This is a genomic window from Peribacillus sp. AS_2 (assembly GCF_026891895.1).
Classification (GTDB): domain Bacteria; phylum Bacillota; class Bacilli; order Bacillales; family DSM-1321; genus Peribacillus; species Peribacillus frigoritolerans.
In genome coordinates this window covers 1-115,343 of record NZ_JAPTGA010000002.1, presented here as the reverse complement: position 1 = coordinate 115,343, position 115,343 = coordinate 1, and the positions used below count along the sequence as shown (strand labels likewise).

The 115,343-nt window shown below is 38.8% G+C and carries 97 protein-coding genes and 10 pseudogenes (1 of these 107 running past the window's edge); 76 read left to right on the top strand and 31 right to left on the bottom strand.

Features of this window, described 5'->3' with window-relative positions; all coding sequences use genetic code 11:
• From OTG27_RS03360 to OTG27_RS03325, 8 genes and pseudogenes are all read left to right on the top strand, one after another.
• Positions 1 to 657 carry the 3' portion of a fumarylacetoacetate hydrolase family protein gene (locus OTG27_RS03360; protein ID WP_095395220.1) on the top strand. It extends 123 nt beyond the left edge of the window, so the window shows 657 of its 780 coding nt (coding positions 124-780); the start codon falls outside the window, past its left edge; it ends in the stop codon at positions 655 to 657.
• A 10-nt stretch (positions 658 to 667) separates the two neighbouring features.
• Positions 668 to 1,267: pseudogene (locus OTG27_RS03355) on the top strand (IclR family transcriptional regulator); the annotation flags it as partial.
• Between the two features lie 482 nt (positions 1,268 to 1,749).
• On the top strand, positions 1,750 to 3,441 hold the full coding sequence (locus OTG27_RS03350) for an L-lactate permease (RefSeq protein ID WP_268936209.1): 1,692 nt from the start codon (positions 1,750 to 1,752) through the stop codon (positions 3,439 to 3,441).
• A 249-nt stretch (positions 3,442 to 3,690) separates the two neighbouring features.
• Positions 3,691 to 4,698 (top strand): annotated as a pseudogene (locus OTG27_RS03345) (MFS transporter); the annotation flags it as partial.
• Positions 4,699 to 4,748: 50 nt separating this feature from the next.
• On the top strand, positions 4,749 to 4,895 hold the full coding sequence (locus tag OTG27_RS03340; protein ID WP_268936207.1) for a hypothetical protein: 147 nt from the start codon (positions 4,749 to 4,751) through the stop codon (positions 4,893 to 4,895).
• 579 nt (positions 4,896 to 5,474) lie between these two features.
• Positions 5,475 to 5,714: a hypothetical protein gene (locus OTG27_RS03335; RefSeq protein WP_268936206.1), complete on the top strand. Its 240-nt coding sequence runs from the start codon at positions 5,475 to 5,477 to the stop codon at positions 5,712 to 5,714.
• A gap of 104 nt (positions 5,715 to 5,818) precedes the next feature.
• On the top strand, positions 5,819 to 8,059 hold the full coding sequence (locus OTG27_RS03330) for a transglycosylase domain-containing protein (RefSeq protein ID WP_268936205.1): 2,241 nt from the start codon (positions 5,819 to 5,821) through the stop codon (positions 8,057 to 8,059).
• A gap of 479 nt (positions 8,060 to 8,538) precedes the next feature.
• Positions 8,539 to 8,679, top strand: a pseudogene (locus OTG27_RS03325) (DUF8096 family protein).
• A 202-nt stretch (positions 8,680 to 8,881) separates the two neighbouring features.
• Here the strand turns inward: OTG27_RS03325 and OTG27_RS03320 are convergent.
• Both OTG27_RS03320 and OTG27_RS03315 read right to left on the bottom strand, forming a co-directional pair.
• Entirely contained in the window at positions 8,882 to 9,181 is a 300-nt protein-coding gene (locus OTG27_RS03320; protein WP_063575942.1) for a spore coat protein, read from the bottom strand.
• Complete coding sequence (locus OTG27_RS03315) at positions 9,181 to 9,384, bottom strand: hypothetical protein (protein ID WP_095396642.1); 204 nt, start codon at positions 9,382 to 9,384, stop codon at positions 9,181 to 9,183. The genes OTG27_RS03320 and OTG27_RS03315 overlap by 1 nt, the downstream gene beginning before the upstream one ends.
• Positions 9,385 to 9,572: 188 nt before the next feature.
• Between OTG27_RS03315 and OTG27_RS03310 the strand changes: the two genes are divergently transcribed.
• Genes OTG27_RS03310 through OTG27_RS03300 form a run of 3 tightly spaced genes read left to right on the top strand, consistent with a single transcriptional unit; the run spans position 9,573 to position 11,315 of the window.
• A complete protein-coding gene (locus tag OTG27_RS03310; protein WP_063575944.1) occupies positions 9,573 to 9,788 on the top strand; it encodes a hypothetical protein in 216 nt (71 codons plus the stop codon).
• A 12-nt stretch (positions 9,789 to 9,800) separates the two neighbouring features.
• On the top strand, positions 9,801 to 10,163 hold the full coding sequence (locus OTG27_RS03305) for a spore coat protein (RefSeq protein ID WP_048682441.1): 363 nt from the start codon (positions 9,801 to 9,803) through the stop codon (positions 10,161 to 10,163).
• Positions 10,164 to 10,178: 15 nt separating this feature from the next.
• Positions 10,179 to 11,315 carry a zinc-dependent alcohol dehydrogenase gene (locus tag OTG27_RS03300; RefSeq protein ID WP_061463530.1) on the top strand — a complete coding sequence of 379 codons (1,137 nt, stop codon included), beginning with the start codon at positions 10,179 to 10,181 and terminating at the stop codon, positions 11,313 to 11,315.
• Positions 11,316 to 11,624: 309 nt separating this feature from the next.
• Here OTG27_RS03300 and OTG27_RS03295 read toward each other — a convergent pair whose 3' ends face one another.
• Both OTG27_RS03295 and OTG27_RS03290 read right to left on the bottom strand, forming a co-directional pair.
• Positions 11,625 to 11,843, bottom strand: a complete 219-nt coding sequence (locus tag OTG27_RS03295) for a hypothetical protein (RefSeq protein ID WP_268936204.1) — start codon at positions 11,841 to 11,843, stop codon at positions 11,625 to 11,627.
• 3 nt (positions 11,844 to 11,846) lie between these two features.
• A complete protein-coding gene (locus OTG27_RS03290; RefSeq protein WP_268936203.1) occupies positions 11,847 to 12,512 on the bottom strand; it encodes a GntR family transcriptional regulator in 666 nt (221 codons plus the stop codon).
• 588 nt (positions 12,513 to 13,100) lie between these two features.
• Here OTG27_RS03290 and OTG27_RS03285 point away from each other — a divergent pair.
• The 11 genes and pseudogenes from OTG27_RS03285 to OTG27_RS03240 all read left to right on the top strand — a co-directional run.
• Entirely contained in the window at positions 13,101 to 14,543 is a 1,443-nt protein-coding gene (locus tag OTG27_RS03285; protein ID WP_268936202.1) for an aldehyde dehydrogenase family protein, read from the top strand.
• 18 nt (positions 14,544 to 14,561) lie between these two features.
• Complete coding sequence (locus tag OTG27_RS03280) at positions 14,562 to 15,767, top strand: hydroxyacid-oxoacid transhydrogenase (protein WP_268936201.1); 1,206 nt, start codon at positions 14,562 to 14,564, stop codon at positions 15,765 to 15,767.
• Positions 15,768 to 15,884: 117 nt separating this feature from the next.
• A complete protein-coding gene (locus OTG27_RS03275) occupies positions 15,885 to 17,126 on the top strand; it encodes an iron-containing alcohol dehydrogenase (protein WP_268936200.1) in 1,242 nt (413 codons plus the stop codon).
• A 126-nt stretch (positions 17,127 to 17,252) separates the two neighbouring features.
• Entirely contained in the window at positions 17,253 to 18,548 is a 1,296-nt protein-coding gene (locus tag OTG27_RS03270; protein ID WP_268936199.1) for an MFS transporter, read from the top strand.
• 60 nt (positions 18,549 to 18,608) lie between these two features.
• The gene (locus tag OTG27_RS03265) at positions 18,609 to 20,072 is read left to right on the top strand and encodes an NAD-dependent succinate-semialdehyde dehydrogenase (protein ID WP_268936198.1); all 1,464 of its coding nucleotides are present in this window, start codon (positions 18,609 to 18,611) and stop codon (positions 20,070 to 20,072) included.
• A gap of 596 nt (positions 20,073 to 20,668) precedes the next feature.
• Positions 20,669 to 22,216 carry a spore germination protein gene (locus OTG27_RS03260; protein WP_268936197.1) on the top strand — a complete coding sequence of 516 codons (1,548 nt, stop codon included), beginning with the start codon at positions 20,669 to 20,671 and terminating at the stop codon, positions 22,214 to 22,216.
• Positions 22,213 to 23,307 (top strand): GerAB/ArcD/ProY family transporter, encoded by a 1,095-nt coding sequence (locus OTG27_RS03255; protein WP_268936196.1) that lies wholly within the window; start codon positions 22,213 to 22,215, stop codon positions 23,305 to 23,307. The genes OTG27_RS03260 and OTG27_RS03255 overlap by 4 nt, the downstream gene beginning before the upstream one ends.
• On the top strand, positions 23,304 to 24,530 hold the full coding sequence (locus OTG27_RS03250) for a Ger(x)C family spore germination protein (RefSeq protein WP_268936195.1): 1,227 nt from the start codon (positions 23,304 to 23,306) through the stop codon (positions 24,528 to 24,530). The genes OTG27_RS03255 and OTG27_RS03250 overlap by 4 nt, the downstream gene beginning before the upstream one ends.
• A 718-nt stretch (positions 24,531 to 25,248) precedes the next feature.
• Positions 25,249 to 26,346 carry an L-dopachrome tautomerase-related protein gene (locus tag OTG27_RS03245; protein ID WP_268936194.1) on the top strand — a complete coding sequence of 366 codons (1,098 nt, stop codon included), beginning with the start codon at positions 25,249 to 25,251 and terminating at the stop codon, positions 26,344 to 26,346.
• A gap of 216 nt (positions 26,347 to 26,562) precedes the next feature.
• Positions 26,563 to 26,667, top strand: coding sequence for a VOC family protein (locus OTG27_RS26625; protein WP_374941235.1), 105 nt, complete (start codon positions 26,563 to 26,565; stop codon positions 26,665 to 26,667).
• Positions 26,627 to 26,841, top strand: a pseudogene (locus tag OTG27_RS03240) (flotillin family protein); the annotation flags it as partial. The gene OTG27_RS26625 and the pseudogene OTG27_RS03240, both read left to right, overlap by 41 nt.
• Before the next feature lie 417 nt (positions 26,842 to 27,258).
• Here the strand turns inward: OTG27_RS03240 and OTG27_RS26450 are convergent.
• Complete coding sequence (locus OTG27_RS26450; protein WP_307729998.1) at positions 27,259 to 28,647, bottom strand: M28 family peptidase; 1,389 nt, start codon at positions 28,645 to 28,647, stop codon at positions 27,259 to 27,261.
• Between the two features lie 249 nt (positions 28,648 to 28,896).
• Here OTG27_RS26450 and OTG27_RS26445 point away from each other — a divergent pair.
• Positions 28,897 to 29,166 (top strand): annotated as a pseudogene (locus OTG27_RS26445) (flotillin family protein); the annotation flags it as partial.
• Between the two features lie 506 nt (positions 29,167 to 29,672).
• Here OTG27_RS26445 and OTG27_RS03220 read toward each other — a convergent pair.
• Positions 29,673 to 31,097, bottom strand: a complete 1,425-nt coding sequence (locus tag OTG27_RS03220) for a YfcC family protein (RefSeq protein WP_307729997.1) — start codon at positions 31,095 to 31,097, stop codon at positions 29,673 to 29,675.
• Between the two features lie 350 nt (positions 31,098 to 31,447).
• Between OTG27_RS03220 and OTG27_RS03215 the strand changes: the two genes are divergently transcribed.
• Complete coding sequence (locus OTG27_RS03215) at positions 31,448 to 32,602, top strand: M20 metallopeptidase family protein (RefSeq protein WP_268936193.1); 1,155 nt, start codon at positions 31,448 to 31,450, stop codon at positions 32,600 to 32,602.
• 148 nt (positions 32,603 to 32,750) lie between these two features.
• Here the strand turns inward: OTG27_RS03215 and OTG27_RS03210 are convergent, their stop codons facing one another.
• Positions 32,751 to 33,614 (bottom strand): LysR family transcriptional regulator, encoded by an 864-nt coding sequence (locus OTG27_RS03210; RefSeq protein WP_268936192.1) that lies wholly within the window; start codon positions 33,612 to 33,614, stop codon positions 32,751 to 32,753.
• Positions 33,615 to 34,328: 714 nt separating this feature from the next.
• Between OTG27_RS03210 and OTG27_RS03205 the strand changes: the two genes are divergently transcribed.
• From OTG27_RS03205 to OTG27_RS03180, 6 genes are all read left to right on the top strand, one after another.
• On the top strand, positions 34,329 to 35,384 hold the full coding sequence (locus OTG27_RS03205; RefSeq protein WP_268936191.1) for an ornithine cyclodeaminase family protein: 1,056 nt from the start codon (positions 34,329 to 34,331) through the stop codon (positions 35,382 to 35,384).
• Between the two features lie 21 nt (positions 35,385 to 35,405).
• Positions 35,406 to 36,530, top strand: coding sequence for an aminotransferase (locus OTG27_RS03200; RefSeq protein WP_268936190.1), 1,125 nt, complete (start codon positions 35,406 to 35,408; stop codon positions 36,528 to 36,530).
• A 362-nt stretch (positions 36,531 to 36,892) separates the two neighbouring features.
• Entirely contained in the window at positions 36,893 to 37,348 is a 456-nt protein-coding gene (locus OTG27_RS03195; protein WP_268936189.1) for a MarR family winged helix-turn-helix transcriptional regulator, read from the top strand.
• A gap of 749 nt (positions 37,349 to 38,097) precedes the next feature.
• Entirely contained in the window at positions 38,098 to 38,280 is a 183-nt protein-coding gene (locus OTG27_RS03190) for a YolD-like family protein (RefSeq protein ID WP_034307388.1), read from the top strand.
• Positions 38,281 to 38,931: 651 nt separating this feature from the next.
• Positions 38,932 to 39,561: an NAD(P)H-binding protein gene (locus OTG27_RS03185; RefSeq protein ID WP_057277389.1), complete on the top strand. Its 630-nt coding sequence runs from the start codon at positions 38,932 to 38,934 to the stop codon at positions 39,559 to 39,561.
• Between the two features lie 47 nt (positions 39,562 to 39,608).
• Positions 39,609 to 41,225: an FMN-binding glutamate synthase family protein gene (locus OTG27_RS03180; RefSeq protein WP_252266819.1), complete on the top strand. Its 1,617-nt coding sequence runs from the start codon at positions 39,609 to 39,611 to the stop codon at positions 41,223 to 41,225.
• Between the two features lie 1,028 nt (positions 41,226 to 42,253).
• Here the strand turns inward: OTG27_RS03180 and OTG27_RS03175 are convergent.
• Both OTG27_RS03175 and OTG27_RS03170 read right to left on the bottom strand, forming a co-directional pair.
• Positions 42,254 to 42,892 carry an HD domain-containing protein gene (locus OTG27_RS03175; protein ID WP_106028169.1) on the bottom strand — a complete coding sequence of 213 codons (639 nt, stop codon included), beginning with the start codon at positions 42,890 to 42,892 and terminating at the stop codon, positions 42,254 to 42,256.
• Between the two features lie 104 nt (positions 42,893 to 42,996).
• Positions 42,997 to 43,914 carry a LysR family transcriptional regulator gene (locus OTG27_RS03170; protein WP_268936425.1) on the bottom strand — a complete coding sequence of 306 codons (918 nt, stop codon included), beginning with the start codon at positions 43,912 to 43,914 and terminating at the stop codon, positions 42,997 to 42,999.
• A 441-nt stretch (positions 43,915 to 44,355) separates the two neighbouring features.
• Between OTG27_RS03170 and OTG27_RS03165 the strand changes: the two genes are divergently transcribed.
• Positions 44,356 to 44,967: an FMN-binding negative transcriptional regulator gene (locus tag OTG27_RS03165; RefSeq protein WP_268936188.1), complete on the top strand. Its 612-nt coding sequence runs from the start codon at positions 44,356 to 44,358 to the stop codon at positions 44,965 to 44,967.
• 171 nt (positions 44,968 to 45,138) lie between these two features.
• Here the strand turns inward: OTG27_RS03165 and pdxR are convergent, their stop codons facing one another.
• The gene (pdxR, locus tag OTG27_RS03160; protein WP_268936187.1) at positions 45,139 to 46,524 is read right to left on the bottom strand and encodes a MocR-like pyridoxine biosynthesis transcription factor PdxR; all 1,386 of its coding nucleotides are present in this window, start codon (positions 46,522 to 46,524) and stop codon (positions 45,139 to 45,141) included.
• 90 nt (positions 46,525 to 46,614) lie between these two features.
• On the opposite strand from pdxR, the gene OTG27_RS03155 reads away from it, so the two are divergent.
• Together OTG27_RS03155 and OTG27_RS03150 are read left to right on the top strand one after the other, a co-directional pair.
• Positions 46,615 to 47,274 (top strand): FMN-binding negative transcriptional regulator, encoded by a 660-nt coding sequence (locus tag OTG27_RS03155; RefSeq protein WP_268936186.1) that lies wholly within the window; start codon positions 46,615 to 46,617, stop codon positions 47,272 to 47,274.
• A 248-nt stretch (positions 47,275 to 47,522) separates the two neighbouring features.
• Positions 47,523 to 48,161, top strand: coding sequence for a LysE family translocator (locus tag OTG27_RS03150; RefSeq protein WP_268936185.1), 639 nt, complete (start codon positions 47,523 to 47,525; stop codon positions 48,159 to 48,161).
• 546 nt (positions 48,162 to 48,707) lie between these two features.
• Here OTG27_RS03150 and OTG27_RS03145 read toward each other — a convergent pair.
• Positions 48,708 to 49,253, bottom strand: a complete 546-nt coding sequence (locus OTG27_RS03145; RefSeq protein WP_268936184.1) for a cysteine hydrolase family protein — start codon at positions 49,251 to 49,253, stop codon at positions 48,708 to 48,710.
• Between the two features lie 120 nt (positions 49,254 to 49,373).
• Here OTG27_RS03145 and OTG27_RS03140 point away from each other — a divergent pair, with 120 nt between their 5' ends.
• Both OTG27_RS03140 and OTG27_RS26815 read left to right on the top strand, forming a co-directional pair.
• Positions 49,374 to 49,817 (top strand): Lrp/AsnC family transcriptional regulator, encoded by a 444-nt coding sequence (locus OTG27_RS03140; RefSeq protein ID WP_268936183.1) that lies wholly within the window; start codon positions 49,374 to 49,376, stop codon positions 49,815 to 49,817.
• Positions 49,818 to 50,617: 800 nt separating this feature from the next.
• Positions 50,618 to 50,820 (top strand): annotated as a pseudogene (locus OTG27_RS26815) (IS110 family RNA-guided transposase); the annotation flags it as partial.
• Between the two features lie 20 nt (positions 50,821 to 50,840).
• Here OTG27_RS26815 and OTG27_RS03130 read toward each other — a convergent pair.
• A complete protein-coding gene (locus OTG27_RS03130) occupies positions 50,841 to 51,932 on the bottom strand; it encodes a GntR family transcriptional regulator (RefSeq protein ID WP_268936182.1) in 1,092 nt (363 codons plus the stop codon).
• 338 nt (positions 51,933 to 52,270) lie between these two features.
• Here OTG27_RS03130 and OTG27_RS03125 point away from each other — a divergent pair, with 338 nt between their 5' ends.
• From OTG27_RS03125 to OTG27_RS26620, 7 genes and pseudogenes are all read left to right on the top strand, one after another.
• A complete protein-coding gene (locus OTG27_RS03125) occupies positions 52,271 to 53,881 on the top strand; it encodes a xylulokinase (RefSeq protein ID WP_268936181.1) in 1,611 nt (536 codons plus the stop codon).
• Between the two features lie 22 nt (positions 53,882 to 53,903).
• Positions 53,904 to 54,599, top strand: coding sequence for an L-ribulose-5-phosphate 4-epimerase (locus OTG27_RS03120; RefSeq protein ID WP_095678918.1), 696 nt, complete (start codon positions 53,904 to 53,906; stop codon positions 54,597 to 54,599).
• Positions 54,600 to 54,650: 51 nt separating this feature from the next.
• Positions 54,651 to 56,075: an L-arabinose isomerase gene (gene araA / locus OTG27_RS03115; RefSeq protein ID WP_268936180.1), complete on the top strand. Its 1,425-nt coding sequence runs from the start codon at positions 54,651 to 54,653 to the stop codon at positions 56,073 to 56,075.
• A gap of 305 nt (positions 56,076 to 56,380) precedes the next feature.
• The gene (locus tag OTG27_RS03110; RefSeq protein WP_268936179.1) at positions 56,381 to 57,775 is read left to right on the top strand and encodes a sugar porter family MFS transporter; all 1,395 of its coding nucleotides are present in this window, start codon (positions 56,381 to 56,383) and stop codon (positions 57,773 to 57,775) included.
• Positions 57,776 to 58,030: 255 nt separating this feature from the next.
• Positions 58,031 to 59,086: an aldose epimerase family protein gene (locus tag OTG27_RS03105; RefSeq protein WP_268936178.1), complete on the top strand. Its 1,056-nt coding sequence runs from the start codon at positions 58,031 to 58,033 to the stop codon at positions 59,084 to 59,086.
• 816 nt (positions 59,087 to 59,902) lie between these two features.
• Positions 59,903 to 60,586, top strand: a complete 684-nt coding sequence (locus tag OTG27_RS03095) for a C40 family peptidase (RefSeq protein WP_268565811.1) — start codon at positions 59,903 to 59,905, stop codon at positions 60,584 to 60,586.
• A 210-nt stretch (positions 60,587 to 60,796) separates the two neighbouring features.
• A pseudogene (locus OTG27_RS26620) lies at positions 60,797 to 60,865 on the top strand (hypothetical protein); the annotation flags it as partial.
• A gap of 699 nt (positions 60,866 to 61,564) precedes the next feature.
• Here OTG27_RS26620 and OTG27_RS03085 read toward each other — a convergent pair.
• The 5 genes from OTG27_RS03085 to OTG27_RS03065 all read right to left on the bottom strand — a co-directional run bounded on the left by OTG27_RS03085 (position 61,565) and on the right by OTG27_RS03065 (position 66,207).
• Positions 61,565 to 63,397 carry an amidohydrolase gene (locus OTG27_RS03085; protein WP_268936177.1) on the bottom strand — a complete coding sequence of 611 codons (1,833 nt, stop codon included), beginning with the start codon at positions 63,395 to 63,397 and terminating at the stop codon, positions 61,565 to 61,567.
• A gap of 13 nt (positions 63,398 to 63,410) precedes the next feature.
• Positions 63,411 to 64,004, bottom strand: a complete 594-nt coding sequence (locus tag OTG27_RS03080; protein WP_268936176.1) for an antibiotic biosynthesis monooxygenase — start codon at positions 64,002 to 64,004, stop codon at positions 63,411 to 63,413.
• On the bottom strand, positions 64,001 to 64,645 hold the full coding sequence (locus OTG27_RS03075) for a hydrolase (protein WP_268936175.1): 645 nt from the start codon (positions 64,643 to 64,645) through the stop codon (positions 64,001 to 64,003). Before OTG27_RS03075 ends, OTG27_RS03080 begins: the two co-directional genes overlap by 4 nt.
• Positions 64,646 to 64,832: 187 nt before the next feature.
• Positions 64,833 to 65,477 (bottom strand): isochorismate family cysteine hydrolase YcaC, encoded by a 645-nt coding sequence (ycaC, locus tag OTG27_RS03070; RefSeq protein ID WP_268936174.1) that lies wholly within the window; start codon positions 65,475 to 65,477, stop codon positions 64,833 to 64,835.
• 160 nt (positions 65,478 to 65,637) lie between these two features.
• Entirely contained in the window at positions 65,638 to 66,207 is a 570-nt protein-coding gene (locus OTG27_RS03065; RefSeq protein WP_098936810.1) for an NADPH-dependent FMN reductase, read from the bottom strand.
• 268 nt (positions 66,208 to 66,475) lie between these two features.
• Here OTG27_RS03065 and OTG27_RS03060 point away from each other — a divergent pair.
• From OTG27_RS03060 to OTG27_RS03010, 11 genes and pseudogenes are all read left to right on the top strand, one after another.
• Positions 66,476 to 67,195, top strand: a pseudogene (locus OTG27_RS03060) (low temperature requirement protein A).
• Between the two features lie 304 nt (positions 67,196 to 67,499).
• A complete protein-coding gene (locus OTG27_RS03055; protein WP_098864715.1) occupies positions 67,500 to 68,441 on the top strand; it encodes a ring-cleaving dioxygenase in 942 nt (313 codons plus the stop codon).
• 95 nt (positions 68,442 to 68,536) lie between these two features.
• Positions 68,537 to 69,493, top strand: coding sequence for a ring-cleaving dioxygenase (locus tag OTG27_RS03050; RefSeq protein WP_268936173.1), 957 nt, complete (start codon positions 68,537 to 68,539; stop codon positions 69,491 to 69,493).
• Complete coding sequence (locus tag OTG27_RS03045; protein WP_268936172.1) at positions 69,490 to 70,095, top strand: alpha/beta hydrolase; 606 nt, start codon at positions 69,490 to 69,492, stop codon at positions 70,093 to 70,095. The genes OTG27_RS03050 and OTG27_RS03045 overlap by 4 nt, the downstream gene beginning before the upstream one ends.
• 389 nt (positions 70,096 to 70,484) lie before the next feature.
• Positions 70,485 to 71,321, top strand: coding sequence for an alpha/beta fold hydrolase (locus OTG27_RS03040; RefSeq protein ID WP_268936171.1), 837 nt, complete (start codon positions 70,485 to 70,487; stop codon positions 71,319 to 71,321).
• A 1,028-nt stretch (positions 71,322 to 72,349) separates the two neighbouring features.
• Positions 72,350 to 72,888, top strand: a pseudogene (locus OTG27_RS03035) (FecCD family ABC transporter permease); the annotation flags it as partial.
• A 265-nt stretch (positions 72,889 to 73,153) separates the two neighbouring features.
• Entirely contained in the window at positions 73,154 to 74,983 is a 1,830-nt protein-coding gene (locus tag OTG27_RS03030; protein ID WP_268936170.1) for a cache domain-containing sensor histidine kinase, read from the top strand.
• Positions 74,961 to 76,127, top strand: a complete 1,167-nt coding sequence (locus OTG27_RS03025) for a response regulator transcription factor (RefSeq protein WP_268565817.1) — start codon at positions 74,961 to 74,963, stop codon at positions 76,125 to 76,127. The genes OTG27_RS03030 and OTG27_RS03025 overlap by 23 nt, the downstream gene beginning before the upstream one ends.
• Entirely contained in the window at positions 76,127 to 77,401 is a 1,275-nt protein-coding gene (locus OTG27_RS03020; protein ID WP_268936169.1) for an ABC transporter substrate-binding protein, read from the top strand. Before OTG27_RS03025 ends, OTG27_RS03020 begins: the two co-directional genes overlap by 1 nt.
• A gap of 142 nt (positions 77,402 to 77,543) precedes the next feature.
• Positions 77,544 to 79,007 (top strand): glycoside hydrolase family 68 protein, encoded by a 1,464-nt coding sequence (locus tag OTG27_RS03015; protein ID WP_268936168.1) that lies wholly within the window; start codon positions 77,544 to 77,546, stop codon positions 79,005 to 79,007.
• A 106-nt stretch (positions 79,008 to 79,113) separates the two neighbouring features.
• The gene (locus tag OTG27_RS03010) at positions 79,114 to 80,652 is read left to right on the top strand and encodes a glycoside hydrolase family 32 protein (RefSeq protein ID WP_268936424.1); all 1,539 of its coding nucleotides are present in this window, start codon (positions 79,114 to 79,116) and stop codon (positions 80,650 to 80,652) included.
• A gap of 1,089 nt (positions 80,653 to 81,741) precedes the next feature.
• Here the strand turns inward: OTG27_RS03010 and OTG27_RS03005 are convergent.
• Together OTG27_RS03005 and OTG27_RS03000 are read right to left on the bottom strand one after the other, a co-directional pair.
• Complete coding sequence (locus tag OTG27_RS03005; protein ID WP_034307327.1) at positions 81,742 to 82,014, bottom strand: hypothetical protein; 273 nt, start codon at positions 82,012 to 82,014, stop codon at positions 81,742 to 81,744.
• 198 nt (positions 82,015 to 82,212) lie between these two features.
• Positions 82,213 to 83,832: an ABC-F family ATP-binding cassette domain-containing protein gene (locus OTG27_RS03000; protein ID WP_034307325.1), complete on the bottom strand. Its 1,620-nt coding sequence runs from the start codon at positions 83,830 to 83,832 to the stop codon at positions 82,213 to 82,215.
• A gap of 344 nt (positions 83,833 to 84,176) precedes the next feature.
• Between OTG27_RS03000 and OTG27_RS02995 the strand changes: the two genes are divergently transcribed.
• A complete protein-coding gene (locus OTG27_RS02995) occupies positions 84,177 to 84,578 on the top strand; it encodes an RDD family protein (protein WP_268936167.1) in 402 nt (133 codons plus the stop codon).
• 214 nt (positions 84,579 to 84,792) lie between these two features.
• Here the strand turns inward: OTG27_RS02995 and OTG27_RS02990 are convergent.
• Both OTG27_RS02990 and OTG27_RS02985 read right to left on the bottom strand, forming a co-directional pair.
• Positions 84,793 to 84,975: pseudogene (locus OTG27_RS02990) on the bottom strand (IS5/IS1182 family transposase); the annotation flags it as partial.
• Positions 84,976 to 85,718: 743 nt separating this feature from the next.
• Positions 85,719 to 85,958, bottom strand: a complete 240-nt coding sequence (locus tag OTG27_RS02985; protein WP_057277417.1) for a hypothetical protein — start codon at positions 85,956 to 85,958, stop codon at positions 85,719 to 85,721.
• 348 nt (positions 85,959 to 86,306) lie between these two features.
• On the opposite strand from OTG27_RS02985, the gene OTG27_RS02980 reads away from it, so the two are divergent.
• Complete coding sequence (locus OTG27_RS02980; protein WP_374941234.1) at positions 86,307 to 88,565, top strand: HelD family protein; 2,259 nt, start codon at positions 86,307 to 86,309, stop codon at positions 88,563 to 88,565.
• A gap of 40 nt (positions 88,566 to 88,605) precedes the next feature.
• Here the strand turns inward: OTG27_RS02980 and OTG27_RS02975 are convergent, their stop codons facing one another.
• A complete protein-coding gene (locus OTG27_RS02975) occupies positions 88,606 to 89,127 on the bottom strand; it encodes a GNAT family N-acetyltransferase (protein WP_063576011.1) in 522 nt (173 codons plus the stop codon).
• A 140-nt stretch (positions 89,128 to 89,267) separates the two neighbouring features.
• Between OTG27_RS02975 and OTG27_RS02970 the strand changes: the two genes are divergently transcribed.
• Together OTG27_RS02970 and OTG27_RS02965 are read left to right on the top strand one after the other, a co-directional pair.
• On the top strand, positions 89,268 to 89,459 hold the full coding sequence (locus tag OTG27_RS02970) for a hypothetical protein (RefSeq protein WP_034307314.1): 192 nt from the start codon (positions 89,268 to 89,270) through the stop codon (positions 89,457 to 89,459).
• 78 nt (positions 89,460 to 89,537) lie between these two features.
• Positions 89,538 to 89,951: a hypothetical protein gene (locus OTG27_RS02965; RefSeq protein ID WP_052137265.1), complete on the top strand. Its 414-nt coding sequence runs from the start codon at positions 89,538 to 89,540 to the stop codon at positions 89,949 to 89,951.
• A 93-nt stretch (positions 89,952 to 90,044) separates the two neighbouring features.
• Here the strand turns inward: OTG27_RS02965 and OTG27_RS02960 are convergent, their stop codons facing one another.
• Positions 90,045 to 91,235 (bottom strand): alanyl-tRNA editing protein, encoded by a 1,191-nt coding sequence (locus tag OTG27_RS02960; RefSeq protein ID WP_268936165.1) that lies wholly within the window; start codon positions 91,233 to 91,235, stop codon positions 90,045 to 90,047.
• Positions 91,236 to 91,431: 196 nt separating this feature from the next.
• On the opposite strand from OTG27_RS02960, the gene OTG27_RS02955 reads away from it, so the two are divergent.
• From OTG27_RS02955 to OTG27_RS02935, 5 genes are all read left to right on the top strand, one after another.
• The gene (locus tag OTG27_RS02955) at positions 91,432 to 91,686 is read left to right on the top strand and encodes a hypothetical protein (protein WP_268936440.1); all 255 of its coding nucleotides are present in this window, start codon (positions 91,432 to 91,434) and stop codon (positions 91,684 to 91,686) included.
• A complete protein-coding gene (locus OTG27_RS02950) occupies positions 91,683 to 91,757 on the top strand; it encodes a histidine kinase dimerization/phospho-acceptor domain-containing protein (RefSeq protein WP_268936423.1) in 75 nt (24 codons plus the stop codon). The genes OTG27_RS02955 and OTG27_RS02950 overlap by 4 nt, the downstream gene beginning before the upstream one ends.
• 29 nt (positions 91,758 to 91,786) lie before the next feature.
• Positions 91,787 to 92,017 (top strand): response regulator, encoded by a 231-nt coding sequence (locus OTG27_RS02945; protein WP_268936164.1) that lies wholly within the window; start codon positions 91,787 to 91,789, stop codon positions 92,015 to 92,017.
• Positions 92,007 to 92,144, top strand: coding sequence for a hypothetical protein (locus OTG27_RS02940; RefSeq protein ID WP_268936163.1), 138 nt, complete (start codon positions 92,007 to 92,009; stop codon positions 92,142 to 92,144). Before OTG27_RS02945 ends, OTG27_RS02940 begins: the two co-directional genes overlap by 11 nt.
• A 121-nt stretch (positions 92,145 to 92,265) precedes the next feature.
• Complete coding sequence (locus tag OTG27_RS02935) at positions 92,266 to 93,138, top strand: CvfB family protein (protein ID WP_048683447.1); 873 nt, start codon at positions 92,266 to 92,268, stop codon at positions 93,136 to 93,138.
• 45 nt (positions 93,139 to 93,183) lie between these two features.
• On the opposite strand, the gene cotJC is transcribed toward OTG27_RS02935, so the two are convergent.
• The 3 genes from cotJC to OTG27_RS02920 are packed head-to-tail and all read right to left on the bottom strand — an operon-like array spanning position 93,184 to position 94,267.
• Positions 93,184 to 93,753, bottom strand: coding sequence for a spore coat protein CotJC (gene cotJC / locus OTG27_RS02930; RefSeq protein ID WP_063576015.1), 570 nt, complete (start codon positions 93,751 to 93,753; stop codon positions 93,184 to 93,186).
• A gap of 13 nt (positions 93,754 to 93,766) precedes the next feature.
• Entirely contained in the window at positions 93,767 to 94,033 is a 267-nt protein-coding gene (locus OTG27_RS02925; protein ID WP_034307303.1) for a spore coat protein CotJB, read from the bottom strand.
• The gene (locus OTG27_RS02920; protein WP_048679115.1) at positions 94,034 to 94,267 is read right to left on the bottom strand and encodes a spore coat associated protein CotJA; all 234 of its coding nucleotides are present in this window, start codon (positions 94,265 to 94,267) and stop codon (positions 94,034 to 94,036) included. It abuts the gene before it with no gap.
• A gap of 257 nt (positions 94,268 to 94,524) precedes the next feature.
• Here OTG27_RS02920 and OTG27_RS02915 point away from each other — a divergent pair, with 257 nt between their 5' ends.
• The 4 genes from OTG27_RS02915 (at position 94,525) to OTG27_RS02900 (ending at position 99,001) form a co-directional block, all read left to right on the top strand.
• Positions 94,525 to 95,340, top strand: coding sequence for a LysM peptidoglycan-binding domain-containing protein (locus OTG27_RS02915; RefSeq protein ID WP_268936162.1), 816 nt, complete (start codon positions 94,525 to 94,527; stop codon positions 95,338 to 95,340).
• 155 nt (positions 95,341 to 95,495) lie between these two features.
• Positions 95,496 to 97,622, top strand: a complete 2,127-nt coding sequence (recQ, locus tag OTG27_RS02910) for a DNA helicase RecQ (RefSeq protein ID WP_063577715.1) — start codon at positions 95,496 to 95,498, stop codon at positions 97,620 to 97,622.
• A gap of 124 nt (positions 97,623 to 97,746) precedes the next feature.
• Entirely contained in the window at positions 97,747 to 97,953 is a 207-nt protein-coding gene (locus OTG27_RS02905; RefSeq protein ID WP_034307297.1) for a cold-inducible protein YdjO-related protein, read from the top strand.
• 853 nt (positions 97,954 to 98,806) lie between these two features.
• Positions 98,807 to 99,001: a cold-shock protein gene (locus OTG27_RS02900; RefSeq protein ID WP_034307294.1), complete on the top strand. Its 195-nt coding sequence runs from the start codon at positions 98,807 to 98,809 to the stop codon at positions 98,999 to 99,001.
• Positions 99,002 to 99,084: 83 nt separating this feature from the next.
• On the opposite strand, the gene OTG27_RS02895 is transcribed toward OTG27_RS02900, so the two are convergent.
• On the bottom strand, positions 99,085 to 99,999 hold the full coding sequence (locus OTG27_RS02895) for a YitT family protein (RefSeq protein ID WP_268936161.1): 915 nt from the start codon (positions 99,997 to 99,999) through the stop codon (positions 99,085 to 99,087).
• A gap of 373 nt (positions 100,000 to 100,372) precedes the next feature.
• On the opposite strand from OTG27_RS02895, the gene OTG27_RS02890 reads away from it, so the two are divergent.
• From OTG27_RS02890 to OTG27_RS02860, 7 genes are all read left to right on the top strand, one after another.
• Positions 100,373 to 102,505 (top strand): PAS domain S-box protein, encoded by a 2,133-nt coding sequence (locus OTG27_RS02890; protein ID WP_268936160.1) that lies wholly within the window; start codon positions 100,373 to 100,375, stop codon positions 102,503 to 102,505.
• Positions 102,506 to 102,565: 60 nt separating this feature from the next.
• Complete coding sequence (locus tag OTG27_RS02885) at positions 102,566 to 103,762, top strand: MFS transporter (protein WP_268936159.1); 1,197 nt, start codon at positions 102,566 to 102,568, stop codon at positions 103,760 to 103,762.
• Positions 103,763 to 104,242: 480 nt separating this feature from the next.
• Positions 104,243 to 105,037 (top strand): SGNH/GDSL hydrolase family protein, encoded by a 795-nt coding sequence (locus tag OTG27_RS02880; RefSeq protein ID WP_268936158.1) that lies wholly within the window; start codon positions 104,243 to 104,245, stop codon positions 105,035 to 105,037.
• Entirely contained in the window at positions 105,034 to 105,945 is a 912-nt protein-coding gene (locus tag OTG27_RS02875; RefSeq protein ID WP_268936157.1) for an ABC transporter ATP-binding protein, read from the top strand. Before OTG27_RS02880 ends, OTG27_RS02875 begins: the two co-directional genes overlap by 4 nt.
• Positions 105,938 to 106,918, top strand: a complete 981-nt coding sequence (locus OTG27_RS02870; protein WP_268936156.1) for an ABC transporter permease — start codon at positions 105,938 to 105,940, stop codon at positions 106,916 to 106,918. Before OTG27_RS02875 ends, OTG27_RS02870 begins: the two co-directional genes overlap by 8 nt.
• Before the next feature lie 753 nt (positions 106,919 to 107,671).
• Positions 107,672 to 108,508 carry an MBL fold metallo-hydrolase gene (locus OTG27_RS02865; protein WP_268936155.1) on the top strand — a complete coding sequence of 279 codons (837 nt, stop codon included), beginning with the start codon at positions 107,672 to 107,674 and terminating at the stop codon, positions 108,506 to 108,508.
• Positions 108,509 to 108,588: 80 nt separating this feature from the next.
• Positions 108,589 to 109,020: a CBS domain-containing protein gene (locus tag OTG27_RS02860; RefSeq protein WP_096339657.1), complete on the top strand. Its 432-nt coding sequence runs from the start codon at positions 108,589 to 108,591 to the stop codon at positions 109,018 to 109,020.
• A 42-nt stretch (positions 109,021 to 109,062) separates the two neighbouring features.
• On the opposite strand, the gene OTG27_RS02855 is transcribed toward OTG27_RS02860, so the two are convergent.
• Both OTG27_RS02855 and OTG27_RS02850 read right to left on the bottom strand, forming a co-directional pair.
• Positions 109,063 to 111,036 carry a S9 family peptidase gene (locus tag OTG27_RS02855; protein ID WP_268936154.1) on the bottom strand — a complete coding sequence of 658 codons (1,974 nt, stop codon included), beginning with the start codon at positions 111,034 to 111,036 and terminating at the stop codon, positions 109,063 to 109,065.
• Between the two features lie 168 nt (positions 111,037 to 111,204).
• Positions 111,205 to 111,525 (bottom strand): YckD family protein, encoded by a 321-nt coding sequence (locus OTG27_RS02850; protein ID WP_268936153.1) that lies wholly within the window; start codon positions 111,523 to 111,525, stop codon positions 111,205 to 111,207.
• Between the two features lie 262 nt (positions 111,526 to 111,787).
• On the opposite strand from OTG27_RS02850, the gene OTG27_RS02845 reads away from it, so the two are divergent.
• Positions 111,788 to 111,934 (top strand): lmo0937 family membrane protein, encoded by a 147-nt coding sequence (locus OTG27_RS02845; RefSeq protein WP_106027466.1) that lies wholly within the window; start codon positions 111,788 to 111,790, stop codon positions 111,932 to 111,934.
• A gap of 301 nt (positions 111,935 to 112,235) precedes the next feature.
• Here the strand turns inward: OTG27_RS02845 and OTG27_RS02840 are convergent, their stop codons facing one another.
• Both OTG27_RS02840 and catR read right to left on the bottom strand, forming a co-directional pair.
• Positions 112,236 to 113,153, bottom strand: a complete 918-nt coding sequence (locus OTG27_RS02840; protein WP_057277911.1) for an NAD(P)/FAD-dependent oxidoreductase — start codon at positions 113,151 to 113,153, stop codon at positions 112,236 to 112,238.
• 139 nt (positions 113,154 to 113,292) lie between these two features.
• On the bottom strand, positions 113,293 to 113,616 hold the full coding sequence (gene catR, locus OTG27_RS02835) for a catDE operon transcriptional regulator CatR (RefSeq protein WP_057277432.1): 324 nt from the start codon (positions 113,614 to 113,616) through the stop codon (positions 113,293 to 113,295).
• A 263-nt stretch (positions 113,617 to 113,879) separates the two neighbouring features.
• Here catR and OTG27_RS02830 point away from each other — a divergent pair, with 263 nt between their 5' ends.
• Both OTG27_RS02830 and OTG27_RS02825 read left to right on the top strand, forming a co-directional pair.
• Complete coding sequence (locus tag OTG27_RS02830) at positions 113,880 to 114,959, top strand: nitric oxide synthase oxygenase (protein WP_098185279.1); 1,080 nt, start codon at positions 113,880 to 113,882, stop codon at positions 114,957 to 114,959.
• A 62-nt stretch (positions 114,960 to 115,021) separates the two neighbouring features.
• The gene (locus OTG27_RS02825; RefSeq protein WP_057277433.1) at positions 115,022 to 115,294 is read left to right on the top strand and encodes a hypothetical protein; all 273 of its coding nucleotides are present in this window, start codon (positions 115,022 to 115,024) and stop codon (positions 115,292 to 115,294) included.
• Positions 115,295 to 115,343: the final 49 nt, after the last annotated feature.

The following is a 115,343-nucleotide window of genomic DNA, read 5'->3' as shown; positions in this document are numbered from 1 at the left end:
CAGGGTGAAGTTAAGTCTATTGCACCCCTAGAACCAAATCAAATCATTGGAATCGGTGCAAACTTCGTTTCAAATGTGGAGGATCTTCCGGAACAGCTCCCGGAAATTCCAGTATTCTTCTTTAAGCCAACTTCATCAGTGATTGGACCTGAAGATGAAATTATCATTCCAGAGGGTATCAAGGAAGTAAAGTTTGAATCCGAATTAGCGATTGTCATTGGGAAAGAGGCAAAAAATGTGCCTGAATCCGACGTACTGGATTATGTTTTTGGATACACAGTTGGAAATGACGTAACAGCACCCCAGTTTTTCCACCAGGATGGCCACTGGACAATTGGTAAATCATTTGACACGTTCACTCCATTAGGTCCTGTTATTGAAACCGTACTTGATCCTTTTAATGTAAAGGTCAAAGCAAAACTGAACGATGTTGAAAAACAAAACAGTGCAACTGAACTGATGATTATTCCAATTCGCAGAATGGTTTCCTATCTGACAAAAGTTATGACACTTAAACCGGGAGATGTAATTTTAACAGGTAGTCCTGTTGGAGCAGAGTTGGTCGGCGCAGGCGACGTTATAGAATGTGAAATAAAGGAAATTGGAAATCTTCGAAATACATTTGTTACGGCTAAAGAAGGTGCAAGAGCGTATTAGGTACGGTTAAAAATTTTTAGAGGTTAGTTCCAAATTGCTGGAATCAATTGATTTGAGATCGGAAGCAAGGCAATACTTGCAAGAACTGGAGAATACCACAAATAAGGTTATCCATCTAGTTGTTTATGACCAAGGTGAAGTGGTGTATATTGAAAAGTTAGAAGGAAACGAAACTCTGCGAATGCACGCTAAAGTTGGAAAACGAGAACCCATGCTTTGTACTTCAGTCGGCAAAGCAATTCTTGCTTATTTGCCATCTAATGTCGTGCTTAACATTCTTGAGCAAAAGGGAATGCCAATGTATACTGACAAAACGATTACGAATAAAGATGATTTCCTTCAAGAACTCATTCAGGTTAGAATTAAAGGCTATGCATTGGATCTAGAAGAAAATGAATACGGAATTACTTGTATTGCCGTTCCTATTTTTGTTCATTCGGGGAAAGTCATTGCTGCTGTCATCATATCTGGTCCAACAAGGCTTGATTTTAAAGTGGAATTACTTTCCAATATATTTTTAGAATTTTTTTTAAAGAAAATTTGCCCGATATATCTTTTTTTCAAAATAATCGGGCAAATTTTGAAATTGGTTTTAAAATTTTACCAATAATTTGTATAATTAAAATAGGATTAGTGTTTGTTATATAACAACTACTTATATAGTTACTAAACAATAGTGTTTTTTCGCAAACTTACAGAAACATTGTTTCTTAATACGAAACAGAAAGGGGGAATTGTCTTATAGAGTGTTATCATGCCGATAGAAAGTGTTAAGGGAAATATTGAAGACAGCAGATTTGCTAGCGTTTTTCTTTTTGTATATCTCACCTTAGTCGCAATAAACCTTTAGTAACTAAAGGTTTAAAGTACTTTATAGTCCCTTTACCGGACAAGCACTATTATGATTTTATCATTACGCAACCAAGATAAAATCACATACATCCGGACTTTACAACACGAAAAAATTGAATATTTTCAGTGGATTCAAATTTTTTTCACTTTCTTGTAAATTAGAGCAGAAGAAATGGTAGCATATTTTAATAAAAATATGTAAGCGATTACTTTTAGGGACTATAAATTGGAGGGTACAATATGACATATACACAAAACTTTACAGTGGTAGGAGATAGCCTCGCTTTATCCGCTATCGTTGCAGTAATTCCAATACTTTATTTCTTCTGGGCATTGGCAGTGAAGAGAATGAAAGGGTATCTGGCGGGGCTCACGACGCTATTAATTGCTTTGATGTTGGCGGTTATTGCATTTGGAATGCCAACACAAATGGCGATTATGTCTGCTACACACGGGGCAGTATACGGGGTTTTGCCTATTGGTTGGATCATTATCAGTTCAGTTTTCCTTTATAAATTAACCGTAAAAACAGGACAATTTGATATTATTCGTAATTCAGTTGTTTCACTTACGGAAGACCGTCGTCTTCAGGCACTATTGGTAGCGTTCTCATTTGGGGCATTTCTTGAAGGAGCCGCTGGTTTCGGTGCGCCTGTTGCCATTTCTGCTGCACTTCTTGTTGGTCTTGGATTCAATCCTTTATATGCAGCTGGCTTGTGTTTAATTGCCAATACAGCACCGGTTGCATTTGGTGCAATAGGAGCACCAATTATTGCGCTTGAGGGACCTACCGGAATTTCTGCGATGGAGATTTCAAAAATGGTTGGTCGCCAATTACCGTTTTTATCTGTAGTCATACCATTTTATTTAATCGTGATTATGGCAGGCTTTAAAAAAGCCTTCGAAGTCATGCCTGCAATTTTAGTAACTGGTATTACTTTTGCTGTAACACAATTCTTAAGCTCTAACTTCCTTGGACCAGAACTTCCGGATATTTTATCGGCTCTTGTTTCATTACTTGCTTTAGCAGTTTTCCTTAAATTTTGGAAACCGAAAACCATCTTCCGTTTTTCAGTCGAACAAGAAATGGCTGCAACACTTGCTGTAAATGAACCTACCGGCCACAAGCTAACTTATACCGGCGGACAAATTTTTAAAGCGTGGTCACCATTCCTGGTTTTAACGGGAGTAATCTCCCTTTGGGGAATTCCAACCATAAAGCAGGCACTAACAGGACACTATGAAGGAACAAATGTTGTTCTATCAATGATTAATTCTATAGGGCATGCATTTTCGTTTATACCTAACGTTCCATTATTAAATAATAAGATTATAAACGCTGCGGGAGAAGCGATACCTGCCTTTTACAAGCTGGAATTGCTAGGTGCTGCTGGTACAGCGGTTCTGATTGCAGCAATCATTACGAAATATATTGTAAAAATTTCTTGGAAGGGTTGGATAGTTACATTCGGTGAAACACTAAACGAACTTAAATTTCCCATTATCACAATCGCTTCTGTTGTAGGATACGCTTATGTAACAAACTCTTCAGGAATGAGCACATCTATGGGGATGGTATTGGCGAAAACAGGATTTTTATTCCCTTTCTTCTCTCCTATACTAGGCTGGCTAGGAGTGTTCATTACTGGTTCTGATACTTCAGCCAACTTACTATTCGGTAACATGCAAAAAGTTACAGCTACTTCAATAGGCATGGATCCGGTGCTCGCAGTGGCAGCGAACTCTTCAGGCGGAGTTACCGGAAAGATGATTTCGCCTCAATCAATTGCAGTAGCTTGCGCCGCAGTAGGCCTAGCAGGGAAAGAATCTGATTTGTTTCGATTCACTATAAAGCATAGTATTATACTGGTGATTATTGTTGGAATCATGACATATTTGCAGAATGGGGTGTTATCCTGGATGATTCCTTAAGTAAGATTGCAAAGCAAATATCTTTATTTAGAGTCAATATGAGATCAATATGAGTTGATAAAAATAAGAAAAACACCATTTAAAAGTCGCAAGTTTGTCAAACGACTTTTAAATGGTTTTTTTCATTGGAAAAGAAAGATAGCTACGCATGAAGTTGATGGCGCACTTATAGAATTAAATCCAAGAAGGATATAAAGTCCCACCTCTTGTTGAACACCATATGATTAATAAAATGCAGTCGGACTTGTCTATATGTTCGCTCCAGCACTTGGTCCGACAGTGGCAGGTGTAATCATCCAATATTTATCATGGCATTATATCTTCTGGTTGTCACTGCCGTTTTTGATTATCGGGTTGTTGGTAGGTCTGAAGTATGTGGAAAATGTCACCGAAGTTACAAAGATCCGTATCGATCCTCGGTCCGTCATACTTTCAACGCTTGGATTAGGAGGAATCGTTTTTGGTTTCAGTCATGCAGGTGAAGGCTCTGTAGGCTGGACAAGTCTAGTTGTGAAGACATCAATTATCTTTGGGTTAGTTGCTATCGTACTATTCATACTGCGTCAGAATTTAATGAAACAACCACGTGTCTTTATGTATCCAATTTACACTGTTGGGGTCATTTTGGTTGTAATGTGCATGATGATATTTATGTCTACCATGATTATTCTGCCAATGTATTTGCAAAATCAAAATGGTTTGGGACTTTCTACATTGGTAGCTGGGCTCATGTTGTTGCCGGGTAGTGCGTTGAACGGAATCCTATCGCCGCGCATGGGAAGCTGGTATGACAAATATGGTCCGAAGTGGCTTGTGATTCCAGGAATCGTTATCATGGCGGTCATGTTATGGCTTTTCTCCAGCATATCCACCGCTTCTACATTAACTCTTATCGTAGTTTTGCATATCGGGCTCATGATTGGCTCCGCCATGGTGCTTATGCCAGCTCAAACCAATGGCTTAAACCAATTGCCGTCTGAGTTATATCCGCACGGTACGGCTGTTATGAGCACTGTCCAGCAGGTGGCGGGTGCAATTGGTACGGCAGTCTCAATTAGTATTCTTACGAGCGGCAGTGAACATTACTTGCAGGGCTCCGCTGCGCCTACTCAACCGACCGATTTGGCAAAAGCGATGACGTTCGGGTCACATAACGTGTTCATGTTCACGATGATTATAGCATTGGTTGGGTTGGTCGCAGCGTTCTTCATACGCCGTGCAAGAGTAAATCAAGTAGAGAAACCTTCAACGAATTGATGTTTAGATGGGATGGAAGTATATGAAAAAAGGAGGGTGCAAGTACAAAAATGAGTGATGATAAACAGCAAATCCTAGCCGTTTATGAACGGATTAATGATGCAATGGTTAATAAAGATACTGAAACTTTAAATACCATCTTTGAAGACAATCATAAATCGTTTCCGTATAGAATATTTTGGAACATCCATCCCTGAAAAGCTTCAAGGATGGATTCATATAAACACCATGATCCTTAGGTGTTTCTTGGATAATTCTTGTTATGGTCGATAGATAGGTAAGTTATCCGGGTTAATACGTAAAACAAACATAATATATAGAAAAAGAGAATGTGCTTATAAACGGGAACAAAATCCAGCTGTCATAATTGGTGTCTTATTTATTGAATATAGTGCAGATTTGGTCTTTATATAGAGGGGGGAATCGAGGATTATATATTTTTGCCCCCTTAATACTAAGGTTCCTTTCGAATTAATATAAATGGTCTGTGTAATGGACTGAAAAGAATGAAATTTTCTATAGACGCTTTGATCCTTTTAGGCGGTATCTATGGTATTCATGAAATATTTATAGTTGGTACACAAATGTATTTTTCAAAAATAGTAGGAATGCCATCCATCATTTTATCAACAGGGGGATTTGTTTCATGTTTAAGACAAAGCTGATCGATAATAGCATTCTTTTCAGGATAATTTTAAGACTATTCGCTTCAAATAAGTAGACGTGTTTCCCTACTTAAGACAAATCACAAGTTGTTCTCGAAAGGGGGATTTAATTTGAAGAAATTTATTGTTTGTTATACCTTGGATAATGATATTAAACGAGAAAAAATAATAAAAGGGCCAGATGTAAAGAAGGAAGACGTTCTTAAAGATGTATTAGATAAGATAGTACGAAGTAATTACTTTATTGCGAAAACCGACCAAGGAGAGTATAGGATAAATTCTTCCTTAATTCGTTATATACAGGTTTTGCATGAAATGCATTGTTTTAAATACCATACTGATCATCAATGACTAGTGAGTAAATAAAAGGTTCTCTTCAACTTTGTTGAGTAACTTGAATATGGGAGAGAAGAGTAATGTCAGAAACGTATCGTTCTCGTCAGGAACGAAAACAAGTGGAAAAAACAAAACAAGATCAAAAAAAAGGTAAAAACTACCCTAAAAGAAGGTCTTTCTTGAAAAAAGTTTTACTTTGGTGTTTTCTGTTAGGAGTTATTTCAATTGGAATAGGGGCAGTTACGGTTGCAGCAATGATTAAGGATGCACCTAAAATAGATTCTTCAAAACTAGTCGATCCGCTTTCTACCAAATTATACGATAAAAACGGGAATTTCCTTTACGAATATGGTAAAGAAAAGCGGACAAAAATTGAGTATTCTCAAGTTCCAAAAATGTTGGAACATGCTTTCCTTGCCACGGAGGATGTACATTTTTATGAACACAATGGCATTGATATAAAAGGAACTGCGAGAGCAATCTCCAAGAACCTAATAGGGGATTTCGGATCTCAAGGCGGAAGTACGATTACACAGCAGGTCATTAAAAACTCCTTTTTGTCACCTCAGAAAACAATAAAGCGGAAGGTACAGGAATGGAGCTTGGCCTATCAGCTTGAGCAAAAGTATTCTAAACATCAAATCTTAATGATGTATTTAAATAAGATCTACCTTGGAGACGGGGCATATGGTGTAGCAGCAGCCGCCAAAAATTACTACGGAATCGATGCCGATGATCTAAATAAATTGACGCTTCCGGAGGCCGCTATGTTAGCGGGGCTTCCACAGAGTCCAAGTTATTACGATCCCACTGAACCGGAACATGTGAAAGCTGCAACAAATCGTCGTAATAATGTTTTAAAAGCTATGTATAAACAAGGGTATATTACGAACAAGCAATTGGAGGATGCAAAGAAGGTTCCAGTTACATCAGGACTTGTTCCAAAAAAGAAACAACAAGGAATGCCGTACGAGGCGTTTTTGGACGCTGTTGTAAAAGAAGTTGAAAAAAAGCAGAAAAATGTTGATATCAGTTCGGATGGATTATCTATTTATACGACGCTAGATCCAAAAGCTCAGACCTTAGCGGATAAAATAATGAACACCGATACGATTATTTCTTATCCAAATGACAATTTTCAAGGAGCCTTCGTATTTTTAGATACAAAAACAGGAGAAGTTCGAGCTATTGGAAGCGGTCGAAACCAATATAAAGCTTCCTTCCGAGGCAACAACTTTGCGGTTGATATTAAACGACAACCAGGATCCACTTTCAAGCCAGTCTTTGATTATGGTCCTGCTATTGAAAATTCAAAATGGTCTACAGCACACCAAATTAATGATCATGAGATAACCTACTCAAACGGTCAATCTATTTCTAACTGGGATCATCAATATCACGGAATGTTGTCTATTAGAACAGCACTTCAATGGTCATACAATATTCCGGCACTCCTTACCCTTCAAGAAGTAGGAATGGATAAGGCACAAAACTTTGCAGAAAATCTGGGTATTACTTTTAATAATAATAAGGTGTACGAATCATATGCGATTGGAAGTAATACGGTTAATCCATTAGAGTTGGCAGGGGCATATAGTGCTTTTGGAAATAACGGTGAATACAATACACCACATTTTGTTCGTAAAGTTGTCTATCCTGATGGCAGAGTTGTTAATTTTACTCCAAAACCAAAACGTGTTATGCATGATTACACAGCTTATTTGGTGACGGATATGTTACGGACAGTCGTAAAATCTGGTACAGGAAAAACTGCAAATGTTCTTGGACAAGATGTGGCTGGAAAAACTGGCACAACCAATTTTGACAGTAAAACCAGAGCACAATATGGATATCCAACCGGTTCGGTAAATGATAGTTGGTTCGCTGGTTATACACCACAATACACTATGGCGGTTTGGACTGGATATACTAAAAATGGTCCAGGTAATTATATGGATGGAAATACAACTAAAATCTCGCACCAAATGTTTAAGGTCATGCTGGAAGCGTTTGGAACAGACCAAAGCAGATTCCAGCAGCCTAGTGATGTATACCAGGTGAATAATGAACTGTTCATTAAAGGTGCAAATCCTGAAGAAAGTCCACCAGTTACAAAAAATAATAAAGAAAAACCATTTGAAATTGGTGGAAATAAAGAGGATAAAAAACATAAACAAGAGGAAGAGAAGCATAAACAACAAGAGGAAAAGAAACACAAACAAAAGGAAGAGAAGCATAAACAACAAGAGGAAAAGAAACACGAACAAAAGGAAGAGAAGCATAAACAACAAGAGGAAAAGAAACACGAACAAAAGGAAGAGAAGCATAAACAACAAGAGGAAAAGAAACACGAACAATAAAGATTTTTAGGATGGGATTGCATTGGTCCCATCCTTTTTTTGATTCACAAAAGAAATGTGAAGGTTTCTACTTAAACGATAGGGTGCTTTACTTCAACAAGGGAGGTTGCTGAGGCAGCCTTTTTCTTATGGAACTAGAGAGGTAGTTTAGTTGAAAAAGCTTAGTTTGAACACACAGTGAAGGCTGGGAGGAATTGTCAAATAAGCAAATTCAAAATATAGATTGGTAAACGATTGCAAGGCTCAAGGTTATCTATTTATTACTGCATCGGTATATTGATAACTGGATTGTGAAAAGATGAAATTGGTTTGCTTCTAGGGATGAAGAAAATAACTGAATAAAGCCAGCTGGCATAATAGAGTTTAAAGATTAAGTGCAAGGTGAAGTTTAGAAATTATACAAAGGCAGGCTTGCTCCGCATTCCTGTCTTATATAATCAAATAAAATAGTGAAGGTGATTTTACTTTGTCTGTAGAAAATCCAGAAGGTAATTATTTATGACCACGAAGATTATCCTGACGTTAGTGGTCGCTGTGACAATTGCGGTAAAACTTAGTTTGAAAGTTCGGTTAAATATATTCGTAAATGCAGAGAGTGTGGTATGAAGAAATCGATTTAACCCTAGTATGAAAGAAGTAAAATTCGTTAAAACAACAGCATCTAAGATTGAATCCTACATTACCATTATTAACTTGGCTAACCACTTCCTATGATATACCCCTAAAAAAAGCAATGTATCTCAAAGTTGAGAAATTCATTGCTTTTTTCCATTCGCCCGAACCCCTGTGTGATCTGTCTGTTCTCACATCCATGAGTAGACTTTATTGTTGAGGAAGGTTTAGGGCTGTATTTGCTGTATTTATATCAACTTGTAATTGTTCACTTAAATCATGTGGATGATAGTAACCTTTTGAAATCATATAGTTACTTATCTCTCCATGTCTTTCTACAGCGACACGAAGCTGTTCTCTTAGGGCTGCTTTCAATTCAGGTGTTTTTGTTTCTGTAATGGCAAAAGCAAGATTTCTAATTCCAGATTTTGCGGATATTAAGAAGTCCGTTGCAATCACCTGATCAGTCATGCCGCCCATACCCGCCATATTTTGCAAAAAATTTGTCATTACTGTTCCCCCCGATTCGTTAGAATTTCCTGCAGTGTTTGAATATCTTGTGTCCCAGTGCTCATGTCTTTTAATAGTATATTTTGTAGTTCTGTATCCTGCACTAAACTGCTCATTGTAGAGGACTTTGTTAGACAAAGACTCTTGAAAGTTAAAATTTCGTGCGCCTCTAGAGTTTCATGCAGTCCTAAATTTTTCGTCAAGATTTTTTCCCTCCATTTCTTTGAGAATTCACTTACATATCTTTCGTAATACAAAAGTTTTTATTCATCATCATTTGCAAAGGTAACGTGTATTTTGGGAAGTAAACTACCTATCGGGCAATAATCCGTATAACAAACAGATGAACCGGGAAAGGTATTTTTGTTATATAGATTAGGGAGGTGAACGTATGGAAAATGAAAGCTTGGCATTTCATGAAACCATGGAAACGCATGAAATTTTGAATCTTAAAACAATAGGGTTAATGAGATCAAAATTAATGCAAGGCATTTGCTTTGACAATGACTTAAAAGCATTAATGGAAAAAGACGTACAACAATCTATAGCTGCTATAAACGAGCTAAAGGGTTTTTATACAGGAGCCCGAACAAACTATGAAAAATGAGGTGAAATTTAAATGGAGATGGATTTTTTAGATCCTCAAGGCGCTGAACATATGCCGGAAATGGCTGATTCCTCTTTCGCGCTAGATTTTTTACTCTCTATCAAAAGTGGGATTCATACTTATGGTATTGCATTATCTGAAACAGCGAATCCCGCATTGAGAAAAGCATTGTACCAGCAAATGGAGCAATCCATTGACTTACATGGTGAGTTATCCGATTTAATGATCAGGAAGGGCTGGCTTTATCCGAACGATGTAGGTAAACAGGTGGAATTAGATTTGAAATCAGCCGATATGGCGGTTAGTATCGCTGGAATGAATCTTTTCCCGAATGATACTGACAGACTCGGCATGTTCGCAACGCCGAATAAATAAAGGAGGAAAAGCATTATGAAGGCCGTAACTTACCAGGGCAATAAAAATGTACAGGTTAAAGAAGTTAAAGACCCTAACATCAAAAATTCGGATGATATTATTGTAAAGGTCACCAGTTCAGCAATTTGCGGCTCCGATTTGCACTTGATTCATCAATTAATTCCCAATATGCCTACAGATTATGTCATTGGTCATGAGCCGATGGGGGTTGTTGAGGAAGTTGGACCAGGGGTAACTAAGGTAAAGAAGGGAGACCGGGTCATTATCCCCTTTAATGTTAGCTGCGGGAGCTGCTGGTATTGCGACCACGACCTTACAAGTCAGTGTGATAATTCAAATCCTCATGGGGAAATGGGTGGTTTTTTTGGATACTCTGAAACAACTGGTGGGTATGCGGGAGGGCAAGCTGAATATATGCGTGTTCCTTATGGAAACTTCACCCCTTTCAAAATCCCGGAAGACTGCGAGGTAGAAGATGAAAAATTGGTGTTGCTCGCTGATGCAGCATCCACAGCATTCTGGAGTGTAGATCACGCAGGTGTCAAATCTGGCGATACGGTTATCGTTTTAGGCTGTGGTCCTGTAGGTCTGCTTACTCAAAAATTCGCTTGGTTTAAAGGGGCGAAAAGAGTGATTGCTGTCGACCATCTCGATTATCGTTTAGAGCATGCAAAAAGGACGAATAAAGTCGAAACCGTAAATTTTGCACAATATGAAAACACTGGCGAATACCTTAAAGAAATCACTAAAGGTGGTGCAGATATCGTTATTGACTGTTCCGGGATGAGTGGCAAAATGACTCCGATGGAATATCTTGCATCGGGTCTTAAATTACATGGGGGAGCCATGGGAGGGATTGTAATTGCGTCCCAAGCCGTTCGTAAGGCGGGAACCATACAAATAACAGGCGTTTATGGCGGCCGTTATAATGGATTCCCTCTAGGAGATATTTTCCAAAGAAACGTGGATATAAAAACCGGACAGGCTCCTGTTATTCCTTATATGCCCTACCTTTATAAACTAATATCAGAAGGAAAAGTAGATCCTGGCGATGTAGTAACCCATGTACTTCCAATTGACCAAGCAAAGCATGGGTATGAAGTATTTGATACAAGGACAGATGGATGTATTAAAGTGGTCCTTAAGCCATAAAGATGGTTGTTTTTATTTGGAAAAATAGATTTTATAACTATGGATATGGACTATGAGTAAGAAGGGAAGATATCAAACCCTTTTTTAACTTTTGGGAGTAATTTTTTACTTCTGGATGAAATACAAATACGCATAGAAGAAGATTTAAGAAAAGTGAACACCCCTGTCTTGGGAGCTACATTTACCTTATTCAAATTAACCAGAAAAGACGATTTGCCCACGGTAAGGGAAAATCGTTTTTTTTTTGGTGCTCTATGCTATCTTTTTTTGAAGGAGGTTTTTTCATTAAGGAAAACCCACGACCATTAGTTATAGGGTTTTTGTTAGTTTTTCTTTTGCCTTTGGTTTCATCCCTTTGATTAACTTGTTTTCTTCTTGGTGCATAAATCTTTCACATGTTTTTCTGTCACTTTCTTTAAGCATTTGAGATGGTAATGTCTGTTTAAATCCACTTGCATTTTGCGGAAATTTGATCAAAGCAATTACGATGACTGATATCCGAAGAAGATTATCCTCAATAGCTTCCAAGTATTATCTTTTTGTCCTCTCCAATAAACGATCTATGGAATCCTGTATGTGGCTGGAGATCGCAATCTCGGCTCTGTATACATCCCTTGTCCGGATGGCCTCAATGATTTCCATATGTTCCGATGGTGCGTCTTTTTGGTCGATCTCACCTTTGACGTGATAAAACCGGCCTATATGAAGATGACAGTGCATGCCTTTATATGCTTCAAATAAAAACGGGTTTCCTCCAGCGTTCATGATGGCATGATGAAATTGTTGATCTAAATGAGTAAAATCTAGTATTTTTTTGTTGGAAGCACCTGTGTTTGTGGAAAACATATCATCTGTAAGCGCGGCCATTTCTTCCGTCACGCTTACATTATTTAAGCGGATAATATTCCGGACCGCATGCGTCTCCAGTAATATCCGGGCCTCCAACATTTTCGCCATATTTTCAGTATCTAATATGTCACTGACCCGATACCCCTTATTTGGTTCTAAGATGACTAAGTTCTCAGAGTTTAGACGAGATAATGCTTCTCTGAGAGGTATGGCGCTAATGTTGATTTCCCGGGTTAAATGACTGATATTGATTTTTTGTCCCGGCGATAAATCCCATTCAAAAATCTTTTCTTTTAATAAATTGTAGACATATTCCGTTGTCTCTCCGCGTTCTTTTTCCTTTATCATTGAAATGCCCCTAACTTAAAAAAATTTCTATGAGAACGAGTGTTATTTCAAATAGATGTAACAACTTAAATTATTACTGATGTAGCTTTCTTCTTGTTGCCTCTATCAATAAGATAAGGCGAAACCATATTGATATCAAGAATAGAGAGTTTATAAGGGGACCTATAGTTTGCTGGATAGCTACAAAAAATATCCTCATTACTGATAATTATATATTATATTCATAAGTTTTGTAAAAAATTATATATAATATCATCCAAATTAATATGAGTTATTTAATCTGTCGATAGTATTTAAAGAAATAAAGCCTTTGTTTATAAGGAATTATTCAATAAAACAGAATCTTTTTAATTTTAAATATTTACAAAATCATATATTATGTGATATATTTTCGGAAATGATTACATACTATTTTTGAGCAGGATTCTATAAACAACAATTAAAGAGTATGGATGGGCAGGCAAAATCTTAAGTTCAAAATGGAAGCGCTTTATGCTTGCCGTATTCTTGATTGAAATTTATTGAATTAGCAGAAATAACTGTGAAGTGAAAAAATGTGATCGTTATTTTTCAAAGGAGGAATCTTCAATGAGCACATCGCTTAGTAGAAAAAATGCATTTTATGGCCATTTCATAAATGGGCAATGGATATCCGATCAACATACAATCGCTGTTATGAACAAATATAACAAAGAAGAAATTGCCCGGATTGGCAGGGCGTCCCGCGAAATTGTTTCTGAAGCGGTGACCAATGCCTTGGAGACCTTTAATACGAGAAAGCTAGATTCCGATCAACGCTACGAGATTTTAATGCGTGCAGCGGATATCGCGAAAGAAAGAAAAGAAGAGCTGGCGATGATTCTGGTTCAGGAAGTCGGTAAAGTATTGAAGGATGCCAGAGGGGAAATCGATAGAGGAATTCAAACGATGATTGCATCAGCGGAAGAAGCAAAGCGGATTGCCGGTACAGGCGTTCCTTTGGGGCAGTCTGGAAACGACAATAAGATGGCTTTCACCATCCGGGTTCCTGTTGGAGTTATTGGTGCGATCACCCCGTTTAACTTCCCGTTCAATCTTACCATCCACAAGGTGGCTCCTGCGTTGGCAGCGGGAAATACAATCGTGTTGAAGCCGGCTGAAATGACGCCGCTCATTGCATGTAAGATAGCAGAAATCTTTTCCGAAGCTGGATTGCCCGCAGGTTTTCTGAATGTGGTCAACGGGTTTGGGCAGGAAACAGGTCAATATCTTTTGGAGGATGAACGAATTGCGATGTTCACTTTTACAGGGAGTCCCGGCGTAGGACGGCACATTAAGAGCAGTACGGGGATTCGTAAGGTTACTTTGGAATTAGGGAATAACTCCCCAAATATCATTCACAAGGATGTCCCTGATTTAGACAGAGCAGTTGAGCTCTGTGTCACGCGGGGGTATGTGAATGCAGGGCAAGCCTGCATCTCTGTGCAGCGCATCTACGTTCATAGAGATATCTGCGATGTGTTTGTGGAGAAGGCAGTCATGGTGGCACAGGGCTTGAAGGTCGGAAATCCTGCAGATTCTTCCACGGACATTGGTCCCATGATTTCCGAGAAGGAAGCAAGGCGTGCGGAAGAATGGATTCAGGAGGCTGAGCGTCTAGGTGCCAAAGTGCTATATGGAGGGAAAAGGAGGGATTCGATTCTAGAACCTACTATATTAATAGATGTGAAACCGGAAATGAAGGTAGTCTGCCAGGAAGTGTTCGCGCCGGTGATCAGCATCATTCCTTTCGATAGCATCGAGGAGGCTTTCCATCAGGCCAATGATACGAAGTTCGGCTTACAAGTTGGTTTATTTACATCCGATATCACTTTAGCCATGCGGGCAACACAGGAACTTCATTTTGGCGGTGTGATCATCAATGATGTTTCTACATACCGTGCCGACATCATGCCGTATGGCGGCGTGAAGGACAGCGGAATTGGCAAAGAAGGACCGCATTATGCCATGCAAGAGATGACAGACGAAAAGCTTGTCGTCATCAATCTATAGACTTTGGAGGTAAGGGATATGAGAAATACATGGGATTTTTACTCTACCGAAAGAATCGTATTTGGAAACGGGGCGATCGGGCAATTGGATTCAATCCTGCAAAGGTTAAAGGCGAAAAACATCTTGCTCGTTACTGACCCAGGGATCAAAAATGTAGGAATCGCAGACAGAATTTCATCGTTGTTGGAACATGCAAATTACGAAACAGTTATCTATGACCAGGTCGTACCGGAGCCTCCGGTAAATTCGGCGATAGACTGTTATGAGTTTGCTAAATCTCAAATGGATATTGATGCAGTAATTGGCCTTGGCGGAGGAAGCAGCATTGATATGGCGAAGATTGTTGCTTTGTTGGTCGCCCATGGCGGACATCCCTTGGACTATTACGGCGGAGAAAACCAGGTTCCTGGACCAATCGCCCCTCTTGTAGCGATTCCGACGACGGCTGGAACCGGTTCAGAAGTGACATCAGTGGCGGTATTGACCGATGTGGAAAATAACCTGAAAGTTGGTATCTCGGATAACTACTTAAGGCCAACCGTTGCTCTACTTGATCCAGAATTAACGTTAGGGCTTCCCGCTTATGTAACAGCTTGTTCCGGAATTGATGCTTTGTCACATGCGATAGAGGCATACACAGCCAAACCTTCTGCATATATCCAGGCAGAAGGAAACATTTTATTCCAAGGTTCAATCCCCATAAGCGATGCACTCGCCTACAGAGCTATTGAATTGATTGCAAAAAACCTGCCGATTGCGGTGCAGCAAGGGAGCAATCTCGAGGCACGTTCCAATATGCTAATGGGCAGCCTGCTTGCTGGAATGTCCTTTTCAAATGCAGGTACAGCAGCAGCCCATGCATTGGCTTACCCAATTGGAGGGCTTGTGAAGTCGCCGCATGGAGAGGTGACCGGGCTCTTGCTTCCATATGTCATGGAATATAATGCAGCTGTAGAAACAGAAAAAATGGTGAGGATTTCCCAGGCATTCAATGTTAACTCAGATGGCCTCTCCGATAAGGAAGCCGCTTTGGCTGCTTCAAAAGCAGTGGTTACCCTGCTTGGGGAAATTGGACTGCCTACAAAGCTGACGGAGATTGGGATCAAAGAAGAGGATATTCCCGAAATTGCTGAGAAGACCCTCCAAATCGATCGCCTGATTCGGAATAACCCAAGAATGCCTACCCAGCACAGTTTAGAAGAATTACTTAGAAAAGCTTTATAGATTGCTTGTAAAGGAATGGTGTCCCTGGAAGGGTAAGCATCATAACCATTCATGATGGATCTGCAGACCGGGGCGGAAAGGTTTTCACCATCTAATAGAATATAAATGGAGAGGAAGATGAAAATGTCTCTTATGCCTTTTACATATAGTATGCCGACACGGGTGGAGTGCGGTAACGGAATATCTGGAAAAACAGGAGAGCTAATTAAGGATTTAGGTGTATCGAGTGTGCTGATTGTAACAGATAAAGGGGTTAGAGGAGCCGGTCTCTTACAAGGCATTGAACAATCCCTTGCTTCTGCAAACCTTTTTTTTGAGATTTACGATGAGGTAGAGCCTAATCCATCAGCTCAAACAATCCAACAGGGGACAGTTTATCTTAAGCAACAAAAGATGGAGGCGGTTCTGGCTGTAGGTGGAGGAAGCAGCATTGACACAGCCAAGGGCATTGCGGCAATGGCTACTAACCCCGGCCATATCCTGGATTATGAAGGAGTTGGAAAGATTTCCAATCCCCCGCTCCCGATCATAGCAATCCCGACTACGGCTGGAACTGGCAGTGAAGCTACTAATTCGACAGTGGTAACGAATAAGGAAACTTCTTTTAAATTAGGTGTACTTAGTTCACTTCTGTTTCCAAAGCTAGCTATATTGGACCCGGCCCTTACAATGAATTTGCCTCAAGAGATTACTGCAGCTACTGGTATGGATGCTCTGACTCATGCAATTGAATCTTACACCTCCAAATCTGCCAACCCTGTCAGCAAGGCTTTCGCGATGCAGGCCATTAAGATGATCGGTGAAAATTTAACACGATCTTACTTTGTGGGAACGGACATGGAAAGCAGGGAAAACATGCTTGTAGCCTCCCTGTTAGCTGGTGCAGCCTTTTCACAATCCCGCCTGGGTAATGTACACGCCATTTCCCATACATTTGGAGGAGTCTTTAATATCCCGCATGGCATCGCAAATGCAGCACTATTGCCATTCGTCATGAGATTCAACCTGCCGGCATGCGAGGATCAGTATAGAGAAATTGCAATAGCTTTAGGAAGGGATGTAAGCGGTTTATCCAATGCGCAAGCAGCCGAGAAGGCAATCGAAACCATCATCGAAATGAATCGGAGCATGAATATTCCTCTTAACATTAAAGAGCTTGGAGTTTCATTGGACGTTTTGCCGAAATTAGTGGAAGATTCCATGCGAAGCGGTAATGTGGTCGTTAATCCAAGGCTGACGAAGGCATCGGATATCGAACTGATTATAGAGAAGGCTTATGAGGGGGACTTTGAAGGTTTTAATTATGGTAATCGAAATACAAGCAGTGCCAAAAGTTCAGAAACGGCCGTGAATGTATAAAACCTTTGAAAATCACCTGAAATTTTAGGGGATATGAATCAGTTTCCCCTTCCCGATTTTTATCGGACATATGGATTTCCCGCAGCATTTTTTCTACCTGAATATAATTATCTAATGAGGTGACGTATGAAAAAGACCAATGGAAGATGGCTTGTAGTGGTACTCCTTTTCGTCGCAACAACAATCAATTATATGGATAGGGCAATTCTTGGTATTGCAGGACCCTCGATGATGAAGGATCTTTCGCTTTCGGCAGTAGAATTCGGGATATTGGGGTCAGCGTTCTTTTGGTCGTATGCCCTAATGCAGATCCCGGTCGGGGTAATCGTTGATAAATTGGGGGCACGCTTAACGTATTCGATTGCCATCGTTTGGTGGTCGCTCTGTACGGTGTTTACTGGAATGGGGCGTTCGCTTGGCGGACTGATCGGTATCCGCGTTTTAATGGGAATCGGAGAGGCTCCGGCGTTTCCAACCAATACGCGCGTTATTTCAGACTGGCTGCCGTCACACGAACGGGGCATTGCAAACGGGATATTTAATTCTGGTACAGCTATCGGGATTGGCATAACAACACCCATTTTAGCTTGGATCATCCAGACTTGGGGATGGCAAGCATCCTTTGTGGTAATTGGATCCATCGGTTTTGTATGGCTGGCATTCTGGTTATTCTTTTTCAAAAACCATCCAGAGCAAAGTAAGATTGCAAACGAGGCCGAAGTAGCCTATATAAAAGAGGAGCAAACTCAAACCGAAAAAGCGAAGACACTAAACTTCTCACCATTTAAATTCTTTAAATTCAGAAGTGTTTACCCTATGTTATACGGCTTGTTCGCCCATAACTATCTTACGTATTTAATGATGACTTGGCTTCCCACTTATCTTGTAGTCGAAAGGGAAATGACTCTTTTAAAAGCCGGTTTTTTTACGATGCTACCTTGGATCATGTCCTTTCTGGGAAATATTTTAGGAGGGGTGTTGTCGGATTTCTTAATTAAAAGAGGCTGGAATTCCATCAAAGCAAGAAAAACTGTTTTAGCCATCGGCATGCTTTTTCCATTAGCCATAATACCGACTATCTATACAGACAGCGCCATAATGGCACTTACGTATATCTCAATAGCAATCGGCGGTGAAGGATTGGCTGCGGGTATTCTCTGGGCCACTGTTTCTGATGTTGCTCCAAAGGGTGCGGAAGGAAAGCTTGCAGGCCTGCAAAACTTCGTGGGGAACCTCGCTGGCTGGATTGCCCCAGTAGCAACAGGGATCTTAATAGCGAAGTTCAATAATTTCAATATAGCCCTGATCATACCTGTAGTCATTTGCCTAATTGCTGCTGTGGGGTATGCATTCGTTCTTAAAAATGAAAGGATTTCAATTAACACGGACATTGACGGGGGAACTAAAGTTTCAGGACTCTAATCTTTTTGTGTATTTAATGAAGGGCTTTGCAAATCCAACGAAAAAAGGAGACATATATTTATGCTGAAAACTAGTGGATTGGTCAATTTAACTGAACTGAAAATGTATGTAAACGGTGAATGGACTGAAGCACATAACGGAGAAACTTTACCAGTAACAAATCCTTCAACAGGGAAAGTTGTGGCAAGAATTCCAAATGGAGGACGCCAAGAAACGAATGCGGCAATAACAGCTGCTGAGGAAGCGTTTAAAACCTGGTCAAAACTGACAGCACAGGAACGCAGTAAATATCTAAAGAAATTGCATGACCTTATGCATGAATATAAAGATGAATTAGCAGAAATCATGAGTATGGAAATGGGCAAGCCCTTTACGGAAGCCCGGGGTGAAGTGGATTTTGCTGCAAGCTACCTGGAATGGTTTGCTGAAGAGGGCCGCCGGATTTATGGGGAAACGATCCCTGCTTCTGCCGTAAATAAAAGGCTATCGGTGATTCGCCAGCCGATTGGAGTGGTTGCTTCCATTACCCCTTGGAACTTCCCGTTGGCCATGATGACGCGGAAAGTGGGGCCTGCCATGGCTGCTGGATGTACAGTCATTGTCAAACCTGCAAAACAATCTCCTATTAGTGCATTAGCGTTTGGTAAATTGGTAGAAATGGCGGGAGTGCCTGCCGGAGTGGTCAGTATCGTGACAGGGAGTGCCGGACCTATCTCGGATGAAATTTTTGGAAACCCGGTAGTAAGGAAAATATCTTTTACCGGATCTACTGAAGTAGGAAAATTGCTGGTTACCAAGTCAGCCCCGCAGCTCAAGAGACTTTCCCTTGAGCTTGGAGGACACGCTCCCTTCATCGTTTTTGAAGATGCTGATTTGGAAGCCGCAGCAGCTGGTGCCGTTGCAAGCAAATTCAGGAACACCGGACAAACGTGCGTATGCGCCAATCGAATTTACGTCCACCGTTCTGTCATCGATGAATTCTCTTTACTTTTTGTTGAAAAAGTAAAAGCTCTAAAAGTCGGAAATAGCATCGATCCAACCGTTGAAGTCGGGCCCCTTGTCAGCAGTGATGGCCTGGAAAAGGTAGAGGAACATGTACAAGATGCCTTGGAAAAAGGTGCCAGACTTCTTTGTGGCGGACAAAGAGGTGAAGGGGAATTGGCTGATGGATTATTCTATGAACCGACCGTACTGGGTGGTGTGAACAAGGATATGCTCATCACATACCAGGAAACATTTGGACCGGTCGCACCAATCATCCCGTTTGATACAGAAGAAGAGGTGATCGAACTTGCCAACAATACAGAGTACGGGCTGGCCGCTTATTTTTACACACAGAATATAAGCAGGGGAGTCAGGGTATCCGAAGCTCTGGAGTTTGGCATCATCGGCTACAACGACGCAATTCCCACCGTTGCACAAGCCCCATTTGGCGGCATGAAAGAAAGCGGCATGGGGAGGGAAGGTGGCCATCAAGGCCTAGAAGAATATTTAGAAGAAAAATATATATCGATGGGTTTTTAAAATAGGGCAAGAAAAGGCTTAAGGTGAAGTAGAATCCTTAAGCCTTTCCTTATTTTCCTCATAAAAAGACTTAATTCAACACACGCTCCCCATTGATTAACAAACCTTAAGTTACAGAGCCTAAGGCCAGGTTGCTTTAAATCCTAAGACAAATATAAAATATCCTGAATTTTTGAATTGGTAACATGCAAATTCGCTTAATTGTGACAAAGGAAGGTGCAAAGATGAATGTTTCAGATATAGAATTGACAAGATTACCGAAGAGTTTATAGATAAAGGTAATGTTAGAAAAGACTTTGTGAAAATAATTGAAACAGAACCGGAACTTGATTCGAATGTATTAACGTAGAAAGAGGATTTTACTATGATGCAGAAGAAGAGAAAATATTAGACCTATATGGAAGCCATCATCCCTAACTTGATAAGCCTTTCCTGTTTGCTATAATTACCCTGTTCGTAAAAGTAAACAAAAAATAGATGGGTAAAAATCAAGTAAAAATTTAAAACACTGAATTACAAAAGAAACATCTAATTATTTAAGAATTAACTAATAGTCTTTTGCCCCATACTAAGTAAAAAGCAGGCAGAGGTGTGTGATGATTAACTTTCATTCAAAAAAAAAGAAATCTAAAATAGAAGAAAACACAGAAAAAGAAAATGTGATTTTTTCGTGTAATTTACAGGAAAACAGCACCTATCTGAAAAACATTTTTTCTTATCCCGATAACTCCGACCTTGGAGTGCGTCCTATATATGTGCCTTCACAAAATAAAGATGCCCACTTTTTTTTTATGAGGGGGATGGTGGATGCCACCCTCATTGACCACGCCATTTCTTCTTTGCAAGAAAAGGAAATACAAATAGAAGTGGGCGAAGATTTAACCGAGGTGATAAGCAAATCGATTCTTACAGGAAATCAAGTCTCCACCCTTATAGAAAGGAAAGAAGCCGTCTCCGCTTTATTGGACGGACAAACCATTATCCTGATGGAAGGGTCATCACGCGTTCTATCGCTTCAAACAGCCAAATATGACAGTCGAAGCGTGGATAAGCCGCAATCGGAAAACGTGATTAAAGGGTCAAATGAGGCGTTTGTGGAGTCAGGAACCGTCAACGTCTCCCTCATTAGAAAAAGGCTCCGTGACGAATCCTTAGTGACGGAAACGCTTTATATCGGAAATGGCAAGAAGACGAAAATCAGCCTGATGTATTTGAAAAATGTGATGGATTTTGATTTATTGAATCAAATCAAAGAACGCGTATCACGGATTGACGTGGACTATATCGAGGATGTATCGGTACTGGAGCAACACCTGGAAGAAAGGGCGTACTCCCTTGTTCCGACCATTCTCTATACGGAACGACCTGACAGGGCAACGTCCTTCATACGGGAGGGGAATGCAATCATCCTCATGGAGAATTCACCCGCCGCGATTGTGGCGCCCGCTACTTTTTGGTCATTTTTTCACACGTCGGAAGATTATTACCTGAGATGGGCCTATGGAAACTTCATACGTTTGATTCGATTGTTTTCGGTCTTCATCGCCCTTTTCACACCCAGTTTGTACGTGGCGATCGTGAATTTCCACAGTGCCATGATTCCAACCGACCTTCTTCTTGCCATTGCCGCAACAAGGGAAACCGTCCCGTTTCCTGTCATTTTTGAAATCATCATGATGGAATCGGCTTTTGAAATCTTACGGGAAGCGGGAATCAGGATTCCGACACCGATGGGTTCGACGATTGGAATCGTAGGGGCACTCATTTTAGGTCAGGCAGCCGTCGATGCCAATATCATCTCCCCGATTTTGGTCATCGTGGTTTCGATAACGGGTCTTGCCTCCTTTGCCATACCGAATGTATCGTTTAGCTTTGCGGTTCGGATTATGCGTTTCGCTTTTCTTATACTTGCCTCCTTTATGGGACTTTTCGGTGTCATGATGGGGACCATCATGTGTGTGGCCTATCTATCCACCCTCACTTCTTTTGGTGTGCCGTACCTCGCACCCACCATTCCTTTTTTACCCTCGTCTAAAGATACGATAGGAAGAAAGGTTTCCTGGAAGGAACGAATCAAGCCGATGTATCTGCATCCGAAGAAAGCGAAAGAAAATTCAAAAACGAAAGGAAAGAGAGGGCTATGAACCAGAAGAAATCGTATAAACTCGGAAAAAGAGAAATCATCTCGTTGCTTTTGCCCGTCATCGGAATCAAGTTTGCAGATATGACGCCCACTTTGCTGTTCGACGAAACGGAAACGGCCAGTTGGATGGCGATACTCGTTTCCGCTCTTTGTTTTCTTCTTTCCTTTCTTGTTTTTTTAAGCGTGATGAAGAAATACCCTCATAAGGGATTAATCGACGTGTTTCACTTGATTTTCGGAAAACCCTTAGGTTTCCTAGTGGGATTGATTTTCTTTCTTCTTTTCCTAATCGGAACTGCCGTCGATACCCGAAGCTATGTGAATATCATTTCCACTCTTTATTTTCCTAAAACACCCCTTTTTGTTATTTATTTCCTTCTCTTTATTGTGTGTGTTTTTCTCGCAAAAAGAGGACTGGAAGGAATCACGCGAACCAGTTTCATTTTTCTTTTTTCGATTAAAGGAGGGTTATTGCTTCTCATTATCCTGCTTTGGGATCGGCTTGAATTTTCGTATCTTTTTCCGATTTTCGGACGAACATGGGAAAATATTTTTATTACAGGGTTCAAGTTTATGCCGCTTTTCGTGGAAATCATGGCACTTGCCGTCTTCATGACTTTTTTTAGAGATTTTTCCACCTATAAAAAATCGAGCCTCATCAGTTTTGCTATCGTTTGTTTCGAACTGGTCACATTTTTCTTGTTTTATATCATGCTGTACGACGTGCCGCTGGTGACGGAAATCACCTATCTGTTTCATGAAACGACCCGAAATGTTTCGGCAGGACGCTTTTTAGCGAACCCTGAAACCATCTTTTTACCGATTTGGCTTCTTTCGACCTTTATCCGTTTTTCTTTTTATCTGTATATCACCACCGCCCTCTTTTCCTATTTGTTTCAAATCAAAAAAATCGAGCCCCTTTTAATTCCCTTTGCCGCGCTTCTCATCTGTCTAGGCATGCTGCCAGAAAATCCCGTAGAATCGGAATACATCATAAGGGAAAACGTGATTTTCCGTTTCGGTTCCTTCTATTTCTTTTTCTTGCCCTTCATTATGTGGATCTTTGCGAAAAGAAAGGAGGGGAAAACATGAAAAAGTGGATACTAGTCTTGCCGCTTCTTTTTTTAACAGGGTGCTGGGATAAAATAGAGTTGGAAGAGCAGGCGTTTGTTGTGGTAGTGGGTTTGGACAAAGGGAAAAATGGGACGCTCGATGTAACCTATCAAATTGCCAATCCACAAGTCGGTTCAACGGACCGTTCTAAAGCGGAGAAAGAAAAAGCATCGGAAATCGTGACGCTCTCTGCCCCGAACCTTGCGGTCGCCACGCAACTCGCTAATGTAAGCATAACAAGGAACGTATCCCTCTCGCATGTGAAAGCGTTAATCGTCGGAGAGGAACTCGCGAAAGATAACATGTTTCTGCATATATCGGAAACCATCACAAAAGAAAGGGGACTGAGGGAAAACGTGTTGTTTTTGGTATCGAAAGAGAACGCTTCTTCTTTTATCAGAAACAACAAAACGCCTTTTGAAACAAGACCTCACAAATTTTACGATTTGATGGGTCAAAGGTGGAAAGAGACGGGATTTGTTCCTTTATCGACGTATCAAATGTATTTAAAAAATACGCAGCACGATGCGGGTGCCTTTTTAGCCATTTATGGCACAGCCAAAAATAGACATCAACAGGTAAAGAAAGAAGATGATGAAAGTGTAGCGGGTGGGGTAAACATCCGATCAGGAAGCCACACACAATCCATCGGTTCGGTTGTGTTCAAGAATGGAAAAGCGATTGGAAAGTTGACGGGTGAAGAAACGAGGTTAACCCTCATGTTGCAACAAGATTCAGATGTAGAAGAATTAACGACCGCTTTTATGGATCCCGTCAAAACAAATAAAACGATTGGGACACGGATTTATATTGAAAAAAAGGCCAAAATAAACGTCAATACTAAAAAATCAAGTCCCGTCATTACAGCGACCGTTCCCGTGAAAGTGGATCTCGTTTCTGTTCCGAGTTTGGTTAATTACTCAACGAATACCGAGAATGGAGACAGGCTGAAAAGCCATATCGAAAAGGAATTGGAAAGGAAAACGCAAAACGTGGTGAAGAAATCGCAAGAAAAGCTGAAAGTGGATATTTTTGAATTTTATTATATGGCAAGGCGGAAATTTCTCACGATGAAACAATACGAAGCCTACAATTGGATGGAAAACTATCCGAAAGCCACAGTCATCATTCATTACGAGGTGGAGTTATACCAATTTGGAGAACAAGTTGTACCCACCAATCGACAACGTGTAAGGGATTGATATCATGGGTATTCTGGTAAATATTTTACTGGTTTTTATTATCATCTACACATTTAAGCAGGGGAATACCGTAGGCAAAGAAGTTGGAAATAAAGCCAAATACGCGGTTTGGTTCTTAGCTCTCTCCCTTGCTTGCCTACAAGGAATCTTTTTATTTCAGTGAAAGCACATTGATTGTCGTCCTAAGCGAAGGTGTTTTCTGACAGGCAAAGGTTATAAAAAGACTGAGTCACTCAGTCTTTTTTCTAAACGTGTATTCAATCTTTTGGTCCACCTTTATCCTCGGCCTTTTAAAGCTGTGCGACAATCGGCTGCATTCGTGAAGATGTTTTTCTCTAACAGGAGATTAGTTCATTAAATGAGATAGGAATTACTCTGCTGCTACTTTATACTCAACTAACGGGGTGACAGTTGGTCAGAATATATTGAATAAGGAAAAAGAGTCGGCAAAGCGACCCTCCTCTAAGATTCTCTGTATTTAACTTATTAAGTATTTATTCAACGTTTGTTGTAAAGTTCCTAATGTTTGTGCTTTTTCATTTAATCTCATTCCTAAGCGTATCATATTGCTAGCCACTTCAGCTCTTAACCCGGTAATCACAGAGGTACATCCCATTAATGAAGTGCCACGATAGAAAAATTCATCAAGAACCAGGCACTACAAAAAATTTTCATCATATATAGGTGATATCCGTTCGGATTTGATGAGGAGGATATCATGCAACCTATGTTACCTATGGAAAAATATTTTGGGCAGTTTGAACTGGTGCATGCTTTTTATGGGGCTATGCCTACAGGTGTCAGCGTTTCCGAAACCGGTCGTATTTTTGTATGCTTTCCGAAATGGGGAGACGACGTTCAATTTACTGTGGCAGAAATTGTTGAGGGTGAATTGCAGCCTTATCCCAGTGTAGAAACCAATTTAGTTAATATTGGGAATATTACGATGTCTTTCGTCAGTGTCCAAAGTATCGTTGCTGATGGAAGAGGAACACTTTGGGTACTAGATACAGGGGCACCAAATTTTTCCGAACCTATTCAAGGGGGAGCAAAATTAGTTGCTGTTGATTTAAGCACGAATACAATAAGGAGAGTATATACCTTTACAAAAGAGGTTGTCTTGCCAACAACTTATCTGAATGATGTCCGTTTGGATTTTCGGGTTGGAAGAGCAGGCTATGCATATATAACGGATTCTTCTTCCAGAGGTCCAGGGGCTATTATCGTCGTAGATTTAGAAAATGGGAACGCGTTTAGACGGTTAAATGGGGCAATATCAACTTCACCTGATCCCTATTTTTTACCGAAAGTAGAAGGTGAAATTTTGATGAATCGAAACCCGGACGGCTCGACTTTCCCATTTAGATTGGCTTCCGATAGTTTAGCGATTTCTTCTGATGGAAAGGTTTTATTTTATGCTCCGCTAACCAGCCGTCAGCTGTTCTCGATCTCAACAGAAGCCCTAAGAGACAGAAGGATACAGGACCTGAATTTATCCCAATATGTGCAGTATTTGGGGGAAAAAGGTGCGTCTGATGGAATGATCACCAGCGCAAAAGGAATCGTTTATGCGGGAGACTATGAAAACAATAGTATCCGGAAGATATTGCCGAATGGCGCAATGGAAACCATCGCACATGACCCGAGAATTTTATGGCCGGATACATTTTCGATTGGTCCCGATCAATACTTATATGTCATAGTGAATCAATTACATCGGCAGGCGAGATTTCATTATGGAAGAGACCTCCGGGAAAAACCATATAGTTTACTTCGTATGAGAATTGATGAATTCCCTGCTCCTACCTTTTCATAGTAATCGTTAACGAAGGTAGCTATCCCCCACTAGGGAGCTGCCTTTTTTGTAAGATATTCCCGCAACTGTCCTATAATAAAGAGGTGACTTAATTCAAATTGAAAAGCCTGCTTCATCTATGACTTTAAAATATAAATAAAGCACCATAGGCATGAAGCTACATAAGTATCAACTTACGGTAAGAGGAAAAGTTTTGAACAAAACTAGGAGGTAATCATGGGAAGATTAGTTCACCTCGAAATTCATGTGGATGACATGGAACGGGCAAAGAAATTTTACAAAAGCGGAAGCGGGACGCGTTTGCATGGGCGGTCTTGCTAAAGCGAACGCCCAAAGGGCACAAGGTACGACAGAAGCGGAAATCATCAGGTTAAAAGGGGGAGCAGAAGCAGAAGCCAAGCAGAAAATAGCTGAAGCTTTTGAACAGTTCGGGCAAGCCGCCGTAATGGACATGATTTTTTGAAAATGCTGCCGGAACATGCAAAACAAGTGGCTTTTATCTTTGGTTCATTCACAGTTAGAACATGGCTACGTTACTTACGACTTAGAAAGCGTTATGAATTTAATTTTTAACCTAAAATTTCCAAAAACAGCCCACCCTTTAAAGTTTGAGCTGTTTTTGGATTTCTAGCTATTGATTGTTGAAATTATTCCTGTGAAGTAGGATCGGAGAGGTACACTGATAATATTGAATATTTACAGTGGGAATGGTATTGGAGTTGGATAAGCATGTATGTTTTATTACATATTTCATATAGGATTTTCACTAGACTTAGAGGTTAGTAATAGTGAAAAAATTAAGCACAAGGCGCTGGCCGATAAAAAGAAGAGAGCATCTGTAAACTACAAAGATGCCCTCCTGATTTTCTCCAAGATCCATTATTAATTTCGTAATTCTGTACAAAGAAGTATTTAGTCTACCGGACGGTCATCAAAATCATAGTCTACCGTGCCAGGAGCTACACGAGCATTTGTTAATGCCGGAGTTTCCGGACGGGCAATTTGATAAACACTTGCACCGACAATTTCAGCTGCTTGCTGCAATTTTTCTTTCGATATCTTATCCAGTGTATCTGTAGGCTGGTGATACCAAGGCTCTACAGGGGAATGGATAAACAAGGCGGATGGAATGCCAAGCTCATGGAATGGTTGGTGGTCACTCCTGCCCAGCTGTCCATAAGGAATCGCAACATCCATCGTTCTGGCCCCTGCTGAGGAACCCAGGTCCGTCACAAGGTTTTTCATTCCATCAATGGTATACATAATCAAACCACCTGCAGGATTATCCTCGCCAGCATCACGTCCGCCTATCATATCCATTTGGAAGTGAGCCACCATGCGGTCTACATCCTCTTTGGGAAGGGAATCAGCATAGAAGGATGATCCAACGAGCCCTCTTTCTTCAGATCCGAACGTGAGGAAGCGAATTTCAGTGTCAATTGGGGTTTTGGCCAGGATCCTTGCCAGTTCCAGCACAGCTGATACACCAGAAGCATCATCGTTTGCACCAGGGCCGCCCGGGACAGAATCATGATGGGCTCCAACAGTCACGATTTGACCATTATCCTTATTGGCTTTTGGTTTTAAGGAAGCGATGACATTGTAGGATGTCTTTTCGATTCTTTCAGCTTTTCCCACTTCAAGAGTGGACGTGATTTGTTTAGTTTTAAGCTGTTCGACCAACTCTAACCCTTGGGCTTGGGTAATGGCTACAGCAGGTATATTTTGCCCCGCTGATACTTGTCCGAAATTATTTCCTGATGGTGAGTTGTTGTACATTAAAACGCCCACCGCTCCTTTATTTAGGACATTCTGAACCTTTTCAACAAAGGTAATGTCCCCACGTTCAACTAGTGCAATTTTCCCAGATACATTTTCTCCAACTTCCTCTGGCTTTGCTTTGCCAACATTAACAAGTTCGGCGGTTACCTTTCCGCTGATACTGCCGCTAAGGGCACGCGGTGTACCTCCTAAATCACTGTCACCAATTTTCACTTTTACATTTTGCACCGTATCATAGATGTGAAAAGGCTGAACCTTTGTTTCGAAACCAAGACTCTTAAACTGACTTTCTATGTATTTGACTGCACGGAGCTCCCCTTCTGTACCAGCAGCTCTCGGTTGCTCTGATAGATAGGCAATCGTATTATACATATTGTCCGCACTAATTTTTTTGATAACTTTGTTATCAAAAGCTGTGTCAGACTGGGCATTTATTGCTCCGCTAGTTTGTGCAAATACTGTACCGGTTGATAGAACCATACCCGCAGCTAATAGTACTGTTAGTGATTTTCTATACATATAATCCCTCCTTATTCATAATCTTCCTAATTATGTATTTAACTGAATAGTTTGTAAATGAGTCATTAGTCTTTAAATTCCGAATATCAATCGGTTTCTGACACCCGCTCTCCCTTAAGATTATGCCGCAAAGAAAAAGCGATCCTTCTTAATGAAGAATCGCATCATGTATTGAAGCCGTCAATATATTGTATTGTAAAAAAATGATCAAACATTCAAATCTATCAACCTCATTTTAACCTAACTTTTGAAAAGCAATATGATTTCGAAGTGAAGAAAATGGCCGATGCCGACCGTTATGCGGTAGAGCAGGCAGGCTCCGCCAACAAGATGAAACAGATTAAAGAAGCGGATACCGATAAGTATAAAATTGAAGCCGTGGCAAAAGCGGAAGCGGTGCGAATGGCGGGGCTAATAAAGTGACTGGGTATGCAACGGATTTAATGGCATCCTTGCAGGAGTCATTAAAAGCATCGAATTGATGTCAAAGACTTACTTGAGAATTTCTCGGGAAACTGAAATTTACCATTCACCACCATCAGCAGGAGAATGTGGAAGCGAGCATGAATATGTCAGCAAGCAAGGAAGAGTAACGGTTAAGAATTAAATGAAGAAAGGTAAGAACACAAAGATACTCTTACCTTTTTTTGAATAGTTCTAGTTTAAAAAGGCAGGATTGGTTTATCTGACCTTTATACTTAATTTTTTAAAATAAGTGATATATCAAAAGTTGCAGATAAGGATAAACAACGTTTAGATCCAATAACTAAGATGATTTATTTAGAGTTGGATAAAGAAAAAAGGATACATTACATAATGAAAATAAAAATTTGAGGATATTATAACAGTAGAAATAGCTTATGTAACAGTTAAAAACTGATTTAAAACATTACTAGAGGTCGATAAAAGTAAACTATTAATCTATTTGAATTGTATTTAAACAGTAAGCTCATTCTTAATAGGATCAAGCTAAAAATCTTCCTACTATTATATATAATAGTAGGAATTAATTGAACTTAGGTGTGTTAAAAAGGCCCGTACCTAATCAAATGAGCTATAATTACAGCTATAATCCCTATTCCATATTGTATAAGAATTAGTGGACAGACCCATTTTGCCCAACGTATCCAAGGAATCCCTGCAAGGGTTATAGCCGCCATGAAATACCCTGATGTTGGAAAAATAATATTCCCAATTCCATCCGCTATGGAAAATGAAAGTACAGTTGTCTGTCTAGTAACCCCAATTAAATCTGCCAAAGGTCCCATAATGGGCATAGTTAAAGCAGCTTGTCCACTTCCAGATGGAACTACAAAGTGAATAAGAGCTTGGAGTATAAACATTCCTCCAGCACTAAAAACAGAAGGAACATGTTGAAGGACAGAGGAAGTATGATGTAAAATCGTATCGATGATATGTCCTTGTTCAAGAACGATTAATATAGCTCTAGATACTCCAATGACTAGGGCTCCTGTAATTAACCCCGCTGAACCTTTCATAAAAGAATGAACGATTTGATCTGCTGAAAGTCTGCCGACAAAACCAATGAGAATTGCTAGTATAATAAAGAGAGCTGCAATTTCTGTAATATACCAATGAAATTTGATTACACCAAATGCTAAAAAGATGAAATTAAGTAAAAAACAAAAGAGAACCCATTTATGTCTTCTTTCAAAAATAACAGGCGAGTTCAGTATTTGCTCTAAGTTTATATCCTGATAACCGCCAAAATACCCAATAGAACGGTCTTTTTTGACTTTCATGGCATGTCTGTAAACAAATCCAACCCCTACTACATACATAACAATAAATAATAAAATCCGATATGTGATTCCAGAGAAAAGTGGAAGGCCAGCGATTCCTTGGGCAATGCCAACGGTAAAAGGGTTCATGACTGCAGTTGTAAAACCAATTGAAGCTCCTATTAATACGATGGCTGTTCCAGTAAATACATCAAATCCTAGAGCGATGGCAAGAGGAATAAGAATTGGAATATAGGCTAGGGTTTCTTCAGCCATTCCCATAAGAGACCCTCCCAATGCAAAGAATAACATCATAACGGGAATTAACCATTTCTCCTTGTTAGCGAACTTTCTTGACATAACTACCATTAAAGTCTCGATTGTACCGGTAGCTGTAAGGACTCCGAATGTACCTCCAATAATAAAAACATAAAAGATGATATCGGCTGCTTCCACCATTCCGGTGTGTATGGCTTTGAAATAACTAAAGAATTGAACGGGTGATTGATCTATTCTGGTAAAGGATCCTGCATCTACTATTTCACGTCCGTTTTGTTCAACCCTTTCATACTCTCCTGCCGGAATAATGTGGGTTAATATAGTGGCAACCAATAGCACGAATAACAGCAAAACAAATACGTTGATTGTTCTACTTTTATTTGTTTTTTCACTCTTCACCTCTTCTATTTTCTGTTGTAATTGAACCAAGTTATTTCCTCCCTCTTTTTAAATTCATCACATTACTTTTGTTTCATCTGTTATTAAAATATTAGAATTATTCTGTTTATTTAACAAATTGAAAAATCCTATAGTTACAATTTGATAAATTAATAGTATTTTTTTTATCGTTTTATAGTTTTATAAATGAAACAGTAAATTTATTAATTTTCCATAAATTCTAATTTTAATGAAAAATGTTTACTACTATAAGAAACTTCAATTACAACCATAAAACCTTTTAATTAGTTGTATTACAACGATTTATATACAATTTAACAATAACGAGTATTCTATTGTAAGCGAATCGGAATTTAAATTAGTTACTAGGGGGAATAAAAATGGACACAGCTGAATTGAATAAATTAACAAAATGGGCAATTGAACATAGGAGATATTTTCATCAGTATCCCGAATTATCTGGCGAAGAATTTGAAACACGTAAATATATTAAACAGCATTTGGACAAGTTGAATATCGAAATATTAAATTATGAACCTCCGAGCATAGTAGGATATCTTAAAGGTACAGAAGGTAGCACAACTATTGCCCTTAGAGCTGACATGGATGCACTCCCTGTTGAAGAAGAGGGTGAAAAAAGTTATATTTCACAAAAACCTGGAGTTTCTCACGTTTGTGGACATGATGGACATATGGCTGTGTTATTGGCGGTAGCCAAGTGGTTGTCCGAACATAGAAGGGAAGTAAAACCAAATATCGTTTTTATTTTTCAATCCTCAGAAGAAATGTCTCCTAGTGGTGCTGAATCTTTAATACGACAAGGGGTATTAAATGAAGTCGATATGATTTTTGGAATTCACTTGTGGCAACCCCTTCAGAAGGGAAAGATTGGAATACGATCTGGTGCAATGATGGCGTCAGTAGATGATTTCCGAATAACGATCGAAGGAATGGGAGGTCATGGTGCTTCACCTCATGAAACAGTAGATTCTGTTTATATATCAAGTCATATTATAGGAGCCCTTCAATCTATTATAAGTAGAAGAATTGATCCATTGAATCCAGCTGTTATTTCTGTTGGGAAAATGGAAGCAGGAACTTCTTACAATATCATTCCTACCAAGGTATCTATGTATGGCGCAATACGAACTTTATCAAATGATACAAGACATTATATTTGTAGTGAAATGAAGAAAGTTATTGAAGGAATTTGTAATAGTTTTGGAGCGAATGGAAGTTTAGAATTGTTCGGGGGATTATCTCCTGTTATGAATGATAAAGAAATGAGCCGTTTTGTGGGAAAGACAGTCAAAACGGTGTTTGGGACAGAAGTTTTAGTTCACGTAGATCCTACCATGGCATCGGAGGACTTTTCATGTTATTTAGAAAAAAGAAAAGGAGCTTTTATTTTTGTAGGAACCGGAGGGGAAAAGAGCGCTTATCCACATCATCACCCCAAATTTGACATAGATGAGGACGTTCTAGAGACTGCAATAAACTTATTCATAGGACTTGTACTAAATTATGAAGAATAGTCCGATTTGAAACATTAATTGAAAAGATAGTATTTTACTAAAGAATATTCAACAGTAGTAAACAAAACAAAGAGTCCTGAATAACATCAAATGATATTATTCGAGGACTTTTTGTTTACTTTGGTTAGAAGGAAAAGGGAATTATTTACTATGTTGTAGCTGCCCAAGTATCTTTTAATAGGTCACTAAAGGAATTAATAGTAGCTCCTTCTGTTCGCGTCCTTAAATAAATTAGAGATGTCTCAATCATTTGAGTACAATAATGTAAAGGAACAAGTAGCCCGTTGGCAAGTTCTTCTTTAATGACATTTTCCCCAAGTAAAGCAATCCCTGTTTGATTGAGTACAGCACGTCTAATGGTTTCATCACTTCCACCGAATTCGATGATAGAAGCCGGTCTATAATTCATCTCTGAAAAGCATTGTTTTATTAGTGAATCAAAGCTACAGTTTCCATGAAAGGCTAGAAAAGGATATTTTTCCAATATTTTTTCTTTAGTATTATCTTTAAAAATTTCTGCAGCAACTACAAGTACTGCCCTTTCTTCACCAAGAGCATAACTTTCTATATCTTTATGGTTACATTCACATGCAATAATGCCTATATCTGCTTCATTACTAAGGATTTTTTCAATAACGTCCAGACTATTGGAGGGTATAAGTTTTAATTTAACTTGTGGATGAAGGTTTATATAAGCATTTACCAAAATTGATAGGTAGTGACTACAATAATATTCAGATGCAGCAATAGATAGTCTTCCAGATGGACCATTCAATTCCTCCAGCTCTCTTTCTAATTCCTCCACTACATTAAACAACTTATCTGTATGTTTTTGCAACTTTTTACCTGCGGGAGTTAAAAAAGTACTTTTTCCAATGCGAGTAAAAAGTGAATGACCAAGTTCTCTTTCTAATACTTGAATTTGTAGCGTAATAGTTGGTTGTGTATATCCTAAAATTTTAGCTGCTTTTGTCATATTCAGGTGTTGGGCAACCACCTGGAAAGTTTTCAAGTTTCTAAGCTCCATACTTTTTCCTTTCATACCTGAAAAAATAGATATAATATTTGCATTTAACAGTTATTAAGTTTTTCTATGGTTACCATTAAATTAATTAATTTTATCCCTATTTTAACCTGTGATAAATTTATTGCGGGCGCAATTTAGATGATATTCATACTATCAGAAGATGAATATGAAGGCAAAAATGTAAGAAGTAACATTGAAAATTAAATGATAAAATTTAAATTAGATTTTAGTTAAAAACAAACTCAATTACTGAAAGGGGGATTAAGATATTGCAACTATTAATAGCAATTTAGGGAGTTGGCTTGTTTCTTGATCATATATTAGCTAACTATACGTTTATAGGTCCCTGATTACTGAAATGGGATAATTTAAAATCTCTTGCTATCTTTTTGATGTGGGAAATCTCATACTGTTACAGGCTACATTAATGCATTACAATCGAAAATAGAAGGTTGAATAAAAACTAAAAATAACTATAAGGAAAAAGAGGCTCATGCATATTTAAAAAGAATATGTGCTGGGCCCCTTTTTATTAAATTCTATACTTTATTAATAAGGAGATGCTAAATCACTAAGTTTATTTAATAGATACTATTAAATTAATCAATTTTTCACTTTGTTTATGCTGTGATAGATTTAATTGGAACTTAGTAGTGGCAACTACTTTGAAGATAAAAAAAATTAAAGGAGGAAATAACTTTGTTCCCATTTAGAGTTTTAAATCAGGAAAATATTAAAGAGTTATTAGACATGAGAACTGTAATAGAGCTGGTCGAAAGAGCCTATAAGTTGAAGGAGAAAGACGAGGCATCTTTATTTCCGATGGTATTTCATGAGTTTGAACCTGGTAAAGCAGATATGGATATTAAGTCAGGAGAATTAGTAGGTGCAAATATCTTTGGCTTAAAATTGGTTTCATGGTTTGGGGACAATCCTTCTAAAAACCTTCCGGCCGTTGTTGGGACAGTTCTAGTGCTGGATAGTCGTACAGGAGCCCCTCTAGGCATCATGAGTGGTGAGTTTATTACTATGATGCGCACTGGAGCTGCTGGAGGTATAGGAGCCAAATATTTGGCAAGAAAAAATTCAGAGCATCTCGTTTTGATTGGTTCAGGGCATTTAGGACCTTTCCAAATAATAGCTACCTTGATGAGTATGGAGAATATCAAAAAAGTAACTGTTTACAACGCTAATTCTTTTGAACATGCTAATGATTTTTGTGAATCGATAAAGAATAAATTATTGGAACTTCTTGCTCCTTATAAAGATCTAGATCAAGAATTTTATAATCAAATGCTTCAACGAATCAACATTTCATTTGAAGCAACACGAGATATTCAACAAGCAACAGAACAAGCTGACATCATTATTACCGCAACTCCAGCTCGTAAACCTATAATTAAAAAAGAATGGGTGAAACCAGGTACGCATATATCATGTATAGGTGCAGATATGGAAGGGAAGCAAGAAATCGATGAAAACCTTTTTGTTAACGCAAGAGTGTTTGTAGACGATGTAGGTCAAGCCATTAGTGTAGGTGAGACTGAAGTTCCGTATAAAAAAGGACTTATTGCAACCATTCAAATTGAGGATGAAATAGGAAGTGTCATTTTAGGTAAAGTTGCCGGTCGTGTTTCTAATGAAGATATTACGATTTTTGATAGTACGGGAATATCTTTACAAGATTTATTAACAGCTAACTATCTTTTAGAACAAGCAACTAAAAAGAAACTTGGTCTTATTACAACACTTTAATATATACAAAGGAGATTTATTATGAATATTAAAACATTTGCAGTTGAACAATGGATGAATGAATACGAAGTGGAAGCTGTATACAATATTGCAGAGACTTGTGTAGAGTCGCTAACAGTAAACGAATTAATCTCAATAGATGGAACGGATCCAGAAAAATTTCTCGTTGATTTGGGCAAGAACAAATTAACGTATGGGCATATTGAGGGATCTCCAGACTTTAGAACATTAGTATCAAATCAATATCAATCTCTTGAAGCTGATAATGTACTAGTAACAAATGGTGCCATTGGTGCAAACTTTTTATTACTTTATTCTCTTATCCAACCAGGCGATCATGTAATTGCTGTCCATCCAACATATCAACAATTATATGAAGTTCCTACATCATTTGGCGCAACTGTAGACTTATTACCTTTACGAGAAGAAAATAATTATTTACCGGATTTAAATGAGTTGAAATCCTTAGTGAATGAAAAAACAAAAATGATTATAATTAATAATCCAAACAATCCCTCCGGCGCTATTATAGAAAAAGAAATGCTTGAAGAGATTGTAGAGATTGCTCGTTCTTATGATGCTTATATCCTTTGTGATGAAGTATATCGTAGGTTATTACAAGAAGACGATCTAGTAGTTCCTTCTATTGTAGATTTATACGAAAAAGGTATAAGTACATCAAGTATGTCAAAAGTGCTCTCATTAGCGGGTTTACGTCTTGGGTGGATAGCCGGACCAAAAGAAGTAATTTACGAGTGTTATAGACATCGTGATTATACAACAATCAGTTGTGGTATGTTAGATGATATTTTGGCGGTACATGCTTTGAAGAATTATGACAAAATATTAGATCGAAACCGTAAAATAATTAAAGATAATTTAACTATTTTAGACGCATGGGTAGAACAAGAACCTTTAATTTCTTATGTTAAACCACGTGCTGGTACAACTGCTATGCTTAAATATGATCTCCCCGTTTCATCAGAAGATTTTTGCATTGGTCTCTTCAAAGCAAACGGTGCATTTCTCACGCCTGGTTCTTGTTTTGATATTGAAAGTCATGTTCGAATCGGGTACGCCTGCAAAACAGAAGTATTAGAACAGGGGCTTCAAAAAGTATCAGAATACCTTCGAACATTAAAGTAATTGATATTTGAAATTATTATAAAGAAATTAATAAACATTAGTTTAATTTGTGCAATGGCCAAAAATTAGATTTGTCAGGTGCATTAGCAACTCTTGAGATATAACAAAGAAGAGAATTTATTTGGTATTAGAAAAGCCTAAAGTATAAAAAAACATAGAGTTAATAGACGTATTTCCTAGGTTAGCATTAATGATTAAAATTGAAATTATTAATTCTAATACAGGTTATTCAAAGGTTCTTCTGTTAGCAGTTACCAAAGAACAAATCGATAAAGGATAAAGCTTGATATAGCATTAGCAAAGTAATTCTAGTGAAGCTCCTTATAAATTTCCTATTTTGAAAAAATAAGTGGGGAAGTATTATGGAAAGAATTATTGAAGAGATTAAAGTTATTGCAAGATGCTTAGATACACTCAGCAATATAGCATATAAAGATTTTCAACTTTCTAGGGGACAGTACTTGTATCTCATTGAAATCTGTGAACATCCTGGAATGATTCAAAAAAAAATAGCTGAAGTGATTAAAGTAGACAGAACTACAGCAGCTCGCGCTATTAAAAAGTTAGAAATAAATGAATTTATAAAAAAAGTAGGTGATAAGGAGAACAGAAAAATAAAAAAACTATTCCCTACAGTAAAAGGAAAAGAAATATATAAATTGATAGAAAAAAAAGAGAAACATTTTAATGGATCAGCTCTCCAGAGTATTAATAAAGCAGAACTGCAATTAGTTTTAAATCTTATTCAAAGAATTAGAGGAAATATTGAAATTGATTGGCTGCATATAAAAAAGGGTTCTGGTGCAAGAACTCCATGATAATTTCAATTAAACTCTAAATAATGGACATATTGATACAGTGGAAAAGTTATCAGACTTACATGATTTGTGAAAAGCGAGAGGGTACTGAGGTACAAACTTGTGCTTGCGTATATTAAGCGGAGACGATTGAAGAACGGGGATTATCGATGGCTCACACCATATTATGCCCGAAATCATCAAATGAACCGCCAATTAGATGAAAGGGTATGGCTTCATCTTAAGCAATGACTCTTGGAGCGCCTATGAAACGTATACCAAAGTAAAAGGTCATTGGATGTAGCTGTATCGTGCAGTGTATTTCGAAGGAACAAGAGTTATTTTTTATCAGTATAACGAGTGACAAATAAGGCGGCAAGCACTTTATCAAGATAGCCTTGGAGTCTTTTCATGTTTCTAATTCTCGAGGCATACCGGTCGATATTCAAAGCATTGCGAACAGCCAAACAGATTATCTCATCTGTTTGGCTGTTATACATATGCTAAAAAAGACAACTTCAAGGCTGAGTCTGTCCAAACCAAGGTTTCAGTCTAAAAAGTCGATTCACTTAATATTCATTTTTATTATTGATTTTACCACTTCCTAAAATATTCTAATGTTCAAACCTTCACAAATTGTTCACATCAACAATGAAAACGCTTACGATTTTCATTGTATAATATATATATCCTAATTGATTTCATAGTTTTGCACCAATTATCATACAATTTTAAATAAATGATTGAATAGACAGAAAGGAGATAATCAGGTGATCTTAAAATCGTTGAAAAAAAAGGGCATAACGACCATCATTTATTATAAAGAAGGAGTATTAAAAACATGCAAGGGTCAATTGCATAAACTTAACCTAAATGAACAAACCCTTTCCTTAAAGGATGAAAATCAAAAGATTTTCTCTATTCGTTTATCTCGTATTATGGAAATTTATTAATTTAATTGCTTTCAATTAACAATATATTTATTAATCCCGAATCTCTAGTTTATTACTAGAGGTTCTTTTTTCATATATGGAAAGCTGGAATGTTTAGCATTCCTGTAGTTAATAATTTTTCAGTTTTGAAAAAAATGGGGCACCTCATTTCCGGATTGATAAATATAGTTTTTATACTATGGCCAGTATCCTTCGTGGAATTCCTCAATATGGTGTTCGTTAGAAAGTCTGGGTGCGATTAACTATGGAATGTATGGAGTGATTTACTTAAAAAATGAATATTTATAAGGGATAATTTTCGGGTTTGTTTCCCCAGGAAATAATCGTCTTTATTGTCAAGTTTTCCATCATTACCCAAATTAAACCTAACTCACTTCACAAGAGCGGAGTAGTTGGGTTTCGTTACTATTTAATTCCAATCACTAATCTAGTTCCTACAGCTTCAGTAATAATGGATGTCAGATTATTAATTTTGAGATTACGTTCGGTAAATAAAAAAGTCTAATCGCTTCCACTGAAGAAATTGGAATTCCCCTAATAATTAACTATCAAAGAATCGTTAAAATTAACGATACGGCGAAGGCGCTTAATTGTTTCATTAAACTTTAAAGTGGTAAATAGAAAGTATCAAACTAGCAGGGAGGTATTAAAATGAGAGTTCTGGTAATAGGAACAGAGGACATGACCGGAGAGCACGTTGTAAAACAGCTGGCAGACAGGCACCATAACCCGGTAGCACTGGTAGGAGCAGAAAATAAAGTTGAGGAAATGGTTAAACTTGGAGCACGAGATGTAGTTTCTTTGGAAAAAAGGGATTTTTCCAGTGCCTTTTCGGGCTGTGAAGCTGTGATCTACCTGAGTAGCGCCAGTCCCCGGACTGGGGAGGGCAAACCAATACTGGTTGACCATCAGTCAGTAATAGACTCAGTTGAGGCTGCTAAGAAACATGGGGTGAAGCGCTTTGTTCTGATGAACACCATGCGAGCAAAAGAAATGGAGAGCAAGAATTCTAGTACAAACGATGTCAAGTACCACTCAGAAGAGCTATTAAAACAGGAAAAGCTTACATATACGGTCATACGGACAAGTATGCCTGTGGATAAGCCGGGAATAGGTAAAGTTGAAGCTGGACCATCAATTGTGAATGACAAAGGCGAGATACCAAAAGAGGATATTGCTTCTGTATTGGTCAAAGCGCTGGATACTGAAGAAGTATTTAATAAAACGTTCCATGTAACTTCTGGCGAAATTCTGATTGATGAAGCACTCCAAAGATTATAGATAACTCGAGTAACTTGCACAAAAAATAAGAAGCAAAGGGTGATAAAATGTCCAAGTTAAAAAATTACCTTCCTACAGTTTTAAAAGGATCTGCCGTTTTAGGGACAGTTGCGGCCGCAGCGTACTTTTACCGAAAGGATGATACACAAAAACAACATTCAATCCTGAGGAATTTCCCCCTAATCGGCAGAATTAGATACATGACAGAGCAAATAGGACCTGAACTTAGGCAGTATTTATTTGAAAATAATAATGAAGGCACCCCTTTCTCAAGAAAGGAATTCGAGGATGTTGTAAAAGCAGGAAAATATAAGGAGCGTTTAATCGGATTTGGATCGGAACGTGACTTCAATGAGGCTGGATACTATATTCGAAATAGTATGTTTCCCAATCTCCGGGAAGAATTGAGAATAGATAATAGCCAAAAAATCAATACAAAGGTATATGAAGTAGATGAGGAAGGTCTATTGACCAGAAAGGAGAAGCGCGAAGATAGACAAATAGAACCGTACTTTTTACGAGACGAGGATGCTGTCATAATCGGAGGGGATACATGCCGGAATCCCTTTAAATTAAAGGGGCTCGTAGGACAGTCTGCAATGAGCTACGGGGCACTCGGTGAGAATGCCATCACTGCACTGTCGAGAGGATTAGGGCTTGCAGGAGGAACATGGATGAATACTGGTGAAGGTGGTCTTTCCAAATACCATCTCTCCGGAAATCCCGACATCATGATGCAAATCGGTCCGGGACTGTTTGGAGTAAGGACACCAGGTGGGGAGTTCTCCTGGGAAGAATTCAAGAAGAAAAGTGAAATCGAGCAAGTAAAGGCATTTGAAATTAAGCTGGCACAAGGTGCCAAAATCAGAGGTGGGCATATTGAAGGACAAAAGGTGACAGAAGAAATTGCCCAAATCCGCCTGGTAGAACCTGGCCAAACGATCAATAGCCCTAACCGGTTCTATGAATTCAAGAATTTTAATGAATTGTTCGAATTTGTGGAAAGAATGAGGGATGTAGGCGGAAAGCCTATCGGTATCAAAATTGTTGTGGGGGATCTTGATGCACTTGAGGAAATGACGAAAACCATGAGAGATACAGGTAAAGGGCCGGATTTTATCACGGTGGATGGCGGGGAAGGCGGAACTGGGGCAACCTATCAGGAGCTTGCAGATGCAGTCGGACTCCCTATTATGTCAGCCTTGCCACTTGTAGATGAGATGTTAAAAAAATATGGTGTACGAAACCGGGTCAAGCTGATTGCATCAGGTAAGCTGACTTCTCCAGATAAAGTGGCGGTCGCTTTAGCAATGGGGGCAGATTTAGTCAATATAGCCCGTGGTTTTATGATTAGCGTTGGCTGCATCATGGCTGAAATCTGCCATACAAATCATTGCCCTGCAGGAGTAGCCACAACTGATTCAAAGTTGCAGGAAGGTCTGGTTATTGAGGAAAAACAATACCGAGTCGCCAATTACGTGATTTCCCTCCGCGAGGGGCTATTTAACCTTGCAGCTGCCGCAGGTATAGATACTCCGACCAAATTTGAACGAAAACACATCGTTCACAAGGATGAGTGGGGAAGAGTTTCCCCTGTCCGGGACATCACCCTCACTCCCGAAAAAGTGGAGAAGCTAAGAAATAAGGAAAAAGTGGAGAAATAGCTTGGCGGGATTTTTATTTTTACTATATAGAAGAAACTCGTCAAAAAGGTAAGCCTTTGCTCAATGCAGCAAAGGCTATTTAAGTGCGTCCGGCATTGGTGCAATGTATAGGGGGGAGCAAGTCTCGAATCATGAAGTCAGTAGTAATGATTAGCTTAACGGATGGGTGTCTCAGTATTCAAATAAAATAGAGGTGTAAGTTAAAAATATCAAAGTTCAAGGAAGGATTGTTTACAAATGGAAAATGAGCTCGTCTAGTTTCATCTTCTGAGACCCGTGAGATAGTAAAAGTAACAGAAAGACCAGAAGTCATTTCATTAGCGGGGGGACTTCCAGTTTCAGAGCAGTTTCCTGTAGAAGCGCTTAAAGTTGGTGCAATATTGTATTGAATGAAGAGGGAGCGGCATTTCTTCAATATATAAGTGCGTGTGAATGACCCCGAGAACTATACCCGTTGATTTGGATGGGGCAAAAGGAGAGAGCCGATTCAGGCATTTCAAGATTAATCTTAACCGTAGGGGGAAGTTGCTTTACAACTTTAAGAATATAAGTATATGGATGTTCTCCCGCAAGCTTCCGAAAGGTGACTGGCAGGAAGTCATCCGAACAGAAAGTGGGCTGGAAAGTCTTAATCGATTTTTATTTCAGGTTAGAATTGAATTAAAAAATGGAATGTTACTTTTTCAAATACAGGGGTCTTTATTAGTTACGAATAAAAATAAACAACCAAGGGCGAAACCTAATTGGTTGTTTATTTTTTATTTTGGCTTTTAAACAAAACTATTTAAGGTTGATTGGAGCGGAAGTGCGAATCTCCTGCGGGTGCAGCGGGACAGGTGAGACCCCACAGGCGTTTACGCCGAGGAGGCCCACCGCCCGCACCAAGGAAAGCGAGAATCTGGAGGGGAAATCAACCACACCGCACTACTTGGTAAATAGCAACAAAGTATGTGAAAACAGCCTTTATTTTTTAGTAGCTTCCTTGGCCGATATAACCTTTTGTACAAACTTTCTGTCATTTTTGTACCCTATTCTGTCCAAGGTGAATGCAAAATACATTCACAGAAATTTTTATTTTTATATTCCGGTCTAAAATATTCAATAATATCTTCCTTCATATTGCCAAAAGTAGTTTCTGGCTTATGCTTAAAGCCCTCATAAAACGCTGGAATAATGTCCTTTTTGAAATTGTTACGTGGGAAGGCCTTTATAATTTCTTCACGCAAGTCGTCAGGGAACTGTTCAAAGCCATCTCCCATAACATCTAAACCAACACCCGAAAAGAGAAGAGCCACTTCAGCTTCCTTATGTTCTGCAATGCCAGGTGTCGTATGTAATGCAATAGCATCCCATACAAGACGAATCGACTCATCTGGAATTTGATACTGCTGTAAAAAGCTCCTCGCAGCATTTGCACCGTCTACTTCAAAACGTAAATCTGGACTGCTGAACTTTTTTGTTAAACCTAAATCATGGAATAATGCACTAACATATAGCAACTCTAAATCATGATTCTGCTTCGTCTTTTTTCCGTTGACTGCACCAAATAAAAATACGCGATTTGAATGATTCCACAACAAGTCATCCCCATGCTCGCGTAAAAGATCTGCTGCTTCTTTAGCCAATTGAGAATCTGGAATTTTAATACCTGCTACTTCTTGAAACATAATTGAAAATCCCCTTTACAATTTGATTATGAACTTGTTTTCATTGTAAAGAGGAATTTATCATTTATCTATCCATTCATTTCTATGATAATAATAGATAAAAACTATAATATAGAACTTTTTAAAGAAGCTATCTCATCTTTTTCTGTATGAAAACGCAGCCTTTCGATTTCACATAATAATAACTCGATATACTTACGTGCCGCATAATTGATAAAACGATTCTTTTTCATCACGAGATAGACTGATCTAATCAAAGTTGGTTTTTCAATACGTTGGAAAAATAAATCCTCTGTATCATAAAATTCATATAATGTACGCGAAACAAAACTGCGGCCAACCCCATTTCGAACGAGCTTCAAGATAGATTCAATGCTAGACGTTTCGACGATGGGTTCTAACTGCCTGCCAACCTCATGACTCGTTTTATCAAGTATTTTTCTGCATTGATGGATATTTGGAAATAAAATAAGCGGACTGTCTAAAACATCGGAAAATGAAGCCTTCTGCTCTCCAGTACTTTGATTACTAATCAGGTAAAATTCTTCATCATACAACTTCGTCACCATCAACATATCATCACGATTGAATTCAAAACCAATACCAAAATCTGCTTGATTCTCTAAAACAGCCTTTTCCACTTGATCAGTACTTTGAACAAACACTTTTATGTTTGGATATAATTGGTTGAATTTAATGCACAAAGTGGATACCAAATCCGTTATTTCTCCTGGTAACACGGCAATTTTCAATTCCCCGATTTCTACTTTTGTAAGTGCTCTAATTTGAGAAGATATACTTTGTAAGGAATTTTGAATATTCAATGCTTCTTGTTGTACGATTTCCCCCACCTTAGTAAGTTCAATCTTCTTACCAATACGGTTGAATAGTGCATAGCCCACATCTTGTTCAAGCATTTTAATTTGATGGCTTAAAGTTGGTTGCGAAATTCCTAATTTTTCAGCTGCTTTTGTAAAATGGAGTTCTTTACTGACCATTAAGAAATATTCTAAATGTCTTATTTCGATACTATTTCAATCCTTTCTAATGAAAATAATTAAATCTGTATGCTTCCAATAAAATAATCTAGTTATTAAGTTACTTTATTTGAAGGGATTATTCTATAATTTGGCCCGATTGCTGGATAAAATTAAAAAACACCATTAGGCTATTTGTTATTTTGGTTCATAAATACCTCACTATGATTTGGATAACGGGCCTGGTTAAACAGAAATCATGTCTAATTACTGTTTAAAATTGAAGTCGTAATTAATTCACTAAATGAAAGTTTATATACTCAAAATAAAAGGTCATCATTATATGAAAATTGTAATCAATATTGACATGTACAATTAATAATAATTGTACCTTTTTAGATGTCAGTTTACATAATAGAATATTTCCTATACTTAAAATTTGAGATAGTCGAAAATTGAATAGACTTTATAAGGAGGAGCTAAATCATGTATATACCTAAACATTTTCAACTCAAGGATGAAGAAATAATTTATGATTTTATCGAAAAGTACAGCTTTGCCACTTTATTTTCTCAACACAATGGAGAACCATACGCTACCCATCTTCCACTCACATTAAATAAAGGTGAAAGTGCATTATATGGTCATTTTGCCCGTCCAAACGAACAATGGAAGGATATAGAATACCAAAAAGTTCTTGCGGTTTTCCAAGGTCCTCACTCTTATATATCTCCTTCTTGGTATGAAACAACGATGGCAGTTCCTACTTGGAATTATGTCTCTATCCATTTATATGGAAAGATGGAGATTGTCGAAGATCAAAAAGTCATTTTCGATTCCCTGAATGATATGGTAAAAAAATATGAAAGTCCAGATAGCCCATACAATTTAATTGATGTGGATTCCAGATTTATCGAAGGAATGAGTAAAGGGATTGTAGCATTTAAAATAAAAATCACAAAAATTGAAGCGAAAGCTAAATTAAGTCAAAATCACCCTGTGGAACGGCAAGAATTGATTATTAAGAATCTAGAAAACACTTCTCAACAAGATAATATACAAGTAGCGGCTCTTATGAAGAAGAATCTACAAAAATAAAAGTTATTCGACATTGTCTTGTTCAACTGATGTGGTAGTTTTGTTAAAAAATTAAGCCTAATTTCAGATGGAAATTAGGCTTAGTTTTTGATCTACAGCTGCCACTTAATTTCATCGCAATTAAAAATTAAGGGATTTATCAGTGCAACACCAAACATTCAAATAAAACAGTTATTCTTTGAACCATGCCTTCTTTAAGAGTTTCACACCCACATCGATTTCATTTGAAGAAAGATTACTGAAACCTAGTTTAACCATTGGTCCGTCGGTGTTATTTTTAATGAAGTAGAGGGACGTAGGATACACAGTAACTCCATGTGAGGAAGCTTGTTGAATTAACCATTCTTCTGTATGCTTCAGATGTACTTTGACTAATACGTACAAACCAGATTGTTCACCAATAATGGATATATTTTGACCGAATTGCTCTTTTAAAGCGGATACTAAGTGCTGCATTTTTCTTTTATAAACAAGGCGCATGCGTTTAATATGTCTACTCCATTCTCCCTCTTCCATAAATTTAGCCATTGTATGCTGGCTAAGCAGGGAGGTAGTAGCTTCAAAATGAAGAAACTGATTTTTATAACGATTTAAAAGTGGCTGTGGCAAGACCATATAACTTAAACGAATTCCTGGAAGAAAGGACTTCGAGAAATTCCCTAAATAAATGACTCTTGCCGAATCAATGGAGGCAAGAGCAGGGAATGGTTTTTGTGTATAGCGAAATTCACTATCATAATCGTCTTCGATAATATATCCACGCATCTTGTTAACCCAATGAATAATCATTTGCCGTTGTTGGATAGACATGCTTACTCCAATTGGACTTTGATGGGAAGGGGTTACATAGATTAATCGTGAATTCATTTGTTCTAATTTTGAAAGTTCAGCACCTGTTTCATAAACCGGCAAAGTTTCAAACATAAAACGATGGAATTGAAAAGCTTCCCTGGCACCGTCGTAACCAGGGTCTTCAACTATAATACTTTGGAATTCATCCTTCAGTATATGTCCCAGGTATACAAGCATTTGTTGGGTACTGCTTCCGATAATAATTGCATTTGCATTTGTTTTCACTCCGCGTGATTGGAATAAATATGTGGAGATTTGTTCGCGCAGGCATTCTTCCCCAAATGGTTCCCCGTATCGAAAGCTTTCCTGTAATGTTAATACTTGATTAGCCATTCTCCTCCAAATTTTCAGTGGGAAATGTGTTTGATCAACGATATCTGCCCTGAAATTAACTTCCGGAGGTCTCTTGGACTCAGTCCGCTTTTTATCATAAGAGATTATGGTTTCCTGAAATATACGGGGTTCTAACTCGTTTGCAAAATATCCTTTTCTGCCCTCTCCACGAATATACCCTTCAGCAACAAGTTGTTCATATGCGAGTAAAGTTGTATTGCGGCTTACATGTAAAGAATCTGCAAGTTGACGAATGGAGGGTAATTGCTCATTTGCCAAAATGACTCCTTGTTCAATATATGATTTGAATTTCTCATAGATTTGTTTGTATTTTGGGGCGTTATCATTGAACGTAAAAATGGTATTATTCATTTGCATTCCCTCTGACATGTATATTTGTTTAATATTGTACCTTTTTTTATGTCAACTTGTATAATAATATTTTTTTATCGGATATTTATTTTGAAAATTCAAATACAAGTTGAAAGGAAGATTATTGTGTACATTCCTAAGCAATATCGTATGAAAAATGAAGAAGCAGTTCAAATTATGAAGTCTAACCCGTTTGCCTTATTGATTACTGTTAATGAACATCGTCTCTTGGCTACTCATATTCCTTTGGAAATTCGCGAAGATGAAGGGAAAATCTATGCGACTGGGCATATTGCATACGGAAACATGCAGAAAAAGACTTTAGATAATAATAGTGATGTGTTACTGATTTTTCAAGGGCAGCACGCCTACATTTCATCAAGTTGGTATCAGTGCGAAGAGGTTCCAACATGGGACTATCTAGCTGTACATGCGTATGGATCAGCGCGTTTAATCACTGAAGACGAGCTGATTTCATCCTTGGATACTATGCTTAATCATTATGAGGGTCACCGAGAAAATGGCCGGACCTGGGAAACGTTTGATCCAGAGTTGCTTAAGAGTGAAATGAAAGGAATAGTGGGCTTTGAAATTGAAATCACATCTATTCAAGCTGCAGCCAAAATGAGTCAAAATCGCAATGACACCGATTACAAAGCGATTATTACAGAGCTTGAAAAATCAAATGAACAAGGGGAAATTCAGGTTGCGCAATGGATGCGAGAGCAAAGGAAAGGGTCAATTGAATGATTGGCATATTACTAGGGTTTGTTATGGCACCCCTAAAAGCAAAAATGGTGTTTATCATTTAGGTAAGTCAAAACCATTCCTTACAGACAAGAGCTCATTATAAAACAGTTGGAACATATTCCTTTGTTAAATGAGCAACAAATCGCCTCCTTGATGAAAACGAACCTTAAAAAAGTGTAACCTTGCTTTCACCATCAAGGAGGAGCCCAATAAATCTTGTGCCAAAATACAATAAAGAGTTGCTTTTTATGGAGTTTTCTAATATTTGGCTATTTGTAATTGCTGCTGCTACATTGTTAATAATACCTGGACCGGCTGTGTTGTATATTATGGCAAGAAGTATAGACCAAGGGAAGAAAGCGGGCATAGTATCAGTTCTTGGTGTATCACTTGGCGGTTCTGTTCACGTTTTAGCTGGAGCGATTGGAGTTTCAGCGATCCTTATGACATCAGCAACAGCCTTTAATATCGTTAAATACTTGGGTGCTGCTTATCTTATCTATCTGGGGTGCAGGACTTTATTTTCTACATCTGATCGAACGACTTCAGAAATTCCAAAAGCCCCTAGCAAAAAGTTAGTAAAGATATTTTACGAATCTGCGCTCGTGGAAGTAATGAATCCTAAGACAGCACTCTTTTTTTTAGCCTTCTTTCCGCAATTCATATCACCTTCGGCCATATCAGTCACCATACAATTTTTACTTTTAGGCATTATATTTATTATCTTAGCTTTTATTAGTGATGGTCTGTATGCAGTACTCGCAGCAAGTATTAGAAAGCGGATTCTGGGTAGGGAAGTGAATTCTAGGTTGCAGAATCGGATAACTGGTTATTTATATATTGTTCTAGGGGTATTCTCCGTCTTTGCGAGCCCCTCCAAAACATAAGAATATTTGATAAAAGTCGATTCTACTAAGATAATAAGTAAAACGAAATGGAAAGATATTTTATGCCTTGATTTATCATTGAAGATGACTTTTGGTCGTTATTCCCTCATGCAATTGCATGCTTTAAAGTCAATGGCAGCCTCAATTTTACGAACAACTAGATCGCAGGCACCAGTTGATCTCCCTGAATGGAATTATGTTTAGAAAGCATCCTCATCACCTCAAGTTTTAATACTTCTATTTTAAAACAAAAATGAATCCAGGCAAAAGTGTTCTATCTAAAAGGTAAGGCAAAGTTGATTGGAGCGGGTGTTCGAGACTCCTGCGGGAAAAGCGCGTCTAGGGGAGACCCCGCAGGCGAAAGCCGAGGGCCGACCGCCCGCGGAAAGCGAGTGCCCTACGTTCCAATTAACGTCCAAATTGTACAAGCGATAAAAATAGACAAACTCAATTTTTTTCATCGAGTTTGTCTACAGTCTGGGAGCTTCTTTAAAAACAAGCTCCCACTTATAATAAATTATTGGTTCTACAAGGTTGTATTATTTTTTATTCCAAGAAATCCTTGGTCGAAATTACATTGGCATAAATACCGTTAAGTGCGCTGACAAAGGCATAATGGACCTGTTCAACTGGAACGACCTTATCTTGATAAGATAAGTCCCTTGTCGCACATGCATCTTCAATAAGAGTAGTTTCAAAGCCTAAATCCACTGCAGCTCTGACTGTGGCATCAATGCACATATGCGTCATCATACCTAAAATCACTAGCTTTGTTACTCCTTTTTCTTTTAATTTGCTTTCTAATTCAGTCTGTAAAAAGCTGTTAGGGAAATGTTTTATGATAATGCTTTCGTGTTCTAATGGTAGAACAGCTTCATTCAGTTTAACTCCATCCGTATTCGGAAGAAAAAAGCCTAACCCAGGATCACTAGCGATATGCTGGACATGAAAAATACTATCTTTGTTATTCTGCCTAAACCATTCAAGAACTTTAGCAGTATTAGCGGCTGCTTTTTCAGGGTTGCTTAATTCCATCTTTCCATTTGGAAAATAGTCATTTTGAATATCGACAATGATTAAAGCTGTGCTCATTTTTTCCACCTCTTTAAAAAATTTTTAGTACAATATAATGATAAATGATATATTGATTTCTATCGATACTTTGATGAAACACTTTTATATCAAAGCATTTCATGGTGAAAGGAATTTATTATGGAACTTGATAACATTGATTTTCAAATCCTTCGGTTATTATCCGAAAATTCACGTATTCAGTGGAAAGACTTAGGTGAACAAATTCATATGACGGGACAAGCAGTAGGAAATCGGATTAAAAAACTTGAGGAAAATGGAGTAATTAAAGCCTACTCACTAATAGTCGATGAAATGAAAATAGGAATTTCTTATACAGCATTTGTCATTATATATATGGAAACAGCAAACCATGATTCGTTTATACGTTTTATTAATGATAGAAATGAGATAGTTGAAGCTCACCGAGTATCGGGAGAAGGTTGTTACCATTTAAAAATAAAAGTTAACTCTCAAGAACTATTGAATCTTTTTCTTAATAAAATTCTCGATTATGGGAACTATTCGTTAAATCTATCAATACAAGAAATTAAGCAACATAATCCGTTGACTGCCACAATTTAATAAATATATTTTTATTTAAAAGAAGATACTGTATTCCCAATCATCATGAATCGTTCCAAGTATGGGGATGTTCGACTGGGACAGTAGCAGTGGGAATAGTCTTTTTTAATATCGTAGATTCGAAGGGAAAAGTAAAACGTTAGATGATTATACGCTTGCTGATGTTGGTGTTGGAATTTGTTTACGTTAGTTACCGTAGTAGCAGGGTCTGCTTTCTTATTATTCCCTTAATCGCGAGGGATGTTGGTAAAAGCGGGAATCCGTCAGCAAAGAGGTGGCAAAGAGATATGGTGTAGACTTAAACAAGGGGATAGATTGTTAACGAAGATGGTCCATGAACTTAATCTAACATGAAACCATACCCGAAGGTGGAAGTTAATTAATGTATCGAAGAAATATGGACAAATTACTGTTCTTATAAGCTGGTTACACACACTTTGTTTTTTACTAGGTTAACAAGTGAATGAATGTACCTGTTCCATTTTGTGCATCTACGTGCTCAATGTAGTACTCTCTTCGTTGCAGGTTACGTTAGCCATAATTGTTGATTAAGCAATTTCTTCTGCTCGTTTAGCTACCCCATTTGGTTTGCAACAGTTTTACTATTTGTTCCAATTTCCTTAGATATGATGTTTTATTAAAAATTACTGAACTAATGGGTCTTGCTTTAAAAAGGGAGGTTGCTGTGGCAGCCTTTTTCTTATGGAACAAAACGGGTTCAGCTTTTAAAAAAATAGGGCTCCTCAGTGAGATATGGGTAAGACACCACACTAACTCAAAACCCTATGAGGAACCCTAATATGAAGTTTAAAATGCAAGATAAACAAAATCAACTAAACGATGGAATTTCCATTGGAGTGGATATTGCCCAACAATTACATGTGCTAGATCAGTGAATTCCCGTGGAATTGTAATCGTAGACCCATTTGCATTTGAAAATAATGAAGATGGATTTGTTGGTTTAATAAAATGGATGGAGGCAGCCATTGTGGGAGTGGAGCCTATAGTCATCACACACTAAGGTTATTGTATGTCTAACTCTTTGACAGTTTCTCCTTCAATTAACACTGGCTGATAATAGGTTTCGTTTGGTAAATCCTTCTTTCCTTGTAATTTCTTAATGACCCAATCAGCTGCATCATGTCCCATTTGTTCTTGTGGGTGTGTTAATGTCGTTAGTTTGATATTGGCATTTTTCGCAATATAGGAATTGTCCTGGCCAATAATTGATAATTGTTCGGGAATAGAAATATCGAGTTGTCTGCATACATTTACTACTTCCAACCCTACCTCGTCGTTATAACAAACAATGGCAGTCAGCACGTCTCTATTTTCATTTAGGAACTCCTTCAAGTTCGTGTATAGGTCCAGCTTCGTTTCTGTAGTATACGAAAGCAATTGTTCTGGTTGAAAGCGTAATTTGGCTTCTCCAAGTGCTTTTATATACCCCTTCATTCGATACTTTCCTTGTAAGTCATCCATTTTAGCAATGAGTCCGATTTGGGTGTGTCCTTTCGAAATCAATTCTTTTGTTGCGAGGTAGCTTGACTGCACATCATCCAGGCAAAAGAAAGGAACCTCTAATTCTTCATAATAAGCGTTGATCATGATGAATGGAACCTCTTGTTCCTTAAATGATAGGTAGTAACCGATGTTGGGATTGTATAGATTGCTTTTTGTAGGTTCAATGATCATACCATCCACGCCAAATGACAACATCATTTCCAAGGCTTTTTTTTCTTGTTCGACATCATTATTTGTACTGGCTAATAGTAACGAATAATTATCTTCATTCAATCTTCTTTCAATTCCGCGGATAATAGAAGGGAAAATGTAATCAGAAATGTAGGTCGTGATTACACCAATCATTTTATTTTTGGAATTGCCACCAGATTTTGATTGATATTGGTTACTAACATATGTGCCAGATCCTTTTTCACTTCTCAAGAATCCCTCGTTTGATAATTCTAAAATGGACTTTCGTACAGTGTGTCGGCTAACGTTGTACATTTCTTGCATGACGGATTCAGTAGGAATTTGTTCCCCTACACTATATTCACCTGTAAGGATTTTATTTTTTAAATCATCAATGATTACCTGATACTTTGGTTTCATTAAACCTCACTTCTTCCATAGTTGTTTGCATTCTAATTTATACGCTTAAAATATTTGTGCGGACATATTTTACCATAATTTTTGAATAAATTAAAACAAATCATCTTATTTTTTGTATAAAGTTATAAATTCACCCTATTTACCTTTAGGTTTCATGTCGTATAACTTTCCTTAATACAAATTCATGACTTTAAGGTGAGGATGGAGTATTTCGTTTGGAAGTTGTAAGTATAAATAATATAAAACGTTGACAAATGTACGTACAAAAAATATAATATGGTTGTTAATAAATTTAAGCGCCTCCTTTTATTGAAAGCGCTGACAGAAGGGGGATTAACGTGCAAACGAATATATTAAAAATTAAACAAGCGATTACCGGGGGAGAAACTTCACTTGGAATCGAATTTGGATCCACACGTATTAAAGCGGTGTTGATTGATAATCATCATGAAACTATCGCATCTGGAAGTTATGAGTGGGAAAATTTCTTGGAAGATGGAATTTGGACGTACAACTTAGTGGATATTATCACTGGTCTGCAAACAGCTTATAGTGAAATGAAGCAAGAAGTTGAACGGAATTATGGAATTACCATTCGGAAAATAGGTTCTATTGGATTTTCCGCAATGATGCACGGGTACATGGCTTTTGACAGTACAGGGGAGTTACTTGTTCCGTTTCGAACTTGGCGTAACTCAACAACAGGTGTTGCCGCAAAAGAACTAACTGATCAATTTCAATTTAATATCCCTGAACGATGGAGTATTGCTCACCTTTATCAAGCGATATTAAATGAAGAGAAACATTTGCCTCGCATTGATTGTATTACGACTTTGGCTGGATACATTCACTGGTTATTGACTGGAAATAAAGCAATTGGCATTGGAGATGCTTCAGGCATGTTCCCCATTGATGAATCAACGCAAGATTACAATGAATCAATGGTCAAGCAGTTTGACGAATTAATTGCGACGAAAGGTTATCCTTGGAAGCTAAAAGAGATTCTGCCTAAAGTCTACATTTCAGGCGAGCAAGCGGGTGAATTAACCGAAATTGGAGCGAAAATCCTCGATAGATCAAGAAATTTACAACCAGGCACTCCAATTTGTCCACCGGAAGGCGATGCTGGGACTGGAATGGTTGCTACAAATAGTGTGAGGAAACGTACCGGAAACATCTCAGTAGGAACTTCTGTTTTTGCGATGATTGTACTAGAGAAAGAACTTTCAAAAGTATATCCAGAAATTGATCTGGTAACTACACCAAATGGAAGTCCCGTTGGAATGGTTCACGCGAATAACTGTTCAAGTGATCTCAATGCTTGGCTGGGATTGTTCCGTGAATTTTCTGAGGCAATGGGACAAAAGGTTGATATAAATAAATTATTTGAAGTAATGTTGAATAAAGCTTTGGAAGCGGATCCAGATGGTGGCGGTTTGCTTAGCTACGGTTATTTCTCAGGTGAAAATATCACAGGATTGGAAAAAGGGCGACCATTATTTGTCCGCTCGCCTGAGAGTCAATTCAATTTAGCAAACTTCATGCGGACTCACCTTTTTACTGCTTTCGGTGCATTGAAAATCGGAATGGGTATTTTGACAAAAGAAGAAAATGTTGCAATTGATCGTATTTTGGCTCACGGTGGTTTATTTAAAACCCCTCTTGTTGGACAAAAAATTGTTGCGGCTGCAATGAATACTCCAGTATCAGTTATGTCAACAGCAGGAGAAGGCGGCGCGTGGGGAATGGCGATTCTTGCATCTTACATGATGAATAAAGAACAAAAAGAAAGTTTAGAAGACTTCCTCGACAATAAAGTATTCGAAGAGGTTGATGGGCAAGAAATTTATCCTGATCAAGTAGATGTTAAAGGATTTGAAGCATTTATTGAAAGATACAGGAAGGGTTTAGTGATTGAGCAGGCCGCTGTAGACAATTTGATGTTATGAGTGGAAAACTGGAGGGATTGACGTGTTAGAACAACTGAAAGAAGAGGTATATCAAGCAAATTTGGACTTGCCTAAATATGGACTCGTAAAATATACATGGGGAAATGCGAGTGCCATCGATCGTGAAAGCGGTTTATTTGTTATCAAGCCTAGTGGCGTTGATTACGAAACGATGAAAGCCAGCGATATGGTTGTTGTTGATTTAGATGGCAATGTTGTTGAAGGAGAGTTGAGGCCTTCATCAGATACAGCGACCCACGCTGTACTTTATAAATATTACCAAGAAATCGGGGGCATTGTGCATACTCATTCAACTTGGGCGACAATCTGGGCTCAAGCAGGCCTTGATGTTCCAGCGATGGGCACCACTCATGCAGACACATTTTATGGATCCATCCCATGTGCCCGCTACCTAACACAAGAGGAGATTGATCGTGGGTACGAAGTGGAGACTGGGAAGTTAATCATCGAAACATTTGAAGAGCGCGGGATAGACATTTTAGCCGTTCCTGGTATCTTACTTCATGGTCATGGTCCCTTTACTTGGGGAAAAGATGCAAAATCCGCCGTAATGAATAGTGTGGTGTTGGATGAAGTTTCGAAAATGAATTTATTTACACGGGAATTAAATCATTTTGCAAAAGAATTACCACAAAATATTTTGGATAAACACTATTTACGAAAACATGGAAAATATGCTTATTACGGTCAAAAGTAAGATCAACTCTATCAAATTATCAACCTATTAAATAAAGAAAAGAGGCTTATTATGTTAACAACAGGAAAAAAGGAATTTTGGTTTGTCGTAGGGTCACAACATCTATATGGGGAAGAAGCGTTAGCAGAGGTCAAGGCGAATGCACAAACGATAGCCGATGCATTAAATGAAAGCGGTATATTACCCTATCCACTTGTATTGCAAGATTTAGCTGTTAGTGCAGATAAAATCACAAGCATCATGAAAGAAGTCAACTATCGTGACGAAGTTGCCGGTGTCATCACTTGGATGCATACTTTCTCACCTGCAAAAATGTGGATTCGCGGAACAAAATTATTACAAAAACCATTGCTTCATTTAGCAACACAATTCAATGAAAGTATTCCTTGGGCAACGATTGATATGGACTTTATGAACCTGAACCAATCCGCTCATGGTGACCGTGAATATGGTTATATCAATGCCCGATTGAAAAAACAAAATAAAGTTGTTGTAGGTTATTGGGAGCGTCCTGAAGTGCGGCAGCAAATTGCACAATGGATGGACGTAGCGGTTGCTTATAACGAAAGCTTCAACATTAAGGTCGCTCGCTTTGGTGACAACATGCGTAACGTTGGAGTAACCGAAGGGGATAAGGTTGAAGCGCAAATCCAATTTGGATGGACAGTTGACTATTTTGGAATCGGAGACCTTGTTCAATATGTAAATGCGGTTACTGAGGAAGAAATTGATGCTTTATTTGCAGTATACGAAGGCCATTATGAATTTGATTATGGTACCTACAGGAGGGAAAATTGGGAGAAAAGCGTAAAGGTACAGGCAAGCTATGAAATTGCGATTAAACGGTTCCTTGATGATGGTGGTTACACGGCCTTCACAACGAATTTCGAAGATTTATATGGGATGAAACAACTTCCTGGTCTTGCCGTCCAACGTTTGATGGCACAAGGATATGGCTTTGCGGGTGAAGGGGATTGGAAGACGGCAGCACTTGATCGCTTACTGAAAGTGATGAGCCATAACCAATCAACTGGATTTATGGAAGATTACACATATGAATTAGCTGCTGGACAAGAATCAATCCTTCAATCACATATGCTCGAAGTCGACCCATCTTTAGCAAGTAACAAACCAAAAATTGTCGTATCTCCATTAGGTATAGGTGATCGTGAAGATCCAGCACGTTTAGTATTCGACGGCAAAGCAGGAGACGGTGTCGTTGTTTCCATGGCTGACTTTGGTACAAACTATAAACTTTTGATTAATGAAGTTTCTGCATTCGAGCCAACAGTTCCAGCACCAAACCTGCCAGTGGCCCGTGTACTTTGGGAAGTGAAGCCAAACTTCCAAGATGGAGTGAAAGCTTGGCTTGAGAATGGTGGCGGTCACCATACAGTTGTTTCATTGAATTTAACAACAGACCAAATCATAACCTATGCCAAACTTGTTGGCTTGGAATACGTAGTTATTAAGTAATGTCTCTCCCTCCAAGGAGGCTCCGCTTCCTTGGAGGGGAAAAATAGGTAATCCAGAAGTTGAAGAACGGAAATAGTGATCATTAGTATGATTCCTTTATTTTCGTAAGCGTTTTCGTGGTTTTTAGGGAAAAGATGAAAGCGTTTTAATAGACAATGACGACACGGTATTCATCCTAATAAATAACTTTTACGATGGAAACTGGCATGTATTTGTGGTTGAAAACACTATTATTATTTCTCAAAAAGCAATCAATATTTTAGTAGTGGGATTAAATATATTTTAAACCTTTAGGGGGAACTTAAATGGTTAATGAAAAGAAAATCTCAAGTGGATTCATTTATTTTTTTGGGGCTTTTGGAGGCATTCTCTTCGGTTATGATATCGGCGTTATGACGGGTGCTTTGCCTTTTCTGCAACATGATTGGAACCTTCAAAACAACCCAGGTGCCATTGGCTGGATTACCTCTTCGTTGATGTTTGGAGCTATTTTTGGAGGTGCCATGGCCGGACAACTTTCCGATCGTTTAGGACGGCGCAAAATGATTTTAATTTCTTCTATCATTTTTGCTGTTGGATCCATTTTGGCAGGAATATCCCCTCATAACGGAATCCTTTTTATGATTGTTGCCAGGATTTTATTAGGCTTGGCTGTTGGAGCTGCTTCTGCGTTGGTCCCAGCCTATATGTCGGAAATGGCGCCTGCACGTTTACGTGGACGTCTGTCAGGAATTAACCAAACAATGATTGTCTCTGGAATGTTGCTTTCATACATTGTCGCTTATTTATTGAAAGACTTACCAGGGACAATGGCATGGCGGTTGATGCTTAGTTTGGCTGCCGTACCTGCTTTGATCTTATTTATTGGAGTGTCCAGGTTACCCGAATCACCACGTTTTTTAATTAAGAACAATAAAATGGATGAAGCTCGTAGGGTGTTGAGCTATATTCGCCCTAACAAAGAACAAATTGATTCTGAAATAACACAAATACAAGAAACTGTTAAAGAGGAAGAAAAGGTAAATCAAAAAGCATCATGGGGTACCCTTTTAAGTAATAAATACCGTTATTTAGTAATGGCTGGTGTGGGTGTTGCTGCGTTTCAACAGTTCCAAGGAGCAAACGCAATTTTTTATTACATTCCTATGATTGTGGAAAAAGCAACAGGGCATGAAGCCAGCTCAGTATTGATGTGGCCAATTATTCAAGGGGTTATTCTCGTACTAGGTTCATTAATATTCCTAATGATTGCTGATAAATTTAATCGCCGTACTTTATTAACAATCGGCGGAACGATTATGGGGCTATCCTTTATTTTGCCGGCCATATTGAATGTATTAATTCCTAATGCAAATCCGATGATGATGGTTGTTTTCTTAAGTATCTATGTAGCTCTTTATTCATTCACTTGGGCTCCATTAACTTGGGTCATAGTTGGAGAAATTTTCCCGCTGGTAATTCGCGGGCGGGCGTCAGGAGTGGCTTCATCATTTAACTGGATTGGTTCTTTCTTGGTTGGCCTGCTATTTCCGATCATGACCGCTTCGATGTCTCAAGAAGCTGTTTTTTCAATCTTCGGTGCTATTTGTTTACTTGGTGTGTTATTTATCCGGACATGCGTTCCTGAAACTCGAGGTCATACTTTGGAGGAAATTGAAAAAATTGGGGAAAGTAGGCAAGCTAAGGGGAAAAGTGCTTAAATTAAACCTATTAAGGTTTGGAGCGGAATTAAAAGAAGCTATACCAGAATAGAAGAGATTTTAAATCAGGAGGCAATAAGGGGAATACTTCATCAAGAATATGTTGATTTACTCATATGATTCCTTTTCTTAGGCCCGAGGTTGCTACTTCGGGCTTTACAATTATTAAAAATGTTAGCTGAACTTTTTATGCAATTTATGGTGTTTTAGCTTTTATTTATATGAAGGAATTTAATAGGGAAGGAGCCGATAAAAATGAAAGTAGCACAAAGCTCGTTTGGAAATGATGTCTTGCTGTTTACGATAGAAAATGATCATGGAGTAAGAATGGAAGTTACGAACTTTGGTGCAAGAATCGTCAATCTGTTCGTCCTAACGGAATCGGGTCGTAATAATATCGTATTGGGATTTGACTCGATTGAGGATTACAAAAAAGAAACCTACTATGGAGCAACAATAGGAAGAGTCGCTGGAAGAATAAAAAATGGCGAATTTTCAATTGGTGAATCAAGTTACCAAACGTCCGTAAATCAATTAGGGAATACATTACACGGTGGCAGCCCTGGATTCGATGAAAAAATCTGGGGTTATGAAGTGAAGGAGACGGATGAAAGTGCTTCGATCATCTTTTCAACCGTCTCACCTGATGGCGAGAATGGTTTTCCGGGGAATTTGAAAGTAAGTGTGACTTACACATTGGACAACTTAAATATTTGGTCAGTGAGCTATCAAGCAAAAAGTGATAAAGACACCGTTTTTAATCCGACCAATCACGTCTATTTTAACTTAACAGGGCATCCCAGCCATCCAATCGATGATCATTTCTTACAAATCTCTTCTCAAGAATTTGCACCAGTTAATGATGATACCACGGTAACTGGGGAAAAGCGAAGCACAATTGGCACGCCTTATGATTTTCGAACCCCGAAGAAATTAAAATCAACCTTTGAAGCCGCGGACGCAGAAGTTAAAAAGGTTCAAGGGATCGATCATCCATTCTTCCTTACGTGCCCAGGACTTCATCAAACTGCAGCCAAATTAATTAGTCCTGACCAGAAAATAACAGTCGAGGTATACACAGAAGAGCCTGCGGTTGTCATTTACACGGCAAACTTTGTGAAAGATGTGCCACTTATGCATGGAGAAAAATTAATTCAACACGGCGGAATAACGTTTGAAACCCAAGCTGCTCCAGGGGCGATTGAGTTTGAAGGTTTTGGGGATATTCTTCTTTTAGCAGGCCAAAATTATACTTCCCAAACAAAATACAAAATTGAGGTCAGTACCCACTCAGCTGAAGGTTCCAGTTAGTGTTAAAGAGTAGAATTGGCTGATTTCATTTCAATAATTTTACATAGATTCGGCTGCTAGTTGGGATAAACATCCGTGACTGTAAGAACAATCGAGCATAGCTCGTGGCATGTAGCAGGTAGGATTCCCGCCGAATAAGAGTTAGCCATTCACTCGAACTGAGTTTTAGAGGATAGAGGATAACTTATATCTTTAAGCGTAAACAGTTAGATAGTGGGCTGTAAAACTAAGGTTAAAGATAAGCCCCCATTTAAACAGCACATATTCTATACGTAGCACCCCCTGATACTATCCTTGTATCAAAGGAGGTGCTTTTCCTATGCCTTAACAAAAATTAACGATGGTTCCCGACAAATCATTCACTCGATTGTTTTGTACGAAACAAGGCAGAATTGTACAAGAATGGAATGGCATCACGAAAAATATTCAGGCAGTTATTGTCGTGAGCGATATGCCTTTATTAGACACCACCTAATTTAAGGTTGAGAGGATTAAATTGAATATCCCAAATTAATGTCAGAACTTCGATGTATTTAATAAGCTCAAGGATTTGTAACTAGTGATTATAATAAAATGTAGGGAGTGGCAAATATAACACAGTACGAGGAGGCTATCCAAACCGGATGGTTACTATAATAAAAAGCAAGAAATTTACTCTTAATTACTACCTTTCGAAAACATGAGCAATATTTTGGTTATTTTGTATTTTATACTCACTTTATGTATGCATTTGTAATAATAATGTAAAATTAGGTAAATGTGTGTGTCACTTAAAGGTGATAAAATGATAAAAAAGAGATTTAATCGGGGGAGAAAATGAAAAAAATCATAGCATCTTTTGTTGTTTCTGGATTGTTACTATCAAATCCGTTGGTTGGTAATGCTGCATTGGGCGATCGTACATTAAAAAGTGGAATGACTCATACAGAAGTAAAACAATTACAAGAGGTTCTAAAGAAAAAACAATATTTTAAGAGTAATAATACAACTAAATATTTTGGGACCGTTACTAAAAGTGCAGTCGTAAAGTTCCAAAAAAGTAAAGGTTTAAAAGCTGATGGTATTGTCGGTCCGAATACATATAAAGCTTTGGGAGTAAAAAAGAAGACCTCCAGCGTAGCTAATGTAAATAAAACAAGCAATAAATCTACTGCGATAGTGAAGGAAGCAAAGAAACATTTGAATGTACGGTATGTATGGGGTGGAACTACACCAAAAGGTTTTGATTGCAGCGGATTCCTAAAATACGCTTTTGATAAAGGCGCAAATGTCACATTACCAAGAACGGTATCGGAAATTTATAAAAAGGGGACAAAGGTGTCCAAACCACAAGTTGGAGATGTGGTCTTTTATGAAACCTATAAACCTGGTGCCTCACATGCTGGTATTTATATAGGCGGGAATCAATTCATACACAGCTCCTCATCAAACGGTGTAAGCATTTCCTCCATGGATAATAGTTATTGGAAGAAAAGATATGTAGGGGCAAAAAGAATGTAATAGAGAAAGTTGCCAGTTCTTTTTTGAAGAGACTGGCTTTTCTAGTTCTAACAATAGGTTAGGATACTAACAAGTCCTATGGATGGTAGAATCGGTATTGATACATAAAATATTTTTAAGTCACAATTTTAGCTTTTATTGCTACCGGAAACACTTTGGTATAATGGATACTCTATATACCACATATAATTTCTTTAATTCTCACATAAGACAGTCGAGGAAGTTTATAAAAACCATGAAAAGTTTTCCCAGCAGGTTCAGAGGGTAGCCTCGCAGGACTAAGCTAAAGTTGGACTCATTATCGTAGCGTTCACCATTAAAGATGTTTGGGATTTTTATATACCTTATGTACACGATATATATATCGTGTACATAAGGTATTTTATCTTTTAAGAGTAAGAATGAATAGGTGTACAAGTTTAAGAGGTGTTTACTTTACAAAAAATATCTAATGCAGCCAATTATGTTCGATAAAGGTGTTATCGTATGATTTATCATAGAATCTATCATCGGCTACAACGACGCCATTCCCACCGTTGCAGAAGCGCCATTTGGCGGCATGAAAGAAGGCGGCCATCAAGGCCTTGAATATATATCGATGGATTTTTAAAATAGGGCAAGATAGGCTTAAGGTGAAGTCGAATCCTTAAGCCTTTCCTTATTTACCTCATAAAAAGTCTTAATTCAACACGCGCTCCCCATTGATTAACAAATCTCAGTTACAGAACCTATGGCCAGGAGGAAATATCAATCTACTATCTCTACATTTCTAGAGTATTTAAAGACAAGGCATGTTCTTTCAATTTTATTTCATCAAACAAATCCCTAAATATTTTAAAATTCATGAGATAATCACATACTGAAATAGAAAATGTAAAACTTTATTTAAATAATATAAAAAGCCTAACTTTCTCTTTAAAGAGAAAGTTAGGCTTTTTTCATTTTATGTTTGAATCCGCCCTCGGCCCCAAACCCTCATTAGAAAGCAAAGCAAGTACAACCGATACCCCACTTAGTTCCATCATTTCCTATTACGGTATGAGTGTGTTGATGGAGAGGGTTACTGCAACTATGTTTGTGATCATGGGCATCGTGAGAAAGTATATTGTCGGCTAGGTTAGCACCACCATAACCATAAACTCCCGTCGGTGACCAATCAGGTGATGCTGGCGGCAATTCAGGTGATAAATTTTTAAATTCATCATTTCCATAAACAACCTGCCCACCCATAATGGTGAGTAATGATTCAAGGTCTTTGATTTCTTCTTCTGGCACAGTAAAGTAGTCAGCAGACAATACAGCAATATCAGCAAACTGACCTACTGCAAGGGTACCCTTTTTATCTTCATCACCGGAGAACCATGCACTTCCTTTGGAATATAGTTCCAGAGCTACTTTTCTGTCAAGTTTATTCTTTTCATCGTATATCGAAAGACCACCAATGGTTTTTCCTGCAACCATCCAGTAAAGAGCAACCCAAGGGTTATAGCTGGAAACCCTCGTTGCATCACTACCGGCGCCAACAGGTATACCCAGGTCTAGCATACGATAAATCGGGGGAGTATGCTTTGCGGCTTCCTTTCCGTATAAATCAGCAAAGTATTCACCTTGGAAAGCCATGCGGTCTTGGATGGCGATACCGCCATTTAAAGCCTTAACACGTTCCATACTACGATCTGAGATTGTTTCTGCATGGTCAAACCACCAGCGTAGACCATTAAATGGAATTTCTCTGTTGACTTCCTCAAAAACATTTAAGAAACGTGTTATTGACTCGTCATAAGTTGCATGTAAACGGAATGGCCAACGGTTTTCCACCAATAGAGAAATTACTTTCTTTAAGTCAGCTTCCATCATCGTAGCTAGGTCGGGCCGGGGCATTTGAAATTTTTCAAAATCGGCTGCCGAGAATACTAACATTTCTCCGGCACCATTCATTTTATACTTATCATTTCCTTGACCAGGAGAAACAATTTTTGCCCATGAAGCAAAGTCTTCATATTCATGATCTGGATTTTGCGTAAATAGATTATAAGCAATACGCAAAGTTAATTGATCCTTCTCGGCTAAATGTTCAACAACTTTGTAATCATCAGGATAATTTTGGAATCCGCCACCTGCGTCAATGGCACTTGTTATACCTAATCTATTTAATTCGCGCATAAAATGGCGAGTTGAGTTAATCTGGTCGTCAATATTAAGAACTGGAGCTCTGCCTAAACTTGAATATAGAATAGAAGCGTTAGGATTGGCAATTAAAAGACCCGTTGGATTACCTCGTTTATCCCGCTGAATTAAACAGCCCGGGGGGTCTGGGGTATCTTTTGTATATCCCAGTGCACGCAGCCCTGCTCGATTTACAAGTGCTCTATCATAAAGATGTAGCACAAAGACAGGCGTGTCTTCAGAAACAGCATTAATCTCTTCCAAAGTTGGCATCCGTCTTTCTTTAAACTGAAATTCAGACCAACCTCCAACTACTCTTACCCACTGAGGAGCAGGTGTACGCCTTGCCTGCTCTCTAAGCATTTCCAGAGCAATAGCAAGTGATGGCACACCTTCCCAGCGCAACTCCATATTATAATGAAGACCGCCACGAATAACGTGTATATGAGAGTCATTCAAGCCCGGAATAGCTCTCTTTCTTTTAAGGTCTATTTTTTTGGTTTTTTCTGTGGCACTTTCAAGAAGCTCATCTCCACCTACTGCAGTGATTAAACCATCAGTTATGGCGATAGCCGATACCTCAGGTTGAGATGGGTCAAGGGTAGTGATTTTTCCGTTATATAAGATCATATCCGGTAAATTCATGTTCACACCTCGTCTACTTCCTATTATTCTGTAACCATGGATGAAATATTTTACCGAGAACGGGCATTACTACCCATGAAAGCAAAGACACTATACATACCGAAACAAAAAAAGTTGACAAAATATGATTCATATTTTTAATTATAGGTCCTACCACTATAGGAACCAACATGCTAAGAGGCCATACACCAAGAACGGTAACAATGGACATTTTCCATTTTGGCGGCGGAACTGGCGTTTTCGGAGTAACGAACCAATAAGCCAAACTGCTTTCAGTTTTGTACGTTGGATTAGTAGCTTGAAATGGTTCTGCCTTTTTTAACAAATCTCGACGAATATCCGATTCTTGCCAAGCACGAAGATGCTCATACGTATCAAAGCGAAAAACAACAGTATACTCTCTGGATCCGTTATTGGGGACTATTAGATTTACGCCTAAATGCCCTGGAAATTTAGTAGCGGCAGCTTCGATTTCATGTCTCCACATTTCAAACTGTTTTTCTCTACCTTCTTGAATTTCCCATGTAACAATCGTTGTTACTGGACCACCAGCATCCATAGTGTTCCCTGTATGAGTTTCTCCGACAGTTACTTTTTCTTGATTCATATTTTCCTGCTTGGAGGCGCGCCATGTACCATAGTATATGCGTATTCCACACCTTGACCATAAGCACCAGTGTGTTCTTTTACAATTTCCATAACAGCATCATAAGTGTCTTTGCGTGCCCAGTCACGTTGGTATTCAAGTAAAACTTGAATTGCTGTCACTGGAATTGCTCCAGCTTGTTCTACACGACGCATAGCAGCGTTATGTGCTGTCAAACTTGTGCCACCTGAAGCATCATCAACTGCATAAACTTCATAGCCAGCTTTAATTGCTTCAAGCACAGGGAATGCAAGACAAACTTCAGTCCAAAGTGCTGCAAATATCAATTTCTTTCTACCTGTTGCTTTAACTGCCTCAACAAATTTTGAATCTTCCCAAGAGTTCATTGAACTACGTTCTATAATTTCATGGTTTGGGAATATGTCAAGGATTTGTGGCCAAAAATAACCAGAAAAGCTTTGTGTTTCAACTGTAGTAAGAATAGTGGGTACTTTAAAAGCTTTTGCTGATTTAGCAAGCAGCATAACGTTATTCATTAATGTTTGTCTGTCAATGCTTGCAACTCCAAAAGTCATTTGAGGCTGAAAATCGATCAAAATTAATGCACTGTTCTCCGGAGTTAACAATTCTAAATTACTCATAATAAAACACTCCTTTTTTAAAATTGTTTCATCTAAAAGGCAATTATTAGTTTCAGCTGTAATCGAAAAAATAAAAGCCTTGCTATACTTCTTAATTTAAAAAGGAGCGCTGATTAAATCAGCGCTAAATTTATACTATCCACTTTTAAAAAAGTGATTGATTTATAGCTAGTTCTTAGGAATAAATTTATGCATTTTGTTTACTAAGATCTCGCTGAGCTCCCATATAGCTTCCAATTACATTTTGATAACCTGGAAGATTACTAGCAAGCAAATTGCCAAAACCTTCGACATCGTTGCGCCAATCGCGTTGTAGTTCGCAAGCTACGCTAAACCAGTTCATAAGTTGCACGCCACTATGTGCCATACGCGTATTGGCAGCTTCTGCAACTTGTTTACTGAAAGTTCCTGAAGCATCAGTAACAGCAAAAACTTCATACCCAGCTTTTATAGCGGAAAGTGCAGGGAAGGCAACGCATACATCTGTAACTACGCCCGCGAGAATAAGTTGTTTTTTTCCAGTTTTTTCGATAGCTTTTACAAAATCGTCATTATCCCATGCGTTAATTTGTCCAGGACGAGCTATTTTTGGAGCGTTAGGAAAAAGATCAACCAATTCCTGCATAAGTGGTCCATTAGGTCCGTTTTCAAAACTTGTTGTTAAAATAACTGGTAAATCAAAAAACTTAGCAGTACGAGCAAGAGCCAAAACATTGTTCTTAAATTCATCAACACCATAATCACGAACAAGTCCAGCCATAAGTCCAGTTTGATGATCCACTAAAAGAACGACAGCTTCATCTTTATTAATACGAGAATAGAGATCAGACATTATGTATTCCTCCTAAATTAAAGTAATGAAGAAAGCTTAAACATTGGATTATTTACCATAAATTTCTTCATTCTCCGCAATCAATTTATAACTAAACTTATATTTATGCCAATAATTTTCTTGAAAATCAGAAAAAACGTCAGATTTATTTTTAAAATGCTTACTTTACTTCTTTATCTAAAACAAGAGTTTTATCTATCCAATTTATAAATTGTTGTAAATAACGCTGAAGATAACGCTTTGTTTGTTCGTCAGTAAGCACTTTCTGATCGGAATCAATCTTTTCATGTACTTGAGAAATCAGTACTTTTTGAAATGGAAGAACATGAACTTGCATAGTTTCTAGTATTTCTCTGATTTGCATCTGAGCATAAACAGTACCTAACCCCCCAGGAGTTGCTCCGATTAGGCCGACCGGTTTTCTGCTAAGAACTGCGGATTCCCGGGGTCTTGATGCCCAGTCCAATGCATTCTTTAATACGCCTGGAATTCCAGAATTGTACTCTGGACTTACAATAATGATACCGTCAACGTCCTGGATAGCAGATTTAAATGATGTCACTGTTTCTGGAACACTTATTTCTAAGTCTTCATTAAACAAAGGTAGTTTATTTATCTCGATCCAACGAAATTGATGGGAATCATCCATCTCTGTTAATGATTGAGCAATGATTCGATTATAAGAGTCTTTTCGTAAACTACCACAAATAAGGCCTATAGTTTTTGTCATATATTTCCTCCTTTGTTAAAATCACCTCATCATACCATGATATACCAACGTAAAAAAAGTGGCTTTATGCCTAATCATCAAACTGTTTAATTTAATGAGGTGTTTAGTACAAATAATCTAGGAAGTAAGGGTTTCTCATTAGTTTTCTTATTATTGGTTTGTGTTTGCAAGCTATGGCAAATAGACTATGTCTATATTATTTCCTCTTTGAATAACCATATATTTCCACCTATCTATTAACAATAAGAAAATTGGAGGGAGTGCAGAAATGGAAGAAAAGAAAGTTGCGTGGTTAGAACTATTTTATGACGTTTGCGGTTGCAACTCATGTTTTACTTCATGTTGAAGATGGTCATATCCATATAAAGTATTTAGTGAAATTTGTCTTAATTTTCATTCCGATCTGGTGGGTTAGGGAGAGGCAAACCATCTTTGTTAACCGTTTCGTAAAAGATTTATTTTATTAACGAATCTTTTTGATCCTGCAAATGTTTTTGTCCTAATAATGACATCAAGCTTGTCAGCAGATTTTGACCCTTATTATCTTTCTTTTTTAATAGGTTATATTGGGTTAAGGGCTGTGACTGCGATCCAATATCTTATTGTCCAGCGGATAGAAGCAGGAGTTCGTAAGCAAGGAGCACTCTTTCTAGGAAGATATTTTTGGGTTGGAATCGTTATTTCATTATTATCCGTCTTTTTTGATTTTTGGATTCGGTATGCTGTGTTGTATTTTCGGAATTCTTATCGATATTATCCCACTGCTTGGAAGAAAGTGTTTAGAAAAGGTTCCGACTAATACAGCCCACTTGTTTTTCATCAATACAGGTTTGAACAACATCGTTTGAAAATTTATCATTTTTGCTTGTTTTTAGGGATTTTACCAGTCTTTTTTGTTATTAATTTGATTGTAGTAGTACCAAATATTATGATAATAGGACAATTAACCCTGTTTTTTATCATCTATGCTAAATTAACAACTACATAAATAAAAGCATCAATTAAACCAGTATCAATCTATAGTGCTGGTTTATTTGTATATATTGGTATTACTTCCATTTGATATTGAATCAGTTTATCCATAAGTTGATTGAAATAAAAAATGGGTATTGTGAATAATTTTTCCATGTTCTTATTTTAATAAAATTAAAGATCCAATATTTATAGACAATAAAAAACTTTGGACAAAGGAAAAAACACCCATAAAGTCGCATATACAATTATCGACAAATTGGCGATGCTTTTTTAAGGTTAGTGTCTAACCAGAAATAAAAAGAGGAGTGAAAAATAAAATGAGTAAAAAAACGATGGGTATTCACCACATTACTGCAATTGTTGGTCATCCTCAAGAGAATGTTGATTTCTATGCAGGTGTATTAGGTTTACGTTTAGTGAAAAAAACTGTCAATTTTGATGACCCAGGTACCTACCATCTTTATTTTGGCAATGAGGGTGGAAAACCAGGAACAATCATGACATTTTTCCCATGGGCAGGAGCTAGTCAAGGGAAAATTGGTGATGGTCAAGTAGGCGTTACATCGTATGTTGTTCCAAAAGGAGCTATGAAGTTCTGGGAAAAAAGACTGGAATCCTTCAATATTCCTTTTACCGTAAGGGAGCGCTTTAGCGAGGAATACTTGGAATTTGATGACCCACATGGGCTACACTTGGAAATTGTTGAAAGGGAAGAAGGGGAAGTAAATGCATGGACCTTTGGCGGGGTAACACCTGAGGTAGCTATTAAAGGCTTTGGCGGTGCTACTTTATTATCGACCCATCCTGACAAAACGGCTGTATTGTTAGAAAACATATTAGGACTAGAATTAATCGGCAAGGATGGCGACTTTGCACGTTACCGTTCTTCAGCAGAAATTGGCAATGTTATTGACTTAAAATTAACGACAATAGGACGCGGGACAATGGGTGCTGGAACCGTACACCACATTGCATGGCGGGCAAAGGATGATCAAGACCAATTGGAATGGCAAAAATATGTTGAAGAAAACGGATATGGGGTAACTCCTGTACGAGATCGAAATTATTTTAATGCGATTTACTTTAAAGAACACGGGGAAATTCTCTTTGAGATTGCAACAGATCCTCCAGGATTTGCTCACGATGAACCTGAAGCGACGATGGGAGAAAAATTAATGTTGCCAGAGCAGTATGAACAGTCTAGAGGGAAGATTAAACAAAGTTTATTACCATTTGAGGTAAGAGAATTAGAGTTGTGAGCTGGTTAGCTGGTACAAATTAAGCAAAGTTAGGTGAGATTTTTCCATAGAGAGACCTAATTAATTTCTTGATCAAATTAATGAAGAGAATGGGAATGGTGAGGTTGCAAAAAACAACAGGGATCCATCATATAACAGCAATGGTGAACGATGCCCAAAGAAGTATTGATTTTTATGCTGGCATACTGGGGTTAAGGCTTGTAAAAAAGACGATAAACTTTGATCGTCCAGAAGTCTATCATCTTTATTTTGGAAATGAAACTGGTCAACCTGGATCTGTTATAACTTTTTTTCCGTGGTCAAAGCAGTTAAAAGGTCGAATTGGAACAGGACAGGTTGGAGTAACCAGTTTTATAATCCCGAATCATTCGATTAAATTTTGGGAAAATCGTTTAGGGAAATTTAGAATCAGGTTTATTCAATCAATACGTTTTGGAGAAAAATATTTACAATTTCAAGATCCAGATGGTCTCGAAATTGAATTAGTGGAACGAAATGAAGGGCCAAAAAATACTTGGAGTTTTGGGGAAGTCGATTCAGAGGTTGCAATTAAAGGGTTTGGTGGAGCTATATTAATTTCAACTCAGCCTAATAAAACTGCAAATGTGCTTGAAAACGTGTTAGGGCTCGAATGTCTTGGGCAAGAAGCGAGCTTCCTTAGGTTTAAATCGGATGGTCAGTTTGGAAATACAATTGATATTAAGCTAACTCCTTCGGTTCGCGGGTTAAAAGGGGCTGGAACTGTTCACCATATCGCATGGAGGGCAAAGGATGACCAAGATCTATTGAGATGGAGAACACTTCTTCAAGATAAGGAGTATTATCCGACTGAGATTCGTGATCGAAACTACTTCAAAGCTGTGTATTTCCATGAACAAGGCGGTATCCTTTTTGAAATAGCGACAGATCCTCCAGGCTTTTCCGTTGATGAAGCTGTCGCTGAACTTGGAAGTAAACTGATGTTGCCATCCTGGCTGGAGCCAAACCGAGAAGAATTAGAAGAAGCCTTACCTAATGTGGAAGTTCGCGTTCTGGAGGGAGATCAATCATGAAACATATATTTAATAAGGGTAAAGATTCAACGAAACCAACGTTATTATTACTACATGGTACTGGCGGAAATGAATTAGATTTATTACCTATAGCGGGAAGAATTGATGACGAGGCTTCAGTGCTAAGTGTCCGCGGAAATGTATTGGAAAATGGAATGCCTCGATTCTTTCGGAGATTAGCTGAAGGTGTATTCGATGAGGAAGATCTGATTTTCCGTACAAAAGAATTATATGAGTTTCTTGATGATTCTGCTGCAAAGTATAATTTTGATCGAGAAAACATGGTTGCCATTGGATACTCAAATGGAGCTAATATAGCTGCTAGTTTATTATTTCACTATCAAAATGCATTAAAGGGAGCCAGTCTTCATCACCCGATGGTACCGAGAAAAGGAATTGTTCTTCCTGATTTGTCAGGAAAATCAGTATTTATTGCTGCTGGTAAAAATGATCCTATATGTGCGCCGATGGAATCTACTGAACTTCAATCCTTATTTGAAAAGGCTAATGCAAAAGTTGAAATTCATTGGGAAAATAGGGGGCATCAATTGACTGTTGATGAAGTTGAAGCTGCGGCTCACTGGTATCGTAGGGTCTTTTGAACTTTAGAAATACAAATTAATTTTTTTGTAAATAACTTAAAATTCGCAGAGTGAAATCGGATAAATAAGCCTTGATGTTTTAGGAAGGGCTGTGATTCCTAATTCCAACTTAATTGGAGATACCCCAATTGGGGTTGCTTAGAAATCTTTAATTCTATTTTTCAGTTTAGTTTTTTCAATATTTTTTAATAATTCACACACCTTGGTTTAAATAAATTGAATCTAATAATATTAGTTGATTTGATATTTTTTGAATAATTTTACAATTTCGATAGTAGGGAATATAATAATCCTATAAACATTTTGCAAAAAATATGTTAAATGTTTTGGAGTGAAGAGTTTTTTTAGAGAAGCAAGAATATAGGTTTAATTCATGGGAGGAAATTTATATGGCAAAATTTACTGTAGGTAATGAAAATCATGCTCCAATTGAACTTTATTATGAGGACCAGGGTTCAGGGAAACCTGTTGTCTTAATACATGGTTGGCCTTTAAGTGGACGATCTTGGGAATATCAGGTTCCAGCTCTTATTGAAGCGGGTTACAGAGTCATAACATATGATCGTCGAGGATTCGGAAAGTCATCCCAGCCATGGGAAGGATATGAATATGAAACATTTGCTTCCGATTTACATAAACTGTTAGAACATTTAGATCTTCAAAATGTCACACTTGTTGGTTTTTCTATGGGTGGAGGTGAGGTAGCTCGATACATTAGTACGTATGGAACAGATCGTATTGAAAAGGCTGTTTTTGCTGGAGCAGTTCCTCCTTTTTTATACAAATCAGAGGATAATCCTGAAGGAGCATTAGATGATGCAACAATTGAAGAATTCAAAAGTGGCGTGATAAATGACCGCCTTGCATTTCTTGACAAATTTACGAGGGGATTTTTCGCGGCGGGTAATCAAACAGATTTAGTTAGTGAGCCATTCCGTTTATATAATCGGGATATTGCAGCCAGTGCCTCACCTAAGGGTACGCTCGATTGTATAACGGCCTTTAGTAAGACAGATTTTAGAAAGGACTTGGAAAAGTTCAATATACCTACTCTTATTATTCACGGTGACTCTGATGCAACTGTACCTTTTGAGTTAAGTGGAAAACGTACATATGATTCCATTCCTGGTAGTAAGCTCGCTCTAATAAAGGGTGGACCGCATGGTTTAAACGCAACTCATCCAAAAGAATTTAATGAAGCGTTACTAACATTTTTAAAAGATTAATAAAGTAATGACGATCCTATTTTAGAGAAGGAGGAGCAGTCTTTCTTTTTATAAGGTTGTAGGAAAACTCTTAATATGAGGCAGAAGTAGAGTGTTGCTAATTTTTAGTATAAATGACTTGTAATTATTATTACGCTGATATCAGGGATTGATTGGATAATTCCACATTTTTCAATACCCTTTTTGTTAACTGCAATTGCATTTTTGGGGTTCTGCTAATAAAAAAGTTAGCTGTGATATATACAGAATTATAGCTATTAGCAGATCTAGGGCACCCCGAGATGTACTTGACCTTAATTGTTATAAATGTATTTCTAAAGGAAAAAGGCAGTCTAATACCTTCCTAGTTAATAGAAGAAACTCGTCAAAAAAGGAGCCTTTGCCCAAAGTGGTAAAGGCTTACTTCTATATTTATTTCCCATTTCCATCCTTGCATCGAAACCGTGCTTCAACTGAAAGAGTGAATGACTTTTTCTTCTTTCAGTCTCTCTATCAACTATTTATCAATTCTATCTCTACTTTGAATTATTCGATTTGTTTTAAAGTTATATTTTTGTGAATGTTTATTTAACTAACAGCTACTCCTATAAGAGTTAATAGAATCTTCGATATTCAAATGCATACATGTAGGAAATTTATACTTTGTATAAAACCCTACAGCCGTTCCCCATACTAATATAGTCCAGACATATCCTTTTCATAATTCATCATATTTTGAGGAATATCTTCTAAAGTTAATGTAAATGGAAGATGAATTTTGCCTTAATATAGTTACTGAGTTAATTAATTTATTCTCGTAACTATAACCAATGAAGGGGAAACAGTATTGGATTGTTTTATGGGTTCAGGATGAACAGGGCAGGCTACTATAAATCTAAATCGGAACTTTATTGGTTCAAATTAGAAAATGATTACTTTAACGAAGCTTCGAATGCTTTACATAAAGATACGACAAGTTACATGATGTGGTTGCTGTTTGAAACCTTCTGAAGCCATCGAATTACCACCTCTTGTGACAATTACGAAGACGGACTGCGGGAATGAAGCCAGTAAAACTTGTATTAACAGGGGTGGGATTTTCTGTGGCACTCTCAGGTCTGATGCTTGTCCTTATTTCATCTGCTGATTGACAAAAGGTGGATTTTATTGCAAATTGGCTGTTAGGGAACATATGGGGTGCAGACCTGCTATTCTTATCCCCTTTACACTGTACAAAGAGACTCGGCTGAATCTTTTTGGGTTGAGTGAATCTGTGCCAATATGCTTAGGTGTATCAGTTGAAAAAAAGGGCGATCCTGTTGCTGACATCGGTTTCGCTTGCAGCAGCAGCAGCAGCTGTCTTTGCCACAGGAGGCAGCGCCTTCGTCGGGCTCAGGGTCCGCACTTTGCAAAAGCTCTGGTCGGACCTCGAAATCAGCTCTTCCTGCCGGTAGCGATTCTGATTCGCGCCTGGCTGCTGCTTGTGGCAGATACCATCGGAAGAAACATACTTGAACCTAAAGACATACCTGCGGGAATTATGATCGCTTTAATAGGGGTTCCTTATTTTATGTATTTGTTAATGAAGAGTAGGAGAAAAAGCATAATTTTTGTAAAAGCTGAAGATGTCTTCAGCTTTTTTTGTTTGCCGTATCATCTTCAAATCTCTGGCGCAGCGCAAATTGGAACATAATATAAGCCCGAACTGCGAAATATAACGATACATGCACTTACACGAATCCTACTTAAGCATGATTGACTTGGTTTTTTGATTTGATATAGTTTTAGGATGCTAAAGTGAGAAGATAAGATCAGACTAAAAAAATAGCCTTCTGCGAAAGGGGGTGCCTCCTTTGAAAAGCATACAAAGCCGTTTATTGATCATGCTGCTGATTTTCATCGTTCTGCCCTATTTCCTGTCCGTTTTTTTCATCTACACTTACACAAAAAACAGTGTGGAGCAGTATGAACTTGAAAACAGCCGGGAGCAGCTTCAGAAGAATGCGGATGAACTGGAGCAGTATTTTGACGACATGATTGATTTTCCATATATTCTGTACCGCAACCCTGATCTGTTTCGGATTTTTAAAAACGGCTTCGAAGACTCCATTTATTTCAACCCTATGACCATGGAAAAGAGTCTCGAAACCTTTTATCTAATGAGAAACGAATTCCGGCAAATCCGTTTCTATATTGCTAAAAACAATGAGTCATTTACTGTCTATAATGCAATGATCAGCACACACAGGTATCAGCCGGATTTTCTGAACCGGGACCCGATCAAACAGCTGTATACATCTGACTCACAATATTTGATTGAGCCGCCCCACCCTCTTGAGAATTACAATAATGCAGCCATTGTTCCAAAATCGGACAAAACGATGGTGATGACTTTTCACCACAAAATTATTGACGTTCTTTCTAAAAAGTTTCTTGGGATGATTACAATCGACATTGATTTGGGCGAGTACGCCCGCATTTGCAATAACCTTGTCCAGGGAGACGCATCTTCAGTTTTGCTAATTGATTCAAAAGATCGCGTCATGTATGCAAATGATCGTGCCCTGATTGGAAAACCTCTTCCTGCCGAAGAAAAGCAACGTCTTGACGGGAATAGGAGCCGGCATGATGACGATATTCTCTTATCAAAAGAGTTATCAGGGTCACTGAACGGCTGGAAATTGATTAAGGTCATGTCGAGTCAGGCTTTATATGAAGATGTCAGGAAAACCGCCTATACCAATATCCTTGTCGGCATCGGCGTAGGAATACTGGGTTTGCTGATGATAGGCGTTATCTCAAATAGGATTACCCGTCCCATTACGAGGCTGAGCAGTAAAGTCCGCTCCATTGAAGGCGGAAATATGAATGTCCCTTTTGATGATACCAGAAGCGATGAAATTGGCCATTTGGAGTCCCACATGAAGGACATGATGAACCGGATCAATTCCCACATTGACCGTGAATATAAGCTTGAAATTGAAAACAGGAAGAACCAGTTCAGGGCGTTAAAATCACAGGTTAATCCTCATTTTTTGTTTAACGCTTTACAATCCATAGGCGCTGTTGCCCTCAGGTCGAATGCACCAAAGGTCTATCAATTGCTGACTTCTCTGTCCAAAATGATGCGCTACTCAATGCAGGCAGATCAATGGGTACGGGTTCGGGATGAAGTTGAGTATACAAAAGCGTACCTCTCCCTTCAAACAGAGCGTTTTGGTGAAAATGTAAGTTATTCGGTCAATATCGATGAGTCCATTTTGGACATGACTATTCCAAGTATGATTCTGCAGCCCCTGGCAGAGAATTTCTTTAAACACACGTATGAGGAAGGGTACAGCAACGCTCATTTGTCCATTAACGGGGAAAAACAAGGAAACGATCTGTGCTTTACTGTTGAGAATGATGGTCCGGGTCTGAGGGAAGAAGAGCTTCAGACACTACGGGAACATATCTATACACCCCCTTACGAAGGGACTTATTCGCATGAACATATAGGCCTGAAGAATATTCGTGACAGGCTGCTTCTAGGGTATGGACCAAGTGCAGAAATGAAAGTTGATTCGAATGACGGGCTGGGGTTTTCCGTCAGCATGAGGATCCCGATAAAGAGCCCCTTGGGAATGATAAAGACTTACTTCAGGAAAGGAGATGAACACGGTGAAAGCACTGATTGTCGATGATGAATTCAATGTGCGGGACGTCATACGCCATTTAGGCCAGTGGGAAACTCATGGCATCACCAAGCTATTGGAAGCCAAAAATGGCCATGAGGCAAAATCATTGATTGAAAAAGAACGCCCGGAGATTATCTTTACAGACGTGAAAATGCCCGGTATGGGCGGAATCGAACTGATTGAGTGGCTGGATTCCATTTCCTATCCTGGGAAAGTTATTTTCATTACTGGTTATAACGATTATTCCTATATGCGCAAAGCCATTCAGCACAGCAGCTTTGATTACCTGCTGAAGCCGATTGAGTATGAGGCGTTCAATCATACACTGGAAAAATCGGTACAAGCCTGGAAGGATGACTTTGAACATGCTGAAGTGCTGGAAGATGTGAAAAAACTGCGGAGAAACCAGTTAGCCACTGCGATATGTCTGGGGGACCGTTCGGATTCAAGCAGCCTGGCCGAGTTTCTTCCTGAATCGGAGGGCTATATGCTGACGCTGCTCTCCTTTTACCAGATGCACAATCCGGATCTCTATATCCAAAAGCTTTCAGATGAGCTTACGGACCGTAAATTAGGAAATGCGTTTTCCCTGCAGACGGATCTTAACCTCTGCCTTGTTATCACCATTCGCGATCAATGGCTCTCCGTTGAGGAATGGATCAGCCAGGAGTTCGATATCCCGGTAAGGCTTGTAACTGAAGAGCAGGTCGAAACTTTATCGGATATCAGGACCTCGTTTCAGGCTCTGCAGAAAAAGCTCGAGGAACAAAATTTCCGATCCATCCACCGTCTGGATGAAATAGATGCCGCTCGCCGCATGGAAGACATGGTTTCCTATGTTGACATGTATTATATGGAGGATTTGAGTCTGGAAAAGCTGTCGAATGTTTTCTTTTTAAGCCGCGAGCATATCTCAAGAAAGTATAAGCAAGAAACCGGAATGACCCTGTCGAAATACATCACGGAGCTTAGAATCAGCCAAGCAAAGTCGTGGCTGAAACAAAAAGACAAAAGCATTTATTCCATTTCTACCATGCTTGGCTATCAAGATGAAATCTACTTTTCAAAGCTATTTAAAAAGGTCGTCGGCATGACGCCTTTTGAGTTCAGGAACAGGAACGATCAACATGAATCTAAAGGGGTGACATGATGAAAAACAGGTTTTTATCCCTTTTGTTAATCGGAGCCGTCAGCCTGCCTCTTTCTGCATGTCAGGATGAAGCCCCACCAGAAAAAACAAAAAAGACAGAGCGGAAAATCACGCTGGATTTAAGGAATCCGAAAGTGGAAATATCCACTCAATTTGAAGAAATGACGCGTGCTTATGAACGGGAAAATCCTCACGTCAATATCAGGGTACATACTGTTGGAGGGGCAATGGATGACCTCGCCGACCTAAAAGCCGAAATGGCGACCGGCACTGGTCCGGATATCTTTACAAACAGCGGCTATGAAAATGCAAAGCTGTGGCGGAACTATCTGGAGGATCTTTCAGGGGAGCCCTGGATTAATCAAGCATACAAAGAATCCCTGACGCCAGTCACATTGGACGGGAAAATTTACGGAATGCCGGTTAACCTTGAAGGGTATGGCTTTATCTATAATAAGGATCTATTTAAACAAGCCGGCATTACTGACCAGCCGGCCACTCTTTCTGAATTGACAGCAGCTGCCGAAAAGCTGCAGAATGCAGGCATTACTCCCTTTGCAACAGGCTATTATGAAGACTGGAAATTGGGAGACCATCTAATGAATGTTGCTTTTGCCCAGCAAAAGGATACTGATGCTTTTATAAGAAATTTAAATAACGGAACGGAAAAAATCAGTACCAATCAAACATTTAAGGATCTCCTTGCCCTGCTGGATCTCACCATAAAGTACGGAAACGATAATCCACTGTCTACGGACTATACAATGGAAGTGAATTTGTTTACCTCCGGAAAAGCAGCCATCATTCAGCAAGGCAACTGGATTCAGCCGATGATCGATCAAGCTTCTCCTGACATGAACATCGGTTTTATGCCGATTCCGATTAATGACCGACCTTTAAAGGAAGCCCTTGTCGTCAGCGTTCCAAATTATTGGGCCGTAAATAAACAGTCCATTCCTGAAAAGAAAAAAGAAGCCAAGAAATTTTTAAATTGGATGGTGTTGTCAGAACAAGGAAAACGGTTCATGACGGAAGAATTCAAATTCATTCCTGCGTTTAAGAACATTAAAACTGATGATATAGGGCCGCTCGCAGAAGAAACACTTCGAAATTACAAAGAGGGGAACACCGTCCCATCTAACTGGTTTCACTTCCCTGTTGAAGTTAGGGAAGAATTCGGAGCCGCGACTCAGCTCTATGTCGGGAATCAGCTTAACCGCAATCAGCTGCTCAATGAATATCAGAAGTCCTGGGAGAGGTTTTCGAAGGAATAGCCTCTTGCCGGGGCTTTTTTTGCCTATTACAACTGCGATATCAATATACGACTAAATTCCAATCAATATGTGGCATACCTCTCTTTTCAGGAATCGCCTATAATTCTATTGTACTAGCAAACACATACGAGGAGGAAGATTTATGAACTTTAGCAGGCTTGCCAAACAGGCAACAGCAGGAATACTCAGTACTGGCATTCTATTAAGCGGTACTGTCACCCAATCATTTGCAGCTCCAAAGGATCCGGCGGATTACAAAGAAACGTACGATACTTCACAAATCACTCGATCAGCTATGAAAGATATGATTAATCAGCACGGTGATACTAGATATGCCGTTCCTAGGTTTGACGAATCCACAATTAAAAACATCCCTTCTGCCAAAAAAGTAACGGAATCAGGCGAAACCATTGATTTAGATGTGTGGGATACATGGCCATTGCAAAACGCTGATGGAACTGTTGCAGAGTACAAAGGATATCATATCGTTTTTGGATTAGCAGGCGATCCTAAAAACGCGAGTGATACGTTCATCTACATATTCTACAAAAAAGTGGGCGACAACTCCCTTGATGCTTGGAAGAATGCTGGAAGAGTTTTTGATGACAATGATAAAAACGTTCCAAATGATCCTTACCTAAAAGAGCAAGCCGAAGAGTGGTCAGGTTCTGCAACCTTCACTGAGGACGGGGAAGTTCGCTTATTCTATACAAACCGTGAACCGTATAAACCTGAGTCAGGGAATTATGGGAAACAAACCTTGACAACCGCTCAAGTAAACCTTTCAGAGCCAGATTCTGAAACATTAAAAGTGGATGGTGTTGAGGATTACAAATCCATCTATGAAGGCAAAGACAGCAAGTACTACCAAACTGTAGATAAATTTGTAGAGGACGGAAATTCCTCTGATAATCATACCTTCAGAGACCCTCACTATGTAGAAGACAACGGCCGCAAATACCTTGTGTTTGAAGCAAATACGGGTACAGAATATGGCTACCAAGGCGAAGAATCGCTATACAATATAGCTTATTATGGCAACAGCAATAAATTCTTCCAGGGTGAGAAAAACAAACTTTTGCAAAGCCCTAAAAAAGAGTTAGCTGAACTTGCAAACGGTGCAATTGGAATTATTGAAGTAAACGACGATTATACATTGAAAAAAGAAATGAAGCCATTGATTGTTTCTAATACGGTCACAGATGAAATCGAACGTCCAAACATCTTTAAAAAGGACGGCAAGTGGTATTTATTCACAAGTTCAAGAGGATCAAAAATGACCATTGATGGAATCGATAATCAAGATATTTACATGTTAGGCTACACGTCAAATTCCTTAACTGGCCCATATAAGCCATTAAATAAAACGGGCATCGTCCTGCATCAGGATCTAGATCCATATGACATCACTTGGAACTATGCACACTATGCGATCCCGCAGGCTGGCAGTGATAATGTTGTAGTGACAAGCTACATGACAAACAGAGGTTATTTTGAAGACAATAAATCTACCTTTGCCCCAAGCTTCCAGCTTAACATTAAAGGGAAACAAACATCGGTAGTAAAAGACAGTATTCTTGAACAAGGCCAGATTACGGTTAAGTAGTTGCCCAATGAAAAGAAAAAGAAAATGTCAGGAAAACTTGGCATTTTCTTTTTTCTATTTTAAAAGAGAAAAGTGGTGAGTTTAAGTGAACAAAAAGAAATATAAGATGGTTGGATTATTCGTTCTTGGATTATGGATGGTTATTTGCACAGGAATTTTGATTCATTCATTTTATAAAACAAAAGAAGCTAATCCGCCAAATAAGGTAGAAAGGCACTCATACCGGGCTGCCTATCATTTTACTTCTCCTGATCATTGGAAAAACGATCCACAGAAGCCCCTTTACTATGAAGGAAATTATCATTATTTTTACCTTTATAATGGAGATTACCCGGATGGCAATGGTACAGAATGGCGACATGCCACCTCTAAAGATTTGATTCACTGGAAGGATGAAGGAATTGCCATTCCAAAATATACGAATCAAAATGGGGATCCATGGACTGGGTCAGTCGTGTTTGACAAGGAAAATACAGCTGGGTTTGGAAAAGGGGCTTTTGTGGCGATCGTGACACAACCATCTAAGGATGGCCAGAAACAAGAACAATTTCTATGGTACAGTACGGACAAAGGAAATACGTTTACCTCTTACAGTGACGAGCCTATTATGAAAAATCCAGGAACGAAGGATTTTAGAGATCCAAAAATCATCTGGGATAACACGAATCAAAAATGGGTCATGACCATGGCCGAAGGATCGAAAATAGGTTTTTATGAGTCTTATAACCTGAAAGATTGGCACTATACGAGCAGTTTTTCCACTAAGAACATTGGAGTATTAGAATGCCCTGACCTTTACCAGATCCGCGCTGATGACGGGACAGTAAAGTGGGTGCTGGGTGTCAGTGCAAACGGAAAAGCAGCAGGGAAACCCAACACCTATGCATACTGGACAGGAACGTTTAATGGAACGGAATTTCTTCCAGATAACAATGAACCGCAATGGCTAGACTACGGTTTCGATTGGTATGGCGGAGTAACGTTTGAAGATGGCAAGGGAAGTGACAAATTAGACAAACGCTATGCCCTCGCTTGGATGAATAACTGGGCCTACGCCAACAATACGCCGACATTAAAAGAAGGGTTTAACGGAATGGATTCGATCGTCCGTCAAATTGAACTAAAGCGTGAAGGCGAGAATAAGTATTATCTTTCTTCACAGCCTTCAGAAGCATTAAAAGAATTGACAAGCTCAACGAAATCTATTAATAAAATCGAAGTGGATGGCTCGGAAACACTTGATTTTAAAGGAGATGCCTATCAAATAGAGGCGGATCTCTCATGGTCGGATTTTAAGAATGCAGGATTTAGGCTCAGGGAGTCAGATGATCAAAAACGCCACGTTGACGTAGGCATCTCTGCAGAAGGAAATTACTCTTATGTCAATCGGGTATTCACAGATCAACCTGACGAAACGAATCAGTTGGTTGAAAGTACTGCACCATTTGATGTCAGTAAGAAGAAGGTTCATTTTAAGATTCTCGTCGATAAAACGAGTATTGAAGTTTTTGTGGATGATGGAAAGGTTTCTTATTCAAACTTAATATTCCCTCATGCCGAAGATAAGGGAATTACTCTCTTCTCCGAGGGCGGCAAAGCGATCTTTAAGAATATGAAGGTTACACATTTTGATCCGATTAATTGAATCTCATCTTGGCAGATACCTTTCATATGAGTACACATACATTCTTTTATAAGAAATGACTCTTCAAATATGAAAATTTACTAAAAGGGGCCCCACCAACATTTCGCAATAAAACATACGTTAAGCAATATCGACATAGAAAAAGCTCGATTTCTATAAGCCTATGTACTAAAACTTATCTTCGTCATATTAACTGATCATAAATAAATGTATGAGTTATTGAACATAAACAGATGAGGAAAATCCTCATAAATCCTTCAGCTAAAATGTGTTAAGAAACTTAGGTTTTCTGAACAGAACCTTAGTTCTTAACACCTTACGGAAAAGATACAATTTTAGGTTTAATTTCTCCCAGAAGCACTTGGGATTAATGGATAATCATATACCATATATATTCTTTAATTCTCACATAAGACAGTCGAGGAAATTTATAAAAACCGTGAAAAGTTTCCCTAGGAGTTACAGTGGGCAGCCTCGAACGACTTAACTAAAGTGGGACTCATTATCGTAACGTCCACCAATAAAGACGTTTGGGAAAAATGGATATCATGAGTCGCTTGGAAAGCCAAGGATTACGCAGGTGAGGGAGGGTGATATAGCTCGTCGATGCAGAGAAAAAATCGCGAATCAAGCGAGCCAAAGTGAACATGAATATGGCAGCAAGAAAGGAAGAATAACAGGGGGGAATTTAAGGGGCACTTACCCCAGTATGTAGACAAAGTGGGGTCGGAAATCAACACCCCAATTGTATAGGCAAAAAACTTGGTCCAATCATATAGACAAGGGAGCTACGGTTTGTAGACTACTATTATCTAAAAGTTAAACCAAAGTTGATTGGAGAGAAAGGTGCGAGACTCCTGCGGGAAAAACGCGTCCAGGGGAGACCCCGCAGGCGCCGAGGAGGCTTCCCGGACCGCCCGCGGAAAGCGAGTGCCTGGAGCGGAAATCACCATCTAAATCGTACAACCATAAAAAAACTGTAGGCAAACTCAATTTTAATCAAGTTTGCCTATAGTCTCAGGTAAGAGACGATTATACTCTTACTTTTTTTTGAATAGTTTTGACAGTTTATCTGGCCTTTTATACTACTTAACAAATATGTTCGTCATACTCGGTTTTCAAGTAATTCATCATCCTTTGTTTCTGGTGTGAATAATGAAAGCAATTAAAGTAGTAGGAAAAGTCGTCAAAAAAGAGAGGGTTTTTATCATCGAAGCCATAAGAATTTAAAAAATCCGAGATTACTTTTTCTTGTTCCACTACATCGAACAATCCGGATATATAAAAATGATAACTGAATTTATCATATAAAAAAAGGTATCCTGTATCATCAAAAATATTTTTCACTGTATGACCATCCAATTCTAACTCACTCCTTCCTTACCAATATACCTTTTTATCCATGTAATTATTCAGTGCTCATCTTTCAGGGAATATTATTATATTTATTGTAGCGTGTTTTTTATGCCTTCAATACATTAAAGGTATGAAATAAATGCAGGCAGAAGGAATAGCGAACGAAAAAAGCACATCCAATAAGGATGTGCTTTCATAAAAGTATTATTTGTACATTTCAGCGACTTGTTTTTGCAATTCGCCATTTTCAAGGTACTCATCATAACTCATTTGCTTATCGACTGTACCTTTTGGAGTAAGTTCAATGATCCGGTTCGCAATAGTTTGGATGAACTGATGATCATGAGAAGAGAAGATCATAGATCCTTTAAAGCTGATTAAACCGTTGTTTAATGCTGTAATCGACTCTAAGTCCAGATGGTTGGTAGGTTCATCAAGCATCAGGACGTTCGAACCGCTTAACATCATTTTGGAAAGCATACAGCGGACTTTCTCGCCCCCTGAAAGTACACTTGCCTTTTTCGTGACTTCATCGCCAGAGAATAACATCCTGCCCAAGAAACCGCGCAGGAAGCTTTCGCTCTGGTCATTAGGAGAATATTGACGGAGCCAATCGACAAGATTTAAATCGACACCTTCAAAGAATTCAGCATTATCCTTAGGGAAGTATGCCTGAGAGGTCGTAACGCCCCATTTGAATGAGCCGCCATCCGGTTCGATTTCACCTGCCAAGATTTTGAACATTGTTGTTTTAGCAATCTCATCTTTACCGACAAATGCAATTTTATCGCCTTTATTCATCGTGAAGCTGACATTATCCAATATTTTTACGCCATCGATCGTTTTCGAGATTCCATCTACACGAAGCAGGTCGTTCCCGATTTCACGTTCAGGAGTAAAGCCGACATATGGATAGCGGCGTGAAGAAGGCTCGATGTCATCCAAGCTGATTTTATCCAATAATTTCTTACGGGATGTCGCCTGGCTCGATTTGGATGCATTGGCACTGAAACGCGCGATGAAATTTTGAAGCTCTTTTATTTTTTCTTCTTTTTTCTTATTGGCATCTTGAGTCAGTTTAAGGGCAAGCTGGCTAGATTCATACCAGAAGTCATAGTTACCGATATAAACTTTGATTTTACCGAAATCAAGATCCGCGATATGTGTACAAACCTTGTTAAGGAAGTAACGGTCATGGGAAACTACGATAACAGTGTTTTCAAAGTTGATTAGGAATTCTTCCAGCCATTTGATCGCTTTTAAGTCCAAGTGGTTGGTAGGCTCATCCAGTAATAGAACATCCGGTTTACCGAATAGTGCCTGGGCAAGCAATACCTTAACTTTGTCGCCACCATTCAATTCAGCCATTTTCTTCGTATGCAGGTCTTCTGTAATCCCAAGGCCTTTTAAGAGGATTGAAGCTTCGGGTTCAGCTTCCCATCCGTTTAATTCGGCAAATTCCCCTTCAAGCTCGGCCGCTTTCATTCCGTCTTCGTCGGTGAAGTTTTCCTTCATATAGATGGCATCTTTTTCTTGCATGACTTCATATAATCTTTCATGTCCCATAATGACGACTTTAAGGACTTCTTCCTCTTCATAAGCGAAGTGATCCTGCTTTAGAACGGCAAGGCGTTCGCCTGGCCCCATATGGACATCACCGGATTGTGCTTCAATTTCACCTGAAAGGATTTTTAAGAAAGTGGATTTACCGGCACCATTCGCACCAATCAGGCCATAGCAGTTACCAGGAGTGAATTTTATATTAACATCTTCAAACAGTTTACGATCGCCATAACGTAAACCAACATTATTTACTGTAATCATTTATTTACATTCCTCCAAAATACTTTTGTTTCAACGTGTTCAACACTTTGTTTCATTAGTTTTACGCTGATTCCTACAAACAGCAGTTTACGATCTTGTATGTTTTAAACTGTGCATCATTTAAATTGTATCTTATTTCTTAGGAAAATTAAAGGCAGATTAGTAAAAACAAACGTTTATAAGCAAAAATAACACAAGGATTTAATTTTGTTTATAAATTGCAACCTATAAATGTAAGTACTATTTTTTTATTGAATATGATTATGGGTATAAAGTCTCATTACACAACAACTTTATAATTGGTAATATAGGTAACTGTAACTAATACAATGGGAGGGACATATATGAGTGATTCAGTAGGTTTTTGGAAACGTCTTTTTGCAGGTGTTTTGGACGGCATAATAGTATCAGCACCATTAGCGATAATTTTCGGGGTGATTACCGGTGATTGGGAAAATGAAAATTTTTCAACTCTTTTTAACTTTCTTTACATGGTGTTTGTCCCGATACTATGGTATGGCTATACAGTTGGTAAAAGGATTATGGGAATACGCATAGTAAGGATGGACGGCAAAAAATTAGGCATAGGCACTATGCTATTGAGGTATTTAGTTGCTGCTTTGGTATATGCCATTACATTAGGGATAGGGTTTATTGTCAGTGCATTCATGGTTGGCATAAGGAAAGACCATAGATCGATACATGATTTCATAGCAGGTACATACGTGACATCAAATGAACCATGAATAACGGATAAGCAGTTTAATAGCTGCTTTTTTTTTTGCGAAAATACAGATTCAAACCGATATGATTTTTTAAATATGTAGGAAATTTAGCCGAATACTTTATTGTACGGTATTTAGGTATAAATATTACATTGGAAACCACGATAGAATATCTATAGCAGTAATACAGTGGCAGTTAGGAAGCTAAAGAGCACTTAACCTTAATGGTCAAGTGCTTACGATCTTGATTTATTTCATTTTGAAGACGTCCTTGATATGCTCGTGTTTCTTTGCGTACAATTTTCTTTTCAAATTTGCGCTTATTCGCATTGGCTTTCCCATGTGTGGAACCGACGAATACGTGTTCAGCACTTATTAACTTTCTATCAGCGGCTGTTATTCGATAGAAAATCTGTTCTATCCAAGTTTTTAAACCTAGTTGATTGGAGCGAGTGCCTGGAGTGGAAATAACGATTAGATTTACTAACCCTCAAAAACGTTCGAGTTGATTTCAGAAATCCGCTCCCTTTCCGCCGACTGCCTGCCAAGCCTCCTCGACGCAAGCGTCTGTGGGGTCTCGGCTAGCCAGTTATTCGGCAGGAGTGTCGCAAATTTCTTCCATCCAATAAGGAGTACAGGAGAAAAATTCAAAGGATAAAATAAACTTGGTTCGGAATAGACCAGCCTGCAGTTTTTATTTTAAAAAACGTTCCAGGTGATTGGAACGTAAGGTACGAGACTCCTGCGGGAAAAGCGTGGCTAAGGGAAACCCCGCAGGCCATGCCGAGGGCGGACCGCCCGGGGAAAGCGAGTGCCCTACGTTCCAATCAACGATTAGATTTACTAACCCTCAAAAACGTTCGAGTTGATTTCAGAAATCCGCTCCCTTTCCGCCGACTGCCTGCCAAGCCTCCTCGACGCAAGCGTCTGTGGTCTCGGCTAGCCAGTTATTCGGCAGGAGTGTCGCAAATTTCTTCCATCCAATAAGGAGTACAGGAGAAAAATTCAAAGGATAAAATAATCTTGATTCGGAATAGACCAGCCTGCAGTTTTTATTTTAAAAAACGTTCCAATCAACGTCCGAGCTTGTACAAGAAAAAAATGTAGACAAACTCAATTTTCATTGAGTTTGTCTACATTCTGAGCACTTAACCTTAATGGTCAAGTGCTTTTGTTATTCAAAACCTCTTTATTTTGATTGATGATGATTTTATTTCTTAAAATCATTTCTTTATTATTAAGTCCAACATTAAGTTCTTTTGTATCATTCACTTTTTCCAGCAGTGAAATTACGGATATTTCCAGTAACTCAGAAATAGGCATTTGTGTTTTGGATGATAAGATTTCAAGTTCATGGATTAATTTAGGGGATAGCATTGGTTGTTTTTGATTTATTTCCATGACAGGACCCGCTTTCTTAAAAAAGTTATGTAATTGTCATTTAAGTATATAATGTCAGTTTCCGATAAAACATTAAAGTTGCGTTATTTATGTTAAGAGTTGATGACAATTACAGAAGAAAGGCAGATCCATGAAGGTCTCAGCATAAGTCAACATACCAAAGCTAAATCCAATCTGGAATATATCGTGTATTCTTCGAATTATATGAAATATCAGGGAAGGTACATTACAACTATATAATTCTATGTCTCCAGATTTGTCAACCATTGGCTTTTCTGATAGTATAAATGTCCATTTCGTCTTAGCATCGGCATTTTAATAAGTTTGATCAATATACAAGGAAGGGGAGTGAATTCATTGGGTAATCACCCTGATTTTGAACAGGAACGCCAGCGGCTGGATTTTACAAAACGTTATATCGATGTAGTCATCAAAACATCTGAAACAAGCAAAGATCAATTTCAGCGGAATATGCAAGAAGCCTTTGGCGATGCCGATTGGTCTGAATCAGCGTTATATTCACAGCTGCTTACCACGGCCAACTTTTTTGAGATGTCCAAAACCGAACTTGAAAGTTTACGCAAAGCAAGTAAAAAACCTTACTTTGCAAGAGTGGATTTTGAAAGGAATGATGGGGAGAGAGGCGAAGTCCTTTATTTCGGAAAAGCATCTCTTTATCAGAGGGAAAGCCAGGAACAGATCATCGTCGATTGGCGTTCACCGATTGCAAATCTGTATTATGAGGGACGGATTGGTGAAATAGAATATGAAGCGGAAGGGGAGACATTCAGCGGGAACATCACTTTAAAAAGACAGCTAATGATAGAAGAAGGTGTCTTGGAGGAGATAAGGGACATTGATTTGACAACAACGGATGAATTGTTGCAGGAATCCCTTTCCAAGAGTTCCAGCAATCGATTGACGGATATCATCACCACGATCCAGGAAGAACAGAATAAAATCATTCGGGCAGATTTGAATAAACCTATCATTGTCCAGGGCGCAGCGGGCAGCGGTAAAACCACAATCGCTTTACATAGGATCTCTTATTTCATTTACCACTATAAGGACTTGTTCGATCCGCGACAATTAATGATTCTTGCTCCGAGCCGGGTATTCATTGATTACATATCTGAAGCTTTACCTGAATTGGGTGTCGAAAAGGTAAAACAATTCACGTTTTCCGAATATGTTCAGGCAGCGATAGGAAAGCAAGTGAAGCTTATAGCGGATGATAAATTAACGCGATTGCTGGAAAAAGATGATGAAGAAATTAATTCAGCTGTCTGGATATCAGGTCTGAAAGGATCCCCTGCCTTTAAATATATATTGGACGAATATATAAAGGATATTTTCAGTGGGTTTCATCCGGATGCTGATTTTTATTGTGATAAATATCGCCTCTATTCCGCTAAGAAGTTCATTAGATTATTGGAAGAGGATTATTGGTATTTACCGTTATACAGCAGGCTGGACAAACTGAAGGCCATTTTACAAAATGAAGTGAAATTAAAAAAGAAAACAATGCTTGAACGTGTTGTTGATCTTTATGATGCCAAAATCGAGAAGGCGCTCTATAAGAATATCGATCCAGTCATACGCAAGGAATTTGTTACAAAATGCCTCGATAAAAAAGAGGAAAGGATAGGACAGATCCAAAAGGCGATCCGTTCTTCTGTAAAAGCGTATTTTAAGCAATTCAAAAGTAAAGATCTCCTGGAGTACTATCAGGAATTATACCAAGATCCAGAGCGCCTCGCTTCATACAGCAACGGTAAGCTTACTGTTGAAGATGCCAGGGTTTTATGTGAGTACAATCATAAATTATTTTCTGCTAATAGTTATGAGATAGAGGACTTAGGAGCACTATTATATCTTCAGGAGCGGCTTTTCGGTGTCGATAAAGAAAACAAAGCAAAAAATGTTGTCATTGATGAGGTACAGGATTATAGCTTCATGCAGTTACAGGCCCTAAAGACGGCAGTGGATACCGATATGTTCACACTTGTAGGCGACCTTGCACAAGGCATCCATTCATACCGCGGACTTCAAACATGGGAAGAGGTTCACAGTCGTATTTTCCCTCGGGCGACGTATACTGAATTACAAAAAAGCTACAGAACAACTGTTGAAATTATGAAACAAGCTAATGAAATACTTCAGTTGTTAACATACGATTTCCCGGAAGTTGAACCCGTGGTCCGGCATGGCAAGGATCCAGAATTCATTTACATTGAAAAGGAAGGTTGGGAAGAAGAACTGATCGAGCTGATCGCAACCCTTAAAGGAGAAGGTTTTAAAACGTTTGCCGTTATTGCCAAAACGATGAAAGATTGCAAGCTGGCAAATGAGAAACTAAGTGAATTCCATCAAGGCTTTCATTTAATAGATGAAGCGGGAAACATCCCTAAAGATAAAACATTGATTGTTCCTTCCTATCAAGCCAAAGGTCTCGAATTCGATGTCGTATTTGCAATATCCCTCGAAGAAGCGTATTGCCACGAAAACGAACTTGATATCAAATTGCTGTACGTAACAATGACAAGGCCATTGCACAGGCTATATTTTTTAGGTAAAGAGAAGAATGCTTTCCTTATTGAGACATGAAAGGGGGAGGGTGGAATGCCACCACCTCCTCGTGAAATGCTCATAGATGCAAAAGGATATCCTGAATATCTTCCCATCCGAAACCGACTTCGATAAGCTCGACGCCTGCCATTTTAACGGTTTTTTCAGCTATCACTTGACCTCCAAGTGCTTTGTAAAAACCGCATGATGGGTTATCCTTTAATGCCCAGATTATTAAATTCTTATGTTCCATTTTCATAAGCTCATGTATGACCGCTTTTATCATTTTTCGTCCAAGTCCCTGTTGTTGATATTCTTTTAAAAAATAAATGGCATATACTTCACCTTGAAAATGCGGATCATTCGTTTGTTCTGGTCCACCGGCAGCGAAACCGATGATTTCCCCATTGGCGTTTTCCGCAACAAAGGTAGCATTATGCAGCATTTTTAAATTCCTTAGCCAGTTTTTCTTTTTGGCTTCCAGATTCATGGAAGACAAGTATTGATCCGGAAGGATTCCTTTATAAGTTGTTTTCCAGCTGTTTATATGTACAATTGCTATTCCATCTACATCTTCTTCTATGGCTTTCCTTATCTTCATAAAAAACACCTTCAGATTTTCATATTTCCCCTAGAATATCATGGAAAAAGTGAATAAGCATTTTATTTATGTTTATAACTGCTTTTGAAAGGATAAGAAATAAAAGAGTGATCAACCAGATGAAGGGAAGGATGAGAAAGATGAAATTGAAAGTTGGTTTTTATTTTCCGGGCGGCAAAGAACTAGAGCATGAGGTTGAAGGTGATGATTCAACTCAAATGATTTCAAATATTCAAAAGCACCGTTATTATAATTTAGTTAAAGGCGATTGCCATTATGTCGTAGATACGGAAAAAGCAGCATATTTTTCTGTAACAGAAATATTGGATTGAGAATGAACCGCATTGGACTTTTATTCCATTGCGGTTTATTCTTTTTGTTGTAAGGAAACCGGAAAAGGAGTATCGTCAATGAAAATCAATTTTACCAAGAAACAGTATGAAACATTATTCAAAATGGTTCAGTACGGATATTGGGTTGCTTCCGATACTGAAGATAATAAAGAATTCAGTGAAATGGAACAGTATATCAATTCCTTTGCGAAAGATTTCGGCATGGAAGGAGTACAGTTTATAAAGGATTACGAAATGTATGATCTGAGCAGGGAATTGGAGGATCAACTTCATACAGTCATAAATGAGTATGAAGATGGAGTGTTCAGGGATAAGCTTGCCTACCATTTGGCTAGGAAAGAGTTCGCCTTGGAGTCGGAAAACCATGAATACAATCAGGAGGAAGCGTTTAAACGTATCATGGAGCTCGAGGAAAAATATCATCTTCATATTGAAGAACACGGGTTAGGGAAATTGAAAATAGAAGAATAAAAAGAGAGAGGACGTAATCTGTCCTCTCTTTTCTGATTTTGAGAAGTAATGATTTCCATGATCATCACGTATGCCATCCATTACGGATCGGTTTTATGCACGAGGATTTTGACCTAATTTTTCAACTGAGTATTGATAAAATGCAATTAAGTCATTTTGTGATGCAAAGCCTGCTTGTGCAGTACGTCCGTTCCCTCCGCCTTTTCCATTATAGGAGCCCAGTTCCGCTTTGAAATATTGTCCGCAATTAAAGGGATTGTCCCCGCTGTGCGAGAGGATGACCTTTTGCTCCTTACGTGATGCTAATAATACAGTAACCTTTTCTTTTTTTACAATCGTACCTGCAAGGTAAAGCAGTTCTTTCATTGAGCTATCTTCGAAAATATGAGAAATGAATCCCCCTCCATTTTCTGCAAGCAGGGAGTCAGCAAGAAAATTTGCATTTTCAAGTTTTAAGTTTTCATTTGCCGATAGCAGCTGCTTATAGTCATTTTCAAGTTTCTCCACCCTATTCAGGATCTCTGTACGTCCGGTATTGAATTTAGTCGATAATGCAGAAAGAATTCCTAGACTTTCGGAATAATCATTCAATGCCCTGAAGCCGCACTTAAAGTAGAGACGGGTAAGCTCTTTCTGCTTCTCCGCTTTGAAAATTTTTATTAACCCAATCTCACCGGTACGCTCTACATGAGTTCCACCGCAAGGGTTATATTCAATTCCTACTATCTCAACAATACGGATATTTTCTGACACTTTAGGCATTTTGACGACAGGAAGTGTCTGTAGTTTCTCGTTTGTCACATAATAGATAAGTAATTCGCGATTCTCGATGATATATTGATTAACTAGCTTTTCAGCAGCAGCCGTATGTACCTCAGTCCATTGAAATCCTGCCATTATATCGATCGTTAAATATTCCTTACCAAGGTGAAAGCTAACCGTATTAGAGTCAAACAGTTCCCTGCAGACAGCAGAGAGTAGATGCTGGCCGCTATGCTGTTGCATATGATCGAAGCGGCGGGGCCAATCAAGTTCACAGTGGACGATCTCTGAATCTGGCCGTCTCTCCATCTTATGAAGAATCTTTCCATCATTGTCTTTTATAACGTCAAGAACGGTGATTCCTTCTATTTTACCAGTATCTGCTGGCTGACCGCCGCCTTCGGGATAAAAAGCGGTTTCTTCAAGAGTGATATAGTAAAAGCCATTTTCTACAATGGTCTCCCGAATTTCGGTATCCCATTGGGAGGTCTTGGTGGACGTGTAATATAATTTTTTTGTCATGAATGATTTCTTTTTCCTTTCAGTTGATCATTAAATTATATCACCGAAATACTAGAGTTTAAAATCGCGGGTTTTAGAAGATTAGTCAGGGATAAAAGCAAAACTTTATGACAAATTCTAAATAAATTGTGCAAGATGGCAATAACTATTTATAGACTGCCCTTTTGATCGTCCTGATTCTTTTCCTGATCAAATAATGGACTTGCCATGGGAAACGTGGAGTGCTGAAAATGCTGTACAAATGGAGGGGGAGAGGTTTTTACATGCAATGGATGAAGCGATTGATAATCTGGAAGGAGTAAATTATGAAGGACGAAGTTTTACATTCAAAAAGGAAGAGACGAATCAGGTCATAAAGGTTTATTTTGAGACACTGCATTATCTCGAGAAGGATATGGCACAATTTTGGTATATTGTGATATCACAAAAGAATATGAAGTGGATCAAATGAAGTCCGAATTTGTCAGTACAGTTAGTCATGAATTAAGGACACCGCTTGCAAGAGTCCTCGGTTTTACCTAGAGTTACTCTAAAAGAAGTGGGGCTTAACAATGAAGGACAGTGGTTTCCATGTCAGCTATTTCAAAAGTGGTAGAAAGGCTTTTCAAAAACTGAAATCCTCACCTCCGGACGCCATTGTACTGGATATCCTTCTTGAAGAGGGGGAGATGGACGGCTGGGCGATCCTGAGGGAATTTAAAGGATCCTCTGATTTGAATGAGATTTCCGTTTTTGTTTCGACTGCACTTGGAAAGGGAGAAGGGGATTTCCTTGGGAGCTAAGGATTATTTAGTTAAACCTTATAAACCGAGCCAATTATCCAAAGTGATCATGCATACCTTGTTAAGTAACGGTAAACAAGGGCAGATACTAATCCCGCAGGCACTTCATGGAGAAAACAAGGGTTAAAAAATAAAAAACCGTAATAGGTATACAGAACATCAAAAAAATGATAAATTCAAATATGTTGGAAAAATAAATAATTGGATACAATTGTAGGTAAAGGTAAGTTACAGGAGGATTTTTATTCATGCAAAAAATTCAGGCCGGCATGGCTGTAGAGTTAGAAGTGGAACGTAAGGCTGATTTCGGATGGTTTTTAACGGATGGTTCAGAAGATGTCTTACTTCATCATAATGAAATGAATGAAGGAACGGAACTTGAGATTGGCGATGAAGTAACTGTGTTCATCTACCATGACAAACAAGCAAGGCTAACAGCGACAATGAAGATACCCGAAATTCAGATTGATCAGTATGGCTGGGCGGAAGTTGTCAATGTGAAAAGGAAACTTGGTGTTTTTGTTGACATCGGTCTTTCGAAAGATATTCTTGTATCCCTGGATGACCTTCCGAATATAGATCGATTATGGCCTGAGGTTGGTGATCGTCTATATGTATCCCTGAAGACAGATCGTCATGATCGCCTGTTTGGTAAACTTGCAACCGAAGATGTCATTCAGGAGATTGCAGTAACAGCTCCATTAAAAGGGATTCGTAACACCAGTATTAAGGGAAATGTCTATCGTTTGCTTATGGTTGGATCATTTTTTATTTCAGAAGAAGGGTACCGCTGTTTCATTCACGAAAGTGAACGCAAGGAGGAGCCCCGTCTTGGTGAATTAGTTGAAGGGCGCGTCATTGATAGTAAAGAAGATGGAACGCTTAACGTTTCTTTAATCCCCTTTAAACAAGATTTAATGGGGGAAGATGCTGATGTCATTTTCACTTATTTAATGAATCGCGGCGGTGCAATGCCTTATGGTGACAAAACGCCACCTGATGATATCAAGTTCCACTTCGGTTTGAGCAAGGGAGCGTTCAAGCGTGCTCTCGGCAAACTGATGAAAGAAGAAAAGATTTACCAGGAAGATGGATGGACATATTCTTCAGACCGTAAATGAAAAAAGCAGCGGATTTTATCCGCTGCTTTTTTATTGTGAATTTCATTAAAAGAACTTCTTTTTGCCTTTTTCTTCTTTTAAAATCTCCACCGCTTCCCTGAACCTCATCGAATGGACAATTTCCCTCTCGCGTAAAAACCTGAGTGAATCATTGATATCAGGATCATCCGAGATGTCAATTAACCACTGGTAGGTTGCTCTGGCCTTCTCTTCAGCAGCGATATCTTCATATAAATCTGCAATCGGATCTCCTTTTGCTTGGATATAAGTGGCGGTCCATGGATTCCCTGCTGCGTCATGATAATAAAGGGCACTATCATGATTGACATAATGATCCCCTAGCCCGGCGGCTGCCATCTGCTGAGGTGTGGCATCTTTTGTAAGCTTATAGATCATCGTAGCGATCATTTCGAGATGGGCAAATTCTTCCGTTCCGATATCCGTAAGCAGGCCAATGACTTTTTCCGGAATTGTATATCGTTGATTTAAGTAACGGAGTGCTGCAGCCAACTCACCATCAGCACCGCCATATTGTTCTATTAAATATTTAGCCAATCGGGGATTACAGTCTCTTACTTTAACTGGATATTGCAGCTTCTTTTCATAAACCCACATAGCTCATCTCTCCTTATACCTGCCATGGCCAAGGGCCTTGGCCCCATTCCCATTTATTTTCACCGCCTGGACTGTTTCCAAATCCCAATAATGGACCATATTTAGGCTCAAAAACCGATTTCAGTTGTTGGGAGTATTCATGAAATTGATTGAATTGCTGTAAAGCCTGCTGGTCGTTAGGATGTGTATCCAAATAAAGAGTCAACTCGACAAGTACGAAATCGGCAGCCTGTATTTGTTCAAGCAACTGATAATATTCATCATCCAGTTTCTTATTCATTTACGTCTCCCTTTCCCGATATGGATTATCATAAAAGTCATAAAAGAATTTCCAAAGTGTACCGTATTTCAAAGCTTCTTCCGGAGTGAACTGCTCCATATTGGGCGGTTGAAAATTAATATACAAATTAGGAGGTGTCCTGTAATACTTTCTCCCAATTGGCGGACACGGATCGAATTTACTATGGAAAGGTTTATATGACTTAACTAGGGTAAAAGTCTTTTCGCGAGTCACAAAAAATACCTCCTTTGTAAAGATATAGCCTCTAATTTTTATGCCTCGGTAATGCATAATATGACTCCTGTGGCCTGGAAAGGGAATTAAATGGAAAATGATATTTTTTCAGAATATTATAAAATCTTGTTATAGTCCCGTTATCTTACTGTGATGTTTGTCATCTATTCTTTATCTGTTTGTTCTTTGTATAGAAAAAAACTATGTTAAGATTTAACTCGTAGCTTATAAAGCAGCTCACAAGGAGGTAACAACATATGAAAAAATCAATCTTATCGTTAGCGGCAGCGGCTGCTATATCCGGTGCATTCACAATTCCGGTACAAGCAGAAGATGTCAAAGTGAAAGATGGAGACACATTATGGGGGATATCTCAAACATATAAAGTATCAGTAGAAGATATTAAGTCTTGGAACGATTTGTCTTCAGACGCGATTTATGCCGGAGAAACCATACATATTTCTCAAGAAGAGCATTATAAAGTAAAGTCAGGGGACACATTATCGGGAATAGCACACAAATATGATGTAGGGGTAAATGATATTAAATCTTGGAACGGTTTAAGTTCAGATACAATCCATCCTGGTCAAGAAATTGTCATAAAACCGGCAGCTAACAAAGTCGAAGCTGCAAGTGTAGGGCCTGCACAGAAATCAGGGCAAGCTGCACAACCAGAGCAATCCGAACCAGCTGAACAATCTAAGCCAGCAGAACAAACAAAGCCGGTTGAAAAATCGGAACCAGCAGATTCAAACAATGAATCCCAAGATCAAGCCGAATCTGGAAAAGAGATTACTGTTAGTGCAACCGCCTATACGGCTGATTGTCAAGGCTGCAGCGGAACAACAGCAACAGGAGTGGACTTGAAAGCTAATCCTGATGCAAAGGTGATTGCTGTGGACCCATCAGTCATTCCGCTAGGATCAAAGGTTTATGTTGAAGGTTATGGCTATGCAACGGCAGCCGATACAGGCAGTGCCATCAAAGGGAATAGAGTGGACATATTTGTTCCAAACGAACAGGATGCCGTGAATTGGGGCGTTAAAAACGTTAAAGTGCAAATCCTGAATTAATTTAGCCATGAAAAACATGTTTATATATTGAAAAAGCAGACACAGACATATTGTGTCTGCTTTTTTGTCCTTTAGGTTGTCGGGAAAAGCAGGTACAATAGAAGAAATAGATCCTTATAAATCCTTAGAAGTTAAATAGGAGGAATAGTAAATTGATGGAAAAAGCACGTGAATATTTACAAGAATACTTTGGTTATGAGTCATTCCGAAAAGGTCAGGAACAGATTATCGAACAGGTGTTGGGAGGAATAAACACAGCGGGAATCATGCCTACCGGCGGAGGTAAATCAATATGTTACCAAATTCCAGCCCTTCTATTGCCAGGTGTAACACTCGTTATATCCCCACTAATTTCCTTGATGAAGGACCAAGTAGATGCCCTCGAACAAAATGGGATTGATGCCACGTTTCTTAATAGCTCCATTTCTGGGTTAGAATCATCCAATAGAATGAACGATATTAAGCACGGTAGATATAAGCTGGTTTATGTTGCACCTGAACGTTTGGAAAATCCTGCATTTCAACAGGATCTATTTAATGTGGAAATTTCTATGGTTGCCATTGATGAGGCCCACTGTATATCTCAATGGGGACATGACTTCAGGCCAAGCTACCTAAAAATCAAAACCTTATTGAAAAACATGCCATCCGCTCCGACTGTACTGGCTTTAACGGCAACTGCCACACCGCATGTGACCGATGATATATGTCAGTCGCTCGGAATATCTGTACAGCATACAGTATCCACGGGATTTTCCAGAGATAACCTGTTCTTTTCCGTTGTGAAAGAAGAAAATCGCAGTCGGTTTTTAATGCGCTATTTGGAGAAAAACAAAAATGAATCGGGTATCATATATGCAGCAACCAGGAAAGAAGTCGATTCCTTGTATGCCAAGCTTATTAAAGCCGGATTCAAAACAGGTCGATATCATGCTGGCATGAATGAAAAAGAACGGTCGGAACAGCAGGATCAATTCATTCGTGATGACGTTCCCTTGATGGTAGCGACATCTGCCTTCGGGATGGGAATCGATAAGTCGAATGTTAGATACGTCATCCATTACCAAACTCCAAAGAACATGGAGAGTTATTATCAGGAAGCGGGCCGTGCAGGGAGGGATGGTTTGGATAGCGAGTGTATCCTCTTATATTCCCCACAGGATATGCAGATACAGCGTTTCTTGATTGATCAATCAAATCCCTCTCAGGAGTGGCAATCCCAGGAATTGAAGAAATTGAACAGAATGAAGGATTATTGTTTTACCGAAGGATGTTTGCAAGCCTTCATTCTTAGATATTTTGGAGAAGAAAACCCTGAAGATTGCGGTCATTGCGAAAATTGTACAGATAAACGTGACTCTGTTGATGTAACTACACAGGCACAAATGGTCCTTTCGTGCATGTTGCGAATGGGGGAGCGATTCGGTAAAACGATGATTTCCCAAGTGCTTACGGGATCACGCAATAAGAAAATTGAAGAGTTCGGATTCCAGAAGCTTTCAACCTATGGTATCATCAATGATCAAACTGCGAAGGATGTTGGTGATTTCATTGATTTCCTGACAGCAAAACAGTATATCGAAATGACGGGCGGACAGTTTCCGGTTCTTAAAGTTACCAATGCTGGCAGGGAAGTGCTTTTGGGACAGAAAAAAGTCCTGCGTAAGGAAATAAAAAAAGTAAGCAGCATCAGTGCTGATCATGGGCTGTTTGAAGAGTTGAGACAGTTAAGAAAAGAATTGGCAAGTACGGAAAATGTACCTCCATTCATTATTTTTTCCGATGCGTCTTTGAAAGATATGGCCGTCAAACTGCCGAGGACGGAAGAGGAATTCCTGGAAGTCAAAGGGGTGGGGATGCAGAAATTCGAACGCTTCGGAGACGCATTTTTACAAGTGATTTCCCAGTATGTACAGGCACACCCTGAATTAGAAACGAATACTATGGTTACAAAGGAAACGGTAAAGAGAGCTACTAAACCATCTCACTTAGAAAGCTATCGCTTATATCAGGAAGGCAAATCAATCAAGGAAATAGGGACATTGCGAGGATTGTCTGCCATTTCAATTGAAAATCATTTATTAAAGTGTGCAGAAGAACACTTGGATATCAATTGGGATGAGATTTTCTTGGAGAAAGATTTTAATCTTGTTTTGGAAACTGCAAAACAATTGGATTCAGAAAAATTGAAACCACTTAAAGAAGCGCTGCCCGAACATATTTCCTACTTTATGATCAAAGCGATCTTGGTTAAGGCAGGGCTGGAAAACGAAAGGTGTTAAGGTTTTTTGGATAATTTCTTCATTGAATAAATAAGAATTTGGTTTAATGCGTATACTAGGAATGATAAAAAGGTGAAATTTCGCTCCTTTAATCAGAGTCTTTATAAAAAAGAGGAGGTTGCTCATGTATTTTGGTAAAAAGAATTCAGAGGAACCAGAAATAGTTATGGAAGATACGATAGTATATGCATGCGGATCAGCGGATTGCAATGGTTGGATGAGAAAAGATTTTGCCTCGGAAAACTATGATTGCCCAATGTGTGGAAGTCAATTGGTTGAAGAAATCAGGGAGCTCCCAAAAATTGAAAATGAGTATAATGCGTTTAAATAAAAGAGGTGAATCATAGCCTCTTTATTTTTTATTTTGAGAAGGAAGGATGGAGGAGTGTTTTTATCTGGGATTAATGCTTTACATATAAAGATATGTATGATATTATTAGATTTCAGTGTTATGAAAAGAATGCACTGGAGGGTAATTTAAAGTAACATTTTTATTAATAAAATAATTTTTCATCATTTTCATGATGAAGTAGAAACAAGTTAAACACATTTAGAAAAAAGAAATACATGTTATCACCAAGTATTTTCCTCGATCCATTTCTGTTCTTCATTAACTTACTTCTATGTACCATTTGTCTTTTGGAATTTAATCTACCCAATTGGAATTACGGACGGTTTTAATTAATAAACATGTACTTACAAGCTTTTATCTGATTCTCGCAGGCACGGTCTAGGAACCGTATGGATGGGAGAGAGGCAGGGCTTTCATTGTTTTAGGTTTTGGCATTAAAAATTACTCTCGTGCTCGCTTCGATTTGAAATGTTCAACGAACGAGCAGGAAGAACCATATGGAATGGATTCTTAAACAGGCGCAGTCTCGATTATCTGAAGGGTAAGTCAGGGACTGTGTTTCATTTTGGGGAATACTTTCTTTTTTAGAATCTTTCCTCAAATATATAAAGCATATATATGATATAATGGTAACTGAGATATGAAAAATTCATGCCGTAATCAAGTTCTTACCATTCAAAAAGTTTGGTTGAAAGAACAATAATCATACTTAGATTTGCGAATGGTTATTTACTCACAATTTAGATTAAACGCCATCTATTCTTCTTTTATCTTTATGGCTTGTGATCTGTTATGCAGGACGGAGTCAATTCAATTCTAAGGAGTGAGATATATGTATAGAAGAAATAATACGGAAGAAATCATTCCTGAAGAAACAAAGGTGTGGGAATGTACATCAGAAGATTGCAAAGGTTGGATTCGCGATAACTTTACAAGTAATGATGAACATGTTTGTCCGTTATGTAGCAGCGAGATGAAACCCGGCACCAGAATGCTTCAAGCAATTAACAATCCAAGAAACTATTAAGGCTATAAAAAAAGCTGAAGGGGATTCCCTTCAGCTTTTTTTATCTTTCTGCCAATTTGATGAAGCAAAAAGCAGATGAATGATTAGTGGATATCTTTTTTCTTGAATCGGCCGCCTCGAACTTCCGCGATATCCCCTACAGCAAGAAATGCAGATGGATCGAAGCTTTTGACTATCTCTTTAAGTTTAGCTTCCTCAAGCCTGTTTATTACACAAAAGATGACTTTTTTATCATCACCGGAATAAGCACCTTCACCAGCTAAAAAGGTTACGCCCCGCCCAAGGCGATTCATTATGGCTTCACCGATATCATTAAATTCATCACTGATAATCCAGACAAATTTGGATTCGTCCAAACCTGCGATGACGATATCCATCGTTTTATATGCCACGAAGTAAGCTATGATCGAATACATGGCACGATCCCACGAGAATACGAAGCCCGCACTTCCCAGGATGAATAAATTGAAAAACATGACGATCTCCCCAACGGAAAAAGGGAGCTTCTTGCTAGCGAGTATAGCAAGTATTTCTGTACCATCCAATGAGCCGCCATATCGAATGACCATTCCAACTCCAATGCCAAGAATCATTCCGCCGAAAGCGGACGCTAGGAGGATATCTTGAGTGAAAGCTGGTACATGATGAAGCGATGTAGTGGTAATGGAAAGGATTAAAATTCCATAAAGGGTAGATAATGCGAAGGTTTTGCCGATTTGTTTATAACCGATAAAAAAGAAAGGAAGATTCAAAATGAAAAGAAAGATTCCGAGCTTCCATCCAGTGATGTAAGATAACATAATCGATATACCCGTTATGCCCCCGTCGATTACGTTATTCGGCACTAAAAAAATCTCGAGGCCGACAGCCATCAAAACCGCACCGATTGTAATTAATAGACCTCTCTGTAAAATTTGTCTCAGTGTTAATTTTTTATGCTGGGTCTTCTTTTGCATAATTTCTGTTGTACTTGCACCTGCCAGGTCTGACATAATCATGCCACCCACTCCTTCTCTCTATATAGGTTCTATGTAATTATAAACCTATAGGTATAATTAAATAAAGAAATTAACATTCTGATTCATATATTCCTGAATAATTATTGGTATCATTGATAACGTCACGGAATGAAGAAAAAGGGTTGTTAATGCTTGTCATTACCATGTATTCTTATTCTACTCCATACAAAACAATAGTATTTCTAATTTTATTGAATTTATGAAAGAAACCTGCATTTTCTTGAGATATGGGGTGCACCGAAAGAATCGATGTGTAAATAAATAGGAATAAGGAAATAAAAAACCTTTGAGGTACTATGAATTTCCTTTACAATATAGGAGAATAGAACGTTTGAGGTGATCAAGTAAAAAAATGGAACAATCAATTGTAGCATCAAATCCTGTTCTCTTTATGATTGCAGTACTTTTGATAATAATGGCTTGTTATACGGCGTTGGATTTACTGACAACATTACTGACGATAAAGAGATATAAACGCCTTGTGTATATAGGGAGCAGCTGCTCTATGGGAGTGGCTATTTGGACGCTTAATTTTGTTGTCATATTCACCCTCGATAATTCAGGAATGGCAGCAAACAACTTTTCTACAATAATTTTTTCGTTAGCATTAGCCATCGCTCTCGCAGGGGTTGGGTTATTGGCCATTTCGTATAAAACACAAGTACTGCAAATCGTTTTTTGCGGTTTCATGTTTACGATGGCCATATTATCCAATTATATAATGGGAACATCTTCATTAAACCACTCTTTGAACTTTAACCCATTATCGGTCTTCAGTACGCTTTTCAGCATCTTTATTTTATTTGTAGCAGCACTTGCCATCTTATTTCATTTTAATAAATTAAGTCAATCCTCGCTAAAACCAGTCAGTACTCTTTTGATGAGTGGGGCAATCATTGAAGGCTATTATCTTTTTATAAGGGTTTTACCGATGAACGCGAAAAATGAAGCGGGTGAATTTGTTCCACTCACTCCATTTATGCTTTATCTTACATGCTTCGTTTCATTATTCATCCTTGCCAGCTTGATAGCTTCAAGTACGATCGTGGGCCGGCGGTTAGCAAAAAGTGATAATACTGTAAGCGATATCCGTTATGCTTTAGATCAATCGGCGATCGTCGCCATCACGGATGCAAATGGGATCATTACATATGTAAACGAAAAATTCCTGGAAATATCACAATATGAAAAACATGAACTAATAGGGAAAAATCATTCCATAATCAATTCTGGTCATCATCCGAAAGAATTTTTCACTGACTTATGGCTAACGATCAGCAAAGGGAAAACATGGCATGGTGAAATATGCAATCGGGCTAAAGATGGTAATGTATATTGGGTGGATACAACTATCGTTCCTTTTATGAAAAAGGGTAAACCATATCAATATATTTCCATCCGTTCGGATATTTCCAGTCGTAAAAAAGCAGAAAATGCTTTAAAGGAGTCAATTAAAGAACTGGAAGATATGCATTATGCAATCAACCAGTCCTTGATTGTGGCGATTACCGATGATAAAGGAGTCATTATCGAAGTGAATGAAAAGTTCTCGGAGGTTTCTGGTTATGGGAGAGGTGAATTGATAGGCCAGACCCATAAGATCGTTAATTCTGGATACCACTCAAAGGAATTCTTTGAAAAAATGTGGAAGACCGTCCGTGAATGCAAAGTTTGGAAAGGTGAAATTAGAAACAAAGCGAAAGATGGCAGTTTTTATTGGGTCGATACAACAATTGTTCCATTTTTCAGCGAAGAAGGAAAGCCATTTCAGTATTTAACAATTAGATATGACATAACCGAGCGTAAACAATCGGAAGAGATGCTCCATCGGCAGGATAAATTAGCTGCTGTCGGTCAGCTTGCTGCTGGAGTGGCACATGAAATACGCAATCCCTTGACCTCCATGAAAGGATATACGGAATTTTTGCAATTGGATGAAACGGACGAAAATAAGCAAGAATATCTGGAAATAATCATGGAAGAAATCAATCGTGTGAATGAGATAGTTGAAGAGTTCCTACAATTGGCCAAACCACAGGCCTTGACTTTGGAGCTGAAGAATCTCGTGCCAATCATTCAGAATGTTGTATCCTTGACGGAATTTGAAGCCAGGAAGAAGAACATCACGCTGTTTTCGGATTGTAATGACGAAGAGATCTTCGTTCGTTGTGATGAGAATCGATTAAAACAAGTCATATTGAACTTCATTAAAAATGGTATGGAAGCTATGCCTGACGGTGGGTTCATAAAAGTCATGACTGAAATTAAAGAGGATAAAGTGCAAATATCCATTACCGACACAGGAATTGGGATTCCGCCAGAGCAGCTTAAGAGACTGGGAGAACCATTTTTCACAACGAAAAAATCTGGTAATGGGTTAGGATTAATGATCAGCTTTAAAATCATAGAAAGCCATTTGGGTAATGTCTTTGTCGAGAGCGAGGTCAATAAAGGTACAGTCTTTAAAATTGTGCTCCATATTTAATGGGAACAATGAAAAAATATCAACAATATTGTAGAAGATGTCTGCATGGGGGAACTGGATTTGGAAAAACAAAAGCAAGTCAATATCATTAGCTTGAAGGTGTTTTACCTTTTTTCATTTTTTGCAGTAGGAAGTTTAACACCGCTATTAAGCGTTTATTTAGCCAATGAGGCAGGTTTGTCAGGTATTGAAATAGGTACGATCATGTCCGTTGGACCGATAGTGATGATCGTTTTTCAACCACTTTGGGGGATTGTATGTGATTGGAGCGGGAGACCGGCAAAAATACTGGCAATGACATCGTTGCTTGCTGGTATATTCGGTTTAGGTTACTTGCTGTTCGATCACTATTTACTTATAGTGTCCGTTGCTGTCGCATTGGCTATTTTTCAAAGTGCGATAATACCAGTTTCAGATAGCATCACCCTTCAATATACAACGAAAATCAAATCGAATTATGGGAAAATCCGTTTATTCGGATCACTTGGTTACGGTGTGGCCGTTTTTGTAATGGGAAAATTATCTGAATCCTTCTTGGGTCCTTCCGTGATATTTTATGCTTTTTTCTTCGGCCTTTTGATCGCGGCTAGTCTGGCTCTTCGTTTGCCCGAAGAGCCGCCTGGGGAAAAGGTGAAGCTTTTCGGTGGAATGAAAGAATTGATCACGATGAAACGATTTCTTATCTTTCTTGCTATAACGTTCTTGCTTTTTGGTCCTAATCTTGCAAATAACGTATACTACGGTTTGTTTGTAGAGGCAAGGGGAGGGACATATACAGGAATTGGCATTGCGTTCCTTTTAGCTGTATTATCGGAAATCCCCTTTATGAGAATCGCAGGTACATGGATTCATAAGATAGGCCTGCTGCCAATTACCTTATTGGCTGGAACGGCCTCATTGGTCCGCTGGGTTTTATACTTCACAGAACCAAGCTTGGCTACCGTATATGTGTCTTCGGTCATTCAAGGGTTTTCACTTGGCTTATTCATTCCTGCAGCTTTACAATATATCAGGGAAGTTGTCCCTGTACGTATAACAGTGACGGCAATAACGCTTTATTCCGCCATAGGCAATGGATTGGGCAACTGGTTCAGTACCTTTAGCGGCGGAATAATTTTGGATAAATCAGGAATATATGCGGTCTATTTATTTTATGGTTTACTCACGCTGATCGGAATGCTGCTTACAATATGGCTCATGTGGTATGAAAAAAAATTAAAAGTTATGGGGAGACCCATAGGTATAATAGAAAAATGAAGGAAAATAAAGCGAGGGACCTCTTTGCCTATCATGGTGAAGAGGTCTTTCTCTATTCTATTTACAAATTTGAGAGAACGTAGGCTAAATGATCAAGCAGAATGAACATACTTTGAAAGGGCGTAGGGGTTCATTAAAATTCCTCAGTAGACATACTCGGTGAAAATGTATTTGTCTCCAATTTTATAAGGGTTTGTATAATTTACACGTTGATTGGAATGAAAGGCACTCGCTTTCCGCTGCTCTTTAGCCTGCCAGGTCTACCTTGGACACGCTTTTTCCTCAGAAGTCTCGAACGCACGTTCCAATCAACTTTGTTTAAAATTTAGAGAGTACCCCTTTTGTAATCCCATTCCGCGGTAAGTTTATAAAAGATATGCTTTTATGAATTGGAAAATTTAACCAAAACAATCAGTTTTTTATTTTTGGAAATAATATGATTTAATGGAAGATAGAGAATGAATGGAAGGGTGAGTGTTTTTGAGCAAACCAAAAGTGTTGGCCATTACCATCGCATCAGCTTTTATCGGCCTGTTTTTTTTATTTTGTCTTGGATGGGCGATTTTGGACCATTATGGAAAGGGAACTTCCGATAAGGAAGTGATTGAAGAAACCGCCATTAAAAAAAATGATTTTCCCGATGATTTTACGGTAGTTGCGATAGGCGATTCATTGACCCGCGGTACAGGTGATGAAACAGGGAAAGGTTACGTTGGACTTGTTATTGAAGATTTAAAGAGTGAGTACAATAGAACACCAATCATTCATAACCTGGGAATTAATGGACAAGTGTCTAAAGAATTGGTACAGCAAGTTAGACAACCGGAAGTGAAGCGCCAAATCCAGGCTGCTGATGTTATTTTAGTTACAATCGGGGGTAACGATTTATTTCAAAAAGGCAGGACCCTGCTTGAATATGATCGTGAAGCTATTACGGTATCCCAAAAGAATTTCTTGGGAAATTTACATGAAATTTTTAAAGATATCAATAAAGTCAATGATACAGCTACCATTTTGTTGCTTGGGCTGTATAATCCGTTTATAGATTTGGATGAAGACTTTGATACGAACCGCATTGTACGGGACTGGAATAATGAAACGGCGGAAGTCGTGGCTCTTTATGAAAATGCCATTTTCGTTCCAACTTTTGATTTATTTCAATTGTCGGTAAATGAGTATTTGTATTCAGATAAATTTCACCCTAATAAGAAGGGATATCGTTTAATTGCTGATAGAGTTGCTCCTTTAATAAAATGGGAGGATGTGGAACGATGAAACAGGTGACATTGTCTGTCAGGGACTTGAAAAAAAGGATTGGCAAAAGGGAAATTATTAAAGGAATTGATTTTGAGCTGAATGAAGGGGAAGTTTTCGGCTTTTTAGGACCGAATGGAGCAGGCAAGACGACGACGATCCGCATGTTGGTCGGTTTGATTAAGCCGACCTCGGGTTCCATCCATATATGCGGGTATGATGTTCGTCAGGACTTTACAAAGGCTATGAAGCAAATGGGCTGCATCGTTGAAAATCCAGAGTTATATCCATTTTTGAGCGGGTGGGATAATTTGCTCCACTTTGCAAGAATGTTACCTGATGTTGATGAAACAAGAATGGACGAGGTTGTTGAACTCGTCGGTTTGCAAGCGAGAATTCACGATAAAGTGAAGACTTATTCATTAGGAATGAGACAGCGTTTAGGAATCGCGCAGGCCATGCTGAATAGCCCTAAACTATTGATTTTGGATGAACCGACTAACGGGCTAGATCCTGCCGGAATCCGTGAGATGCGGGAATTCATCAGAAAGTTGGCTGAAGAAGATGGTATGAGCGTTCTGGTTTCCTCACACTTGTTAGGTGAAATCCAGCAACTTTGTGACCGAGTCGCAATCATTAAAGGTGGGGAAATTATTAAAACGGATACAGTGGAGAACTTATTATCCACGCAGGAGCGGATATTTTGGCGGGTGGAACCTATTCAAAAGGGCGCGGAAATACTTAGCAGCTTCACCGAAATCACCTTAGATCAAAAATATATCATTACAGCCTATGATGAACTCAAGACACCTGAATGGAATGCTGCTCTTAACCAAGCAGGCGTAAGGGTGCATGAAATGAATCGAAAGCTCCCGGGATTGGAAGAATTGTTTTTGCAAGTTACGGGGGGAGGTGCGGGCATTGAATAATTTGGTCCAAAATGAAATGATGAAGTTGCTGGCAAAGAAACGGTTAATCATAATCGGTCTCATCGTTGGAATTTTAGTCCTGATGTTTACATATGCCCAGTACAAACAAGTGGAAGAGCAGCGGGAGAAGTTGGGAACTGATGATTGGCGTGCAGCTCTTCAGCAGCAAATCATTGATATTCAAAATCGATTGGGCTCCAATAGGATGCTCGATGAATGGCGTGAACAGCTGCAAGTTAGTCTGAAGCAGCAGCAATATTATCTCGATCATGATATCAATCCCTCAGAACCAGGCGCAGCCACTTTTACACGCATGTTTTTGGAAAATGCAATCGATTTGTTCATTCCGCTGTTAATCATGATTGTGGCTAGTGATATGGTTTCTTCCGAAAATAGTCAAGGGACAATCAAGCTTTTGCTGACACGGCCAGTGGAGCGCTGGAAAATCTTATTGAGCAAATATGTAACATTATTATTATCGGTGTCGATTATCGTGGCGGTGACAGCCTTATTGTCTTACCTATTATCGGGTATCGTTTTCGGATATCAAGGTTGGGGAGCCCCTGTAATAACCGGATTTGAATTGAAGGGTGCTGACGTGGATGTCAGTCAAGTAAGGCTAGTGGAACAATGGAAATTCCTATTGATGGATTTGGGACTTGTCTGGCTGGTGGCGGTAGTTGTAGGGACCCTTTCTTTCATGCTTTCGGTACTGGTGAGAAGCACACCTGCAGGCATGGGTATCATGCTGGCTGCATTGATTTCCGGGGCTATATTGAACAATATGGTTTCATCATGGGAATCAGCGAAATATTTCTTTATGGTGAATTTGAAATTGACCGCTTATATTAGCGGAACGGCTCCGCCAATAGAAGGGATGACTTTATTATCCTCCGTCATTACTCTGCTCGTTTGGTGGGCGCTTGCTTTAATTGTATCTTTTACAGTATTTACCCGGAGGGATGTATACTGAGAAACAGCCTATTTAAATTATAAGTTGTTTCTGTTTATTGATATAATTAATTCGGAAGTGCTGCGCCCTGAACCATTTTTTTTTTAAAAGAATTGGTTTAACTGTCCAGTCAGTCCAAAGATGCTTACGGCGAGACGATTGGCAAACAGTCGGCGGAAAGGGAGCGGAATCCGAAATCAGCTGGAATGTTTTCTAGAAAAAACTGTAGCTGATCTCACACCGAATTATGTTTAGGACTAGTTTATCCTTTAAGTTTTTCACCTGTAACCCTCATTGGATGGAAGAAAATTGCGACACTCCTGCCGAAAAACTGGCTAGCCGAGACCCCACAGCCGCTTGCGGTGAGGAGGCTTGGCAGACAGTCGGCGGAAAGGGAGCGGATTTCTGAAATCAGCTAGAATGTTTTCTGGAAAAAACTGAAGGCTGGTCTCATCCCAACTTATATTTAAGTCTAGTTTATCCTTTAAGTTTTTCACCTGTAACCCTCAATGGATGGAAGAAATTTGCGACACTCAGCCGGAATAACTGTCTAGCCGAGACACCACAGACGCTTGCGTCGAGGAGGCTTGGCAGAAAGTCGGCGGAAAGGGAGCGGATTTCTGAAATCAACTCCACCTTTTTTTAAAAAAATTGTAGGCTCGCTTTCGAATTTGCCTGCAGTCTGAACAGCCTATAAAAATTATAGGTTGTTTTTTATTTTCTCGTACAGGGTATCCTTTATAAAAAAGTATGTTCAAAATAGGAGGATTATAAATGGATGATAATCATTTGAATGAAAAATTCATGCCAATGACTTCAGTTTCCAGTGGAGATATACAGATTATAAATGAGGATATATATTGTCTGTCCGTCCAAATCGTTAATGTAATTTTTGTAGGGTCACCCAAGGATGATAAATGGGTATTGATAGATGCAGGGATGCCACGTTCAGCAGAGGCAATAAAGAATACTGCTGAAGAAATATACGGACCGCAAAAGCCACCTGCTGCAATTATTTTGACACATGGACATTTCGATCACGTTGGTGCACTTATTGAGTTAATGGAGTTTTGGGAGGCTCCTGTTTATGCCCATATTAAAGAAATGCCTTATTTAACGGGACAGGAAAATTATGCCGAACCAGATCCAACTGTTGAAGGGGGGATGGTCGCCAAAATCTCATCGATATTTCCGAATGAGGGAATCAACCTTGATGAAAAAGTTCAGCCATTGCCTGATGATCATAGTGTTCCCGGGCTTCGTGATTGGAAATGGGTTCATACCCCAGGCCATTCGAAAGGACATATTTCACTTTTCCGTGAAAGTGACCGGAGTTTGATTGCTGGAGATGCTTTTGTGAATGTCAGGCAAGATTCACTATACAAGGTTATCACTCAGGAGAAAGAAATAGCAGGACCGCCGCGGTATTTAACAACCGATTGGGAGGCTGCCAAAGAATCGGTACGTCTATTGGAAAGTCTGAAGCCTGCTGTTGCCATAACGGGGCACGGGTATCCTGTTGAAGGGAAAGAACTGGAAATGGGTTTAGCGAAGCTTGCAAAGGAATTCGATTCATTAGCTAAACCGGATCATGGGAAATATGTGGAATGAAGGGTGACCGTGTTTAATGAATAATTTCTCTACAAAAGTCAAAAATAAACAAGCAACTTATGAAAAATGGAGGGATTTCCGTGACTAATTTAAGAGATATCATGACAACAGACGTTGACTGTTGCACTGCGGAGGATAATATATATGAAGCAGCAGTCAAAATGAAGAATGGTGATGTTGGTGTCATTCCTGTATTGGAGAATAACCATTTAATCGGTGTCATTACAGACAGGGATATCGTCATTCGCTGTGTTGCCGAGAAAAAGCCAAATTCGACTAGAATTACCGATGTTATCTCCACCAATCTTGTAACAGGTACGCCTGATATGTCAGTGGAGGAAGCTGAGGAGTTAATGGCTACCGAACAAATCAGAAGGCTCCCTATCATTGAGAATGAAAAGCTGGTCGGTGTCGTGGCATTAGGTGATCTTGCTGTACACCAACAGACAAATTCAATGGCTGGAGATGCTTTAAGTTCAATTTCCGAAGACAGAGATCAAATTCAGCACTAAAAACCAAAACTCTGTTAGCTATTGCTAACAGAGTTTTGGTTTTTAAAGATACTTATTGAACCAGCCCTTGATTTCCTCAACATGTTGCAGGCGCATTTTTGGAGATCCGCTTCGCGATACCTCATGAGTTTCATTTGGGAATGAAACAAGTATGGCTTCTTTATTTTGCCGTTTTAAAGCGACAAAAAATTGCTCGCTCTGTTCAATGGGACAGCGGAAGTCCTTTTCTCCGTGAAGTAAAAGTAAAGGCGTATCCACATTGGAAACATATTTTAATGGAGAGTGCTGCCATAGTTTTTCAGCAGAGTTAATGATATCGCCGCCAACTTCCCACTCTGTAAAATAATAGCCAATGTCGCTGACCCCATAAAAACTTAGCCAGTTACTGATACAACGCTGAGACACAGCCGCCTTGAAGCGGTTGGTATGTCCGATGATCCAATTTACCATGAATCCTCCATAGCTTCCTCCGGATACCCCTAACTCTTCATCGTCTATAAAATCATACGTAGCTAGAACGTGATCGACTCCAGCCATTAAGTCCTTATAATCCATGCCTCCATAGTCGCCGCGGCAGGCGTTTACAAAGTCCTGGCCATATCCTACACTCCCTCGCGGGTTAGTGAACAATACAGTATACCCTTCATTAGCCAAGGTCTGGAATTCATGAACATAGGTATTAGCATACATCATATGCGGTCCGCCATGGATTTCTAAAATGAGCGGATATTTTTGACTACCATTAAAACCGTTCGGTCTCATGATCCAGCCGTGAATGGTAAGCCCATCGACTGATGGAAAAGTAATGGGTTCAGCCATGGACAAATGTTTATCCTTCAAAAACTCCTCATTAACAAAACTGATTTGTTCCTTATCACCATTGGTAAGGTTATAAGCAAAGAGATCGCCAGGATGAACAGGTGTACTGATGGCCACGACAGCACGGTGGCTTTCGGGATCTATAGTCAGGCCGTATATATGCTGCGGGTCAAGGATTGATGGATACATGGCTCCTTCAATGGAACCATAATATACTCCGGTATTACCATAATCACTTATTAAAAAGTAAAAACCTTGGCTATCGTTTGTCCACAAAATACCTGGGTCGACGGCTCCGATTTGGAAATCCCCTATTGCGGAATCTCCAATTTGCACGTCCCATCCGTCGGTCAAACACTTAGTCGTTTGGTCCATGATGGAATATAACCAGATATTTGAAAAGGTCGCACCGGCAAATTCTTTATTATGGCCTATGAAAGAAAGATATTCGCCATTTGGAGACCATTTAGGATCTCTAAAGAAACCTGTACTATCCGTAATTTTTTCTAAAAATTTCGTATCAAGATCCATGATGAAAATATCTGAAAAAAGATCATCATCACTTCTTTCTGCATCTCCGCTTATGAATGCAATACGTTGTCCGTCTGGAGACCACGCATTCGGAAGATGATCAATATTGTTTTCCGTCAGCAATGTGAATTCTCCCTTAAAAATGTCCGCTATTACAAGCTGTTGATATAACTGATCAAAATAGCCTCTCCCATCCCATTTGTACTTGATCCGGTCATACCTATTAACTTCTTTGGATAGATCATTTTCATTTACCGTATTAAGGTTTTCGCCTTCCTTTAACCCGGTAGAAAGCAGTAACTTGGTGGAACAAGGGGACCAAATTGGCTTTGATGCGCCGTTGACGAAATGGGTGAGCTGGCGAGCTTCCCCGCCAATGCTCCCGATAATGTGGACTTGTTTTTTTCCTGATCTATCTGATATAAAGGCGATATGCTTGCCGTCGGGGGACCAGGCTGGTGATGTATCACGATTATCCCCAAACGTCCATTGCTTTGTTTCATTCGTAATCAGGCTGAACATAAACAGATTGGAAATATATTTTTCCGTTTTTTCATCTATTCTGGTTTGGACATAAACCGCCATGCTGCCATCCGGTGATAGCTTTGGATCGGTTACTGATTTCAAGTGAAATAAGTCTCTTGCTGTTATACCTATTTTGTTCATCCTTTTCACCCTTTCATTTCTCATAGTTATGTATTTCGCTAAAGAGAAATAAAATCCTTTAGTAAATGGTAAACGCGTCATGTTTATTTATCAAGGACGAAAGAAATGAAAATAATCCGGCCTTTTTATCAGGTCGGATTATCTGGATATATCGGCAAAAACTTACAATTACTTATGCATATGTCCTGTATGCGGACGGTGCGGCGGTATTTGGAAATTATGTTCTTCCATCATTTTATAATGTTTTTCAAAATGTGAAACCATTTTATCGGCTTCTTCTTTCGAAAGCGCGCCATACTCAACATATTTTTCAATCAATTTCTTTTTGTCAGCGAGTATTTGTTTTTGGATCTTAGCGATTTCCGATTTTTGAGCATCAGTGAATTGTACACTTTCAGTCTTTGCTTTATTTTCCTGTGCAGCCGGATGATTAAGGTTGACTAAGAATAGGGAACAAGCTGTTAAACAGATGACGAAAAACTTTTTCATGAATGAACGACTCCTTCTTTTTAATTTTTTTTCTGCCTAAATGAAGAACTGTAGAACCTTTAAAAATCTGAAAGTCTCTTCCTGATGGTGAATGATAATTAATATGGAAGATTCCTTATTTCTTCTATTATCATTTACAGCATTTACAGTTTTATGTAAAAAATAAGGGGGAGGTTTGTTAGAGAAAGATATGGGTATTTTAAATGTAAGTGGAATTCTTATTAATAAAAAGTCCTTTAAAAGGGAAGAAAGGGGGATTATCATGATTTGGACGATTATTGGTGTAATAATATTATTATGGGTTCTTGGTTTAGTCTTCAAAGTGGCTGCAGGCTTTATACATATCTTGCTTATCATCGCGGTCATTCTCATTTTGGTTAAGGTTTTTAAGGGAAGGAATCGAATGTAGAGGTGTATTGAATGACTGACCTGGAAAAGCTTTTAAATACCAATGTAAAGGCGGCCTGGTGAATAGGTCGCATAAAATTGTAGACAATTTGATCTCCACTCCAGGCACTCGCTTTCCGCGGGCGGTCCGGGAGTCTCCTCGGCGCCCTTGCGCCTGCGGGGTCTCCCTTGGACACGTTTTTCCCGCAGGAGTCTCGTACCTTCCGTTCCAATCAACTTTGTTTAAAATTCAGATAGAATCCCTTTCTATGTACAAACTGAGGCGGCCTGTTGAACAGGGCGCCTTTTAATTCAGGAAACTGTCAATCATAAGGAAGTGGATGGCCTAACAGCCTCTTATGAATCCATATCGCTGACTGGGTGCCATCTCCCATGGAAATGGTGACTTGTTCGGAATGGGCTACGAGGTCGCCGCCTGCCCAGACTCCTTTAATATTCGTTTCTTTAGTCCGGGGATGAACCACGACATGATTGTTTTCATTGACCTGCACACCTAATTGTAAGGCTAGGCCATTATTAAGCTTGTTCCCTTTAAACGCCGTAAATGCCTTTTCAGCCCTGATAATTTTACCAGATACTAATTCTATGCCCGTTAACTCCTGATTGGCATCGACATGAACCTCACAAACTTCCTCTTCAATTACGGGAATGTGATTTGCCGTTAACTTATCTCTATACTCATCATCAATTTTAGATTTCAAATGGTTTACGTAAATGATATCTTTTGACCAATATAATAGAGTAAGCGCCATGCCTGCACCCGTATTTCCGCCACCAAGAACAACGGTTTGCTTATCCATGATCTCATACCCATCACAGTCAGGGCATATATATGTGGATGTCCCAAGAGTTGAATAGATGTTTTTGATTGGAGGAATGTTATCGGTAATGCCAGTACCAAGAAAAATCATTTTTGCTTGATATTCCCTGTCATTTTTAGTTTGGATAAAAAACTTGTCCTGCTTTTTTTCTAGAGATGTCACTGTATCATCCATGAATTCGACACCGAATTTTTCAGCGTGCTGCCTGCCAAGCGTCCTTAATTGTTTCCCGCTTACCCCGTCTGGCCACCCAAGAATGTTATGGTATGCCTTGGCAATGGAGGAGCGGCCTTGAGCAGAATCAATGACGATAATATCATGTTTATATCTTCCTAGCTGGATGGCTGCCTGAATCCCGGCTATACCTCCACCAATAATAATGCAATCTGCTTGTTTCATGAATTCACCGCCCATAAATTTGGAATAAACCTAGTGTTATTCTATCTGTAAAAAATATACCACTAGTCGCTGGAGCTTAAACAAAAAAAAGGAGGAAGTCCGCATCTGGCAGATCTTCCTCCCTTATCTTTAGCCTATATCATTGATTCTGTATTGGGTCGAGCCATTCTTGTGCCCAATTTTGAATTTCGTTCATAACCGGTGCAAGGGCCTTGCCTTTATCAGTTAAAGAATATTCAATCCTGACCGGTGTCTCTGGATATACGTCCCTTTTAACAATACCTTCAATTTCCAAGTCCTTTAAACGTTCAGAAAGAATCCTGCCGCTTATCGGGAATGCAGATTCAATATTACAAAACCTTTGAGGGCCATTAAGTAATTGATTGACAATCAATCCAGTCCAGCGTTTACTCAAGATTTGCATTCCTTTTTCAAATCGTGGACAAAGTGTCGTATTATTCATCATATCACCTCATTATTAATATATTATAATGCATTTACCTCATATGTAACAACTTTACCGAAAATTATTTAGTTACTAGAGATGTTATAGTATAAGAAATTCACGAGCTTACTTTAAGTATCATGGAAAGGATTCCGCCTCGGATTTGCCACATTTTTAAAAAAAGCGTGCTTTTAAAAATGTGTTGTTTAGAGATACCATGTAAAATATGTTATTTTAATATTGAAGTCAAAGTTTTGCAAATGGAAGGATCCGTGGGAAAGATGAGTGAGTTACTGCAAGAGGCCGTATCCTTTATCAGGACAAGTTATCCGGAATTATTGAAAACGGAAGAGGACATAAATGGCAGGATCGAACAAATTAAAAAGGAAATAAATGAAACAGGCAGATATGAACATACATATGAAGAATTGGTATATGGTGCTAAATTAGCTTGGCGGAATAGCAATCGTTGCATTGGGCGCTTTTTTTGGGAATCACTAAGGGTGATTGATAAAAGAATGATTCAAAGCGAAGAACAAATGGTATCGGCCCTCTTCGAGCATATCGAATATGCTACGAATAATGGGAATATCAGACCTGTGATTACCATTTTCAAACAGAAAGATCATGATCGAAAAGTGGATATTTGGAATCATCAACTTATTCGTTATGCAGGATATGAGACGGAACATGGTGTAATCGGCGATTCAAGTTCAATCGAATTCACCAAGCGATGTATGGCATTAGGGTGGGAAGGAAAATTCGGACCTTTCGATATTTTACCCCTTGTAGTCCAAGTGAACGGAAAAACCGCTAGTTTTCATGATATACCTGAAAGCCTCGTTAAAGAGGTTAAAATCACCCATCCTGAACTGACATGGTTCGAAGATCTTCAACTAAAATGGTATGCAGTTCCAATCATATCTGGTATGAGGCTGGAAATTGGCGGTATTACTTACTCAGCTGCACCATTTAATGGGTGGTACATGGGAACGGAAATCGGTGCTAGGAATCTTGCTGATGAAGAACGCTACAATATGCTGCCGGCAATCGGGGAGAGGATGGGCCTGGATATTAAACGTGATTCGAGTTTATGGAAAGATCGAGCCCTTATCGAACTGAATGAAGCAGTCCTTCATTCATATAAAAAACACGGAGTCAGCATTGTTGATCACCATACAGCAGCTAAGCAATTCAAGAAATTCGAAGAAAAAGAAGCCTCATATGACCGGAAAGTAACGGGGGATTGGACCTGGTTAATTCCACCGGTGTCACCAGCCACGACCCATGTTTTCCATCAGCCATATAACAATGAAATTATGAAACCTAATTTCTTTTATCAAATTCCTCCATATAAATAAAGGTTTACATGAACTGGCGGCGGGTATATATACAGTAAGCCAAATAAATAAGGGGGAAGGTAATGATGGCATTAGGAAGAAACGCGGTATTACTAGGAGTCGGAGTTGCCGGAGTCTCATTTTTATCGAATAAAACGAACAGAGGAAAAGTGAAGGACATGTGGTCCAATGCAAAAGCAAAAACGGTAGGCTTTTGGAATAGGACGGCTTCAGAGCTGGATCCTGTAATTGAAAAGGCGGGTCACCCTGATCCATACGATCATGATGACAATAAAATGGTGGACGAAGGCGCCATGTACGGTGTTCACTATTATAATAATGCTAAGCATGGATAAAGTAATCAGAATCGCTTGGGAGTACCCAAGCGTCAGACTGCAGACAAAC

What these genes read in the sequence shown, in the direction of transcription:
- OTG27_RS03110 (WP_268936179.1), top strand. Translation starts at nt 56,381, where the DNA reads ATGGTTAATGAAAAGAAAATCTCAAGTGGATTCATTTATTTTTTTGGG.
- OTG27_RS03340 (WP_268936207.1), top strand. Translation starts at nt 4,749, where the DNA reads ATGAGTGATGATAAACAGCAAATCCTAGCCGTTTATGAACGGATTAAT.
- cotJC (WP_063576015.1), bottom strand. Translation starts at nt 93,753, where the DNA reads ATGTGGGTTTATGAAAAGAAGCTGCAATATCCAGTTAAAGTAAGAGAC.
- OTG27_RS02825 (WP_057277433.1), top strand. Translation starts at nt 115,022, where the DNA reads ATGATGGCATTAGGAAGAAACGCGGTATTACTAGGAGTCGGAGTTGCC.
- OTG27_RS03215 (WP_268936193.1), top strand. Translation starts at nt 31,448, where the DNA reads ATGGACACAGCTGAATTGAATAAATTAACAAAATGGGCAATTGAACAT.
- OTG27_RS03180 (WP_252266819.1), top strand. Translation starts at nt 39,609, where the DNA reads ATGTCCAAGTTAAAAAATTACCTTCCTACAGTTTTAAAAGGATCTGCC.
- OTG27_RS03290 (WP_268936203.1), bottom strand. Translation starts at nt 12,512, where the DNA reads ATGATAAAGGAAAAAGAACGCGGAGAGACAACGGAATATGTCTACAAT.
- OTG27_RS02895 (WP_268936161.1), bottom strand. Translation starts at nt 99,999, where the DNA reads ATGATTATGTCAGACCTGGCAGGTGCAAGTACAACAGAAATTATGCAA.
- OTG27_RS03200 (WP_268936190.1), top strand. Translation starts at nt 35,406, where the DNA reads ATGAATATTAAAACATTTGCAGTTGAACAATGGATGAATGAATACGAA.
- OTG27_RS02850 (WP_268936153.1), bottom strand. Translation starts at nt 111,525, where the DNA reads ATGAAAAAGTTTTTCGTCATCTGTTTAACAGCTTGTTCCCTATTCTTA.
- OTG27_RS02975 (WP_063576011.1), bottom strand. Translation starts at nt 89,127, where the DNA reads ATGAAGATAAGGAAAGCCATAGAAGAAGATGTAGATGGAATAGCAATT.
- OTG27_RS03130 (WP_268936182.1), bottom strand. Translation starts at nt 51,932, where the DNA reads ATGAAACCAAAGTATCAGGTAATCATTGATGATTTAAAAAATAAAATC.
- OTG27_RS03265 (WP_268936198.1), top strand. Translation starts at nt 18,609, where the DNA reads ATGCTGAAAACTAGTGGATTGGTCAATTTAACTGAACTGAAAATGTAT.
- OTG27_RS02955 (WP_268936440.1), top strand. Translation starts at nt 91,432, where the DNA reads ATGGACTTGCCATGGGAAACGTGGAGTGCTGAAAATGCTGTACAAATG.
- OTG27_RS02935 (WP_048683447.1), top strand. Translation starts at nt 92,266, where the DNA reads ATGCAAAAAATTCAGGCCGGCATGGCTGTAGAGTTAGAAGTGGAACGT.
- OTG27_RS03055 (WP_098864715.1), top strand. Translation starts at nt 67,500, where the DNA reads ATGAGTAAAAAAACGATGGGTATTCACCACATTACTGCAATTGTTGGT.
- OTG27_RS03285 (WP_268936202.1), top strand. Translation starts at nt 13,101, where the DNA reads ATGAGCACATCGCTTAGTAGAAAAAATGCATTTTATGGCCATTTCATA.
- OTG27_RS03300 (WP_061463530.1), top strand. Translation starts at nt 10,179, where the DNA reads ATGAAGGCCGTAACTTACCAGGGCAATAAAAATGTACAGGTTAAAGAA.
- OTG27_RS03280 (WP_268936201.1), top strand. Translation starts at nt 14,562, where the DNA reads ATGAGAAATACATGGGATTTTTACTCTACCGAAAGAATCGTATTTGGA.
- pdxR (WP_268936187.1), bottom strand. Translation starts at nt 46,524, where the DNA reads ATGAATAATACCATTTTTACGTTCAATGATAACGCCCCAAAATACAAA.
- OTG27_RS03020 (WP_268936169.1), top strand. Translation starts at nt 76,127, where the DNA reads ATGAAAAACAGGTTTTTATCCCTTTTGTTAATCGGAGCCGTCAGCCTG.
- OTG27_RS03105 (WP_268936178.1), top strand. Translation starts at nt 58,031, where the DNA reads ATGAAAGTAGCACAAAGCTCGTTTGGAAATGATGTCTTGCTGTTTACG.
- OTG27_RS03320 (WP_063575942.1), bottom strand. Translation starts at nt 9,181, where the DNA reads ATGACAAATTTTTTGCAAAATATGGCGGGTATGGGCGGCATGACTGAT.
- OTG27_RS03140 (WP_268936183.1), top strand. Translation starts at nt 49,374, where the DNA reads ATGGAACTTGATAACATTGATTTTCAAATCCTTCGGTTATTATCCGAA.
- OTG27_RS02890 (WP_268936160.1), top strand. Translation starts at nt 100,373, where the DNA reads ATGGAACAATCAATTGTAGCATCAAATCCTGTTCTCTTTATGATTGCA.
- OTG27_RS03250 (WP_268936195.1), top strand. Translation starts at nt 23,304, where the DNA reads ATGAAAAAGTGGATACTAGTCTTGCCGCTTCTTTTTTTAACAGGGTGC.
- recQ (WP_063577715.1), top strand. Translation starts at nt 95,496, where the DNA reads ATGGAAAAAGCACGTGAATATTTACAAGAATACTTTGGTTATGAGTCA.
- OTG27_RS03015 (WP_268936168.1), top strand. Translation starts at nt 77,544, where the DNA reads ATGAACTTTAGCAGGCTTGCCAAACAGGCAACAGCAGGAATACTCAGT.
- OTG27_RS02925 (WP_034307303.1), bottom strand. Translation starts at nt 94,033, where the DNA reads ATGAATAAGAAACTGGATGATGAATATTATCAGTTGCTTGAACAAATA.
- OTG27_RS03010 (WP_268936424.1), top strand. Translation starts at nt 79,114, where the DNA reads ATGGTTGGATTATTCGTTCTTGGATTATGGATGGTTATTTGCACAGGA.
- OTG27_RS03255 (WP_268936196.1), top strand. Translation starts at nt 22,213, where the DNA reads ATGAACCAGAAGAAATCGTATAAACTCGGAAAAAGAGAAATCATCTCG.
- OTG27_RS03145 (WP_268936184.1), bottom strand. Translation starts at nt 49,253, where the DNA reads ATGAGCACAGCTTTAATCATTGTCGATATTCAAAATGACTATTTTCCA.
- OTG27_RS03150 (WP_268936185.1), top strand. Translation starts at nt 47,523, where the DNA reads ATGGAGTTTTCTAATATTTGGCTATTTGTAATTGCTGCTGCTACATTG.
- OTG27_RS03075 (WP_268936175.1), bottom strand. Translation starts at nt 64,645, where the DNA reads ATGAGTAATTTAGAATTGTTAACTCCGGAGAACAGTGCATTAATTTTG.
- OTG27_RS03165 (WP_268936188.1), top strand. Translation starts at nt 44,356, where the DNA reads ATGTATATACCTAAACATTTTCAACTCAAGGATGAAGAAATAATTTAT.
- OTG27_RS03080 (WP_268936176.1), bottom strand. Translation starts at nt 64,004, where the DNA reads ATGAATCAAGAAAAAGTAACTGTCGGAGAAACTCATACAGGGAACACT.
- OTG27_RS02985 (WP_057277417.1), bottom strand. Translation starts at nt 85,958, where the DNA reads ATGGAAATAAATCAAAAACAACCAATGCTATCCCCTAAATTAATCCAT.
- OTG27_RS02960 (WP_268936165.1), bottom strand. Translation starts at nt 91,235, where the DNA reads ATGACAAAAAAATTATATTACACGTCCACCAAGACCTCCCAATGGGAT.
- OTG27_RS03040 (WP_268936171.1), top strand. Translation starts at nt 70,485, where the DNA reads ATGGCAAAATTTACTGTAGGTAATGAAAATCATGCTCCAATTGAACTT.
- OTG27_RS02845 (WP_106027466.1), top strand. Translation starts at nt 111,788, where the DNA reads ATGATTTGGACGATTATTGGTGTAATAATATTATTATGGGTTCTTGGT.
- OTG27_RS03305 (WP_048682441.1), top strand. Translation starts at nt 9,801, where the DNA reads ATGGAGATGGATTTTTTAGATCCTCAAGGCGCTGAACATATGCCGGAA.
- OTG27_RS03175 (WP_106028169.1), bottom strand. Translation starts at nt 42,892, where the DNA reads ATGTTTCAAGAAGTAGCAGGTATTAAAATTCCAGATTCTCAATTGGCT.
- OTG27_RS03275 (WP_268936200.1), top strand. Translation starts at nt 15,885, where the DNA reads ATGAAAATGTCTCTTATGCCTTTTACATATAGTATGCCGACACGGGTG.
- OTG27_RS03095 (WP_268565811.1), top strand. Translation starts at nt 59,903, where the DNA reads ATGAAAAAAATCATAGCATCTTTTGTTGTTTCTGGATTGTTACTATCA.
- OTG27_RS02905 (WP_034307297.1), top strand. Translation starts at nt 97,747, where the DNA reads ATGTATTTTGGTAAAAAGAATTCAGAGGAACCAGAAATAGTTATGGAA.
- ycaC (WP_268936174.1), bottom strand. Translation starts at nt 65,477, where the DNA reads ATGTCTGATCTCTATTCTCGTATTAATAAAGATGAAGCTGTCGTTCTT.
- OTG27_RS26450 (WP_307729998.1), bottom strand. Translation starts at nt 28,647, where the DNA reads ATGTATAGAAAATCACTAACAGTACTATTAGCTGCGGGTATGGTTCTA.
- OTG27_RS02875 (WP_268936157.1), top strand. Translation starts at nt 105,034, where the DNA reads ATGAAACAGGTGACATTGTCTGTCAGGGACTTGAAAAAAAGGATTGGC.
- OTG27_RS02840 (WP_057277911.1), bottom strand. Translation starts at nt 113,153, where the DNA reads ATGAAACAAGCAGATTGCATTATTATTGGTGGAGGTATAGCCGGGATT.
- OTG27_RS03185 (WP_057277389.1), top strand. Translation starts at nt 38,932, where the DNA reads ATGAGAGTTCTGGTAATAGGAACAGAGGACATGACCGGAGAGCACGTT.
- OTG27_RS02945 (WP_268936164.1), top strand. Translation starts at nt 91,787, where the DNA reads ATGAAGGACAGTGGTTTCCATGTCAGCTATTTCAAAAGTGGTAGAAAG.
- OTG27_RS02900 (WP_034307294.1), top strand. Translation starts at nt 98,807, where the DNA reads ATGTATAGAAGAAATAATACGGAAGAAATCATTCCTGAAGAAACAAAG.
- OTG27_RS03000 (WP_034307325.1), bottom strand. Translation starts at nt 83,832, where the DNA reads ATGATTACAGTAAATAATGTTGGTTTACGTTATGGCGATCGTAAACTG.
- OTG27_RS03195 (WP_268936189.1), top strand. Translation starts at nt 36,893, where the DNA reads ATGGAAAGAATTATTGAAGAGATTAAAGTTATTGCAAGATGCTTAGAT.
- OTG27_RS03350 (WP_268936209.1), top strand. Translation starts at nt 1,750, where the DNA reads ATGACATATACACAAAACTTTACAGTGGTAGGAGATAGCCTCGCTTTA.
- OTG27_RS03310 (WP_063575944.1), top strand. Translation starts at nt 9,573, where the DNA reads ATGGAAAATGAAAGCTTGGCATTTCATGAAACCATGGAAACGCATGAA.
- OTG27_RS26625 (WP_374941235.1), top strand. Translation starts at nt 26,563, where the DNA reads ATGGGAAGATTAGTTCACCTCGAAATTCATGTGGATGACATGGAACGG.
- OTG27_RS02855 (WP_268936154.1), bottom strand. Translation starts at nt 111,036, where the DNA reads ATGAACAAAATAGGTATAACAGCAAGAGACTTATTTCACTTGAAATCA.
- catR (WP_057277432.1), bottom strand. Translation starts at nt 113,616, where the DNA reads ATGAATAATACGACACTTTGTCCACGATTTGAAAAAGGAATGCAAATC.
- OTG27_RS03245 (WP_268936194.1), top strand. Translation starts at nt 25,249, where the DNA reads ATGCAACCTATGTTACCTATGGAAAAATATTTTGGGCAGTTTGAACTG.
- OTG27_RS03050 (WP_268936173.1), top strand. Translation starts at nt 68,537, where the DNA reads ATGGTGAGGTTGCAAAAAACAACAGGGATCCATCATATAACAGCAATG.
- OTG27_RS03260 (WP_268936197.1), top strand. Translation starts at nt 20,669, where the DNA reads ATGATTAACTTTCATTCAAAAAAAAAGAAATCTAAAATAGAAGAAAAC.
- araA (WP_268936180.1), top strand. Translation starts at nt 54,651, where the DNA reads ATGTTAACAACAGGAAAAAAGGAATTTTGGTTTGTCGTAGGGTCACAA.
- OTG27_RS02830 (WP_098185279.1), top strand. Translation starts at nt 113,880, where the DNA reads ATGAGTGAGTTACTGCAAGAGGCCGTATCCTTTATCAGGACAAGTTAT.
- OTG27_RS03085 (WP_268936177.1), bottom strand. Translation starts at nt 63,397, where the DNA reads ATGAATTTACCGGATATGATCTTATATAACGGAAAAATCACTACCCTT.
- OTG27_RS02915 (WP_268936162.1), top strand. Translation starts at nt 94,525, where the DNA reads ATGAAAAAATCAATCTTATCGTTAGCGGCAGCGGCTGCTATATCCGGT.
- OTG27_RS03270 (WP_268936199.1), top strand. Translation starts at nt 17,253, where the DNA reads ATGAAAAAGACCAATGGAAGATGGCTTGTAGTGGTACTCCTTTTCGTC.
- OTG27_RS03065 (WP_098936810.1), bottom strand. Translation starts at nt 66,207, where the DNA reads ATGACAAAAACTATAGGCCTTATTTGTGGTAGTTTACGAAAAGACTCT.
- OTG27_RS02865 (WP_268936155.1), top strand. Translation starts at nt 107,672, where the DNA reads ATGGATGATAATCATTTGAATGAAAAATTCATGCCAATGACTTCAGTT.
- OTG27_RS02995 (WP_268936167.1), top strand. Translation starts at nt 84,177, where the DNA reads ATGAGTGATTCAGTAGGTTTTTGGAAACGTCTTTTTGCAGGTGTTTTG.
- OTG27_RS02970 (WP_034307314.1), top strand. Translation starts at nt 89,268, where the DNA reads ATGAAATTGAAAGTTGGTTTTTATTTTCCGGGCGGCAAAGAACTAGAG.
- OTG27_RS03045 (WP_268936172.1), top strand. Translation starts at nt 69,490, where the DNA reads ATGAAACATATATTTAATAAGGGTAAAGATTCAACGAAACCAACGTTA.
- OTG27_RS02965 (WP_052137265.1), top strand. Translation starts at nt 89,538, where the DNA reads ATGAAAATCAATTTTACCAAGAAACAGTATGAAACATTATTCAAAATG.